The organism is Mesorhizobium sp. M0052, from assembly GCF_040323255.1.
Taxonomy (GTDB): domain Bacteria; phylum Pseudomonadota; class Alphaproteobacteria; order Rhizobiales; family Rhizobiaceae; genus Mesorhizobium.
Window position 1 is genome coordinate 57,672 of the sequence record NZ_JAMYUS010000013.1, and the last position, 111,297, is coordinate 168,968.

Sequence of the window (111,297 nt, forward strand, 5' to 3'; positions counted from 1 at the left end):
GATGTCGAGAGTTTTAACCAGGCGCTCGACATCGTTGCGCGTGAGCGGAAGTACCTGTCTTCCTGGAAGCGCCGCCGCTCGATCAAACCCGAACATTCATAGTGGACCGCATCGGGAGAGGCGACCCAGGGTTCGTGGCGGTTGTTCGTGGCGAGGTTGTCGGTTGGTGCGATATCTCACGGCATGACCGGCAGATAGGCGGCACCCTTGGAATGGGAATTGTGCCGGACTATCGAGGACGTGGTCTGGGACTGCGGCTTATCAATGCCGCCTTGACGGAAGCACGCAACATCGGCTTCGTCCGCATCGAGCTTTCCGTGCATTCCGACAATGCCCGCGCCATCTCCCTCTACTACAAGGTCGGGTTTGTCACCGAGGGTGTGCAGCGTGACGCGGTCAAGATCGACGGCCGATACGTCGATGCGATCATGATGGCGATCGTCACCGCAAAAACGCCGGCAGATGAACAATCGCCGGTCAGCCCATCTCGACCCAAATCGGGAGATGGTCCGAGCCGACCGCTTCACGGTCGACCCACAGGCGCTTCAGCGATCCGGCGAGCGAGGCCGAGGTGAAGATGTAGTCGATGCGCTTGTGGCGGCTTGTGTCTTCGGGTCGCGTGGGATCGACCCAGGTGACGACGTCTGGTGTGTTCAGGCGCTGGGCGACGTCGACGGCGAGATCGGCGGTCAGCGGCATGCCGAATTCATGGTCCGGGCGGCCGACGAGTTCGACATATTCGGGCGAGCCGGGCAGCATGTTGAAGTCGCCCATGACTATGAAGGCTTCGGGATAGGGCAGGTCCGGCAGGCCGATCTCGGGAATGCCGGAGAGACCGCCGCCCTCGAAGGCATAGTTCAACAGGCGCTGGCGCAGGAACCGGATCTGGCTGGCGCGCTCAACCGGACTGCGATGGTCAAGATGCGTGGAATAGAAGCGGATGAAGCCGAGCGGGGTCTCGACCAGCGCCTCGAGTGCGCCGCGCTGGAAGTTCATCGCCTCAAGGCTGCGGCTGCGCGGCAAAAGCAGATTGCGCGACAGATGGATCGGCGTCTTCGACAGCACCATGTTGCCGAGCTGGAAAGTGGTGGTGATGGCGCGGCCGGCCTCCAGGCGCGAGCCGACATTGACCTCGAAATTGCTGCCGTAGGCGGCAAAATATTCGGGCAGCGCCTCGCCGATCTCGGCGACCATGTCGCGGTTGCCGTTCCTCGGATTGTTGCGGGTCACTTCCTGCAGCGCGATCACGTCGGCGCCGCGAACCGCCGCGGTGATGCGGCCGAGATCGTAGCGGCCATCCAGACCGATACCGTACTGGATGTTGTAGCTTACAACCTTCATTCCCGCGCCCCTCAAGCTCCGTCCGCGAACACTGCTACCGCGTCCCCGGCAAAAGGGCATCCGGCGCTTTAGTCGCAAAACGGCCTCGCCCTTGGCCGCGCCTTGGTTTAGAGCAAGGCGCAAGATCTAAAGCAAAGCCGCAAGGCCAACAGAAACTGCGTAGTCCAATGAAATTTCTCGATCAAGCCAAGGTTTATATCCGCTCCGGCGACGGTGGCGCCGGCTCTGTGTCGTTCCGGCGCGAAAAATTCATCGAGTTCGGCGGCCCGGATGGCGGCGACGGTGGCCGCGGCGGCGATGTCTGGCTGGAAGCGGTCAACGGTCTCAACACGCTGATCGACTATCGCTACCAGCAGCACTTCAAGGCCAAGACCGGTGTCCACGGTATGGGCCGCAACATGACCGGCGCCAAGGGCGCCGATGTGACGCTCAAGGTGCCGGCCGGAACCCAGGTGTTTGCCGAGGACAATGAGACGCTGATCTGCGACCTGACCGTGGTCGGCCAGCGCTTCCTGCTGGCCAAGGGCGGCAATGGCGGTTTCGGCAACCAGCATTTCAAAACCTCGACCAACCAGGCGCCTCGCCGCGCCAATCCGGGCCAGCCCGGCGAAGAGATGAATGTCTGGCTGCGGCTGAAGCTGATTGCCGACGCCGGCCTGGTCGGGCTGCCCAATGCAGGCAAGTCGACTTTTCTGGCAACCGTCACCGCGGCCAAGCCAAAGATCGCCGACTACCCCTTCACCACGCTGCATCCCGGCCTCGGCGTTGCCCGGATCGATGCGCGCGAATTCGTCATCGCCGACATTCCGGGCCTCATCGAGGGCGCGCATGAGGGTGTCGGCATCGGCGACCGCTTCCTCGGCCATGTCGAGCGCACGCGTGTGCTTTTGCATCTGGTTTCGGCGCAGGAGGAAAATCCGGGCAAAGCCTACAAGACCGTGCGCGCCGAGCTCGACGCCTATGGCAATGGGCTGATCGAGAAGGTCGAAATCGTCGCGCTCAGCCAGGTCGATATCCTAGACGCCGATGAGCGCAAGAAGAAGGTTGCGTCGCTCAAACGCGCTGCCGGCCGCGCGCCGATGCTGCTGTCGGCGGCCACCGGCGAGGGCGTCGAAGCGGTGCTGCGCGCGCTGATGGCGGTTGTCGGCGAAGCGCGCGACAGGGCTGCCGCTCCCGTCGAGACCCGCTGGGACCGATAGCGATGACGGCGCAGTCGCTGACAAAATACCGGCGCATCACGGTCAAGATCGGTTCGGCCTTGCTGGTCGACCGCACCAGCGGCCTGAAGCGCGACTGGCTTGCCTCGCTTGCCGAGGATATTGCGGTGCTCGCCAATGGCGGCGCCGAGATCCTGGTCGTATCGTCCGGCGCCATTGCGCTCGGCCGCACCATTCTCGGTCTCGGCAAACGGGCGCTGAAGCTGGAAGAAAGCCAGGCGGCTGCGGCCGTCGGCCAGATCGCGCTGGCCGGCGCGTGGTCGGATGCGCTGGGCAAGGGTTCGCTGAAATCGGGCCAGATCCTGCTGACGCTGGGCGACACCGAGGAGCGCCGACGCTATCTCAATGCGCGGGCGACGATCTCGACGCTGCTCAAGATGAAGGCGGTGCCGGTCATCAATGAGAACGACACGGTGGCGACTTCCGAAATCCGCTATGGCGACAATGACCGGCTGGCGGCACGCGTGGCGACCATGATGGGCGCCGACCTGCTGGTGCTGCTCTCCGACATTGACGGGCTCTATACGGCGCCGCCGGCGCGCGATCCCGCTGCGAAATTCATTCCGGTGGTCGACCGCATTACACCCGATATCGAGGCTATGGCCGGGGCGGCCGCATCCGAACTGTCGCGCGGCGGCATGCGCACCAAGCTCGATGCCGGCAAGATCGCCACCGCCGCCGGCACCGCCATGATCATCACCTCGGGCACCAGGCTGTCGCCACTGATGGCGATCGAGCGTGGCGAGCGCGCCACCTTCTTCAGGCCGAGCGCCAATCCGGTGAAAGGCTACAAGACCTGGATCGCCGGCCAGCTCGAACCGGCCGGGCGGCTCACCGTCGACGCCGGCGCCATCGGTGCGCTGCTGTCCGGCAAATCTTTGCTGCCGGCCGGCGTCAGGCTGGTCAGCGGCAATTTCTCGCGCGGTGACACGGTGGCCATCCTGTCGCCGGAAGGGCGCGAGATCGCGCGCGGGCTTGTTGCCTACGATGCCGCCGATGCCGTAAGGATCGCAGGCCTGAAGACAGCGGAGATCGAAACCGTGCTCGGCTACGAGGCGCGCTCGGCGATGATCCACCGCGACGATCTGGTGGTGAGCGATCCGGGTGACCAGATACGGGCTGCCGGCCAGGTATGGGCCGGGGGCGAGGTAAGCGGAGGATGAGACATGCTGAAACTGCATGAACAATCCGGGGATGACACCGTCGCGCTGATGGCTGATATCGGCCGCCGCGCCCGCGCGGCCGCCCGACCGTTGGCGATTGCGACCGCCGCCGCCAAGAATGCCGCACTCGTCGCCATGGCCGACGCGATCATTTCGCGTGAGCAGGACATTCTCGACGCCAACGCCATCGATGTCTCGAATGGCCACGAATCGGGATTGTCCGGCTCGTTCATGGACCGGCTGAAGCTCGATCCGGCGCGCACCCGTGCCATGGCGGATGGCATCCGTGAAATCGCCGAGCTCAGGGACCCGGTCGGCGATGTGATCGCGGCCTGGGATCGCCCCAACGGCCTGCAGATCGAGCGCGTGCGCACGCCGCTCGGCGTTGTCGGCGTCATTTATGAAAGCCGGCCGAATGTGACGGCGGATGCCGGCGCACTCTGCCTCAAGGCCGGCAATCCGGTGATCCTGCGCGGCGGCTCGGACTCGCTCAATTCATCCGCCGCCATCCATGCCTGCCTGGTCGAGGGGTTGAAGGCCGCCGGCCTGCCCGAAGACGCCATCCAGTTGGTGCCGACCGCTGACCGCGCCGCCGTCGGTGAGATGCTGAAAGGGCTTTCCGGCAATCTCGACGTCATCATTCCGCGGGGCGGCAAGAGCCTGGTCGGGCGCGTCCAGAGCGAGGCGCGGGTGCCGGTCTTTGCCCATCTTGAAGGCATCTGCCATCTCTACATCGACCGCTCGGCCGATCTCGACATGGCGGTCAGGATCGCCGTCAACGCCAAGATGCGGCGCACCGGTGTCTGTGGCGCTGCAGAGACTTTGCTGGTCGACCGCGCGGTGGCCTCCACGCATCTGGTGCCGATCCTCGACGCGCTACGCGCCGCCGGCTGCGAGATCCATGCCGATCAGGAAGTGATGAAGCTGTTCTTCGACGCCAAGCCGGCGACCGATGCCGACTGGGTGACCGAATATCTCGACGCCGTCATCGCGGTAAAACTGGTCGACGGGATTGCCGGCGCCATCGACCATATCGAGACGTTCTCCTCACACCACACAGAGGCGATCATCGCCGAGGATACCAAAGCGGTCGAGCGGTTCTTCAACGAGATCGACTCGGCGATCCTTTTGCACAATGCCTCGACGCAGTTCGCAGATGGCGGCGAATTCGGCATGGGAGCCGAGATCGGCATCGCCACCGGCAAGATGCATGCGCGCGGTCCGGTCGGTGTCGAACAGCTGACCTCGTTCAAATACCGCGTGCGCGGGTCGGGACAGGTGAGGCCTTGAGCGCTGGCCTTACCCTCCCCCTTGTGGGGAGGGTGGCGAGCGCAGCGAGCCGGGTGGGGGTACGACGCTGAATTCTGCAATCCCCCCACCCCGCTCCGCTTCGCGGATCGACCCTCCCTACAAGGGGGAGGGTGGCGCGCCTCTTTCCTCGCACTACCTCCGTATGCCGCATGCCGAGAAAGGCCTCGCCGTCGGCCTGTTCGGCGGATCGTTCAACCCGCCGCATGCCGGCCATGCGCTGGTGGCGGAAATTGCCTTGCGGCGCCTCGCGCTCGACCAATTGTGGTGGATGGTGACGCCAGGCAATCCGCTGAAGAGCACCAGGGAATTGGGGCCGCTGAGCGACCGGCTGCTCCAGTCGGAGCAGGTCGCCAAGAACCCGAAGATCAAGGTCACCGCCTTCGAGGCGGCGCATCATATTCGCTTCACCGCCGACACGCTGGCTCTGGTCAAGGCGCGCAATCCCGGCGTCGACTTCGTCTGGATCATGGGCGCCGACTCGCTTCGCGATTTCCATCGCTGGCAGCGCTGGCGCCAGATCGTCATGACCTTCCCGATCGCCGTCATCGACCGCCCGGGCGCGACGCTGTCCTTCCTGTCCTCGGTCGTGGCCAAGACCTTCGACTATGCCCGCGTCGACGAGGGTGACGCGCCCCGGCTCGCCCGCATGAAGGCGCCGGCCTGGACCTTCATCCACGGCCCACGCTCGTCGCTGTCATCGAGTGCTATTCGCCAGCAAGCCAAGGTAACTCCGTAAGACCAGATCGCCGATGTCGCTTTTACGGCGGCCTTTCGCGATTGGCTGGGCGATGCTGCGCTGGATATGGCCACTTCAGTGAACCAGACCGACATCGGCCCCAATCATGGCACCCCGCCGGCGCCCGTGATCGCCATTGCCAGCGTAATCGTGTCGATGGCGCTGATTGCGGTCGGGAATGGGTTGATGTTCGCCTATATCCCGGTCCGGCTTGGCGTCGAGCGCTTCGATCCGACCTGGGCCGGGCTGATCATCACCGGCCTGTCTGCCGGCGGACTTGCCGGCTGTATCCTGACCGGGCCGCTGGTGCGCCGCGTCGGGCACGCCCGCGCCTTCATGGTGCTGTCGGCGCTGATAGCGCTGTCGAATGCTGCCATTGGCGCCGGCACCTACCCGCTGCTGTGGATCGCGGCGCGCGCGCTTTACGGTTTTGCAATATGCGGCCTGTTCATCGTCGCCCAGAGCTGGCTCAACGATGCCGTCGCAAACGCCATTCGCGGCCGGGTGATGGCGGTGTTTTACGTCGCCTATGTCGCCGGACTTGGCGTCGGCTATGCCCTGCTGGCGGCGGTCGACATCGCGACGGCGCAGGCGCCGCTGATCGGCATTGCCTTCACCGCAGTGTCGATCCTGCCGGTCGGCATGACGCGGTTGGCTCAACCGCCGCCACCTCGCGCAGCCTCCGTGGCGCTCGGTCGCGCCTGGAGGATCTCGCCGGTCGGCGTGGCCGGCATGCTGGCCGTCGGCGGCCTGTCGATGGCGATCGCCGGGTTCGCACCGATCCATGCCACGGCCAAGGGCTACAGCCAGGCCGATGTGGCGCTGCTTTTGTCGGCCATGCCCGTCGGCACGCTGATCCTGCAGATACCGCTCGGCTGGATTTCCGACCGTACCGATCGCCGTTACGTGCTGGCCGGCGCTGCGGCACTGGCCATCGTCGCCGGTATTCTGGCCATCGGCTTCGACGGCGGCGCGCTGATGGTGCTCGTGGTGATCTACATCGTCTGGGACGGCGCCTCGGAATCGATCTATTCGCTGGCCAGCGCGCATGCCGCCGACCGCGCCGGCAAGGACGACATGGTGGCGCTGTCGAGTTCGTTGCTGTTTGCGTGGTCGCTGTCGGGGTTCATCGTGCCGGGTATCGTGACGGCCCTGTCGGCTGTCTATGGCACGCAGGCCTTCATCTATGTGGCCATCGTCATCGCCACCGTGTTCTGCCTGTTCGTGCTGTGGCGGGTGGCGACGACACGGGCCGTTCCCGCGACGGAAACCGGCAGTTTCGCGCCGATGTCGGCGCAGGCGCCATTGCCGGTGGAGCTCGCCTTCGCGCCGGAAGAGCAGCGCTGACGTTGCTTCGCTATTGCCTGGTCGCGGAAGGCTCCTGCCGCACCCCTGGCGGCGGCGCCGGTACCGAGATGGCCTCGGCGTCGAACGCCTGCTTGACGCGTTTGGTGAGATCGATCTGGGTGGCGAAGAAATCCGCCGCCGTGGTCCAGTAGCGCAAGGTGATGGCGACGCTGGCATCGCCCACCGCGGCGACGAAGGCGATCGGCGCCGGCTCTCGCTTGACGCGGCGCTCGCCGCCGGCAACGCCCAGCATGGTTTTCTGCGCCAGGTCGATGTCGTTCCAGGAGCCGATGCTCAGCGTGATGTCGCCGCGGCGCACACCGTTGCGGGTAAAATTGCGCACCGGCTGGTTCCACAGCGTCGAATTGGGCGCCAGCACATAGACGCCGTCTGTCGTGCGGAGCTTGGTGGCGAACAGGCCGATTTCCTCGACGGTGCCGGAAATGGCGCCGACCTCGACATATTCGCCGATGCGGAATGGCCTGAGCGCCAGAAGCATGATGCCTGCGGCGATGTTCTGCAGCGTGCCTTGCAGCGCCAGGCCGATTGCCAGCCCGATGGCGCCGATGGCGGCGATGATCGAGGCCGTCTGAACGCCGAACTGGCCGAGCACCATGATGACCACCAGGATCAGGATGGCGTAGCGCACGATCTTCGAGAAGAAATGGCGCAGCGTCGCGTCGAAACCATGGATATGGCCGAGGCCGGCTGAGATCGATCGTTCTGCGAGCCCGGCGACGAGATAGCCGACGACCAGCAGGATGATGGCGCCGATGGCGGAGAAGGAATAGGAAACGATCAGTGTGCTGAGTTGCGCAAGGCCAGCCTGCACGGTGAGCAGCGTGTTCTGGGGGTCGATTGGCATCAGGAAAATCCGTTTGGGGGGTGTGTCGATAACCCCTGCCGCGGCCATGGGTTCCGATTTTTCTCAAGGCTCCGGAACCGGAAGTCGTGCACTGCGTTCGCGGTGGCAGGGCCTCCCGTCTTGAAACTGCAAGGGAACTCTGCCTATCTATAGGGTGTCACCTGATTTCGTGGGTGATTTGGTTGTTCTTGCTGCGAAAGGAAATACACTGAGAACAGCATTGCGGAAGAAGGCTGACATCATGCCTTCGCCGGCCAGGATCAGCGTAGATGACGCCGTGTCCCGTGCCATCAAGACAGTCCTTGCCAGTCTGGAAGACTCCAAGGCCGAAAATATTGTCTCAATCGACATTCAGCGGAAATCGAGCCTCGGCGACTATATGGTCATCGCGTCGGGCCGGTCGCACCGTCATGTCTCGGCTGTCGCCGACCACCTGCTCAAGGCGCTCAAGGATGCCGGTCTCGGCACGGCGCGCGTCGAGGGGCTGTCCGGCGCCGACTGGGTCCTGATCGATTCAGGCGACATCATCGTCCATGTCTTCCGCCCAGAAGTCCGCGAATTCTACAATCTTGAAAAGATGTGGCAGGCGCCGGACCTCGAGGAAGAGACCTTGCACTGAGCTCCGTCTCATGTCGTAACCATCCTGGGTGCGACATGGATTGAAAGCTCGCCGAGGCAGGGATGAAGATAGCAGTTCATGCCGTGGGCCGGATGAAGGCCGGCCCCGAGAGAGAACTCGCCGACCGCTATTTCGAGCGTTTCGCCAAGAGCGGCCCGGCGATCGGGTTCGAATTCTCTGGTGTCGCCGAGATCGCCGAGGGACGAGCCCAGAACGCCAATGAGCGCCGCCGCGAGGAAGGCCAGAAGCTGCAGGCACAGCTGCAGCCGGGCACGGCGCTGTTCCTGCTCGACGAACGCGGCAAAAACCTGTCCTCAGACGATTTCGCCAGCCGTATCGGCCAGCTGCGCGATGGCGGACGTAAGGCGTTGGTCATCGCCATTGGCGGCGCCGACGGGCACGACCAGTCGATTCGCGATCAGGCTGAGCTGATGGTCTCGTTCGGCGCGGCGACCTGGCCGCACCAACTGGTGCGTGTCATGCTGGGCGAGCAGCTCTATCGGGCGGCAACGATTCTTTCGGGACATCCCTACCACCGTTCGTAAATCAGTGGGTCGAGGGTCAATCGTCCGGATTTCCGCCCCAATGCGCGGCTGTTTTGTGCTAGGCTTCGGTTCGATCATGGTTGATGGTTCGTTAACGAAGCCACGCATAGAGTCGGGCTTCAATGGCTGACAACGGGAAATCACGAACGGGCTTCCGGCACGCGCGCTGCGGCATCGCTGCGGCGGTGGTTTTGCTGTCGCTCGGGCTTGCACGGGCCGAAAATACGCTGGACGTGGCGCCCGACCCCGATCTGAGCCGTGCCGAATATGAGAAGGTGTCGGCCGAGATCACGCTGTCGTCCGAACGGCTGGCCAAGCTCGCCGCCGACATTGCTTCGGTCAAGAAGGACCATGCCTCGATCACCGCGGCGCTTATCCAGTCGGCTATGACCGAGCAGAAGCTCGGCCAGGACATCGAGGATATCGGCGCCAGGCTCGAAGGACTGAAGGGCGAGGAACAGAAGATCCGTGTCTCGCTGGCGGCGCGGCGCGACGTGCTGGCCGAGGTGCTGGGCGCGCTGCAGCGCATGGGGCTCAATCCGCCGCCAGCGATCCTGGTCAAGCCGGAAGACGCGCTGTCGTCGGTGCGCAGCGCCATCCTGCTCGGCGCAGTGGTGCCCGAACTGCGCCAGCAGACCGACAAATTGCTGGCCGACCTCAGGGAACAGACCCGGGTGACGGCCTCGATCGAGGCCGAGCGGACGCGGCTGACAGCGGCGGTCGGCGAGCAGACGGCGGAAAAGAAACGCCTCTCCATGCTGCTCGAAGCCAAGCAGAAGCTCGAGGCGGACACCTGGACGGCGATGGCCGCCGAAAAGCAGCGGTCCCAGGCGCTTGCGGCCAAGGCCGGCAGCCTGAAAGAGCTGATCGCTTCGCTTGAGGCCGACAAGAGCCGCAAGGCGGCGGATGCCGTCAAGGCAGGCGAGCAGAAAGCGGCCGACAGCGATAAGCCCGACGCCGATAACGCAGATGCAGGCACAACCGCGTCGACGGAGCTGGCTTCGCTGCCCGTGCCGGAAGGCAACCGCCTCACCGCCGCCGCGCCGTTTTCGGCACTTCAGGGACAAGTCTCGCTGCCGGTCACCGGCAAGATCAAGCTGCGTTTCGGGGCCGATGACGGTAACGGCGCGGTGATGCTCGGCGACATGGTTGCGACACAATCGGGAGCCATCGTCACGGCACCGGCGGACGGAAATGTGCTTTATGCGGGGCCTTTTCGCTCCTATGGTCAACTCTTGATCCTCAATGCGGGAGACGGCTATCATGTCGTCCTGGCGGGGATGAGCAGAATCAGCGTCGCGTCTGGCCAGTCGGTGCTCGCAGGAGAGCCGGTCGGCGCGATGGGAGAGGCCCGGGTGGCAAGCACCTCGGCCTCGAAGAATGGAAATGCCACGCCGGAACTCTATGTCGAGTTCCGCAAGGATGGAAAACCCGTCGATCCGACCCCATGGTGGGCGGACCGCTTCTCTGGAAGGACGTGAAATGATGCGGAAACTGTCGCTTCTTATTGCCGGTGCGCTGATGGGCGCGTCAGCGATGAGCCTGGTCTATGGCGCGCCCGGCTCGACGGCGAACGCTGCAGGCTCCGAGACCTACAAGCAACTGGCGATCTTCGGCGACATCTTCGAGCGCGTGCGGGCGCAGTATGTGACGCCGCCGGACGACAAGTCGCTGGTCGAAAACGCCATCAACGGCATGCTCACCTCGCTCGACCCGCACTCCTCCTACATGAATGCCGAGCAGGCGCAGGACATGCGTGTGCAGACCAAGGGTGAGTTCGGCGGCCTTGGCATCGAGGTCACCATGGAGAACGATCTGGTCAAGGTGATCACGCCGATCGACGACACCCCGGCTGCCAAGGCAGGCGTGCTGGCCGGCGACTATATCGCCAAGATCGACGGCCAAGAGGTTCGCGGCCTGACGCTCAACGATGCGGTCGAAAAGATGCGCGGCCTGGTCAACACGCCGATCAAGCTGACGATCCTGCGCCAAGGCGCCGACAAGCCGATCGAGCTGACGGTGGTGCGCGACATCATCAAGGTCAAGGCGGTCAAGTTCCGGGTCGAGAACGACATCGGCTACATGAAGATCACCTCCTTCACCGAAAAGACCTATGACGACCTCGAGAACGCCATCGACACGATCAAGAAGCAGGTGCCGAACGACAAGCTCAAGGGCTATGTGCTCGATCTCAGGCTCAACCCGGGCGGCCTGCTCGACCAGGCGGTGAGCGTGTCCGACGCCTTCCTCGACCGTGGCGAGATCGTCTCGACCCGCGGCCGCGACCCGAAGGACGTCACACGCTTCGACGCCAAGGCAGGCGACGACATCGGCGCCAAGCCGCTGATCGTGCTCGTCAATGGCGGTTCGGCCAGCGCCTCCGAGATCGTCGCCGGCGCGCTGCAGGACCTGCGCCGCGCCACAGTGGTCGGCACGCAGTCATTCGGCAAGGGCTCGGTGCAGACCATCATCCCGCTTGGCGAGAACGGCGCGCTGCGCCTGACGACGGCGCTCTATTACACGCCGTCCGGCAAGTCGATCCAGGGCAAGGGCATCACGCCCGACATCAAGGTCGACCAGCCGCTGCCGCCCGAACTGCAGGGCAGGGACCTGACGCGCGGTGAATCTGACCTCAAGGGCCACATCAAGGGGGCCGACGAGAGCGATACCGGCTCGGGCTCGGCTGCCTATGTGCCGCCGGATCCAAAGGACGATCTGCAGCTGATCTATGCCGAACAGCTGCTGCGCGGCCAGAAGACCGATCCGGCATTCCCGCCGAATCCTGAGAAGGCAGTGCTTAACCAGTAAAATCGACTGGTAGCTCTGGCTGCCCAATCGAAGCGATGCAATGCTGCCGGGACCGTGAGGTTCCGGCAGTTTGATTCGGGGGCAGCTGGGCGCTGCGGCTCAAAAGGCGCAGGGGACGCGCCGTCAGTTTTGGATCTGCGCATGGCGAAAAGATTTCGCTGATCACGCGCCCGGGGATGCGGCTTGGCTGACGTCGGCAAGGACATCGAACGCCCGCTCGGACAGACCGTCCGAAAGCGTGCTGCGTCGCGCGGGATCAGCGCTGGCGCCGTCGCGGCGACGCTGGTCGTGCTGGCCGCGGTCGGCATCTCCGGCGCGATCGCGCTGCGCGAGAAGCCGTTCCGCAAAACGGAAGCAATCGCGGTCTCGACGCCAAAGGTGACGGCGGCGGCCGAGCCCGCGGCCGCAGCACCCACTGCTCAAGCGACGGCGGCAGCGCCGAAGGCGGAAACGCCCAAGGCCAGCGGTCCGCAGATCATCCATGTGCAAACCCAGGAGGGTGACGGCCCGCCCAATGCAGCCATTGTCATCCATGACCCGTCGACGATCGGCCAGAACCTGAAGATCGCGCATATCCCCGACAGGGCGCTGATCGAGGCCAGCGACACCGGCCCACTCCCGGTTCGCGCCGCTGACGGCCGGCGGCCGTTCGATGTCTATGCGCGGCCGTGGTCGGGTTCGCGCGGCGCTCGCGTGGCAATCGTCATCGGCGGGCTTGCGGTGTCGCAGACCGGCACGCAGGCGGCGATCGCCAAGCTGCCGGCCGAAGTGACGCTGGCTTTTGCGCCGCAAGGCAACAGCATTAGCCGGTGGATGCAGGCGGCACGGCAGAGCGGGCATGAAGTGGTCATGCAGGTGCCGCTCGAACCGTTCGACTATCCCAATGTCAATCCTGGCCGCAACACGCTGACAGTGGCGGCAAGCCCGGACGAGAATCTGAAGAATTTGCGCTGGGCGCTGTCGCGGACCACCAACTATACCGGCGTCATGAACTATATGGGGGCTCGCTTTTCGGCCGACGCGACGGCGATGGGGCCGTTCATGGCCGAACTCGGCAAGCGCGGCCTTGCCTATGTCGATGACGGCTCGTCCGCACGGAGCCTGGCGTCCGATCTCGCCTTGAAGGACGGTGTGCCGTTCGTCGCCGGCGATACGGCAATCGACGCCGTGCAGGACCGCGGCGCCATCCTGAAAAAGCTCGACGCGCTGGAAGCGACCGCGCGCGCCAAAGGCTCCGCCGTCGGCATCGGCTCGGCCTTCGACCTCACCGTCGATACCGTGGCGTCCTGGGCGGTCGAAGCGAAAAAGCGCGGCATCGAGATCGTGCCGATCTCGGCGGTGGCCATCGACCCGGAAAAAGGCTGATCATGACGAAGAAACCTGTCGACCCCGAGACGCTGCCATACCGCCCCTGTGTCGGGCTGATGATCCTCAATGGCGACGGGCTGGTCTGGGTCGGGCACCGCATCGCCGAGCCGGACAGCGAATTCGCCGGCACCACGCAGCTCTGGCAGATGCCGCAAGGCGGCATCGACGAGGGCGAGGAGCCGCTGCAGGCGGCCGGGCGCGAGCTCTATGAAGAGACCGGCATGCGCTCGGTCACGCTGCTGGCCGAGGCGCCGCACTGGATCAATTACGACCTGCCGCCCGATCTGGTCGGCATAGCCCTCAAGGGGCGTTATCGCGGCCAGACGCAGAAATGGTTCGCCTACCGCTTTCACGGCGAGGCCAGCGAGATCCAGATCAATCCGCCGCCCGGCGGCCACACCGCCGAATTCGATGAATGGGCATGGCGGCCAATGCAGGACCTGCCCGATCTGATAGTGCCGTTCAAACGCAACGTCTATGAGGATGTGGTGGCGACGTTCCGTCATCTTGCCTAGCTGGATGTGACGGTTCGCACGGCACCTGATTCGTGCTTTATTGATCGGGACACCCGCAGCCACGAGATCCATATGAACGACGCCGGGCAATGGCCTCTTAGCGCAGCGTATGGGCTGCCCCTCACCCGCCTGCCGGCTTTCGTCACTCGAAAAGCCAAGCAGTTGGCTTTTCGTCCGCCTTACGCGGACCGCTCTTCAACTCCCCGTACAGGGCCGGGGAGAAATATCCGGCAGGACAATGAGGGGCAGCGCCGACTTCGTCGGATCTGCGATGCATAAAGCCAAAGATACCATCAGCGAAGCGGCGGCCGGCGCCATTCTCACCATCGATCTCGGCGCGGTCAGGGAGAATTACCGGCGGCTGAAGGCAAAGCTCGGCGGCGTGCGCTGCGCCGGCGTCGTCAAGGCCGACGGTTACGGGCTCGGCGCGCGGCAAGTGGCGGCGGCACTGGTTGCCGAAGGCTGCGACAGCTTCTTTGTCGCGCATCTCACCGAGGGTGTCGCGCTGCGCGACGCACTCGGACCGAAGCTGGAAATCCATGTGCTGAACGGCCTGCCGCCGGGCTCGGAACCTGAAGCGGTGGCCGCCGACCTTGTTCCCGTCATCAACAGCACCGGGCAACTGAAGGCGTGGAGCGAGGCAGGCCAAAAGGCCGGCCGCAAGCTCAAGGCCGCCATCCAGGTCGACAGCGGCATGTCGCGGCTGGGCATGGCGCCGGCAGAGGTCGAGGCGCTTACGGCCGATGCTTTCGCCGGCGTCGATGTCGTCCTCGTCATGAGCCATCTGGCCCGCGCCGACGAGCCGGGCAATCCGGCCAATGACGCGCAGCTCAAAGAGTTCGAACGGCTGCGCAAAATGCTGCCCAAGGCGCCGGCGTCGCTCGACAATTCCTCCGGCATCTTTCTTGGGCCGCGCTATCAGTACGACCTCGCGCGTCCGGGCGCTGCGCTCTACGGCATCAATCCGACGCCTGATGAGGCGAACCCGATGCTGCCGGTGGTGCGGCTCGAGGCAAAGATCATCCAGACACGCGGCATCGATAAGGGCGCGGGCGTCGGCTACGGACATGCGTTTCTGGCCAGCGGTCCCTTGCGCGCGGCCACGATCTCGCTCGGCTATGCCGATGGCTGGCACCGGCGCGCGGCTTCGGCTGCCTGGCTCGACGGCGTGCGACTGCCCTTTGTCGGGCGGGTGTCGATGGATTCGATCATACTCGACATCTCGGCCCTGCCGGCCGGCCGGCTGCGCGAGGGCGACCTTGTCGAACTCCTGGGTCCCTCGCAGAGCGTCGATGACGCCGCCGGCCATGCCGGCACGATCGGTTATGAAATCCTGACCAGTCTCGGCCCCCGCTTCCACCGCCGCTATATCAACGAATAGAGCCGCGACACGCCGCCCCTTGGCGGACGCCGCAGAATCCGGCAGACAGGAGGCGGCGGCCCTCTGACGGAAGTCGTCGTGGAGAGTGATGCGATGAAGATCTTCGTGTTGGGCGGCGGCGTTATCGGGGTCACCACTGCCTATTATCTCGCTGAGGCCGGCCACGAGGTGACGGTGTTCGACCGCCAGAAAGGGCCGGCGCTGGAAACCAGCTTCGCCAATGCCGGCGAGATCTCGCCGGGCTATGCTTCGCCCTGGGCCGGCCCCGGCATTCCGCTGAAGGCAATCAAGTGGCTGTTGATGAAGCACGGCCCGCTGGTGGTGCGGCCGGCCTTCGATCCGTATATGTGGACATGGCTCATCAAGATGCTGCGCAATTGCACCGCGGATCGCTACGCCATCAACAAGGCGCGCATGGTGCCGCTCGCCGAATACAGCCGCGACACGCTGAAGGCGCTGCGCGAGGCGACCGGCATCGCTTATGATGAGCGGACCAAGGGCACGCTGCAGCTGTTTCGCACGCAAAAGCAGATCGACGGCACCGGCGGCGATGTCGAGGTGCTGAAGAAATATGGCGTTCCCTACGAGTTGCTCGATCCCGAAGGCTGCATTGGGGCCGAGCCGGCGCTGGCCGGCGTGCGGGAAAAGTTTGTCGGCGGGCTGAGATTGCCCGGCGACGAAACTGGCGACTGCAAGATGTTCACCGATCGGCTGGCCGAGCTCTGCGTGGCGCGCGGCGTCACGTTCGAGTACGGCACGCAGATCCGGCGCTTCTCCAAGAACCGCAATCGCATCGTCAGCGTCGGCACCGACCAGCGCTCGCGCGCGGCCGACGCTTATGTGCTGGCGCTGGGCAGCTATTCGGCGCGCTTCATGCGCCTGCTCAGGCGCCCGATCCCGGTCTATCCGGTCAAGGGCTATTCGATCACCGTTCCGATCAAGGACGCGGTCGCCGCCCCGGTGTCGACGGTGATGGACGAAACCTACAAGGTGGCGATCACCAGGCTCGGCGACCGCATCCGCGTCGGCGGCACGGCGGAGATTTCCGGCTTCGATCTCAGGCTGCATGAATCGCGCCGGCGCACCCTCGAACATTCGGTCGGCGATCTGTTCCCGGATGGCGGCGACCTCAAGGCGGCGTCCTTCTGGTGCGGGCTGCGGCCGATGACGCCGGACGGGCCGCCGCTGGTCGGCCGCACCGAGTTCTCCAACCTCTATCTCAACACCGGGCACGGCACGCTTGGCTGGACCATGGCCTGCGGCTCGGCCAAGGTGCTGTCCGACATCATCTCCAGCAAGGTGCCTGATATCGATGTGCGGGAGCTGGGGCCGGAGCGGTATTTGAGGTAGGGGTGCTTTCTAAAGCTCGCGGGCCAGCACCCCCTCTGTCCTACCGGACAGAGGGGGTGTAAAGGATCGCTACAGAACGGCATTCCTTCAGCCTCGCCAGCCTCTCAAAACGCCTCCTTCACCCAGCCCTTCGAGAACAGCCACCGGTAGGCCCAGGGGATCATTACCTTGGTCGATACCGGATTCGAATGGGCGACATAGTCGTCGTAGACCGGCTGCATCCTGGCGTAGAAGGCAGGGTCGAGCACCGTCATGCCGTTCTCCAGATCGTGGAAGAAACTGCGGTTGTTGAGATTGACCGACGAGATCGTCACCAGCCTTTCGTCGATCATCATGATCTTGGAGTGCAGCACGACATCGGGGGCCTTGAATTCGCGGATGTTGATGCGGTCGCCATATTTCTCGACGAACAGCTTGTTGAGCGCGGTCAGCAGCTTGCCGCCAATATCGCCCTTGAGGTCGATGCGGCCGACAATGTCGATCCTGACGCCGCGCGCCAGCGCCCGCTCGATGGCCAGGCTGAGCTTCGGCGTCAGATTAAGGTAGGGATTGACGATCTCGATATGGTGCCGGGCAGTGTCGATCAGCTCGACGAAATAGGTCTCGAGCGCATGGTTGTCCTCGTAGGGCACGGAAATGAAATGGCGCACCGTGCCCGGCGGGCGCCGGCTGTCGGAGCGCACCGGAATGGAGAAGGGTCTTGCGATGTTGGTGTCGGCGTCGCGCAGCCACAATGTCGAGAGATGCGCGGCCAGCGTCTCGACCGTGGCCGGGTCGGCAAACTCGATGTCGAAATCGCTCCAGTTCGAATAGTAGTTGAGCGAGAGGCCGTCGGTCTTGCCGTATTGCTCGAGGTTCGGATAGCGCGACAGGTCGATCGGCTTGTGGAACAGGAAGCCGTCATGAATGTTGCGGCCGCCGATGATGACGCGCGAGCGGGCGGGATCCTCGGCAAGTGTCGCCAGCATCTTGACGTGATGGGTCTTGTGCAGCTGTGACAGTTGCTCGTCGACCGGCGCGCCGTGGTCGGCCCGCCAACGATATTCCTGCAACTCGACATTGGGATAATCGGCCGCCAGCCGGTGCAGCAGGGCATCGTCCTTGTCGCGCTCCAGCACGTCTGTGACCATGATGCGCACTTTGGTGCCGAGGGCTGCGTGATGGCGGATCAGCCGCTCGATGACGCGGCCGGAAAAATCGGCCTTGAACTCCAGCGACGACAGATAGACCAGCTTGAGTTTCGGCGCGCGCGAGAAATCGAGCGGCAGTTCGGGGTCGGCCTTGTCGAAGGCGCTGTCGGGTAAAGGCGCGCCGAGCAGCGCTTCGACCTTGGCGTTGAAGCCGTCGCGCGACTTGCGCAACAGGCGCGGTAACCCGAGCGGCAGCGAACAGGTCTGCGACAGCCAGCGGCCGGCATAGAAGATGCGGGCGAGTTCATCCAGGCCGGATGGACCGGGCACTGGACAACGCTCGTAGCGGCTGTCGAGCGCGGCTATCGCCGGATAGGCAACCTCTTCGCGCAGGATGGTGAGCGGGGCGCCTGTCGGCGCCAGGCTGGAGCTGAGCTTGAGACTGCAGCGGTTCAGGCCATCGCTGGGGAACAGGCTGGCGGTTTGCCCGGCCGACAGGCGGAGGCGGAAGGCGGCACCGCTCGCCACGCTGCGCGAGCCACCGCCGGCGCGAATCGCCAGCGCCCCGTCGCAGGCGCCCGATATCTCAACCGGCTGCTTTCCCGCCTGGCGCATCACGATCTCGATCGAGCGCGCCTGCAGGCCGGAAAAGCTGAACGTCTTTGGCGCGGAGGGCCGCGCGGCGGCGTTGACATAGAGCGTCTGCCGCGACACGCGCCAACGGCCGTTGAAATGGCCTTCGCCGGTGCCCCTACCTGCCGGCATCTGTTCGGCGCTAACCGGCTTCGCCAGCTGTTCCAGCGTCCGGTAGGTGGCCTGGAAATCGCGGTTGGCGATGGCGTGGCGGTCATGGCCGAACGGACCGGTGCCGTTCGCCCTGTCGATGGCGCCGATCTGGTTGTGGGCGAGCAGCGCCAGGAACTGCCTTTCATAGTCGCTGGCACCGGCATCGCCGAAAAACGCTGCTGCTGCAGTCTGCGGTCCGGGCGTGCCGGCCGATACCGACGGCCGGCCGCAATCCTTCGCATCGGGGAAGAAATCGCAGCTGTGCCGGATCGGGGCGGCGCAACCGACAAGGGCCGCCAGCCCCAGCCCGGCCAGAGCCAGGCAGATGGCGCGGTTCATCCCGTGGCCCCGTTCATCGTCTTCAGCTCAGCCGGGTCGCGCGGCGGCATAAAGCCTTGCGGAAAGACCTTGCAGACGGGAAGTGCGAAAGTGGCGATCAAAAGCTCGGCCTCGCCGCGCACCTTTTTCGGCGCTGTCTTGTCATCACGGATCGCCTTTGCCGAGGCGACGAGCGCGCCGTCGCAGTCGCAATGATTATGGCGCGCGATGTAGCAGGCGTCATGGATTTGGCAGGCGCTGTCGAGGCGATTGACAGGGCGAGCCGAGAGGTCGCCGGTGCGGGTGCCGGGACCGCAGTAATTGCCGAAGACGAAAGGCGACGGGCGGGCCATTGCGATACGGACCGGCTTGGGCAGTTCGGCTTCCGGAACTTCGGTCCATGGATTGGCGCAGGCGGAAAGCGCGACAAGCGGCATGATGGCGAGCACCGCTCGCATTTTGATCCGCACCAGCTTTGCAAAAAAGTGTCCCACCCGGCGCAGCCAATCCTTAATAATAGGCGACATCGCGCTTGTTGCCACACTGGCCGATTTTGTGGCGAGGGCAAGGCGGCGCGGCCATCAGACAAACAGCCCGCGCTCTCTCTCGACTGCCTTGGTGATGAAGTTGGCGACGATCTGCACGCGGCGCAGAGGCCGGACCGATTCATGATAGACCAGCCAGTAGGCGCGGCGGATCGGCGTCACGATGTTGACGGGGATCAGCTCCGGCATCGAGCGGGCGACAAAGGTGTGCAAGATGCCGATGCCGGCGCCCGACCGCACCGCTTCGGCCTGGCCCAGCGCTGAGGAGATGGCGAAGCTGGTGCGCCAGTCCGGGCTGAACTCCGCCGCATAGTCGAGCGAAGGGCTGACGATCAGGTCTGGGACGTAGCCGATCAGCGTATGGTGGCCGAGTTCGGCAGCGGTCTCGGGTAAGCCGTGCGCCTGTGCATAGTCGCGCGAGGCAAACAGGCCGAGCGTGTAGTCGACCAGCTTTCCCGCCACCAGCCTGCCTTCGCTCGGCCGCTCGACGGTGATGGCGATGTCGGCCTCGCGCCGCGACAGCGAGAAGGAACGCGGCACCGGCACCAGCTGGATGGTGAGTTCGCGGTGCAGCGCGGTCAGCGCGCCAAGACGCGTGGCGAGGAATGCAACGCCAAACCCGTCGGGCGCGCCGATGCGCACCGTGCCTGAGATATCGTCGCCTTCGCCCGACACGGCGGAGCGCGCGGCGATCATGTCGGCTTCCATGCGCTCGGCAATGTCGAGAAAGCGCTGGCCGGCCGGCGTCAGCTCGCTGCCGGTGGTAAGCCGGCGAAACAGTTTTGTCCGTAACGCATCCTCAAGCGCTGCGATGCGGCGCGAGACGGTGGCGTGATTGAGTTCCAGCCGCTTGGCGGCGCCAAGGATCTGCCCGGCGCGGGCCACGGCGAGGAAGATGCGGACGTCATCCCAGTTCATGGGGGTGGTCCGGGCTAGCGGCGAACGCGGCGTTCCCGCCCACCCCCCTCTGGCCTGCCGGCCATCTCCCCCGCAAGGAGGGAGATTGGCAGCTCCGCCACCTGCGTCTCTTTTGGTGCGTTGAAGATTTGCGAAGGCGGCGGCCACATCTGATCTCCCCCCTTGCGGGGGAGATGTCCGGCAGGACAGAGGGGGGTGTGACGGAGCGCAACCTTCGGGCCTTTCAGCAATCTGTAATTTGCGGCAATTAATGCACACTCGTCCTTCGTTGTCTATTTCTTGCACAACAGTTGCGTTTCCCCTCGCGTTGCCTTCGCGCCTGCAAAGGGGTTGAATGCGCCATCACAAACTCAGGGAGAGAAACCATGATCGAATACGGTCATTTCATCGGCGGCAAGCATGTCGCCGGGACCAGCGGGCGCAAGCAGGACGTCATGCAGCCCATGGACGGCTCGGTGCGCGGCACGGTGGCGCTGGCTTCGCCGGCGGAACTGCGTGCGGCTGTCCTGAATGCCAAGGAAGCACAGATCAAATGGGCTGCGACCAACCCGCAGCGGCGTGTGCGCGTGCTGATGAAGTTTCTTGAACTGGTTGCCCGCGACTATGACGAACTGGCCGATCTCCTGGCGCGCGAGCACGGCAAGACCATCGCCGACGCCAAGGGCGACATCCAGCGCGGCCTCGAAGTGGTCGAAGTCTGCATCGGTGCGCCGCACATGATGAAGGGCGAGTTCACCGACGGCGCCGGCCCCGGCATCGATGTCTATTCGATGCGCCAGCCGCTTGGCGTCGTTGCCGGCATCACCCCGTTCAATTTCCCGGCCATGATCCCGCTGTGGAAGATTGCCCCGGCGCTGGCCTGCGGCAATGCCTTTATCCTGAAGCCTTCCGAGCGTGACCCTGGCGTGCCGATGCGCATCGCCGAACTGTTCCTCGAGGCTGGCCTGCCGGCTGGCGTTCTCAACGTCGTCAATGGCGACAAGGATGTCGTCGACGCCATCCTCGACGATCCTGATATCAAGGCTATCGGCTTTGTCGGCTCGACGCCGATCGCGCATTACATCTACTCGCGCGGCACGGCCGCGGGAAAACGCGTGCAGTGCTTCGGCGGCGCCAAGAACCACATGATCATCATGCCCGATGCCGACATGGACCAGACCGTCGATGCGCTGATCGGCGCGGGCTACGGCTCGGCCGGCGAGCGCTGCATGGCGATCTCGGTTGCCGTTCCCGTCGGCAACGACACCGCCAACCGGCTGATGGAAAAGCTCATCCCGCGTGTCGAAAGCCTCAAGGTCGGCCCGTCGACGGATTCGTCCGCCGATTTCGGCCCGCTGGTCACGGCGCAGGCATTGGAACGCGTCAAGGGTTATGTCGACACCGGCGTCAAGGAAGGCGCCAAGCTGGTCGTCGATGGCCGCGGCTTCTCCATGCAGGGCTACGAGGATGGCTACTATATGGGCGGCTGCCTGTTCGACAATGTGACCGCTGACATGCGCATCTACAAGGAAGAGATTTTTGGCCCGGTGCTGTCGGTGGTGCGTGCGCCGACCTATGAGAGCGCCATCAAGCTCGCCAACGATCATGAGATGGGCAATGGCGTCGCCATCTTCACCCGTGACGGGGATGCTGCTCGTGATTTTGCTTCGCGCGTCCAGGTCGGCATGGTCGGCATCAACGTGCCGATCCCGGTTCCGATCGCTTACTACACGTTCGGCGGCTGGAAGGCGTCGTCCTTCGGCGACCTCAACCAGCACGGCCCGGACGCGTTCCGCTTCTACACCAAGACCAAGACGGTGACCTCGCGCTGGCCCTCCGGCGTCAAGGACGGTGCCGAGTTCGTCATCCCAACGATGAACTGACCGACGATTTCGAAGATCGGCAAGAAGGCCCGGGTTCAACGTCCCGGGCCTTTCTTTGTACGAAACCGACATTGGCCATCACGTTCAAGCGATGGAACCAAGAGCCTGTCATTTGCCTTAAATTGCATTCCTGCCGTGTGCAGGCCATCAAAATAGCGCCGGTAGCAGCCGGGGTTCTCGTCTGGCGCAAGGAGGTGTCAGATGACACGACGTCTTGTGGCGGCTATGTTCTTTGCGGTGTTCGCGATGTCCGGCATCGCCCAGGCCAAAGCCGATCAATGCGCGGCGCGGACCGACTTGGTCAAGGCGCTCAGCGAGAAGTTCCACGAAAACCAAGCCGCACGTGGCCTGGTGAACCCAAATGTGGTGCTTGAGATCTTCGTCTCCGACCAGGGCACCTGGACCATCCTGGCCACCGACACACACGGCCAAAGCTGCATCATCACGGCTGGCGAAGGCTGGGACGGGGCGGCTATGGCCGCAGTCTTGCCGGGCACCTGATAAAAGAACCGGCCGGAAGTCTGGAGCAGAGACGGAGTTCAGCGTGTAGCGGCCACTTCGGCATGGCCGCGCAGCAGTGCCATAAGGCGTTTGGCGTCCTTGGCGGCAGCCTCTTCGTCACCAGCCAGGATCGAGCGGATTAGCGCGACGTGGTGCTCGGCCGATTCGGCCAGCCCTGTGTCGGCCTTGTAGCGAAACCAGAAGCGGCGGCTGTGGGTCTGCAGGGGCGCGGCCAGACGGGCCGCAAAAGGGTTGTCGGCGGCCATCGCCAAGGCCTCGTCGAGCGCCTTGTCGGCCTGGATGAAGGCCAGCACATTGCCCGAGATGACGGCCTTCTGCATGGCAAGGGCTGCCTCATGAAACAGGTCGGCGGCCTCACGGGTGACGAAGCGGGCGGCCGAGCGCGCCAGCACCACCTCGACGCCGCGCCTGGCATCCAGCACGCGCAGCCAGTCGCCGGGATGTAGCGGGGCAATGGCGATGCCGGCGCGTGGCCTGACATCCAGCAGTCCTTCCCAGGCGAGGCGCTGGATCGCTTCGCGCACCGGCGTGCGTCCTAGCGCCAGCTTCTCGATGAGGGCGCCTTCGGTGACAAAGCTCGCCGGCGCCAGTTCCAACGTCACGATCATATGCTCGAGTACATGGTAGGCCTTGGCAGCGGCCGGCTCGGGGTATGCTGTCTCACTGGATATCAAAGGTGGGCTCCTGATATATCTTACAAATATCATAACTAATTCAGCGTTGACAGCCGGTTTTCAAATAGATATACGGCTGATATATCAGATGGAGAGACGATTATGTGGACCGGAGTTTTCCCCGCCGTCACGACCAAGTTTACTGATGACGACCGCCTCGATCATGCCGAGATGGAGCGCTGCTTTGCTTTGCAGATGGAGGCAGGCTGCGACGGTATCATCGTCTGCGGTTCGCTCGGCGAAGGGCCGATGCTGTCGCATGACGAGAAGATCGAGGTGCTGAAGACTGCCCAGAAAGTTGCAGGCAACAAGCCGGTGCTGCTGACGGTCAACGAGGCGGGCACCCGCGAGGCGGCGAGCATCGCAAAGCGCGCGAGCCGGGAAGGCGCCAACGGGCTGATGGTGGTGCCGAGCCCGATCTATCACACCAACCCGGAAGAGACGGTCGCCGCCTTGCGCGCCGTCGCTCAGGCCGGCGACCTGCCGGTGATGATCTACTCCAACCGCCTCGCCTACCGCGTCGACGTCACCGTCGACCAGATGGAGGAACTGGCCGCCGACAAGCGCTTCGTCGCCATCAAGGAGTCCTCCGACGACATCCGCCGCTCGACAGAGATCATCAACCGCTTCGGCGACCGCTACGATCTGTTCACCGGCGTCGACAATCTCGCCTTCGAGGCGCTGTCGGTGGGCGCCATCGGCTGGGTGGCGGGTCTGGTCGTCGCCTTCCCGCGCGAGACCGTCGCCATCTACCAGCTGATGAAGCAGGGCCGCCGCGAGGAGGCGCTTTCGATCTACCGCTGGTTCCGGCCGCTGCTCGATCTCGATGTCTCGACCTATCTGGTCCAAAACATCAAGCTTGCCGAAGTGCTCGCGATCGACACAAATGACCGCGTGCGCATGCCGCGCCAGCCGCTGTCGGGCGAGCGCCGCAAAGCGGTCGAGAAGAGCGTCAAGGACGCGCTGGCGGTACGGCCGAAGCTGCCGCAGTTCTGAAGGCTTTCTTCTCCCCATTCACGGGGAGAAGATGGCGGCAGCCGGATGAGGGGCAGCGCCGACGTGCAAGAAAATTCCAGGGACACAGAGGAGGGCCGCCGCCCCTCATCCGCCCTTCGGGCCCCTTCTCCCCGTGAACGGGGAGAGAGGGTAGATATCGCCATTGTCGGTGGCGGCATTGTCGGCATCTGCGCGGCGGCCATGCTGGCCGAGGCCGGGCGCAGCGTCACGGTCTTCGACCGCACCGGCATCTGCGAGGAGACGAGTTCCGGCAATGCCGCCGCCTTCGCCTTCTCCGACGTGCTGCCGCTGGCGCATAAGGGCATGATGCGGCACTTGCCGAAATGGCTTGCCGATCCGCTCGGGCCACTCAGCATCCCGCCGGCCTACTTGCCGAAGCTGTTGCCTTGGCTGTTGCGCTTCTGGCGCGCTGGCGCACCAGAAAAATATGAGGCGAGCCTTGCTGCTCAGGCAGGCATGATGAAGCTCGCCGAGGCTGAATGGATGGGCCTGCTCGACCGTTCCGGCACGCGGCTGATGCTGCGCGAGGACGGCTCGCTGGAGCTTTATGAAAGCGAGGCCGAATTTCAGGCCGGGCTGCCGGGCTGGGCGGCGCGCGAGCGCTTCGGCATCGGCTTTCGCCATGTCGAAGGCGACGAACTGGCGCCGCTGCAGCCGGGACTGTCGCCGCGCTTCATCAAGGGCACCTTCGTGCCGGGCTGGAAGACCGTCGCCGATCCGAAACTGCTCGGCAAGGGGGTGTGGGCCTATGCCGAAAGGCTGGGCGCGCGTTTCGAAAAGGCGCGCATAGAGCGCGTCGCCGCCAATCCTGATGGCGCGACGCTGACGCTGACGGACGGCACGACCAGGCAGGCAAGACATCTTGTCGTGGCCGCCGGGGCATGGTCGCATCTGCTGACGAAGGCGCTTGGCGACACCATCCCGCTCGAAACCGAGCGCGGCTACAACACGACACTGCCGAAGACCGCTTTCGACGTGCAGCGGATGTTGATCTTTTCCGGCCATGGCTTCGTCATCACGCCACTCGAGACGGGCTTGCGCGTCGGCGGCGCCGTCGAGTTGGGCGGTCTCGACCGGCCGCCGAATTTTGCGCGTTCGAAGGCCATGCTGGAAAAAGCCAGACAATTCCTTCCGGGGCTGGACGCGTCAGGTGGCCGCGAGTGGATGGGGTGTCGCCCGTCGCTGCCGGATTCGCTGCCCGTCATCGGCACGGCGCGCACCGCGTCCAACGTCGTCTACGCCTTTGGCCATGGCCATCTCGGCCTGACCCAGGCGGCGGCCAGCGGCCGCTTGATCCGCGATCTTGTTCTCGGGCAAACTTCGCCGATCGATCTTGCTCCCTTCAGCCCGCAACGGTTTTGAGTTCGAGGAAATCATGGCCAAAAAATCCTTCTTTTGCATCGACGGCCATACCTGCGGTAATCCGGTGCGGCTGGTCGCCGGCGGCGGCCCTTTGCTTCAGGGGTCGACGATGATGGAGCGGCGGGCGCATTTCCTGGCGGAGTATGACTGGATCCGCACCGGGCTGATGTTCGAGCCGCGCGGCCACGATGTCATGTCGGGCTCGATCCTCTATCCGCCGACGCGCGAGGATTGCGATATAGCCATCCTGTTCATCGAGACGTCGGGCTGCCTGCCGATGTGCGGCCACGGCACGATCGGCACGGTGACGATGGCCATCGAACACGGGCTGATCAAGCCGAAGACACCCGGCGTGCTCCGGCTCGACACACCGGCCGGGCTGGTCATCGCCGAATACAAACAAGTCGGCGACTATGTCGAGGAGGTGCGCATCACCAATGTACCGTCCTTCCTTTATGCCGAGGGACTGACGGTCGACTGCCCGCAGCTTGGCGAGATCACCGTCGATGTCGCCTATGGCGGCAATTTCTACGCAATCGTCGAGCCGCAGGCGAATTTTCGCGACATGGCTGATTATTCCGCCGGCGATTTCATCGCCTGGAGCCCCGTGGTGCGGCAGCGGCTCAACGAGAAGTACTCGTTCGTGCATCCGGAAAACCCCGGCATCAACCGGCTGTCCCACATGCTGTGGACGGGCAAGCCGACGGTGGAGGGGGCCGACGCACGCAACGCAGTTTTCTATGGCGACAAGGCGATCGACCGCTCACCTTGCGGCACCGGCACCTCGGCGCGCATGGCGCAGCTCCACGCCAAGGGCAAGCTCAAGGCCGGCGACAGTTTTGTCCACGAATCGATCATCGGCTCGCTGTTCAAGGGCAAGGTCGAGAGGGATGTCACTGTTGCCGGCAAGCCGGCCATCATTCCTTCGATCGGCGGCTGGGCCCGGATGACCGGCCTGAACACCATCTTCATCGACGACCGCGATCCGTTCGCGCACGGTTTTGTGGTTAAGTGATACGGTAGGCTGCCGATCATCCACCGAGACCAACTTGGACCCAGAGCGGGACCTCTTGGCGAAACCAGTCAGCGAAAGGTTAGCGCGTTGGGCGAGGCATCCACCGCCATAGTCGGGAAGTAACCCATGTTGCAGCTGGTCAGTACGGAATGTGGCTAAAAAACGAAGCCCGCCAACAACGCAAAGATTCGTCTCATCACCTAATTTTGACCGGGATTTCTGCGAAATGAGGTCGCTGGTCCGGCTGAATCGTCAAAGACATTGCGTTATGCCAATGATAGGGTCCGCGATAGTCCAGGGGTCGGGAGCAAAAAAACGGGCAATCGGAAGGCGTGCCGGCAAAACACGCTCGACGTTTGAAAAATCACGTTGCAATCCGGGCTCGAAACTTTACGACTAGGGGAAATACGAAAAGGAATGCGTCTGCATGGGCGACATTCCAGGGGAGCCATGTACACATGCAGTACTTTGTCCAGCAGCTTATCAATGGGCTGACGCTGGGATCGATCTATGGGCTGATCGCAATCGGCTACACGATGGTCTACGGCATCATCGGCATGATCAACTTCGCCCACGGCGACATTTTCATGGTCGGGGCATTCGCCGCCCTCGTCGTCTTCCTCATCCTCGGCTCCTTGTTCTATTCAGTGCCGGTCGTCCTGGCGCTGCTGATCATGATGATCGTGGCGATGCTGCTCACCAGCCTCTACAACTGGACGATCGAGAAGGTGGCCTACCGGCCGCTGCGCGGTTCGTTCCGGCTGGCGCCGCTGATCACCGCCATCGGCATGTCGATCGCGCTGTCGAACTTCATCCAGGTGACGCAAGGCCCGCGCAACAAGCCGATCCCGCCGATGGTCAGCCAAGTCTACAACATCAACGGCATCAGCGTGTCGCTGAAGCAGATCATCATCGTCGTCGTCACCGCCCTGCTGCTGGCGCTGTTCTGGTACCTGGTCAACAGGACTTCCCTCGGCCGGGCGCAAAGGGCGTGCGAGCAGGACCGCAAGATGGCGGCGCTGCTCGGCGTCGATGTCGACCGTACGATCTCGATCACCTTCATCATGGGTGCAGCGCTTGCGGCCGTCGCGGGCACGTTGTTCCTGATGTATTACGGCGTCATCGCCTTTTCCGACGGCTTTGTGCCGGGGGTCAAGGCCTTCACCGCGGCCGTTCTCGGCGGCATCGGGTCTCTGCCGGGTGCGGTGCTTGGCGGGCTTTTGATCGGCTTCATCGAGAGCATGTGGTCGGCGTATTTCTCGATCGACTACAAGGACGTCGCGGCGTTCTCGATCCTGGCGATCGTGCTGATCTTCCTGCCTTCCGGCATTTTGGGCCGGCCAGAAGTCGAAAAGGTCTGAGACAATGGCGGTTTCCGTATCCTCGGAGCGCGACACCGTCGCCTCCCCCGCGCAGCGTGCATTGCGCGAAGCGTTCTATGCCGGCGCCATCTCGCTGGGGTTGTTCATTCTCTTCATCGGCCTGAAGACCGACCAGAACATAAGCAACCAGCTGATCCTGGTGCAGCGCTGGTTGCTGCTCATCACCGTGGTCGTGCTGACCATGCTTGGCCGCTTCTTCTACATTGCCTATGGCCAGCCGTTCATGGCCAATCAGAAGATCACCAATGTCGCCACCGGCCTGTTGCCGGCGAGCGTCGCGTCGCGCTTCTTCCTGCTTCCGGCCTTCATCGTCGCCGTCGTGCTGGCGGTTGGCCTGGTTGCGTCTGGCAGCGCCCTGCCGGCGTTGGTGGGACCCGATCTGGCCGGCTACCTTCAGTTCCTGCGCGCATTGGCCGTCATTTACGCGCTCGCTTGCGTGATCTTCTATTTCCGCTCCTTCATCCACGCCAATTTCACCAAGCTCGGGATTGCGGCGCTGGTGCTATACCCGATCCTCGTCGTCGTGGTGCTGTCGATCTACGCGTGGTCGATAACCGGCGGCCTGCAGGGCTCGTTGAAGTGGGTCGACAATTTCGGCATCCAGATCCTGATCTATGTGATGCTGGCCTGGGGGCTGAACATCGTCGTCGGCCTCGCCGGCCTGCTCGATCTCGGCTACGTCGCCTTTTACGCGGTCGGCGCCTATGCCTATGCGTTGCTCGGTTCGCAATACGGCCTGTCGTTCTGGATCCTGCTGCCCGCCGCCGGCGCCATGGCCGCCTTCTGGGGCGTTATGCTCGGCTTTCCGGTGCTCAGGCTTCGTGGCGATTACCTGGCGATCGTGACGCTGGCCTTCGGCGAGATCATCCGCCTGGTGCTGATCAACTGGCGTGAAGTCACCAACGGCTCGGCCGGCATCTCCGGCATCCCGAAGGTCACCTTCTTCGGCCTGATGACGTTTAATTCGACCGACCCGAACTACATCGGCAAGGTGCTGCACATCGCCCAGTCGAGCGCCTACTACAAGATCTTCCTCTACTATCTGATTCTCGGGCTGGCGCTGCTGACCGCCTTCGTCACCATCAGGCTCAGGCGCATGCCTGTCGGCCGCGCCTGGGAGGCGCTGCGCGAGGACGAGATTGCCTGCCGCTCGCTTGGCATCAACACCACTACCACCAAGCTCACCGCCTTTGCCACCGGCGCCATGTTCGGCGGTTTTGCCGGCGCCTTCTTCGCCGCACGGCAAGGCTTCGTCAGCCCTGAATCCTTCGTCTTCCTGGAATCGGCGATCATCCTGGCCATCGTGGTGCTCGGCGGCATGGGCTCGCTGGTCGGCATCGCGGTCGCCGCGCTGGTGATGATCGGCGGCACCGAGGCGCTGCGCGAACTCGATTTCCTGAAAAGTGTCTTCGGAAAAGATTTCACCCCGGAGCTTTACCGCATGCTTTTGTTCGGCATGGCGATGGTCATCGTCATGCTGTGGAAGCCGCGCGGCTTTGTCGGCAGCCGTGAACCGACGGCCTTCCTCAGTGAACGAAAAGCGGTCTCCTCCTCCTTCACCAAGGAAGGGCACGGCTGATGAGCGCGACCTCCATTCAGAAGACCAATCCGGGTATGAAAGACGCCATCCTCCAGGTCGAGCATCTTTCGATGAAGTTCGGCGGCCTGATCGCCATCGGCGACCTGTCGTTCCAGGCCAAGCGCGGCGAGATCACCGCGCTGATCGGACCAAATGGCGCCGGCAAGACCACCGTCTTCAATTGCATCACCGGCTTCTACAAGCCGTCGGAAGGCATGATTACGCTCAACCGGTCCGATGGCTCGAGCTTCCTGCTCGAACGGCTGCCCAATCATGAGATCCCGGCGCGCGCCAAGGTGGCGCGCACCTTCCAGAACATCCGCCTGTTCTCGGGCATGACGCTGCTGGAGAATCTGCTGGTTGCCCAGCACAACAAGCTGATGAAGGCATCCGGCTATACGATCCTGGGCCTGTTCGGGATCGGCGGCTACCGCAGGGCCTCGGCTGAATCGGTGGAGCTTGCCAAGCACTGGCTGGAGAAGGCTGATCTTGTCGATCGCGCCGACGATCCGGCCGGCGACCTGCCCTATGGCGCGCAGCGGCGCCTCGAGATTGCGCGCGCCATGTGCACAGGGCCCGAACTTCTGTGCCTCGACGAGCCTGCGGCCGGTCTCAATCCGAAGGAGTCGGCTGCGCTGAATTCGCTGCTGATGGACATCAAGAGTAGTACCTCGATCCTGCTGATCGAACATGACATGTCGGTGGTCATGCAGATTTCCGACCATGTCGTGGTGCTTGAATATGGCCGCAAGATTTCCGACGGCAGCCCGCAATCGGTGCGTACCGACCCGCGCGTCATCGCCGCCTATCTCGGCGTCGACGACGAGGAGGTCGAGACGGTGCTGACCGAGGTCGGCGATGAAGACGTCATCGAGCAGCTGGACATCGGGCCGGATTCGGCTCACGGACCAGGCACATCGTCTTCCTATCTCGCCGGCCCGGTAAGCGACACGATCGGCCACAGCCAGGGCGAGCGGGTCACAGTGTCGAAGGGAGCTTCAAAGGCCACCCAATACGATACAAGAGCCAACTCCGCGCCAAGAGCACCGTCCGAGCGTCTAACGGCCAAGTCCAAGCCGGCGGCCACCAAATCCCCGACAGGCAAGCCGCGCGGAGGGCGTAAGTGATGGCCGAGACAACGCTCCTCGACATCAAGGGCGTCGAGACCTACTACGGCAACATCAAGGCGCTGAACGGCGTCGATGTCCACGTCAACCAGGGCGAGATCGTCGCGCTGATCGGTGCGAACGGCGCCGGCAAGTCGACGCTGATGATGACCATCTTCGGTGCGCCGCGCGCTCGTGCCGGCTCAATCACTTTCGCCGGCACCGACATCACCCAGATGCCGACGCACGAGATCGCCCGCATGCGCATTGCGCAGTCGCCGGAAGGCAGGCGCATTTTCCCGCGCATGACGGTGATGGAAAACCTGCAGATGGGCGCCGGTCTCGACAATCTCAAGCACTATGACGAAGATGCTGAGAAGGTGTTCGCGCTGTTCCCGCGCCTCAAGGAGCGCATTGCCCAGCGCGGCGGCACGCTGTCGGGCGGTGAGCAGCAGATGCTGTCGATCGGACGTGCGCTGATGGCGCGGCCGAAGCTGCTGTTGCTCGACGAGCCGTCGCTGGGTCTGGCGCCGCTCATCGTCAAGCAGATCTTCGATGCCATCCGCGAGCTGAACCGCACGCAAGGGCTGACCGTGTTCCTGGTCGAGCAGAACGCCTTCGGTGCGCTCAAGCTCGCCACGCGCGGCTATGTCATGGTCAACGGCAACGTGACCATGAGCGGCACAGGCAAGGAATTGCTCGCCAATCCGGAAGTGCGGGCGGCCTATCTCGAAGGCGGCCATCACTGATTTTGGAGCGGAATGTATGCATACGGTATTCCGCTCCAACTTGTTTGTTTGTCGCATGACCTTTGTCCGAAAAGTCTGCAACTTTTCGGGATCATGCTAGGAGTCTTCATCATGCAAGGCATTCTTCACGAGGAACCTTCCATCTGGCAGTTCTTCTTCGTCACCTGTCTGCTCGGCGGCTGGGCGGCATGGATGACCGGCAAGGCCAGCGCCCAGACATGGCGCAGCCTGCCGGCGCTGTTCGCCTATCTGCTGGGTCTCGGCATCGGCATCAGGTTCATCCATCATGCCTTGTTCGGCGGCACGATGTTTTCGCTGCAATACTATGTCGTGGACACAATCGTGCTCATGATATTGGGGTTTGTCGGCTATCAATACACGCGTACGAACCAGATGGTGACGCAGTATAATTGGCTTTACGAACGGGCTTCGATCTTAAGCTGGAAACCGAAAGGTTGACGTTCATCATTAACGCCGTTCCGGGGATGAATCGGCGTGACAAGGGCCTGAAAATCGGCAAAGTACGCTTTCTGCGATAAGGGTGGGCATCGCATGAAAGTTTCATCCACGCCCACCTCGTAAATGGGAGCGTTTAAATGAAGAAATCACTTTTGTCCGCCGTTGCCCTGACCGCGCTTGTGGCGTTCGGTGGCAATGCATGGGCTGACGTTATCGTCGGCGTCGCAGGTCCGATCACCGGTCCGAATGCGGCCTTCGGTGCGCAGCTGCAGAAGGGTGCGGAAGCGGCCGTTGCCGACATCAACGCAGCAGGCGGCATGAACGGCGAGCAGATCAAGCTCGAAGTCGGCGACGACGTCTCCGATCCGAAGCAGGGCATTTCGGTCGGCAACAAGTTCGTCGGCGACGGCGTGAAGTTCGTGATCGGCCACTTCAACTCGGGCGTCTCGATCCCGGTTTCGCAGGAAGTCTACGTCGACAACAACATCGTCGAAGTGACGCCTGCGGCGACCAACCCGAAATTCACCGAGCGCGGCCTGTGGAACGTGTTCCGCACCTGCGGACGCGATGACCAGCAGGGCGGCATCGCCGGCGGCTATATCGCGACCAACTTCAAGGACGCCAAGGTTGCCGTCATCCACGACAAGACCCCCTATGGTCAGGGCCTTGCCGACGAGACCAAGAAGGCGATGAACGCTGCCGGCCTGACCGAAGTCATGTACGAAGGCGTCAATGTCGGCGACAAGGACTTCTCGGCGCTGATTGCCAAGATGAAGGATGCCGGTGTTACCCTGATCTATTGGGGCGGCCTGCATACCGAAGCCGGCCTGATCATCCGCCAGTCGGCGGACCAGGGCCTCAAGGCTACCCTGATGTCGGGCGACGGCATCGTCACCGACGAGCTGGCTGCGATCGCCGGCGATGCGGTTATCGGCACGCTCAACACCTTCGGTCCCGATCCGCGCCTGATCCCCGAGAACAAGGCACTGGTCGAGAAGTTCCGCGCTCAGGGCTTCGAGCCGGAAGCCTACACTCTCTACTCCTACGCCGCCATGCAGGTGATCGCCGAGGCTGCTGCCGTGGCCAAGTCGAACGACCCCGTGGAAGTGGCCAAGGCGCTGCACGAGAAGGGCCCGTTCAAGACCGTTCTGGGCGATCTCGCCTATGACGCGAAGGGCGATCCGAAGCTCCCGGGCTACATCATGTACGAATGGAAGAAGGGTCCGGACGGCAAGATCTCCTGGTTCCCGAAGTCGTAATTCGAAACGCAGCTCTATGGAATGCCCGGCGCTCGCGCCGGGCATTTTTGTTGGTGACAGGGCGGCAGCGAGGGTGGCTGGACAAGCCGTTAGCCGGGGTCGAATTTGTGCGGGCACGACAATTAGCGTCACCTCGAGGCGCCAATCGCACGCAGCTTTTCGAGCCGTGGTGCTAGAATCGCATTTAAATCGGTTTAATCTCTCCTCGATTTTGGTTGCACTGCAACATTTTCGCGTTAATCATGCCTCTGCCCCATCCCTCCCTGTCCGGAGCTCCTTCCTTGGCCATCACGAAGATCCTCGTCGCCAACAGGTCCGAAATTGCCATCCGCGTCTTTCGCGCGGCCAACGAGCTCGGCCTCAAAACCGTGGCGATCTGGGCCGAGGAGGACAAATATTCGCTTCATCGGTTCAAGGCCGATGAAAGCTACCAAGTCGGGCGCGGGCCGCATCTGGCCAGGGACATGGGGCCGATCGAAAGCTATCTGTCGATCGAGGAAGTGATCCGGGTCGCCAGACTGTCCGGCGCCGACGCCATCCACCCGGGCTATGGCCTCCTGTCGGAAAGCCCTGAATTCGCAGATGCCTGCGCCGAGGCCGGCATCACTTTCATAGGGCCGAAGCCCGACACGATGCGCCGGCTCGGCAACAAGGTCGCCGCGCGCAATCTGGCCATCGAGGTCGGCGTGCCGGTGGTGCCGGCAACCGAACCGCTGCCGGACGACATGGAAGCAGTCAAGCAGCTCGCCAAGACAGTCGGCTATCCGGTGATGCTCAAGGCATCATGGGGCGGCGGCGGGCGCGGCATGCGCGCCATCCGCGCGGAAGCCGACCTCGCCCGCGAGGTGATGGAAGGCAAGCGCGAGGCCAAGGCCGCCTTCGGCAAGGACGAGGTCTATCTCGAAAAGCTGATCGAGCGCGCTCGCCATGTCGAGGTCCAGGTGCTCGGCGACACGCATGGCAACGCTGTACATCTGTTCGAGCGCGACTGCTCGATCCAGCGCCGCAACCAGAAGGTCGTCGAACGGGCGCCGGCGCCCTATCTCAGCGAGGTATTGCGCCAGGAGCTTTGCGGCTATGCGCTCAAGATCGCGCGGGAGACCAGCTATATCGGCGCCGGCACGGTGGAATTCCTGCAGGACGCCGACACCGGCAAGTTCTACTTCATCGAGGTCAATCCGCGCATCCAGGTCGAGCACACCGTGACCGAGCAGGTGACCGGCATCGACATCGTCAAGGCGCAGATCCACATACTGGACGGCTTTGCCATCGGCACGAAAGAGTCGGGCGTGCCGGCGCAGGCCGACATCGGGCTGAACGGTCATGCGCTGCAGTGCCGCATCACGACCGAGGATCCGGAGCATAGTTTCATTCCGGACTACGGCCGCATCACCGCTTATCGCGAAGCCGCCGGTTTCGGCATCCGCCTCGACGGCGGCACCGCCTATTCGGGCGCGGTCATCACCCGCTTCTACGATCCGCTGCTGGAGAAGGTGACTGCCTGGGCGCCGACACCGGGCGAGGCGATCGCCCGCATGAACCGGGCCTTGCGCGAGTTCCGCATCCGCGGCGTGGCGACCAACCTCACCTTCCTCGAGGCAATCATCAACCACCCGCGCTTCGCCGACAATTCCTACACGACCAGGTTCATCGACACGACGCCGGAGCTGTTCGCGCAGGTGAAGCGGCAGGATCGCGCCACCAAGCTGCTCAACTATCTGGCCGACGTCAGCGTCAACGGCCATCCCGAAACCCGCGGCCGTCCGATGCCGAAGGCCGATGCGGCAGCGCCCGTCGTGCCCTATCTCAACGGCAATGTGCCTGATGGCAGCAAGCAGAAGCTCGACGCGCTGGGGCCGGAGAAATTCGCTGCCTGGATGCGTGAGCAAAAAGAGGTGCTGGTCACCGACACGACGATGCGCGACGGCCACCAGTCGCTGCTCGCCACCCGCATGCGCACGCATGACATTGCCGGCATTGCCGGCATCTATGCGCGGGCGCTGCCGCGGCTGCTGTCGCTGGAATGCTGGGGCGGCGCCACTTTCGACGTCGCCATGCGCTTCCTCACCGAGGATCCGTGGGAGCGGCTGAGTAAAGTGCGCGAAGCAGCCCCCAATCTTTTGCTGCAGATGCTTCTACGCGGCGCCAATGGCGTCGGCTACACCAACTATCCCGATAATGTCGTGCAGCATTTCGTCAGCCAGGCAGCGGCCGGTGGGGTCGACCTGTTCCGCGTCTTCGACTGCCTGAACTGGGTCGAGAATATGCGCGTCGCCATGGACGCGGTGGGCGCGGAGGGCAAGCTGGTCGAAGCGGCGATCTGCTACACCGGCGACATCCTCGATCAGGCGCGCGCCAAATACGACCTTAAATACTATGTCGGGTTGGCGAAAGAATTGCAGGCAGCCGGCGCCCATATCATCGCCGTCAAGGACATGGCCGGGCTTTTGAAGCCTGCCGCCGCCCGCGTGCTGTTCAAGGCGCTGCGCGAAGCCACCGACCTGCCGATCCATTTCCACACCCACGACACGTCAGGCCTGTCGGCGGCGACGGTGCTGGCGGGCGTGGAAAGTGGCGTCGACGCCATCGACGCGGCGATGGATTCCTTCTCCGGCAACACCTCGCAGCCTTGCCTGGGCTCGATCGTCGAGGCGCTGAAGGGAACCGAGCGCGATCCCGGTCTCGATCCGCAATGGATCCGCAACATCTCCTTCTACTGGGAAGCGGTGCGCAACCAGTATGCGGCCTTCGAAAGCGATCTCAAGGGGCCAGCCTCGGAAGTCTATCTGCACGAAATGCCGGGCGGCCAGTTCACCAACCTCAAGGAGCAGGCGCGTTCGCTCGGGCTGGAAACGCGTTGGCACGAGGTGGCACAAGCCTATCACGACGTCAATTTGATGTTCGGTGACATCGTCAAGGTGACGCCGTCGTCCAAGGTGGTCGGCGACATGGCGCTGATGATGGTGAGCCAGGATCTAACCGTTGCCGACGTCGAAAACCCGGCCAAGGACATCGCCTTCCCGGACTCGGTCGTCTCGATGCTGCGCGGCGATCTCGGCCAGTCGCCCGGCGGCTGGCCTGCGAAGCTGCAGAAGAAGGCACTGAAGGAAAGCAAGCCGATCACCGAGCGGCCGGGCTCGCTGCTCAAGCCAGCCGACCTCAAGGCCAGCCGCAAGGAGATCGAGCAGAAGCTGGAGCGCAAGCTCTCGGAGTACGAATTCGCCTCCTGGCTGATGTATCCGAAAGTGTTTACCGACTTCGCCGCCGCGCAGGAAACCTACGGGCCGGTCAGTGTGCTGCCGACGCCGACCTATTTCTACGGCATGAAGTCCGAAGACGAGATCTTCCTGGACATCGAAAAAGGCAAGACGCTTGTGGTGCGCTGCCTTGCGATCGGCGACGTCGATGAGAAGGGCATGGTCACCGTGTTCTTCGAGCTCAACGGCCAGCCGCGCCGTGTCCGGGTGCCAGACAGGGCGCATGGCGCCTCGGCGGCCAAGGCTCGGCGCAAGGCCGAGCCCGGCAACGAGGCGCATGTCGGCGCGCCGATGCCGGGCGTGGTCTCCGCCCTTGCGGTTGCCGCCGGCCAAGCGGTCATGGCCGGCGACGTGCTGTTGTCGATCGAAGCCATGAAGATGGAGACGGCCCTGCATGCCGAGCGCGACGGCACAGTGGCCGAAGTGCTGGTCAAGGCCGGCGATCAGATCGATGCGAAGGATCTGTTGATCGCGTTTGGCTGACGCGCGGATCCATCACACTGGGGACGGCTGGCAGCAGCCGTTATGGAGCATCGATAATGGCTTGACCCGCCGCGCCTGCTCGGGCATCGAACCCGCTCCCAATTTACCGCGCCAGAATCGCGGTGCTTAAAAAGTAGCGGAGAAAAAACATGGCCGACGACATCACAGATACCAGCCAGACTGTTGCCGCCGGCCAGTTGCGCGCCTTCATCGAGCGCATCGAGCGGCTCGAGGAAGAAAAGAAGACCATCGCCGACGACATCAAGGAAGTGTTCGCCGAGGCCAAGGGCACCGGCTTCGACACCAAGGCGATGCGGTCGATCATCCGGCTGCGCAAGAAGGACCAGGCCGAGCGCCAGGAAGAGGAAACCATCCTCGATCTCTACAAGGCCGCGCTCGGCATGGTGTAAGGCTGTCTGGAAATTCTACTCCGGTTGATATCGCCGGAGCGAATTTCGAAACAGTCTCGGGCCAAGGAATGATGCTGGAACGGGCATCGAACCATGAGCGCATTCGACTTCGGCGCCCGCCGCGCCTCTGAATTCCGCCAACGCAGCTTCTGGGCGCTGTTCGCCGAACGGCATCCGGAGGAACGCGCTTCCATGGCGCGGCGCGGACCCTGGTTCTGGCAGCGCGGGCTGCCTGACTTCGCTCTGGTCCTGTCCCTGTATGTCGCGCCGGCGCAAAGCCAAGTTGGCGTCTTTTTCGGCCGTAACGAGAAGTTCGGCGCGACCGGGGTCTGGTCGCGGCTGAAGCCGTTCCAACCGGCAATCGAAGACAGGCTGAAGCTCAGGCCGGAGCAGAGCTGCGAGGGCCTCGGCATCAATTCGATGTGGCGGGTGAACTGCTATGCCGAGGACAACTGGCCGGCCATGGCCGACTGGCTGGTGACGGAATGCTCGCGCTTCGAGCGCGCCGTCACCGACGTGCTGGGAGAGGGATAGCTATCAGGTGTTGGGGCAAAGCATCGGATCCTTCTTCGGCTCGCGCTGGCAAGGCGCGGTGCCGGTCGAGCGGTTGTTCTGGCGCGATCTAGTCCTTGTCGGCACGGCGATCAACATCGCCTCGTCGGTGGCCGCGCTCATTCTGCTCGGCTTGAAGCTGCCGCTCGCCGTCGTCCTGGCGGTGCATTTCGCGCCCGTGCCCTACAACATCTTTCTGACGTTTGCCGTCTGGCGAACCACGGAAAAATCCAGTGGCGCCAAGGCTTCGTTGATGACGCTCGGGGCTACGCTTTGGCTGATCCTGGTGGTGGTTGTCTGAGAAGATTGACACGAAAAAGGGCGGCCGAAGCCGCCCTTTGAAGATGGTGGTCAAGCTGCGGCTTAAGCCGCCGGCTCGAATTTCAGCGCCACGCCGTTGATGCAATAGCGCAGGCCGGTCGGCGGCGGGCCGTCCTCGAAGACATGGCCGAGATGGCTGCCGCAGCGGGCGCAGTGGCATTCGGTGCGGACCATGCCGTAGCTGCGGTCGACGGTGTTTTCGACCGAACCGGGCACCGGATCATTGAAGCTCGGCCAGCCGGTGCCGCTCTCGAACTTGAGCTTGGATTCGAACAGCGGCTGGTCGCAGCCGACGCAGGAAAAGGTGCCGGCGCGCTTTTCGTAGAGCAGCGCGCAGCTTCCGGGCCGTTCGGTGCCATGGCCGCGCATGACCGCATATTGCTCGGGCGTCAGGCGGGCGCGCCATTCGGCGTCGGTGCGGGTGACAGGGTAGGTGTGGGTGTCCATTTGATCTCCTCAGCCTTGGCGGCTTGTTGTTGGTTGCAAGCTATATTCGCTTAGAGATAGGCGTTTGTTACGTGTTTTGCTCGCATTTTCAGCCGAGCTCCTACCCAATCGCCTGAAGATAGCGGGCGATCGACGCATGAAATGCCGTTCTTGCGCCGCCGATGATGTTCTGCTGCCACCACGCGCCGTAGATGTCGTCGAATTCGAAAGGCTCAAGTGCCGCCGCGATGCGTCGCACGGCCGGCGCATTGAGCGGAATGTAGTTCGGATAGCTGTACATGAAGCTGACATGGCGACGCGTCGGCGTCACCTGCAATATGTCGCCGGACAGCAGGGCGTTACCGTCATCGCGTTTCCAATGCAGCACCTGGCCGCCGGCAAAATGGCCACCGCAACGCACGAGTGTCAGCGACGGGTTTATGGCCAGCGTCTCGCCCGCCCAGCTGACGATGGCGTTGTGCGGCCGCATGATCCACTGGCGGTCGTCGGCATGGAGATAGATCGGCACGCCGCCAAACGCCTCGCTCCACTCGACCATCACCGAATAATAGTGGCAGTGCGAAATGGCGATCGCGGCCAGGCCGCCGCGACGGTTGATTTCGGCTACCGCCTCGTCGCTCACCATCGAGATGCAATCCCACAGCACATTGCCGTGCGGCGTCTGCGCCAGCAGCGCCCGCTGGCCGATAGCAAAGCGCGGCTCGATGCCGAAAGCGAGAACGCCGGCATCGTCCTTCATCACAAGCCTATGCCCGGCAGAGAGTTCTTCCCCAGTGATCCAGGCCTGGCCTTCCCAGCGCACATATTGCCGCTCGTCCTCGCAGATCGGGCAATTTTCTGGAGGGGTCTGCGTTGCCGCGAACTGGACGCCGCATTGCGGGCAAAGAAAGCAGGTCATCGGTTTTCCTCTCATATCAATGCTTGCGTGAAAGCTGCTTGGTCGCGGCTTCCAGCCCGGCCATCGTCAGCGGGAACATGCGGCCGCCGAAGAGATCGCGGATCATCGCGATCGAATGGGTGAAGCCCCAGTTTTTCTGGTTTTCGGGGTTCAGCCAGACCGCATTCGGCCATTGCTGCAGCAGCCGGCCAAGCCAGACGCTGCCGGCTTCCGGGTTCCAATGCTCGACCGAGCCGCCGGGATGCGCGATCTCGTAAGGGCTCATCGAAGCGTCGCCGACGACGATGACCTTGTAGTCCGGGCCGTATTTGTGGAGCAGGTCGAAGGTCGGGATGGTCTCGGCATGCCTGCGGCGGTTGTCCTTCCAGACGCCCTCGTAGAGGCAGTTGTGGAAGTAGAAATATTCGAGCTGGCGGAATTCGGCGCGGGCGGCCGAAAACAGCTCCTCGACGCTTTTGATGTGGTCGTCCATCGAGCCGCCGACATCGAAGAACATCAAGAGCTTCACGGCGTTGCGCCGTTCGGGGCGCGTCTGCACATCGAGATAGCCGTGCTCGGCGGTGGCATGGATGGTGCCGGGCAGGTCGAACTCTTCCTCCGCACCCTCGCGCACCCAGCGGCGCAGGCGCTTCAGCGCCACCTTGATGTTGCGGGTGCCGAGCTCGACGGCGTCGTCGAAATTTTTGAACTCGCGCTTGTCCCAGACTTTCACCGCACGGCGATTGCGGCTTTCATGCTGGCCGATGCGCACGCCTTCGGGATTGTAGCCATAGGCGCCGAAAGGCGAAGTGCCGCCGGTGCCGATCCATTTCGAGCCGCCCTGATGGCGGCCTTTCTGCTCCTCCAGCCGCTGCTTCAGTGTCTCCATCAGCTTGTCGAAACCGCCGAGCGCCTCGATCAGTTTCTTCTCTTCCTCGGTCAGGTGCTTTTCGGCGAGCCGGCGCAGCCATTCCTCAGGGATGTTGGCGACACCGACGGCATCGGGGCCGGTGAGCGCCTCGATCCCCTTGAAGACATGCGCAAACACCTGGTCGAAGCGGTCGATATGGCGTTCGTCCTTCACAAGCGCGGCGCGGGCGAGGTAGTAAAAACCCTGGACGTCATAGTCGACCAGCCCGGCCTCCAGCCCTTCCAGCAGCGACAGATATTCCCTGAGCGAAACGGGAACCCGCGCGGCCTTTAGTTCGAGAAAGAAGGGGAGGAACATGGTTGGCCGTTATCTATGCCGAACGGTCACGGCGGAGTCGCCACGGGCACTGTCGATTTCGCCGGATTGCAGAAGATTTGCCACAGTACGTGGGTTGGGCATGGGCAAGTGCTTTGCGATGCGGGCTTCCGCCCCATTCGCGCATAGCCGACGCGGCATCGGCTATCGCTTCAGCCGGGTTTGCGCCGGCCCCGTGGCAGCCGGCGAGATAGGGCATCCGCACTCCCCAAACGCCGTCACTGCCATCCACGATTCCGACATAGCGGATCATTCGGCTCCTTCCGCGTTATTTCGATCGCGCTCGCATCATAGCAGATCATACTCGATAAAACCTGTCCGCCGCGCGACATGGTCGTAGAGCTTGCGCGCTGTGGCGTTGGTTTCGTGGGTCATCCAATAGACGTTCTTGACGCCGATCTTGCCGGCTTCCTGCTTGACCGCTTCAATGAGGGCCGCACCGATGCCCTTGCCGCGCACATCAGGGTCGGCGAACAGGTCCTGCAGGTAGCAGTTGTTTTTCTCCGACCAGCCGGAGCGGTGATAGAGATAATGGGTCAGGCCGACCGCCTTGCCGTCGAGCGTGGCGATAAACCCCTTCGGTTCGAATTCACCTTCCGTGAACAGTCGTTTCCAGGTGATGTCGTAGACCTCGTCCGGCAGCTTGGTCTCGTAGAAGGTGAGGTAGGCAGTCCACAGCCGCCGCCAGTCGGCATGGTCGGCCAGCGCCAGCGGACGGACGGTGATCTCCGTCATTTCGGTTCCTCCAAAGCCTTATCGGATTCCGGCGGAATCAGATCGGAAACACCATCGCCTAATCCACCGGCGAATTGTACTCGCGAAATGCGGTCGCCAGCATTTGCAGCGCGTCACGCGCCCGCGGCGCCAGATTGTGCGAATGCAGGACCACTTCGGAGGGGTCAAGCGACGGCAGGCCGAGCTTGCGGCCAACCTCGATCAGGCCGGGCGGAGCGACGCAGTGAGCCAGCGCCGAAACGGCAAAGCCCGCCGATATCGCAATGTTGACGGCCGCGCCGCCGCCGCCGACGAAGGCCTCCTCCCAGGCGATGCCTGCTTTGTCCAGCGCCTCGACCGCCCGCACACGATCCGGACAGTTGCACACGGTGCTTAAGAGCGCGAGGCGCAACGGCGTTCCGCGCTGCCACTCGAAGGAAGGTGCTGCGAACCAGCCATAGTGGTTGCGCGACAAGGTCCGGCCAGGACGGCTGTCGCCTTCGCGGTGCACGATGACTGCATCGAGCTCGCCGTGATCGAAAGCTTCCTTGAGCACCGTGCTGGTATCGATCCTCAAACTGAGCGTCAGCGATGGATCGTGCGCATGGAGCTGGGCAATCAGAATGGACAGCGCCGGACCGGCGGCATGATCGACAAAGCCGAGCGCAAGCCGGCACGGTGCTGACGCAAACTCCGCCATGGCGCGCTCGTGCGCGGCAAGGAAGTCACGCGCGGCGGGGAGGAAGACGGCGCCTCGTGCCGACAGGCTGACGCGGCGCGGCGTTCTTTCAATCAATCGCGCGCCGAGCTTCTCCTCAAGGCGGCGCAGCTTGACGCTGATCGTCGCCTGCGTGCTGCCCAGCGCCGATGCCGCCTGGGTGAAGCTCTGCAGATCGGCCACCATCACAAAGGTTCGTACGGCGTCCACATCAAGACTGGTCATCGCAGCACTCCATTGGGCCGATCATTCCGTTTTGTCATTTCTGATATAGCCGAGCATAGCCTTTTTTCATGGTCGAGTCTCCTCTATCTCAAACTGGTCGCGGTTTGAAGAGCGCCTCATGCTCGGATGGAAAGAGATCGATATGCCAATTCAACGAAACACCATAGCGCTCACCGGCGTGTGCCTGGCGTCGCTGCTGTTCGGGCTCGAAATCTCCAGCGTGCCGGTGATCCTGCCGAAACTGGAAAGCGTGCTCGCCGGCAATTTCAGGGATTTGCAGTGGATCATGAATGCCTACACCATCGCCTGCACGACAGTGCTGATGGCGACAGGGACATTGGCCGACCGTTTCGGCCGCAAGAGCGTGATGGTGATCACCACCGTCGCCTTCGGCCTCGCCTCGCTGCTGTGCGGCCTGGCTCCGAGTGCTGCACTGCTGATAGCCGCCCGCTTCCTGCAAGGCCTCGCCGGCGGCGCGATGCTGACCTGCAGCGTCGCCGTGCTGTCTCACCAGTTCCAGGACGGCCGCGAACGCGGCAAGGCTTTCGTCGCCTGGAGCGTCGTCTCAGGCATCGGGCTCGGTTTCGGGCCCGCCATCGGTGGCTTGATCGTGGCGCTGTCGAACTGGCAATGGGTGTTCCTCATCCACGTGCCGCTGGCGATCCTGGCGCTCGCCTTTATCGGCGCCGGTGTCACGCAATCGCGCGATCACAACGCCCAGAAGCTCGACTGGGCCGGCATGCTGACGCTGTCGGCGGCGGTGTTCGGCTTTTCCTATCTGATCACGCAAGGTGCGGATCTCGGGACCAGCGCCCGCATCGGCGTGATATCAGCCTCCGTGGCTGCGTTCATCGCTTTCCTTGTGGCCGAGAGGGTCAATCCCTATCCGATGTTCGATTTCTCCGCGTTCCGCATCCGCCAGTTTTCCGGCGCGATCATGGGCGCCATCGGCATGAATTTCAGTTACTGGCCGTTCATCATCTATCTGCCGATCTATTATTCGGGCGTTCTCGGCTATGACAGCACGACGACCGGCCTGCTGTTGCTCGTCTACACGCTGCCCTTCATGGTGATGCCGCCGATCGCCGAGCGCATTCGCGCGCGCTATCAGGCACGAATTGCCATCCCGCTCGGTCTGCTGACGCTAGGGATCGGTTTCATCGCCATGTGGATCGGCTCCAGGCTCGAGGGCGCCACCTGGCTGACCATGCTGCCCGGCACGCTGATTGCCGGCATCGGCATCGGTCTCACCAATTCGCCGACCACCAATACCACGACCGGCGCGGTATCGCCGGATCGTGCCGGCATGGCGTCCGGCATCGACATCAGCGCACGCCTGATCACGCTCGCTATCAACATCGCGGTGCTCGGCCTGCTGCTGACGCAAGGTATCGTTTCCCACCTGCGGGCCACACTCGGCGCGGCTTTGGAGCCGGATGAGTTGCGGGCACTGGCGGAAAGGGTCGCCACCGGCAATCTGGAGGGCCTTGCGCAGGGGACGCCGAAGCTCGCAGCCCTCGACCCATCCGGCGCCATCGTGCATGCCGCGCTGGTCAATGGTTTCGGCTGGGTCATGCTCTATTGCGGGATCGGCGTTCTCGCCCTGTCGGTCATCGGCTTCGTCATCTTCGGGCCGAAGCGCGTCGCGCCGCAGGAGAGAGGGTTTGCTCCCGCGGAGTAAGCGGCCAAAGCCGCCCGTAGCTGTCAGCCAACCCTCGATCCTCACCCCTGCCGTCTGGCCATGAAGGCCAGGCGTTCAAACAGATGCACGTCCTGTTCGTTCTTGAGCAGTGCGCCGTGCAGCTTCGGCAGCGCGCTCCTGGGGTCGGCGCGCAGATCCTCGGGTGCGATGTCGTCGGCGACCAGCAGGCGGATCCCGTCGAGCGCCTCGGAGGTCGACGGCTTCTTCTTCAACCCCTGCACATCGCGGATCTCGTAGAACTGGGTCAGGGCAGCACGCACCAAATTCTGCTTTATGCCGGGATAGTGCACGTCGACGATTTTGTGCAGCGTGTCGACATCGGGAAAGCGGATGTAGTGGAAGAAGCACCGGCGCAGGAAGGCGTCGGGCAGTTCCTTCTCATTGTTGGAAGTGATGATGACGATGGGGCGCACAGCGGCGCGGATCGTTTCGCCGGTTTCGTAGACGAAGAACTCCATCCGGTCGAGTTCCTGCAGCAGGTCGTTGGGGAATTCGATATCGGCCTTGTCGATCTCGTCGATCAACAGCACGACCTTCTTACCGGCCGCGAAGGCGTGCCAGAGCTTGCCGCGCTTGATGTAGTTTTTGATGTCGTTGAACCTGGCATCGCCGAGCTGGCTGTCGCGCAGCCGCGAGACAGCATCATATTCATACAGTCCCTGCTGCGCACGGGTGGTCGACTTGACGTGCCATTCGATCAGGTCGAGGCCGAGCGCCGATGCCACCTGGCGGGCAAGCTCGGTCTTGCCGGTGCCCGGCTCGCCCTTGACCAGCAACGGCCGCTCCAGCGCGATCGCGGCGTTCACCGCCACCATCAGATCCTTGTCGGCGACATAGGCCGCCGTGCCTTCGAAACGCATACTTGCTCCTCGGTTGGTCAGCGCGAGCGTAAGGACGCTGCTTGACCTGTGCAAGGGCGAGCCGGCTGCGACCAAAGCGTGTGAGATCGAAATGGAAACATCGGCTCATGTCACTAGCGCTTGACCGACCAGCCGCCTATATTGGGCTTGGCGGTCTGCGCTTCCCGGCAGGAGAACATTTTCCCCGGGGCCTTAACGATCCTTAGGGAGCTGTCCCTGGGAAGACCCTTGGGTTTTCTCATACGGCGCCCACCTACTTTGTAGGTTCCCGGGATCGCTCTCTCCACCGGTTGTGTGGATCGTCACTTACCTCTATCCGCCCAGTTTGGCGGATGATGTGGTAGAAAACGTCGCTCATGAAACGTCACCCAGATCCGACCTTTTCTATCGTCCGCGCATGACATCTCCCAAAGACCTGAAAAAGCAGTTGCGCCTCGAGGCACTCGGCCGTCGCGATGCGCTCGATCCGCTGTGGCGGGTGGAGATCGCGCTTGAAATGGCCGAGACGGCGCGCGACCACCTCGCCATCGAGCCGGGTCAGATCGTTTCAGCTTTCTGGCCGATGCGATCGGAAGTCGACGTCAGGCCGCTGATGTTCGCCTTGCGCGAGAACGGGGCCAGGCTTTGCCTGCCGGCCATCCTCGACAAGACCACCATCGTCTTTCGCGAACTGGTGCGCGGCGCGCCGATGGTCGAGATGGGTTTTGGCACGGTCGGTCCGCATGCGGAGGCCGAGGTTCTCGATCCCGCGGTGATGCTGGTGCCGCTCGCGGCCTTCGACAGCCGCGGTCATCGCATCGGGTATGGCGCCGGCTATTACGACCGCGCCATCGCCAGGCTGATCGACAAGGGCCAGCCGCCACGACTGATCGGCATCGCTTTCGATTGCCAGGAGGTGGGTCTGGTGCCGGATGAGGCGCACGACGTCATCATCCCGGAAATACTCACCGAGAGCGGTTTGCGCCGCTTCGACATCGCTTAAAAGACCGCGATCCCGCTTAACGCGTTTCCAAGACGTGCCGGATAGTATTCCGGCAACACAGTCCGAGCCGATGGCGGCCATCATGTTTGTCTTCGCACGCTTCCTGCTGATGCCGTTCGTCCTCATCGCGGTAACGCTGTTCGCGATGGCATTGCACATTTCCGGAACGGCCCTGCACCACCAGTTCGCCTGGCATCAGACGGTTGCCACAGTGACGGATGTCAGTTCCTACAGCGAAGCCCAGGGTAATGGCCTCACCGCGAAAGGCATCAACGTCGCTGTCACCTATGTCGCGAACGATGCACCGATGACGTGGTCCGGCAAGGGAAAGGACATCGGCCTCTACACGGCGTCCAAAGGCGACGCGGTGAAGTTGTATTACAACCCTGCCAATCCATCGATCCTCGATACCGCGGCGATGAAGGGCTGGCGCGGCGGGCTGTTGCTCCTGGCCGCTACTGGTGGGTTCACTGTTTTTTACGTGTGGTTCTTCTGGCTGCGCGGACGCACCGCACCGCCGGCGTCACCGATGATGCCTTCGGCAGTTCGCGTTGCGGGCGCGAGCGCCAAGCCGCCTCAACAGCAGCGTGGTACTTTCGGCCGGCGTTAGCGCCAATCGCCCGGGTAGCGCTTGCCTAGCGTCCGTGCCTCTGGATAGAAGTGGGCATGAGACTTCTCTTCCTCGGCGACATGGTGGGCAAATCGGGACGTACGGCGGTGTGGGAACAACTGCCCGGCCTGATCTCGGATTTCAAACTCGACTTCGTCATCGTCAATGGCGAGAACGCCGCCGGCGGCTTCGGCATCACCGAAGACATTTTTCGCGACACCATCGCCGCCGGTGCGGATGTCGTCACCACCGGCAACCATGTCTGGGACCAGCGCGACGCACTGGTCTTCGCGCCGCGCGAGGAGCGCTTCTTGCGCCCGTCCAACTTCCCCAAGGGCACGCCGGGGCGCGGTTCCGGCGTCTATATCGCCAAAAACGGCGCGCGCGTGCTGGTCGCCAACATCATGGGCCGGGTGTTCATGCATCCCGAGCTCGACGATCCGTTCCAGGCCGGCGAGCGCGAGCTGGCCGCCTGTCCGCTGGGCGAGCAGGCCGATGCCGTGGTCATCGACTTCCATGCCGAAGCGACCTCGGAGAAAATGTGCTTCGCGCATTTCGTCGACGGCCGCGCCAGCCTCGTCATCGGCACCCATACGCACCAGCCGACGGCCGACCACCAGATCCTCAACGGCGGCACCGGCTACATGTCCGATGCCGGCATGTGCGGCGACTATGATTCCTCGCTCGGCATGGACAAGGAAGAGCCGCTCAACCGCTTCCTGTCGAAAGTGCCGAAAGGCCGCTTCGAGGCGGCGACCGGACCGGCGACATTGTGCGGCGTCGGCGTCACTATTTCCGACCGCACCGGCCTGACCGAGAAGATCGCGCCTTTTCGTCGCGGGCCGCGGCTCGAAGAAACCGCGCCATCCTTCTGGTCTTGACATTGATATAGTCGAGTAAAGTACCTAACTGGCGACGAAACTGCGCTAGATCGTTAAAGAGGGGACGACCTCCATGCAGCTGATCGAGTTCTTTGCGCCGCATTTTCAATTTGTTTCCGATCCAACCGCGTGGGTCGCGTTGCTGACGCTGATCGTCCTCGAGGTCGTGCTCGGCATCGACAATCTGATCTTCATCTCGATCCTGACCAACAAATTGCCTGAGGCGCAGCGCGCCCGCGCCCGCCGTCTCGGCATCTCGGCGGCGCTGATCATGCGGCTGGTGCTGCTCGCAACCATCTCCATCATCGTGCAGCTGACGACGCCGGTGTTCACAGCGTTCGGCCATGGCTTTTCCTGGCGCGACCTGATCCTGATTGCCGGCGGCCTGTTCCTGGTCTGGAAGGCGACCAAGGAAATCCACCACACCGTCGATCCCGACGACCACAAGGATACGATGATGGGCGAGACGCTGCAGATCTCGCTTGCCGGCGCCATCTTCCAGATCCTGCTGCTCGATCTCGTCTTTTCGATCGATTCGATCATCACCGCCGTCGGCATGACCGACGAGATTGCCATCATGTACATCGCCGTGATCGTGGCGGTGAGCGTGATGATGCTGGCGGCCGGGCCGCTGGCCAATTTCATCGCCAAGAACCCGAGCATCGTCATGCTGGCGCTGGGCTTCCTGCTGATGATCGGCATGACGCTGATCGCCGACGGCATGGGCTATCATGTGCCGAAGGGCTACATCTACGCCGCGATGGGCTTTTCCGCCCTGGTCGAGGGCCTCAACATGCTGGCGCGGCGAAGGAAGAAATCCAGCGGTGGGCATTGAGGCTGGGCGATCGGGGCGATCCTAGCGCCCCGGCACGCCCTTCGGATAACGGTCGCCGATCAGGCCAAGCGACAGGCCCTGTTCCAGCCATGCCTTTGCGCCGGCAAGAACCAGTGCGAAGCCGTCGGTCGAGCCGACCGCCTGCTTGACCTGCTCGTCGGCGGTGCCGGCGAAGCCGAAATTGCTGACCTCAAGAAAGGTCGCACCGTCAGGCGTTTCGGCGCCGGGCATCTCCGTGAATGTCCAGACCACAGTGGTCGGCGGATCGCTCCATTGCATGACGATCTTCTTGTTCTCGACGATCTCGCTGACATTGACCATCGCCGAGGCCCCGTACATGCGCCACTCCCAGCGAACCTCTTTGCGGCTATCCAGCCGGCCGCTACTGTGGGTAAACCAGAATTTCGTGGTGATGGCCGGGTCGACGATCGCCTCGAAGACCTCGGCGACCGGCCGCCTGATCAGCATGCCGGCTTCGGCAGTCGGCGTTTTGTGAATTTCCATCGATGCTCCTTTCCTTGTCCGGTTTGCGCTCACCAGGCGTCAGGCTCGCGCACCATGTGAACGATGCTGGCCGGGTTGGCGATCCAGAAGCCGCGAAAGCCTTCGCCCAGGGGCTCGACCGCGTCGCAACGGACGACGCCGGCCTTGGCGAGATGATCCGCAATGGCTGCAGAATTGTCGGTGAAAAGCTCAAGCCAGACTTCGGCCTGGCTCAGCATCGGCGCCTCGTCGATCCACAGACGGTTTGGGCCAAGCTCGAAGCCGATGGCCGGCGTCTTGGCGGTGAATGGATTCAAGCCGACGACGTCGCGATAGAAGGCGATCGTCGCCTCGTACTGATGTGACGGGACTTTCATGGCGATGTTGATTCCACCTGTCATTTTCGCGGTCATTGCGGGCTCCGTTGCGCTGTTCATCTGTTTGTCTCGTTGGCCGGCTCGCCCCTCATCTCGCCGCGGTAGTAGCCGTCGCGCAGATTGATGCCGTATTCGACATAGGCCTTCATGCAGGCCAGCATCTGCGACCAGCCCTCGCAATTGAGGTAGGATTTCTGCAGGCCGACCACGCCTTCCGGCCAGCCGGATTCAGCAATGGTCACAAGGGTGCCGCCATCGTCCAGCGGCTCGAAGTTCATCTCGATGCGTGTCTTGTAGGCGGGCTTGCCTTCGGCATCGGTGGCATCCCAGCGCAGCACGATATGGCGGTCCTTGATCACCTCATCGACTTCGACGGGCACCTTGCCCCACCAGACCACCCCGGTGCCGGCCTTCAGCGGCGCGCTGGCGCCGCCGATGGTGGTGAAATAGCCACTCAGCTTTTTGGGATTGACGACGGCGTCGAAGACTTCGGCGACCGGTTTGCCGATGCGCCCGGAAACTCTGAATCCAAGAGACATATCCACAGCTCCTCCTTGATTGGCTCGACGATATGTTATAGAAACATAACATGTCAAGCCAAACCGCAGACGATCACGTTTTCAAGGCGTTGGCGCATCCGCGCCGTCGCGAATTGCTGGATCGGCTGAAGGATGCGCCGCAGACGACCGGCATGTTGTGCGAGGCGTTTCCCGACATCGATCGCTGCACCGTCATGCTGCATCTCAAGGTGCTGGAAGAAGCCGAACTGGTGGTGGCAAAGCGCCAAGGGCGAGAGCGCTGGAACCATCTCAACGCGCTGCCGATCAAGCACATCCACGACCGCTGGATCAGCCAGTATGCCGGCCATGCGCTCAGCATTATCGACCGGCTGAAGTCCGATCTGGAGGACTGAACCGGCGCGGCTGGACGAATTGAGCCGATTTATCTATAAGCCGGCCATTCCGACAGAGAACGCCGTGCATCCATCGCGTTGCACCTTGGACGGCTCTGAAAATTTGAATTCGAGTACCCGGGAGGACGAGGTGAGACCACCTCGCTTCGGGATGCTCTAGCCGAAGACGACAGGGGTGCCATGGCCGGCCATTCACAGTTCAAGAACATCATGCACCGCAAGGGCCGGCAGGACGCGGTGCGGTCGAAAATGTTTTCCAAGCTGGCGCGCGAAATCACCGTCGCCGCCAAGAGCGGAACACCGGATCCGTCGATGAACCCGCGTTTGCGCCTGGCCATTCAGAACGCCAAGGCGGTGTCGATGCCGAAGGACAACATCCAGCGCGCCATCAACAAGGCATCGATGGGCGATGCCGAGAATTACGAAGCGGTGCGCTATGAAGGCTATGGGCCAGGCGGCGTGGCGCTGATCGTCGAGGCGCTGACCGACAACCGCAACCGCTCGGCCTCGAGCGTGCGCGCCGCCTTCACCAAAGCCGGGGGTGCGCTTGGTGAAACCGGCTCGGTGTCGTTCATGTGGAACCGCGCCGGCGAGATTTACTATCCGGCCTCCGCCGGCAGCGCCGACAAGGTGATGGACGCGGCGATCGAGGCCGGCGCCGATGACGTCGAGTCCGACGAGGAAGGCCACACCATCTACTGTGCGTTCGAGAGTATGGGCGAAGTGTCTAAGGCGCTGGAAGCCTCGCTTGGCGAGGCCGAATCGGTGAAGCCGATCTGGCAGCCGCAGAACAATGTCCCGGTCGACGAAGAGCGGGCGCAATCGCTGATGAAACTGGTGGCAACGCTCGAGGACGATGACGACGTGCAGAGCGTCTACGCCAATTTCGAGGTCGACGACGAGACCATGGCCAAGCTCAGCGCGGCGTAGGTCCGTGCAATACAGTCGGATGCGAATATTGCTGTATGACGGCGGCCTGCCTATAGATTAGTCAGTTTTCAGGGGGGGCCGATGACCGACTATAAAGAGGCAAGTTTTGCCGATGCGGTGGCCTGGCCTCGCCGGCCCGGCATATGGCGACGGTTTCTCGCTGCACTCATCGACTACCTTGTAATCCTGATCGCCCTCTATTTGCTCGTAGGGGCTCTATTTCTGCTGACCAACGGTGGCGTAAAAGGCAGCTTTTGGCTGAACTGGAAACTATGCCAGGAGGGTACGGTTCACGGTGCCCCGACACTTGCCCGTTATGATTGGCAGGTGTGTAGAACATCAGTACTCGGTTTGCCGGTCGCCATATGGAGCGTGGGTACGGCGCCGGGCTCAAAGCCTGGAGAAACCTCCTCCATCTCGATCGATCTGGATTCGCAAGGGAATTTCAGGCCTGCAGCATTGGACCTGGGTTTCCTCGAGCAGATCGCTCTGGCGTCTTATCTCCTCATTATGGAGTTGAAGTCCGGCCAATCAATCGGCAAGCGGCTCACGGAGCTCACTGTACATGATGAGGACGACAGACATAGGGTCGGCCTGCCGGCGAGAAAGGCTGTTCGGCGGCAACTTATCAAGTTTCTCGGCGCATTACCGATCGTCCTGACGGGAAGCTGGTATGCTTTTCAGGCTTGGGGCACCGCTCCCGGTGGCGTGCAGGATTACTCCAGCCTGGAAATAGTGGTTGCATCCGCTGCCCTCGTTTTGGTGCTGATCTGGCCGGTCTGGATTGCGATATCCATAGCTCTGGGCGACGACCCGATACACGATCGATTCGCAAATACCACGGTGCGCATACAGGAGGCCCAGACATGAGTGTGCCGGAGAGGCCCCGCGTGGTCATCACCTATTGCACGCAGTGCCAGTGGCTGTTGCGGGCCGGCTGGATGGCGCAGGAACTGCTCTCCACCTTCGGCACGGATCTTGGTGAAGTGACGCTGGTGCCGGGCACAGGCGGCATCTTCACCGTTTCCTGCAACGATGTGCTGGTCTGGGACCGCAAGCGCGACGGCGGCTTTCCCGATGCCGCCAAGCTCAAGCAGCTGGTGCGCGACGTCATCGATCCGGGCCGCGATCTCGGTCATTCCGACCGCAAGGGTCACACGCAAAAGGACCCCGCTTGAGGCGAGGTCCTTGCGTTTGCGAAGTGTCATTTTTCAGAGCAATGCGAAGATGAAGCAGGCCATCGACACGATGGCGGTGATGGTGCGGATGTGGTTCCACATCACCCATTGATTTAGATGGTTCGCCCACACGGCTGCGCCATTGGCGCTGGCCGGGTCGACGGCGGCGAGCGCATCGTTGAGCGGCACATTGAAGACCATGGTCACGATCGGGTTGCCGATCAAATAGATCACGGCGCCGGCAAGCAGCCAGTATGAACCGGACTGGCTCCAGCCCATGATAACGGCGGCGATAAGCACCAGACAGAGCAGGCCGGTGCCGAACAGCGCCGTCATGAAGGTGGGCGTGATCACCGTGATGTTGATCGAATTCATCGCTGCGATGCCTTGGGGGACCGGCAGCCGGGCAAGCGCCGCCATGATAAAGTTGGAAAAGGCGAAGAACACGCCGCCGACGACGCCCGAGCCGATGGCGGCGATGATGGTGAGGGTGGGAAGAAGCTTGATCATCTCAGTTGCTCCAGATGCCGGTTGCAGCGGTTTCATTTGCGTAGGCGGAAAAGTCTTTCGGCGCGCGGCCGAGCACACGCTGGACGCCGTCGGTCAGCGTCTCGTTGCGGCCGTCAAGCACTTCGGTGAACAGCTCGTTGAGCAGCCAGGCGATTTCGGGCGGCAGTTCGTATGCCGCCGTCGCGGCGGTGAATTCGTCATGCGAGATCTTGATATAGCGGATGTCGCGGCCGGTCGCCTTGGCGATCTCGGCAACCGCGTCGGCGAAGCTTAGCAGCCGCGGCCCGGTCAACTCATAGAGCTGGCCGACATGACCCGGTTCGGTCAGCGCAACGAAGGCAGCATCGGCGATGTCGTCGACATCGACGAAGGGCTCGCCAACAGGGCCGACAGGCAAAGCCACTTCGCCTTGCCGCAAGGACTCGACGAGAAAACCTTCACTGAAATTCTGCGAAAACCAAGCGCAACGCAGGATCGTCCAGTCAGCGCCCGAGGCTTTGACCATCTCTTCGGCGCGCTGGGCTTCGGTCTCGCCGCGGCCGGAGAGCAGCACCATGCGGGTGACGCCATTTGCCACCGCAAGCCTGGCGAAGGCGCCGACGGTCTCGGCGGCGCCCGGCACGGCGATGTCGGGATAGTAACTGATGTAGACGGCGCCCACGCCCTGCATGGCAGGCTCCCAGGTCGCCGGAACCTCCCAGTCGAAGCGGGGGCTGCCGGAACGCGAGCCGATGCGCACGGGAATGCCCTGTGAGGTCAGCCGCCCGGCGAGGCGACGGCCGGTCTTGCCAGTGCCACCGAGAATCAGGACTGGTTTGGTGTCGGTCATGGTGGTTTTCCTTTGTTACAAATATGAATAATCCTCACATTTGCAAAATGTGATAAACCCTCGTATTTTGGGAGTCAAGCCGTTTGTTGGCAGATTTTGTCGAGACCGGAGGCCGTCATGGAAGACACAGCAACGCCCGCATCTGAGGAGCAGGTCGCATCGCCGCGACGGGCGCCCACCCAGCAGCGCAGCCGCGAGCGGGTCGAGCGCATGCTGGCCGCAGCCTCGGCGCTGATTGCCGAGCAAGGCAGCGACGCCATGCGCATGGGCGAGGTAGCGGAACGGGCCGCGGTGTCGATCGGTTCGCTCTACCAGTTCTTTCCCGACAAGCGGGCGATCGTCTGGGCGCTGGCCGAGCGACACACCGCCGAAAGCCAGGCCTGCATCTCCTCGGCGCTCAAGGATGTCGTCGACGCCGAGGGCCTGCGGCAGGCGTTTTCGGAGCTGGTGGATATCTACTATCAGCTGTTCCTGGCCGAGCCGGTGATGCGCGACATCTGGTCGGGCACCCAGGCCGACAAGGCGCTGCGCCAGCTCGAACTCGCCGACAGCCGGGCGAATGCCGAATTCCTGACGATGGTGCTGAAGCGGCTGCATCCCGGCGCCGATCCGGTGGCGCTGGAGACCACAGCGTTTCTGGTCTGGCAGATGGGCGAGGCTGCCGTGCGGCTGGCGATCTCGGTCGACCGGCAGGAGGGCGACAGGCTGGTCGCCGCCTACAAGCGCATGGCGCTGCGGGAATTGGTGGACGGGTAGGCTCGCACCACTCTGGGAAGGGTCGCTTCGAAGCAGCAGGGTGGAGGCGTCGGACCGCACCCGACCCTTGGGCCGACCTCCCCACAAGCGGGAGGTATCGGCGCGTTAGCTTGAAGCGACTGACTTTGGCGGCAACAAAAAACCCGCCACAAAGGGCGGGTTCTTGATTCTGCGATAAAGGTAAACCTTAAAGGCCGAACCCTTCGAAGCGCTTCTTGAACTTCGACAGGCGGCCGCCGCGGTCGAGCAGGGTCTGCTGGCCGCCGGTCCAGGCTGGGTGCGTGGTCGGGTCGATATCGAGGTTCATCGTATCGCCTTCCTTGCCCCAGGTCGAACGGGTCGAGTATTCTGTGCCATCGGTCATGACGACCTTGATGGTGTGGTAGTCGGGATGGATATCGGCCTTCATTGTCGTGCTTCCTGGCTTGTGGCGCTACAGACGGGCCCGTGGCCTGCGTCGATGCGCCCCTTTTTAAAACTCGAAGCCGCAGCTATTGAAAAGCCACGGCTTCTAAAACGGTCGGCGAGCCTATACATCAGCCGGAATTGAATCACAAGGCCACGGCAGGCGCATATTGAACGCGCCCACCTGGAAGCGGCCAGAGGAAACGGTCATGGCGGACATCAGCGGCGAGCAAGACGGGCGCAGGCGCTCGCTCGGGCCGCTCAGGCGCCTGTATCCCTATATATTCCGCTACCGCAAACTGGTCATAGGCGCCCTCATTTCGCTCGCCATCGCCGCGGCGACGACGCTGGCGCTGCCGCTGGCCGTGCGGCGCATGATCGACCACGGTTTCAGTGCTTCCGGCACCGTCTTCATCGCCGAATATTTCGCCGCTTTGGTTGCGATGGCAGCCATTCTGGCGGCGGCGTCGGCCGGACGCTACTACTTCGTCATCACGCTCGGCGAGCGGGTCGTCGCCGACATCCGCAGCGACGTGTTTTCGCATGTCACGACGCTTTCGCCGTCCTTCTTCGACACCGCGCAATCGGGCGAGATCGTCTCGCGGCTTGCCGCCGACACGACGCAGGTGAAATCCGCCGTCGGCGCCACCGCCTCGGTGGCGCTGCGCAACGTCATCCTCGGCCTTGGCGCGGTGGCGATGATGGTCGTCACCAGCCCGAAACTGTCGGGCCTGGTGATCGCGGCCATTCCGCTCATCGTGCTGCCGCTGGTCGCGTTCGGCCGTTCGGTGAGGCGCCGGTCACGGCAGGCGCAGGACACGCTGGCGCAAGCGACCGCCTATGCCAGCGAGCAGATCGGCGCGGTGCGTACGTTGCAGGCGTTCACCAACGAGACGCTGGTCACCGGGCGGTTCTCGGCCGCGGTGGAAGCCGCCTTCCAGGCGGCGCGCTCGTCGATCTTCTCCCGCTCGCTGCTCACCTTCTTTGCCATCTTCATGATCTTTTCCTCGGTCGTGGCGGTGTTGTGGTTCGGCTCGCGTGACGTGCTTGCCGGCACGATGTCGCCCGGCACGCTCGGCCAGTTCCTGCTTTACTCCGTGTTTGCCGCAGGCGCGCTGGGCGCACTGTCGGAAGTCTGGGGCGAGCTTGCCCAGGCGGCGGGTGCGGCCGAAAGGCTGACCGAGATACTCGACGAGACGCCGGCGATTCAACCGCCGGCCAATCCGCTGCCGCTGCCCGCCAAGGCGACAGGCGCGATCAGTTTCGACGACGTCTCCTTCTCCTACCCGGCAAGGCCGGACCGTGCCGCCGTCCACGGCTTGAGTTTTCAGGTCAAGCCCGGCGAGACGGTGGCGATCGTCGGCCCGTCGGGCGCCGGAAAGAGCACCGTCTTTTCGCTGATCCTGCGCTTCTACGATCCCGAAACTGGCCGCATCGCCATTGACGGCGTCGACGTGCGCGAAGCCGATCCGGCTGAAGTGCGGGAGCGCATTGCGATCGTGCCGCAGGATGTCACCATCTTTGCGGCAAGCGCGCGCGACAATATCGGCTTTGGCCGGCCGGGCGCGACGAATGCCGAGATCGAGGCCGCCGCCAGGGACGCGCTGGCCGACGAGTTCATCCTCAGGCTCGACAAGGGCTACGACAGCCAGGTCGGCGAGCGCGGTGTGACCTTGTCCGGCGGCCAGCGCCAGCGCGTGGCGATCGCCCGCGCCATCCTGCGCGACGCGCCGATCCTGCTGCTCGACGAGGCCACGTCGGCGCTCGACGCCGAAAGCGAAACGCTGGTGCAGACGGCGCTGGAACGGCTGATGCAGGGCCGCACCACCATCGTCATCGCCCACCGGCTGGCGACCGTGCTGAAGGCCGACCGCATCCTGGTCATGGATGGCGGCCGCATCGTCGAGGAAGGCACGCACCAGAGCCTGGTCGCCAAGGGCGGAATCTATGCAAGGCTGGCCAAGCTGCAGTTCGAAACCGGAGCAAGCGCCTTCAGGGGTGCCGCGGAGTAGCAACCCGCAATCAGGCGGGACCATACCGCTTGCGGAGATGCTCGGTGAAATACGCGGCGTTGAGCTTTTCCCCGGTGGCGCGCTCAAGCAGTTTGGGCGTCGACCAGCGGGATCCCTGCGACCAGATATTGTCGCGGCGCCAGTCATTGATGGCGGCGAAATTGCCCTTGGCGAGGTCGCTGTCGGCTGAAGGATGGTCGCGCGTCAGCGCAGCCCATTGCTGCGCCGCCATCATAGCGCCCAGCGTATAGGACGGGAAATAGCCGAAGGCGGCGCCTGGCCAATGCACGTCCTGCATCGGTCCGTCGGCTGGGTTGTCGATGGTCGAAAGGCCAAGATACTCCCGCATCTTGGCGTCCCAGGCTTCGGGCAGGTCGGCCGCCTGCAGCCGCCCCGAGACCACCTCCTGCTCCAACTCGTAGCGCAGGATGACATGCAGCGGGTAGGTGACCTCGTCGGCGTCGACGCGGATCAGGCCGCGCTCGACCCGGTGCACATGCGGCAGGATGTCGTCGAGCGACCAGGCTTCGCCGAGATGCTTTTCGACCACGGGCAGCGCCCAGCGCCAGAATTCGGGGTTGCGGCCGACCTGTTTCTCGACGAACAGACTCTGGCTTTCATGCACCGCCATGCCGCGCGCCTTGCCGAGCGGCCAGTGCGCCCAGGCCTTCGGCAGGTTCTGCTCGTAGAGCGCGTGGCCGGTCTCGTGCAGCACGCCCATCAAAGCCGACAGGAAATCGGACGTTTTGTAGCGGGTGGTGATGCGAACGTCGCTCGGCACCCCGCCGCAGAAGGGATGGTGCGATACCGACAGAGAACCATGGGTGAGGTCGAAGCCGACCGAAGCCATCATGGCGAGACCAAGCTCGCGCTGTTTGTCGATCGCATAGCTGCCGGAGAGCGGCTTCAGCGGGCGCTTGGCCAGTCGCGCTTCCTGTACGGCCAGCGCTTCCGGCACGAAGCCCTTCAGGAATGTCTTCAGCTCGGTGAAGACCGGCGTGATGTCGGCGGCGCGGTTGCCAGGATCGTATTGCTCCATCAGTGCGTCGTAGGGATCGAGGCCGAGCGCGTCGGCGCGCAGGGCGGCTTCCTCGCGCACCAGCGCGATGACACCTTCGAGCGCCGGCAGGAATCCGGCCCAGTCATTCTTGCCGCGCAGGTCGCGCCAGAGCTGCTCGGAGCGCATACGCGCCACCGTCTGGCGCTCGACGAATTCGACCGGCAGGCAGGTCAGGTTGGTGTATTGGCGACGCAGTTCGCGGACCGCCGCCTGCTGCTCCTCGTTCAGCGCCTCCTGTTCGGCGGCGGCGAGCCAGTCGGCGATCTCCGGCGCCGTTGCCCTGATATGCAGCATCCCGGCCAGGGACGACATGGCTTCGGCGCGCTTCTCGCCGCCGCCGACGGCCATGTGGGTCGCCTCGTCGGCGCCGAGGATAGCGAGCGCATGTTCCAGCGCTTCGAGCTTGTGGCCGAGATCATCGAGCTTCTGAAAAGACATGACAGGTTCCGCGTTTTGGACCGCGGGAAAAGATACCAACGCGCCAGGATTGGCAACCCTCAAAGGTGGCTATGCAGCTTGCGCCGGTGAGCTGGTGCGTGGAATGCTGGCTGACGGTGGAACACCGCCATGGAGGGGAGACTAAGATGATCGGCAATATCCTGGTCGGGCTGGTGGCCCTGATCCACCTCTTTATCGTCTATCTGGAGATGGTGGCGTGGGACACACCGCGCGGGCACAGGGCGTTCAACCTCAAGCCGGACTTCGCCAGCGCATCGAAGGTGCTCGCCGCCAATCAGGGGCTCTACAACGGCTTCCTTGCCGCCGGGCTGATCTGGGGCCTCTATCTCGGCGCGGCGGGATTCCAGATCAAGGTGTTCTTCCTGCTTTGCATCGCCGTCGCCGGCCTCTATGGCGCGGCGACTGCCAGCCGGAAGATCCTCTATATTCAGACCGTGCCGGCGGTGCTGGCCCTCGCTGCGCTGTGGCTGGGCTGGTGACAAAAAAGACGCCCTCGGAGCCAGATCCGGGGGCGTCAGACAGTCCCTTCCTCATTCCTGGAGATATCAGAGCGGATCTCAGCCGTTCGGATAATTCCCGCCGTCGGAGCCATCACCGATCATGAAGCCGCTGCCGGTGTCGGACATCAGCCTCTGATCGACATTGTCGAGGCGGCGCAGCAGATCGTGATATTGCGCGGCCGGGATCCGGCCATGGTCCGAAGCGGCGACCCGTTCGGCGGCCTGGCCGATATGCGCCGCACGCAGATGCAGCCACTGCGCTTCCGAGGTCGAGATGCCCTTGGTTTCGCGCGCATCCGCGATGCCCTGTTCGACGCCCCGCACCTGCTCGATCAGGCCGGTCACACGCGGACCGGTCATGTCGGTCGGGTCGCTGGCGTCGAGGGCGCCCTTGTGATGTCCGGCGGCATAGGCGCCGGCGAGTGGAACAGTGATCAGAAGTGTCGTGAGGGTTGCGGTCCTGAGAGTCTTCAAAGAGCGCATGATGTGCGTCTCCTCCTGCTATGGAAGGGGCAAGCGCTTTCGCTCCGCCTTCCGGAAGCGGGCCGTCCGGTTCCGTCGCGTCGCGATGGGAGGCATCGCCGGCGGTTCTCGGCCCTGCGCGTCAAAGTAGGAGCCCGGAAACGCGAAGTGTAATTAAAGAAAGATAATGTTTTCAGGCCTTGCCGACCTGGCGTTGCGCCCTAGAGTTGAGCCGGCAAACAATTTCGCGTGACTGAAAATCACCGTTCGGTGAGCTTCAGTTCAATGCGTCGGTTCTTGTTGCGGGCGTCTTCGGTGTCGGCGGGGTCGAGCGGCTGGAATTCGCCGAAGCCGGCCGCAACCAGCCGGTTGGCGGGCACGCCGTTCTCGATCAGGAACTTGACCACCGAGGTCGAACGCGCCGTCGACAATTCCCAATTGTCGCGATAGCGGCCGGCGCCGGACAGCGGCTTGTTGTCGGTGTGGCCGTCGACGCGCAGCACCCAGTTGATCTCGGGCGGGATTTCCTTTTGCAACTCGATGATGGCATCGGCGAGCTTCTTCATCTCGACCTTGCCGGCATCGTTGATCACTTCCGACCCGGTCGGGAACAGAACTTCCGACTGGAAGACGAAGCGGTCGCCGACGATGCGGATGTTCTCGCGGTCGGCGAGGATTTCGCGCAGGCGGCCGAAGAAGTCGGAGCGATAGCGGTTCAGCTCCTGCACGCGCTGCGCCAGCGCGACGTTGAGCCGACGGCCGAGATCGGCGATCTTGGTGTTGGAATCGCGGTCGCGCGTTTCGGACACATTGAGGGCGTCCTCGAGCGCGCCGATCTGCTTGCGCAGTGCTGCGATCTGCTGGTTCAGGATCTCGACCTGGCTCAGCGCCTGCTGGCTGATCTGGCGCTGGCTGTCGAGTTCGCCGCCGAGTTCCGCGGCGCGCTGGGTGGCGGCGTCGCCGGCGCCGGCACCTTGCGCCAGCAGCTGCTCGAGCCGGCTCTTCTCAGCTTCGGCGGCCGACAGCGACGCCTGCAGATTGGCCAGCGAATCGTCCTTGTCCTGCGCGCTCGAGCGCTCCAGCGCCAGCAACTGCGTCAGTTCGTTGATCTGCGAGTTGAGGCGCGTGAGCGCCGTATCCTTGCCGGAGAGTTCGCGTCCGAGCAGGAACTGCGCCAGCACGAAAACGGTGAGCAGGAACATGATGGCGAGCAGCAGCGTCGACAGCGCGTCGACGAAGCCCGGCCAATAGTCGATCCGGCGATCGGTGCGCCGGCCCCTGGCGAGAGCCATGCTAGTGGACCCCGGGTTTCTTCAGCGCGTCGGCGATCTTTTCCAGCGTGTTGCGCATCGCCTTCTGCTCGTCCGACTGGGCCTCGACCCAGTCGCGCATGATCTGCTGCTCGGAGCGCATGTTCTTGACCAGGCCGGAAATGCCGTCGGCGAGATTGGCCATGGCGGTGGCGACGCGCGGATTGGAGCCGCCGCCGCTTTCCTGCATGCTGCGCAGCCGTTCCGACAGGACCCGGATCTCGTCGGAGGATTCAGTCTTGGCCGGGTCGGCGACGGCGATGTCGGAGGAGAGATCGGTGACCGAGGACAGCCAGTTTTCAAGCTCGGTATAGAAGCGGGTCTGCGCGCGGCCGGCCTGCAGGTCGAGGAAGCCTAGCACCAGCGACCCGGAAAGGCCGAACAGCGAGGACGAAAAGGCCGTACCCATGCCGGCCAGCGGCGCCGACAGCCCCTGCTTCAGCGAATCGAGCACGGCGGCGGCGTCGCCGGTGCCGGGATCGAGCGATTCGATGGTTTCGCGGATCGAGCCGATGGTGTTGAGCAGGCCCCAGAAGGTGCCGAGCAGACCGAGGAACACCAGCAACCCGACGAGATAGCGCGAGGTGTCGCGGCTTTCGTCGAGGCGGGTGGCGATCGAATCCAGCATGGTGCGCATCGAAGACGTCGAGAAGGCGACCGTCGAGGAGCGGCCGATCATCGCCTTCATCGGCGCCAGCAGCACCGGCTCGGTGGTTTCGGAACCGGCGCGGAAGGAATTGACCCAGCGCACTTCGCGAAACAGTCGTCCGACCTGGGCGAAGGCAAGCAGGATGCCGACCACAAGGACGCCGACGATCAGGCCGTTGAGGCCGGGATTGCTCCCGAAAGCGGTCGAGATCTGGCGGGTGAGGATGGCGGCGATGAAGGCGACGATGACCAGGAAGATGACCATGGTCAGGAGGAAGACCTGCGGGCTCGACAGTTTGTGCGGATCGTACATCAGGACATCAGAACGCCTGCCCACGCCGAAGGATCTGAGAAAAGCCATCCGTGCCCCGTTTCCGATGCTCTATTTGCCTTGACGCAATTCCGAACGGGAAGCCGCTCATACTTCCCTGGAACCGCTCCAGTGCCGCCGATCACGTAATTCGCGACTCTAAACGGAATTGTGACCAAATTGAATGGCGCTTGGCAATATTGCCCGACTGTCGGGCCGCACCACGCCGTTCAGAGGCGGTTGACGACCAGGCAGTCGACCATGGCGGCAAGATGCAGCCCGGCGCCGGTGACGACAAAGCCGTGCCAGAGGGCATTGTGAAAGCGCAGGCGTTTCCAGGCGAAGAAGATGACGCCGCAGGAGTACACGATGCCGCCGGCGACAATCAGCGCGATCGAGGTCGTCGGCAACGTCGCCAGCAGCGGCTTGACCAGGACGACGCCGCTCCAGCCGATGGCGAGATAGAAGACAATGGCCAGACGATCGAAGCGGCCGGGCAGGAACACTTTCATGGCAATGCCGGTCAAAGCAGCGGTCCAGACAAGGACAATCATCGGCAGCGCCAGCGGCGAGCCGTCGAGCTGGGCCAGAAAGGGCGTGTAGGTCGCGGCGATCAGGAGATAGATCGCCGCATGATCGAAGCGCCGCAAGATCCACTTCGCCGGCGACGTCACCGGCCACAGATTGTAGGTCAGCGAAATCGACAGCACAGTCAGCAGCGACACCACGAAGAAGGCGGCGGCGATGTATTCGCCGGGACCGGCATGGAAGGCGGCCAGCGCCAGCAACGCCGAGCCGGCGGCTATCGCCAGCACGATGCCGACCGCATGGACGATGCCATCGGCGATCATCTCCGCACGCGAGTAGTGCCAACGCCCGACATAAGGGATTTCAACTGGCTGGTCTGGCTGCGCTTCTCGCGAGGATAGTGAAGGTATGCTCGTCATAAAAAATCCTGCGTCACCCTTATCTGGGCGGCCGCCGGGCAGTATTTCAAGCTTTGATTGCGGTTTTGCGACTGCGGCGCTTCAGCACGCCGCGCCGGCATGCCAAGTGATCAGCGCGCCGAAAGCGGCTTCTTCACCGCCTTGAGCAGCGCGCGCTGTATGACCTCGTTGCCGGCGACGAGCGAACCCGCTTCGAGCATATCCTGGCCGCCATCCATGTCGGAGACGAAGCCACCGGCCTCGCGGATCAGCAGCAGGCCGGCGGCAATGTCCCAGGCCGAAAGGCCGGTTTCCCAAAAGCCGTCCATGCGGCCGGCGGCGACATAAGCGAGATCGAGCGCGGCGGAACCCAGGCGGCGCACGCCCGAGACCTCGGCCATCACATTGCGCAACTCGACGAGGAAATTGCCGTGCTGGCCGCGGCCGAGATGCGGCACGCCGCAGCCGATGACGCAGTCGGTGAGCTTGCTGCGGCCGGCAACGCGCAGCCGGCGATCGTTCATGAAGGCGCCGCCGCCGCGCTCGGCGGTGTAGAGCTCATCCATTGCCGGATTGTAGATGACGGCGGCGACCAACTGGCCCTGTCGCTCCAGCGCGATCGAGATGGAAAAGATCGGAATGCCGTGCAGGAAATTGGTGGTGCCGTCGAGCGGGTCGACGATCCAACGGTGCTGGTCGTCGTCCCCTGCGATCATGCCGCGCTCTTCCATCAGGAAGGCATAGCCCGGCCGTGCCTTCGACAGTTCGGCAAACAGAATGTCCTCGGCCTTGCGGTCGGCTTGGCTGACATAGTCGCCCGGTCCCTTCATCGACACCTGCAGGTTCTGCACCTCGCCGAAGTCGCGCGACAGCGAGCGGCCGGCCTTCATGGCGGCCTGGACCATGACATTGAGAAGTGCGGAGCGTGCCATCGTATCTGTTCCTGCCTACGCGTCAGTCTGCGCGGCGCATGTAGGTGAGTTCGTTGGTGTCGACGACGATGCGTTCGCCAGCGCCGATGAATGGCGGCACCAGCACGCGGATGCCGTTTTCCAGCACCGCCGGCTTGTACGAGGACGCGGCCGTCTGGCCCTTCACCACCGGGTCGGCCTCGGTGATGGTCAGCGTCACCTGGTCGGGCAGCGAAATGCCGATCGGCCTGTCCTCATAGAGCTGGACCGTCACCATCATGCCGTCCTGCAGGAAGGCGGCGCGGTCGCCGACGAAATCCTTCGCCAGCTCGAGCTGCTCGTAGCTCTGCGTGTCCATGAACACCAGTGCGTCGTCCTGGGCGTAGAGGAAGGAAAAATCCTTCAGGTCGAGCCGGATCTGCTCGACGGTCTCGGCCGAGCGGAAGCGCTCGTTGAGCTTGGTGCCGTTGATCAGGTTCTTCAGTTCGACCTGGTTATAGGCACCGCCCTTGCCGGGCTTGACGGTGTTGGTCCTGACCGCCACCCAAAGGCCGCCATCGTGCTCGATGACATAGCCGGGACGGATTTCGTTGCCATTGATCTTGGCCATGATGAGATTGATCCGGGATGCTACCAACGGCTTGGCCGTTGGTATGGGGATGGTCGCTGGACAAGCGATTTCGGGCTCCCAAGACCACAAATCGGCAGGAGAGGCAAGGGGATGCCAGATCGCCCGACAAGGGCTGGTAGCCTCAAACCTGGGCCGCAATGACTCTGCCGACAGCCTCGACGATGGCGTCCGCAGCCTCAGTCAGCCGGTTGAGATGAGGCGAACGAAGTGCGGCGACCTGCAAGGAAAGGTCGACATCTTCCGTGTTGACCAGCATGAGGCCGTCGGGAAGTCCGCGCCTTGCAAGACGCAACGGCACTAGCCCAAGGCCGTGCCCCCGACGGACCCATTCCATCTGCAAGGCCGGATCCTGTATCTCCGCCGCGATCTCGAAATAACGCCTTCCGCCGACCAGAACGGACATGAGTTTCTGGCGCGCGTCGCAAGGGGCCGGACTAAGCACCCACGGCATGGGTGTCCGGCCACCGTCTTCCGGATCGGGGACGGTGGACGCAGCTATGACGCCAAGACGTTCAGTGCCAAGCGCTTCCGGGCCTGGCTTATCCGACGATCGCAGAACAATCGTCACATCGAGCTCGCCGCGTTCGAATTGACCGATTAGTTCGGCGCTCCAGCCCGTCTTGAGCCGTAGCGACACTTTCGGGAACGCCGCCGCGGCGTTGGCGATGGCCCCGGCGATGTCGCGGTCCGAGAGGCCATGGGCGAGACCCAGGCGGAACAGTCCTTCCGGCTCGGTCTTTCCGGCGAAGGATTTCAGCGCTTCTACGGAAGCGATGATATCGCGTCCGCGCGCCAGCACTTCCAGCCCCGTCGGCGTCAGTCGCGGCGGCTTTTGCCGGCGGTCGAGCAGCGTCGTGCCAAGCATGTCCTCCAGCCGCTGGATTTGCCGGGTCACAGCCGGCTGCGTCAGCGGCAGGCGCCGGGCGACCTTCTGGATCGAGCCCTCCTCGGCAAACAGGGCGAGCGTGCGCAATTCCTCAAGCATAGCTAGAACTATGTCTCGTAAGCATAATCATTGTAAACATTATGAATTTGAAATCCATCGCATGGCAAGCAATTTTCCTTTCAAACGAAAGGACGACGACAATGAAGGCAATCGAACTGCAGAAGCCGGGCGGCATCGACAATCTCAAGATGGTCGAACGACCAATGCCGGAGCCCGGCCGTCAGGAGATGATCGTCCGCGTCAAGGCGACGGCGCTCAACTATCGCGATGTCGAGATCGCGCGCGGCAGTTATCACACGACATTCCCCTTGCCGCTGGTGCCGCTTTCCGACGGCGTCGGCAAGGTCGTGGCGCTTGGCCCCGAGGTCAGCCGCTTCAAGGTCGGCGACCGGGTCTGCGGCACGTTCTGGCAGCGATGGGTCGGCGGCAGCTTCGCCATGGCCGAACCTTCCTACCAGCGCGGCGGCCCGATCGACGGTTTGCTGAGCGAATTCGCCCGGCTGGACGAACAGGCGGCGGTCATCGTCCCGGCACATCTCAGCGATGTCGAGGCGGCGACATTGCCTTGCGCCGCCGTCACTGCCTGGCATGCGTTGTTCACCGAGGGCAAGCTCAAGCCAGGCGAAACCGTGCTCAGCCTCGGCACCGGCGGCGTGTCGCTGTTTGCCGTGCAGTTGGCAAGGGCGGCCGGCGCGCGCGTCATTGTTACGTCGAGCAGCGATGAGAAGCTTGCCCGGGCGAAGGGGCTTGGCGCGCATGATGGCGTCAACTACCGCGACAATCCGGATTGGTCGTCGGCCGTGCTGGCGCTGACCGATGGCCGCGGCGCCGATCACATCATCGAAGTCGGTGGTCCCCAAAGTTTCGCGCAGTCGCTCAAGGCGTCGGCGCGCGGCGCCCAGATCAACGTCATCGGCTATCTCGGCGGCAGCGAAGGGGTGATCAATCCGCTCGACATCTTCCGACGCCAGGTGAAAGCACGCGGCATACCGGTCGGCTCGCGCGAGTCCTTCGAAGCGATGAACCGGGCGCTCGCCGTCAATGGGCTGCGGCCGGTGATCGACCGGGTCTTCCCATGGGCAGAGGCAGCGCAGGCCTTTCGCCATCTCGAACACGGCTCTCCCTTCGGCAAGGTCGTGCTGGATCATACACAGTGACGTTGCGTGTCAGGGCAGGCGGTTGGCCTTCTGCAAGGCTTGCTTTGTCTGATCGTCGGTCAGCCCTTGCAGGAAATCGTCCATCTCCGGATCGATAAGGCCGGCGCGGCGGGCGACCACATACCAGGCCCCGGCCAGGATCAGGTCGGGGTCGGTTCCGATGCCGCCCATATAAAGCTTTGCCAACCGGTTCTGGGCAGCGACATTGCCGCCTTCAGCTGCCTGCTTCATCCAGTTGAAGCCGGATTTCAGGTCGCGAACACCGCCCCGGCCCTCGATCATCCAGGCGGCAAGATCGATCTGCGCGGTGTCGTAGTTCTGCCTGGCAGCCTGTGCCAGCAAGCTGCGGGCCTTTGCATCGTCGCGGGTCTTGCCGCCGACGCCATTGGCATAGACCTGCGCCATCGCATACTGGGCATCGGCAAGCCCTGTCGCCGCGGCACGCTCATAATAAGGCACAGCCCTGGCGATGCCGGCATCGCCCGGATCCTGCTGCACGAGCAATTGCGCGAAGTTGAACTGCGCCAGCCGGTTGCCGGCTTCGGCGGCGGCCTGCATCAGCGCGTAGGCTCCCTTCTCGTCCTTCTTGACGTAGCGGCCGTCGAGCAGCATCAGCGCATACTGGAACTGCGATTCAGGAATTCCCTGCTCGGCGGCCTGCGCGTACCATTTGGCCGCCTCTGCGGGATTAAGCGGTACGCCCAGCCCGCGCGACAGAATCTCGGCCACCAGCGTTTGCGCCGCCGGGTCGCCATTCTTGGCCCGCACCAGCGCCAGATTGTAGGCGGTCTTGTAAAGACCGCGCTGGAAAGCGCCATAGGCGGGGTCCGCCGGCTTGGCGCCGAAACGCTCCGGGTTGATCGCGTCGGCCGACGGCAGCGGCGCGGTTGTCGCGGGCTGCGGCAGCGGGGTGTCGATCGGCTTTTCGATATGGACGCCGGAATCGGTGGCACCGGCTTTTGGAGCACCCGCATCGGGAGCGATCGCATCCGGCACGCTGAGGGCGGGCGCGCTGGTGTCCGGCCTCGGCTGCGGCAGCGGAACGGTCTCCGCCGCGATCGCTGCCCCGCTCATCAAGGCCGCAACGAGAACCGCGAGAGGAAGTCCATGTCGGCGCACGTCAGCCCTCGAAGCGCGGCGCGGTTTGGTCGAGCAGCGCATTGGCGGCGGCAATCGCCGCCTTCGGATCGGCGCCTTCGGCAAAGACGGCGCTGGACAGCGCCACGAACTCGGCGCCAGTGGCGGCCACTGCTTCTACCGAAGCGATGGCGGAACCGGCCATGACGATGCAAGGGATCTCAATCACGTCCGCCCACCATTGCCCGAGCGACAGGTTGCGCGGATGCGGTTCCGGCTTGTTGTCGTAGCCGAAGCGGCCGAAGAAGATGTAGTCGGGCCTGGTTTCGCCGAGTTCCAGCGCGTCGTCGCGCGTCTTGGCGCCACCGGCGCCGACCATCATCTTGCCCTGGAAGTGTTCGATGGTCTCAGCGAGCGCGTCCTTGGAAACCTCGACATGAATGCCGTCGGCCTGGACACGGCCGGCAATGCGGGTATCGCCGGCGATGATGACGGCGATGCCGGCCGCTTGCGCGGCCGGTACGATCTGTTCTGCAAAAGCCTGGAAGGCAGCCTCGTCCATGCCGTTTTCAGGCAGGATCAGCGAAGCGATATCACCGCCGTCGAAGGCAGCCGCAATGCGCTGCGCCGGAGCGTCCTTGGGTGCGATCAGCACGATGCGGCAGCGGTTGGGGGGTGTTGCGTCGTTCATGGCTTTCGATCCCGGGTTTCGCCTATGCCGGGCGAAGATGGTTGCATTGCGGCATAGAACAAAGCGCCCGCCTTGAACAGGCGGGCGGGGATCGATGAGATGGCTTTGGTTTACGATAGCCCGCAAGAAGACGCTCTGCCGCTCATTTGACGGCTTGCGGGCTTTCGACCGTTGGTTTGGCTTTCCACAAAGTCCAGCCGAGGTTCATGCCGGCGGCGGCGACCAGGATCGCGGCGGCGCCGACGAGCTGGGCCGGATGCAGCCGGTGGCCGAAAGCCATGACATCGACCAGGATCGCCACGACAGGATAGATGAAGGACAGCGACCCCTGCAGATGCGTCGGCAGTTTCTGGATGGCGGCGTACATCAATATGTACACCAGGCCCGTGTGAACGACGCCAAGCGTGGCCAGCATGGCCCAGCTCCAGGCATCTGCGGGCAAATGCGAGAGGTTGGCGAAGGGCGCCAGCATGACGACGCCGACGCAGACCTGGATCAGCGCGATCAGATGCGGCGGGGTGCCCTTGAGCTTCTTGGCGACGATTGCCGCGACAGCCCAGAAGAAGGCCGCTCCGAGCGCCATGACGATGCCGATGACATAATCTGTGCCGGTTATGCCGGAACCGACACCCGCATCGGGCCCTGTCTGCACGATCAGCAGCATGCCGGCGAAGGCGATGCCGAGCCAGGTCAGCTTGGCCAGGGTCAGCCGCTCGCCGAAGAACAGCGCGCCGAAGCCGACCAGCATGAAGGGCTGCGTGTTGTAGACCGCCGTGGCAATCGAGATCGAGGCGCGGGAGAAGGCGCTGAACAGCAACAGCCAGTTGATGACAATGGCCGCGCCGCCAAGAGCGGCGATGGCAACAATGCGCAGCGTCAGCCTGCCGCGCAGCAGCCCGAGTGCCGCGCAGGTGATCAGCAGCGCCACCGCTCCGAAAGCGCAGCGCCAGAACACCACGTCCATGACGGGCTGGCCCGACATGACGACAAACCAGCCGATCGTGCCGACGATCGTCATCGCCGCCGTCATCTCGATCGTGCCGCGTACCGTGTTGTCCATGACAATACCTCTATCTGTTGAGGCCATAATCTCATGCCGCCTTGAGGGTTTATATGCCTTATGAAAGGTGATAAGCGCACAACACCTTATTTAATAAGGCGCGCGCTGCCCTTTTGCTAGGAGATGAAAATGCTGGACGAGTTGGACAGAAAGCTTCTCGACATCCTGATCCTGGATTCGCGGACTTCGTTGAAGGATCTGGCGCAGCAGGTCGGGCTGTCGTCGCCGAGCGTCTCGGAACGGCTGCGGCGGCTCGAGGAACGCGGCGTCATCCGCGCCTTCACCATCGAGATCGACCCGGAGGCGCTGGGGTTTCCGCTGCAGGCGATCGTGCGGGTGCGGCCACTGCCGGGCAAGCTGCACATCGTGCAGAAGCTGATTGAGGAGATCCCGGAATTCGGCGAATGCGACAAGGTCACCGGCGACGACTGTTTCGTGGCCCGGCTCTACGTGCGCTCCATCGGCGAGCTCGACAAGCTTCTCGACCGCATCGCCGACAAGGCGGAGACCAGCACCGCCATCATCAAGGCGCAGCCGATCCGGCGCCGTCCGCCGCCACTGAATTAAGCTCCAGCTTGTAGCCGATGTGGCTGGCCTTGAAGCCGAGCCGGTCATAGAAGCGATGCGCGTCCTGGCGGCTCTTGTTGGTGGTCAGCTGGACAATCTTGCAGCCGCGTTCACGGCACTGTTCGACCGCCCATTCCAGCAGACGCTGTCCCAGCCGTTCGCCGCGGCGGTCCGCGGCGACGCGCACAGCCTCGATCTGGCCGCGCAAGGCGCCCTGCAGCGACAGCCCGGCGAGATAGCTGATCTGCAACGTGCCGATGACGCGGCCGCTATCCGTCATCACGGCAAGAAACTGGTTGGGGTCGGCGTCGATGGCGGCAAAGGCGTCGCGATAGGCCTTGGCGAGTGGCTCGGTCGCATCCTCGCGGCTGCGGCCAAGCGGATCGTCGGCGAGCATGGCTACGATGGCAGGCAGGTCGGCCGCTTCGGCGCGGCGGATGTGGGGTTCGCTCATTGTCAAAAACCTGGGGTCAAAAACCTGGGGTCAAAACCTGGGGCCAAAACCTGGGGTCAAAACCTGATGTGCATCGGACGGCGCCCTTATGCATCGGCGGCGATCTTGCCGTAAATCCGGAACCGTCGCTTTACGCACAGTTGATCGACACGGCCGGCATTTTCCCGGTCGCGGCGCAAGGGTTTCTGGGCTATTGCAGGGCAACCGTCTTCCCTCCAGCATTTCCAGTTCATGTCAGGTCTGCTCGCCGATCCGTGGTTTTATGCCGCCGCCATTCCGGCGGTGATACTTGTCGGGCTGTCGAAAGGCGGCTTCGGCGGCGCTGTCGGCTTCGTTGGCGTGCCTTTGATGGCGCTGGCCATGCCGCCGGTGCAGGCGGCGGCCATCCTGCTGCCGATCCTGTGCCTGATGGACATCGTTTCGGTGTGGACGTGGTGGGGCGTCTACGACAGAAAGATGCTGGTCGACATGATGCCGGGCGCGGTGATCGGCATTGGGCTCGGCTGGCTGACGGCAGCGCTCGTAACCGAAGAGATGGTGCGGCTGATCGTCGGCGCTGTCGCGCTGATCTTCGTGCTGCGCTGGCTCTATCTCCAGTTCCGCCACGGTTCCGACCATGCGGCGGCGCCCAACCGCATCGCCGCCGCCTTCTGGGGCACCGTCGCCGGCTTCACCAGCTTCGTCGCCCATGTCGGCGGGCCCCCCTTCCAGGTCTATGCGCTGCCGATACGGCTCGATCCGAAGGTGCTGTCGGGGACATCGGCGATCTTCTTTGCCGCCACCAACGCGCTGAAGCTGATCCCCTACTTCGCGCTTGGCCAGTTCGACACCGCCAACCTGACGGCGTCGGCCGTGCTGATGCCGCTGGCGCCGCTGGCCACCATCGCCGGCGCCTGGCTGGTGCGGCGCATGCGGCCGGAGATTTTTTATCCCTTCACCTACGCGACCGTGGCCGTGGTCGCGGTCAAGCTGCTTTGGGACGGGATCGCCGGCCTGCTCTAAATCCCGCTCAGGCGGCTGCCGGTTTGGTTCGCGGGGCGCTCGCAAAGGTCAGCGATGCACCACCAACGACCACGACCGCCATGGCGCCGAGAGTGGCGATGTCGTGCGCGGTCGGCTTCAGCACCATGTCGGCGACGACGACGATCATGATGACGAAATCGAACTTGACGATCCGTATCATGCGGCGCCCAAACGCTATGGCAGCCGGGGTCATGCCGTCCGCGGCAAGCATTGTGGCAAGCTTTTCGAACGAAGGCTTCAGCACGAGGATACCGGTCAGAAACGCGGCGGCGTAGCCGCAAAGGCCGATGACGACCCAAAGGTCGGAGAAGCCGGTCCATAGCGAAGTCAGCACCAGACCAGAAGCCAGGGTCGCGATAGACGCCGGCACGAACAGACGCAAGCCGAGTTTGTCCGTCGTTCTCAGCATGACCATCAGCGTCTCGTCGTCGCCGTCGCGATCGGCGAGTATCGAAACCAGCAGCATGGCGAAACCGCCGCCGAGCCAGAGGATCGCTGCCATGACATGCAGGAATTTGAAGAGAGAATACCAGTCCATTGCCGCTCCTTGTGCATCGTTCCGGGGGTAAACGCTGCTATCGCGCGTCTGCTTCCGAAGGAGGGCGGATTATCTCCGTACATGTATCCAGAAGATGCCGCGTGGGTGCCGGCTTGTTGCGGTGGCGCCGTCGCCGGATTTTACCGCCAGCCCGCACAATACCCGGCATTTGCCGGATAGACGCCGTGTCGGCATTGGCTGGTTTCGCGGCATGATCCTGAAACCTGCGGGGACTAAGCCGCTCGCGACCGACGCTCCATTTTGGCCGCGCGCGGTCGGACCAAGTCTGCAACAACCAACGAGGGTATCCCATGCAAGGCGTAGCACGAAATTTCTTCACCCTGGCCGTCATCTATTCCCTGTGCGGCATGGCGCTCGGCCTGCATATGGCGATCTCCAATGACCATGGGCAGATGCCGACCCACGCGCACACCATGGTGGCGGGCTGGCTGATGTCGGCGGTGTTTGCCTTCTTCTACCACCTGTTTCCAGCGGTCGGGCAAAAGACGATTGCCGTCGTGCATTTCTGGCTGACGGCAATCTGCGGCATCGCACTGATGATTGGGCTTTACTTTGAACTTGCCGGCCATCCGGAGATCGAGCCGGTGCTGGCTTCCTCCTCGATGGGGTTTTATGCGGCAATGCTGCTGTTCGCCTTCATTTCCTTGCCGGCTGTGTGGAAGAAGGCATGAACAAGCCGACGATCAGGCTTAGGGCACCGTTGTGCTGATACGGCACAGAAGGGCAGCGGTCGATCAAGAAATATCCGCGCCGTTAAGGGTTCATTAAGCTTTACAGGTGTTTACTATGTCCATCCAGTGATCTGGATTCTTACCGAGTGGTTGGAGCCACTTCGTTTGACGCCTCCCTGTTAAACTCCTGAGAGCCGCCTTATCCGCGGCTCTTTTTTTGTCTGCTTTTGGTCCGCTTGGCGCCCCTGCGCAGGCGTTAACCGTTTGTTAAACATGTGCTTGCCTTCGCCGGCGGCGAAGCGCATTTTCAAGCTTCAGTCATCTAGGGTGCCGGCGTGACGGCGAGAAGCCGAATCAGCCGACGGGGCAGTGCAGGGGCGTATCGATGAACGAGCCTTCGAAGGGCATCGCGAAAACCATCAAGCTGGCGGAACGCCGGGTTTTCTCCCAATCCTTCAAACCGCTCTACCAGGAAGGCATGGGCCTGGTCGAACAGGCAGCCGAGTATCTTGACGGCAAGGGCCGGGCCGAGGCCAAGAAGCTGTCCAGACTGGCGGCGACGCTCTATGCGGCCGAATCGATGCGGCTGACCACAAGGCTGATGCAGGTCGCCTCCTGGCTGCTTTTGCAGCGGGCGGCAAATTCCGGCGAGATGACCCGCGATCAGGTCGCTTCGGAAAAATCCAAGGTGCGTCTCGACACCGCCTCGGCGCATGACGAAGCGGTCGGCTGGGGCGAACTGCCGAAGGATTTCCTCGACCTCGTCACCCGCTCGCTGCGCCTGCAGGCGCTGGTGCGCCGCATGGACGAAGAGATCTATGGCGGCGCGTTTGCCGAGACGCCTGCCGCCGCCCGCCGCGCCAATCCGGTTTCCGACCAGATCACGCTGCTGAACACGGCTTTCGCTCGAGGTTAAACGCCTCCGTTTCCGGTTTGTTCACATTTCGCTGACATCGCTGTGCGCCGGAGGTAGACTTCGCGCATGAGGGAAGCGATTCGCATTATCGGTATCGATCCGGGGCTGAGGCGCACCGGCTGGGGCATCGTCGAGAGCCTCGGCAACTCGCTGCGCTTTATCAGCTCCGGCACTGTACGCTCCGACGACAAGGCGGCACTGGCGACACGGCTCTGCCAATTGCATGACGGGCTGGCCGAGATCCTGCATGCGGCCATGCCGCAGGAAGCGGCCGTCGAACAGACCTTCGTCAACAAGGATGCCGTGGCGACGCTGAAGCTCGGCCAGGCGCGCGGCATAGCCATGCTGGTGCCGGCGCGCGCCGGCCTTGTCGTCGCCGAATATGCCCCCAATGCCGTCAAGAAGGCGGTGATCGGCGTTGGCCATGGCGACAAGAAGCAGATCCACATGATGGTAAAGGTGCTGTTGCCGAAAGCCGTTTTCGACACCGAACATGCCGCCGACGCGTTGGCTATCGCCATCTGCCACGCGCATCACCGGCAAAGCGTCGCCTACAGGATGGCGCTGGCATGAGGGATCACGCATGATCGGCAAATTGAAAGGCACGCTGGACGAGATCGAGGAGGATTTCTGCCTCGTCGATGTGCACGGCGTCGGCTATGTCGCCTATTGCTCGGCGCGCACGCTGGCCGCGCTGCCTTCGCCCGGCGAGGCGGTGGTGCTGTTCATCGAGACCTATGTGCGCGAGGACATGATCCGGCTCTACGGTTTCCAGTCGGTGCTTGAGCGCGAATGGTTCCGGCTGTTGATGAGCAATGTGCAAGGCGTCGGCGCCAAGGTGGCGCTGGCCATCCTGTCGACGCTGGCGCCGGCAGACCTCGCCAATGCGATCGCGCTGCGCGACATCGCCATGGTCAGCCGCGCGCCCGGCGTCGGCAAGAAGGTGGCCGAGCGCATCGTCACCGAGTTGAAGAACAAGGCGCCGGCCTATGCCGGAACCGCCTCCGGCACCATCGGCCTTAAGCAGGAGCTCGGCGAAGGCGTGGCGCCGGCGCCGATTACCGACGCCGTCTCGGCGCTGGTCAATCTCGGCTATTCGCGCGACACAGCAGCCAATGCTGTCGCGGCGGCGCTGAAGACGGCCGGCGAGGACGCCGATGCCTCGAAGCTCATTCGTTTCGGGCTGAAGGAACTGGCGCGGTGAGTGATTGCTTGTCCGGTCCTTTGCCCTGTGCGAGGAAGGCCGCATGAGCCTTTCACCCCGCCTCATTGCCCCGGAAAAGCGCGGCGAGGATGCTGAGCAGACCTTGCGGCCGCAGACGCTCGCCGATTTCGTCGGCCAGGCCGCAGTGCGGGCCAATCTCAAAGTCTTCATCGAGGCCGCCAAGGGCCGCAGCGAGGCGCTTGACCATGTGCTGTTCGTCGGGCCGCCGGGGCTTGGCAAGACAACGCTGGCGCAGATCATGGCGCGCGAGCTCGGCGTCAATTTCCGCTCGACCTCCGGTCCGGTGATCGCCAAGGCCGGCGATCTCGCCGCACTTCTCACCAATCTCGAAGACCGCGATGTGCTGTTCATCGATGAGATCCACCGGCTCAATCCGGCAGTCGAGGAGATCCTTTACCCGGCGATGGAGGATTTCCAGCTCGACCTGATCATCGGCGAAGGTCCGGCGGCACGCTCGGTCAAGATCGATCTTGCCCGCTTCACGCTCGTTGCCGCCACCACCAGGCTCGGCCTTTTGACCAACCCGCTGCGCGATCGCTTCGGCATTCCGGTGCGGCTTAATTTCTATTCGGTCGAGGAACTGGAGCAGATCGTGCGCCGCGGCGCCCGTATCCTACAAATGCCGCTCGGCGACGACGGCGCGCTTGAGATTGCGCGCCGCGCCCGCGGCACGCCGCGCATCGCCGGCCGGCTGTTGCGCCGCGTGCGCGATTTCGCCTCCGTCGCCGGCGACGGCCACGTCGACAAGCAGATTGCCGACGAAGCTCTCACCCGGCTCGAGGTCGACGCGCTCGGCCTCGACGCACTCGACCGCCGCTATCTCTCGATGATCGCGCGCAATTTCGGTGGTGGGCCGGTCGGCATCGAAACCATCGCCGCCGGCCTCTCCGAGCCGCGCGACGCCATCGAGGACATTATCGAGCCCTATCTGATCCAGCAGGGTTTCATCCAACGCACGCCACGCGGCCGCGTGCTGACCGCCAACGCCTGGCGCCATCTCGGCCTCGACGCGCCAAAGGATCTGGCACAGCAGCAGATCAACCTGTTCCAGGAAGAGTAACGGACATTTGTTCTTCGGAACGGATTTCTGTGCAGAATCTCCTCAAACCTGCCAGCGTGAAGGCGCATTCCTCGATTGTATCGGGCGTCGCAATGTCGGCGCGAACTGCTCCGATCAAGGTCGGAGCCAGAAAAGTGATCACCAGACGCGGGTTCCTGAAATTCGCCGGAGGTTCGTTCCTCTCGCTGGCTTCGCTCAGTGCCTATGCGGTCGGCATCGAGCCGATGCTGTTGACGCATGTGAAGCGCTACCAGCTGACGCCGCCGCATTGGCCTGCAGATCTCAAGCTGCGCGTCGTAGCACTTGCCGATATTCACGCCTGCCGTCCCTGGATGACGCCTGAGCGGATCGCTTCGCTCGTCGAAGATGCGAACGTGCTGAAGCCCGATCTGATCGTACTGCTCGGCGACTATTTCTCAGGCATGTCCCTGGTGACGAACCGGGTGGAGGCCCATGAATGGGCGCCGGCCTTGTCAGGACTGAAGGCGCCGCTTGGTGTGCTGTCGATCCTCGGCAATCACGACTGGTGGCACGATCCTTTCGCGCAGCAGGCCGGAGCGGGGACTGTGGCGCGCAAGGCATTGGAGGAATCCGGCATCTCGGTTCTGGAGAACGACGCCGTGCGCCTGCAAAAGGATGGATACGGCTTCTGGATCGCCGGGCTCGCCGACCAGCTGGCACTGTTACCGAACAAGGCCGCAGGCCGCGACAGATTTGAAGGCCTGGACGATCTCGACGGCACGCTGGCCAAGATCACCGACCAGGCACCGATCATCCTGCTTGCGCATGAGCCTGACATTTTCCCGAAAGTGCCGTGGCGGGTTTCGCTGACGCTGTCGGGCCACACACATGGCGGGCAGGTCAGGCTGTTCGGCTATTCACCGGTGGTGCCGTCCCGCTTCGGCAACCGCTTTGCCTATGGCCATGTCGTCGAGAATGACCGCAATTTGATCGTGTCAGGCGGACTCGGCTTCAGCATCGCGCCGGTGCGCTTTGGCATGCGGCCGGAGATCCTGCAGATCGACCTCGGTTAGGGCATGCCGGTATTCAGGTGATGCCGGCCTGCAAATGAGGTGTTCCTGCGCTTCCGGTAGTCACGGACCAAAGTCCGCTCCGTTCCGGTTTTCGGACCCCTCATTTTCGACTCGGCCTGACCTGAATCTCGACATGCCCTAGGGCTAATGGAGCGAGCGGATCGCATCCATCACGGCGGGTTCGGCCTTTTCGCCGTTGAAAGCGTCGACGATGCCGAAGGCGCCGCCAAAACTCCACACCGACCATGAGAAGCCATGCGCCTCGGCGCGCGCGATCATGTCCTTGACATAGGCCGCGCGGTATTTGGGCGGCATCACATAGGGATTGCCATATTCCTGGCGGATCATGCCGAACTCGCCCAGCGTGATGTTTTCCGGCTTGATGGCGTTGGCCTTCGCCCAGGCCTCGACCTTTTCGAACGGCGCATCCATGACGCCGAGCAGCTTTTCGTTCGTGTCCATGCTGGCGACTTGTTCATCGAGATAGGCGAGCAGGCCGTTCCGTCTGGTCCGTGGCGCCTCGGCTTTTATCTTGGCGCGGATCGCATCCAGCGTCGCATCGAGCTCGGCGCGCGGCACCGCGGTCAGCGGATAGGGCAGGCCGGTAACATAGAGAATGAAATCGCCGGCCCAGGTCGCGCCCTGATGCGTCAGCAGGAACGGGTCGTAGGAGTGGAAGGTCCAGATGATGTTGTCGTCGGGGATCGACTTTGGATCGATCCTGACCAGCGAAACCGCACTGGAATAACAGGCGCCGGTCAGGATCAGCGTCAGCCTGGTGGCCGAGGCGCGCGCGGCCGCGAACAGCTTTTGCTGACGCTCCGGCCACAGGCTGGTGCCATCGCTGTCGCAGTCGACGATCGGCTCGTTCATCGGCTCGAAAGCGACCTGCGCCGGGTCCTCGGTGGCCAGCGCGCGCGCCATTTTGCGGATCACCTCGACATAGGCGTCGAAGGTTGCGGGATCGTCCATCACCTGGCCCATGCCGATCTCGCGGCCGCCGCCGGCGGGGATTAGATGCATGTCGACGATCACTTTCAGACCGGCCCGGTTGATCATGCGCGCCGAGTCTCGCACGCTGGCATAGAGGTCGTCGCGCAGCGCCAGCGTCTGGTCCGACATAAACGGCGAGGGGTCGACCGGCATGCGCAGAAAGTCGAAACCGGCGGCCTTCAGCGCCTTGAGGTCACCCTCGTCGAGGAACTTGCGCCATTCCGGATAGGGCAGGATGGCTTGTCGGTCGTTCCATTTGTCTTCCCCGACCCAGGTCGTCCACTGGTCGAGGTTGAGGCCGCGCTTCATCGAAAAGGTCGCGGCCTGACCGGGAAGCGCAGACGCCGCCAGCACCAGCAGCGCTGCCATCAAGGTCTTGATCATCGCCGTCAACAGTGCCATCCGGTTTGCTGCGCTGGTGATTTTGGCAAGACAGGTGCCCCGCCGGGGGCAAAAAGGAAAGCGCGATGGACGATCATGGTGAATCGGCTGCGCTTGCTGCCGGGCTTTCCGGAGCCTTGACGGAATTCGGCCATCGGCTGATGGCGCGAGTCTATTATGCCGACACCGATTTTTCCGGCGTCGTCTACCATGCGCGCTATCTCGAATTCTTCGAGCGTGGGCGCTCGGACTATCTCAGGCTGGCGGGCGTCCACCACACAGAACTTCACGAAGGCAAGCACGGCGAACGGATCGTCTGGGTGGTGCGGCGCATGGAGATCGACTTCCGCTCGCCTGCCCGCATGGACGACATCCTGACCATCGACACATCAACGCAGGATATTTCCGGCGCCCGCATCGTCATGGCGCAGCAATTGAAACGCGGGACAGAGGTTCTGGTCGAAGCAAAGGTCGAGGCGGCGATCATTGGCGAGAACGGCCGGCCGAAGCGCTTTCCGAAAGAATGGATCGCGGCCTTTCTACCAGGAGCAAGTTGATATCCAAGCCTGCCGGCCGGCAACGGGCGGCCAATCGGCAGCGCATTCGATTGTGGATGGATGGCCCGCGTCGTGCCTTGGCGCGGCAATGCGCCGCGCCATATTTCCTAACCCATCCTTAACCATAACGGTTCATGAAGAGATCGGTGAAGATTGGAAGAATCCGCGCGCCTTCCTTTCACCAATATTTGCCCTGAAAAGGCCGCCAACGGTGCATTTTGGGGTTAATCCGGAAGCCAAGCGCGAACGGACCACAAGGGATGCCCATGGGCCAGCCGCCAGCGATGCCCGGAAAATCTTAAGGACTGAAGCATGGAAACTACCGCACTCGCCGATCCGGCAGCGCAATTGTCGATTTGGGCGCTGTTCACACAGGCCAGCTGGGTGGTCAAGCTGGTCATGATCGGTCTGCTCTGCGCCTCGGTCTGGACCTGGGCGATCATCGTCGACAAGCTGGTCAGCTATGCCCGCATGCGTCTGTCGCTCAATCGCTTCGAACAGGTGTTCTGGTCGGGGCAGTCGCTGGAAGAGCTCTATCGCACGCTTGCCGACCGCAAGACCACGGGCATGGGTGCGATCTTCGTTGCGGCCATGCGCGAATGGAAGAAGAGCTTCGAGAAGGGGGCCAAATCGCCGCTCGGCCTGCAGACCCGCATCGACAAGGCGATGGACCTGGCGTTGACGCGCGAGATGGAGAAGCTGGAGGGCCGTCTCGGCTTTCTCGCCACCACTGGTTCGGCCGCACCCTTCATCGGCCTGTTCGGCACCGTCATTGGCATCATGACCTCGTTCCAGGCGATTGCCGGTTCGAAGAACACCAGTCTCGCGGTTGTTGCACCCGGCATTGCCGAAGCGCTGCTGGCGACGGCCATCGGTCTTCTCGCCGCCATACCGGCGGTTATCGCCTACAATAAGCTGTCATCCGACGCGAACAAGATCGCCGTGCGGATGGAAGGGTTCTCGGACGAGTTCTCCGCCATACTCTCGCGCCAAATCGATGAAAAAGTAGCGCCTAAGGGCTGAGGTAAGAAGATGGGTATGTCGGTTGGCATGGCAGGACGCGGCGGACGCGGACACAGGCGACGCGGCCGCCACCATGCATTGATGTCGGAAATCAACGTCACGCCGATGGTCGATGTGATGCTGGTGCTCTTGATCATCTTCATGGTCGCCGCACCTATGTTGACGGTCGGCGTGCCGGTCGACCTGCCGGAGACTAAGGCCAAGGCTATGAACGCCGACACCCAGCCGATCACCGTTTCGATCGACGCGGCCGGCAAGATTTTCCTGCAGGAGACCGAAATCCCAAGGGAAGAGCTGGTCGCCAAGCTGCAGGCGATTTCCAAGACCGGCTACGAAGAGCGCATCTTCATCCGCGGCGACAAGGCGACCAACTATGGCGCCGCGATGGAGGTCATGGCCCTCATCCAGGCCGCCGGCTACAAGAATATCGGCCTGATTTCACTGCAGCAACAGGATCAGTAGACGCACGATGAAGACCGGCCTCACCACATCGGTGATACTGCATACGGTGGCACTGGCTTTCGGCCTGTTCACCCTGTCGGCGCCGGCCGCGCTGCCGTCCACGGATGTCGAGTCAATAGCGGTCGACATCGTTCCCATGGAAGCCATTGCGCAGACGCTGCAGGGCGACAAGAAGGCGGTGATGCACGAAAAGCCGGCGCCGATGCCGACCAAGCGTCCCGACATCGTGCCAGATGGACAGAAAATCGGCGAGAACAGCGTTGATACCGACAAGCCGGTGACGGACGAGCCTAAGCCGAAGCCGGTGGAGAAAACAGCGACGGCTGCTCCGGCGCCGACGCCGACCGAAAAGCCGAAGACCGAGGACACGCCGAAGCCAAAGGAAGCGCCGAAGCCGACACCTGCGACGGAGGTGGCGCCGGAGCCGCAGCCGAAGGAAGAGGTCAAGCCCGAGCCGGTGAAGCAGGTTGAACCGAAGCCGACCCCGGTGAAGGAGCCTGCACCAACACCGCAGCCGGACACGACCGCCGCCATAGAGCCGAAGCCACGCGTGAAGCCCGATGCGGTCGCCGAAGCCATATCGGATCAGCAGCCTCTGGAAGAAGCGCAGCTTCCGACTTCCGCTCCTGCTCCCGAAGCACGGCCGAGGCCGCAGCCGGCGCAGGCCGAAAGCGCGAAGGCACCGGACCGCAAGGACGCTGACAAGCCAGTCAAGGAAGCCTCGTCGAAGCCGAAGTCGGATGACAAGCAGTTCAATGAGGCTGACATCAAGGCTTTGCTCGACAAGCAGAAGCCATCCGGCGGCGGCGCCAAGCGCTCGACCCAGCAGGCATCGCTAGGCGGCGACAAGGATCAAGGCCAGAAGCTGTCGAAGTCCGAGCAAGGGGCATTGGAAGAACAGCTCGGTGGCTGCTGGACCCTCCCGGTTGGGCTTGAGGGTTCTGAGGATTTCACCGTGGTGATCCGTTTCAGCCTGGATGCCTCCGGCAAGCTGGAGGGCCGTCCGACCGTCGAGAAGTCCAGCGGCAACCCCCAATTCGACAGCAGCGCGGTTCGCGCTGTGCAGAAATGCGATGTCGCCGGCCTGCAGGTGCCCGCCGGAAAGCATGACATTTGGTCCGACGTTCGCGTCAACTTCGATCCCAGAGCGATGCTTGGCCTGTAGCCTGAGCACCCAGAAATCAGCAAGAGAAGCGAGAAGACATGAAATCCATCCTCAAGCCGCTCCTGATGGTCGCCGCGATGGCGATGGGCATGAACGCCGTCGTCACCTTGCCTGCTCGAGCAACCCTCGAGCTCAACGTCAACAAAGGCAATGTCGAACCGATGCCGATCGCCATCCCAGATTTCCAGGGAGGGCTCGGCGCGCAGATTTCCGAGATCGTCACCGCCGACTTGAAGCGCTCCGGTCTCTTCGCACCGATAGACAAGAACGCCTTCATCGAGAAGATCGCCAATCCGGATGCGCAGCCCCGTTTCGACGACTGGAAGGTGATCAATGCGCAGGCGCTGGTCACCGGCAGCGTGAGCAAGGAGGCGGACGGCCGAATCCGCGCCCAGTACCGACTATGGGATATTTTTGGCAACCAGCAGATAGCCGGGGAGCAGTTTTTCGCCAACGACGCAAATCAACGCCGTGTCGCCCACATCATCGCCGATGCGATCTATGAGAAGCTCACCGGCGAGAAGGGCTATTTCGACACACGCGTCGTCTTCATCGACGAATCCGGCGCCAAGAATGCGCGCAAGAAGCGGCTCGCCATCATGGACCAGGACGGCGCCAATGTGCGCTATCTCTCCGATGGCCGCTCGATCGTGCTGACGCCGCGTTTCTCGCCGAACCGGCAGGAAATCACTTACATGTCGTACGAAAGCGGCCAGCCGCGGGTCTATCTGCTGCAGATCGAGACCGGACAGCGCGAACTGGTCGGCAACTTTCCCGGCATGACCTTTGCGCCGCGCTTCTCGCCCGACGGCCAGAAGGTGATCATGAGCCTGCTGCGCGATGACGGCAATTCCAACATCTTCGCCATGGATCTGCGAAGCCGCTCGACCACCCGGCTGACCAACTCGACCGCCATCGACACCTCGCCCTCTTATTCGCCCGACGGCAGCAAGGTGGTATTCACTTCCGATCGTGGCGGCCGTGCGCAGATTTATGTGATGGGCGCCGACGGCTCGGGCCAGACCCGCATTTCGTTCGGCGACGGCGTCTATTCGACGCCGGTGTGGTCGCCGCGCGGCGACCTCGTCGCCTTCACCAAGCAGACCGGCGGCGAATTCCAGATCGGCGTCATGAAGACCGACGGTTCGGGCGAGCGCATCCTCTCCTCGGGCTTCCAGCAGGAGGGACCGACCTGGGCGCCCAACGGCCGCGTGCTGATGTTCTTCCGCGACTCCGCCGGCGGCCCAAAACTGGTTTCCGTCGATCTCACCGGCCGCAACGAACAGTCGATCCCGACCGCGAATTTCGCGTCGGATCCCGCCTGGTCGCCGCTGCTGGAGTAGGTTCGGCCGAATTGCCACACCTGCTAAAAAGGGGCCCGTTTGGCCCCTTTTCCATTCATTGGTCGCGTTTCGGCCGCATTTCCGCCTAGGGTCCGCGCCAACTGTGACCGTGGATTTGAAGGTCGTGGACGGACGATCGAAACCAAACATTAACCGTATTTCTTGAATGCCGGTTAACCCAAACGTGGTTACTGGGTGATCAACGAAATCACTCGAAATACGATCACTCGAATACGAAGGAGAGGCGGCATGGGCCGTATCGCAGCACTTACCAGAAACCCGGCGATGATCGCCCTGATCGCGATGCTCGCCATCACCGGTTGCGCCTCGAAGAAAACCCCGAACAACGCTGCCGATCTCGGCCTCAATGGCGCGGGTGCCGCAACGCCGGGCTCGGCGCAGGACTTCACCGTCAACATTGGCGACCGCATCTTCTTCGACACGGACTCGACGGCAATCCGCGCGGATGCGCAGACGACGCTGTCGCGCCAGGCGCAGTGGCTCAACCAGTACAAGCAGTACGCCATCGTCGTCGAAGGCCATGCCGACGAACGTGGCACACGTGAATACAATCTGGCTCTCGGCGCCCGCCGCGCCGCCGCCACTCGCGACTTCCTGGTCGCCAGGGGCGTCTCGGCGAGCCGATTGAAGACGATTTCCTACGGCAAGGAACGTCCGGTCGCGGTCTGCGACGACATCTCCTGCTGGTCGCAGAATCGCCGCGCGGTCACCACGCTCTCCGGCGCCGGCTCCTGATAGGCAAGACGGCGGCGCCTTAGTCGCATAATTGCAACACCTCCATGCGAAAGGCGGCCTTGTGGCCGCCTTTTTCACTTTCGGCCCCGGAAACAAACCCGGAAACAAAATTTGGCCGAAGTCTCGCCTCCTGCTAAGAGCCGAGGGCGTCGTGCCGGTCCCACTTTGATCGGAAGGCGCGAACAGGCTCACGATTTTCACGGCGAGAGGCACATGCATTTCAGATCGGTCTTGAGCGGCACGCTTGCGCTGCTGCTCGTATCAGGCTTCGCGGCTTCTGCGAGCGGCACCGGACAACCCGCGGATAGCGGCTTTTCCTTCCATCTGCCGACGCTCGGCATTTTCGGCAAGAAGGAGAAGCCGGAGCAGCAACAGATCGCGCAGCAGCAGGACGGCACCGCCGCCGCGGGGCTGGAAGATCAGCTCCGGCAGATGAACGGCAAGCTCGAGGAACTCAACTTCCAGATCCTGCAGATGCAGGAGCAGATGCGCAAGCAGCAGGAAGACAACGAGTTCCGCTTCCAGCAGTTGGAAGGCGGCTCCAGCGGGCAGCCGCCGGCCCAGAAGAAATCGGAGGCCGCGCCGCAGGACGGTGGCGCGGGCACCGGCGTCGCCGAGGCCCCGGCAGACCAGGCGCCGGCCGATGCCGGCGCGCAGCCGGATGGCGGCCAGAGCGTCGGCGAGGTCATCGTCGAATCGCAGACCGGCGATCCCGGCAAGGTGATCAACGGCACGCCGCCCAAGACCTTCGGCACCATTACCGTCGACAAGAACGGCAATGTAATCGACGCCGGCGGTAACACGCAGGCAGCGGCGCCGGCGGAAGGTGCGGCCCCCGCCGCCGAGGCGCCGGCTACCGGGGCTAAGACCGGCAAGTCCGACGGCACGGTGGTGGCGGCGCTGCCTGCCACCAACAACCCGGAAGAGATCTACCGCAACTCCTACCAGTTCATCCTGTCGGGCGACTACAGCACCGCCGAGCAGGGTTTTCGCGACCACATCGCCCGGTTCCCGAAGGACGCCAAGGCGGCGGACGCGCATTACTGGCTTGGCGAATCGCTGCTTGGCCAGCAGAAGTATCATGACGCTGCCGAGGTTTTCCTCTCCGCCAGCAAGGACTATCCGAAGGCCAAGAAGGCGCCTGACATGCTCCTGAAGCTTGGCGTGTCGCTGGTCGGCCTCAAGCAGAAGGATGTCGCCTGCGCCACCTTCGGCGAGATCGGCAAGCGCTATCCCGATATTTCGGCCGCGCTCAAGGAACGCGTCAAGCAGGAGAGGGCGCTGGCGGCGTGCTAGTCTTTGCCGTGTTGTCCCAGAACCGGGACCACTTTTGCGCGACATGCATTGATGCTCGATACCGAGCCTGACCTTTCGAATTTTTCGCAGATCGACTTTACCAACGGCGCGCTTGCGGCCGTGTCCGGCGGCAGCGACTCGACCGCCCTCCTTCTTCTCCTCAAGGCTCACCTCGACCGCAGCGCCCCGACAGCCCGGCTGCTGGCGGTGACGATCGACCACGGCCTGCGTCCGGAAGCAGCAGCCGAAGCGCGCAGCGTGGCAAAGCTTTGTGCCGAGCGCGGCATCGCGCACCGGACGCTCAACTGGTCCGGCGCCAAGCCGTCGGCCGGCCTGCCCGCGGCGGCGCGCGAGGCGCGCTACCGGTTGCTGGCCGAGGCAGCGCAGGCGCAAGGCATTGGTGTGATCGTGACCGGCCACACCGCCGACGACCAGGCCGAGACCGTCCTGATGCGAGCCGCGCGGAATGACGGGCGAGAGCTTGCAGGCCGAGGTCTCGCCGGCATGGCGCCTGCCACCCTCTATGACTGGCGGATCTGGATCGCGCGGCCGCTGCTCGGCGCTCGGCGCGCGGCGTTGCGCGCCTTCCTGCAGCGCGAACATGTCGGCTGGGCGGAGGATCCGACCAACATCGACACGAATTTCGAACGCCCGCGCATCCGGGCCGTGCTCGGCGAAGACCGGAGCGGGCAGCGTTTTGCCGAAGCGATCGGCCTGGCCAGGCGGGCCGCCGGCGAGCGCGAACAACTCGGTCGCCGCGCCGCCGCCCTGATCGGTGAATTTGCCAGCCGGCCGGCGAGGGGTCTCATCCGTCTCGATCCCGGTCTTGCCGAAGCTGACGACACGCGAGCCGCGGTCTATGCGCTGCGTGTCCTGCTGGCGGCGACGGGCGGCACCGCCTTGTTGCCGGACCAGGCGCGCAGCGAAGCGCTGTTCGAGCAAATGCGGGCCGGTCGGCTTTGCGCCACATTGTCGCGGGCGGTCGTCGATATCAGGCGAAACGGCATCTTCCTGCGCCGTGAATCGCGCGACCTGCCGCGTTCCGCGCCGGTAGCTGGCGCTCTGCTTTGGGACGGTCGCCGGCGGATCACGCCACACATCGAAGCCGGGGCGATCACATTGGACGACAGTCCGGGTGCATGGTTGATCGCGCCGCTTGGCGCCGCTGCCGCCGCCAAAACGCCGATTGCCGGGGATGGCGCGCCGCCAAGCCTTGTGCGCGCCGCCCTGGCTGCGGAACCGGCGCTGTGGCGCGGCGGCGAATGCCGTGGTTTTGCAGGGGATGTAGCGGCGGCGCCGGCAATCGCCGTCAGCCCGGTCGTTGCGCCCTTTGCCCGTTTCCTGCCGCGCTTCGATCTGGTGTTGGCGCAGGCCGTGGCCGAGTTGATCGGCGCACCGCCTGTCCCGGCTTGCCCTTTGGCCGCCACAGTGCCGGTTGATCATGGCGCGAAAGCTTAACCCAGACGTGCTGTTATGCTTGGCAAGGGGGGGCGCTCTCCCTATGTTAGGCGCAAGTTTCCTCTCATGACGCGTGTCCCAGCGGGCACCAACGGGACAATTGATGAATCCGAATTATCGCAATCTCGCGCTCTGGGCGATCATAGCGGTCCTGCTCATTGCTCTCTTCAATCTGTTCCAGACGCCGCAGACTCGCGGGGCCTCGACCGACGTTCCCTATTCGCAGTTCCTGCAAGAGGTCGCGGCCGGCCGGGTCAAGACGGTGGTCATCGCCGGCGCCCGCATCACGGGCACCTACGCCGACAACGCCAATGGCTTCCAGACCTATTCGCCTGGCGATCCGCAGCTGGTCTCGCGGCTGCAGGACAAGAACGTCACCATCAATGCGCGGCCTGAGTCGGACGGTTCCAACTCGCTGTTCAGCTATCTGATCTCCTACCTGCCGATGATCCTGATCCTGGGCGTGTGGATATTCTTCATGCGCCAGATGCAGTCCGGCTCCGGCCGCGCCATGGGTTTCGGCAAGTCGAAGGCCAAGCTTCTCACTGAGGCGCATGGCCGCGTCACCTTCCAGGATGTCGCCGGCGTCGACGAGGCCAAGGAAGATCTGGAAGAGATCGTCGAGTTCCTGCGCGATCCGCAGAAGTTCCAGCGCCTCGGCGGCAAGATCCCGCGCGGCGTGCTTCTGGTCGGACCTCCCGGCACCGGCAAGACGCTGCTCGCCCGCTCCGTCGCCGGCGAAGCCAATGTGCCGTTCTTCACCATCTCCGGTTCGGACTTCGTCGAGATGTTCGTCGGCGTCGGCGCAAGCCGTGTGCGCGACATGTTCGACCAGGCCAAGAAGAATGCTCCCTGCATCATCTTCATCGACGAAATCGACGCTGTCGGCCGCCATCGCGGCGCCGGCCTCGGCGGTGGCAATGATGAGCGCGAACAGACGCTGAACCAGCTGCTGGTCGAGATGGACGGCTTCGAGTCCAACGAGAGCATCATCCTGATCGCCGCCACCAACCGGCCCGACGTGCTCGACCCGGCGCTGCTGCGTCCGGGCCGTTTCGACCGCCAGGTGGTGGTGCCGAACCCCGACATCGTCGGTCGTGAGAAGATCCTCAAGGTGCATGTGCGCAACGTGCCGCTGGCGCCGAATGTCGACCTCAAGGTGATAGCACGCGGCACGCCGGGCTTCTCGGGCGCCGACCTGATGAACCTGGTCAATGAATCCGCTCTGATGGCGGCGCGCCGCAACAAGCGCCTTGTCACCATGGCCGAGTTCGAGGACGCCAAAGACAAGATCATGATGGGCGCCGAGCGCCGCTCGTCGGCCATGACCCAGGCCGAAAAGGAACTCACGGCCTATCACGAGGCCGGCCACGCCATCCTGGCGCTCAACGTGCCGTCGGCCGATCCGCTGCACAAGGCGACCATCATCCCGCGCGGTCGCGCGCTCGGCATGGTCATGCAGCTGCCGGAAGGCGATCGCTATTCGATGAGCTACAAATACATGATCTCGCGGCTTGCCATCATGATGGGCGGCCGCGTCGCAGAGGAGTTCAAGTTCGGCAAGGAGAACATCACCTCCGGCGCCTCTTCGGACATCGAGCAGGCGACAAAGCTGGCGCGCGCCATGGTCACGCGCTGGGGCTTCTCCGACAAGCTCGGCCATGTCGCCTATGGCGACAACCAGGAAGAGGTTTTCCTCGGCCATTCGGTGGCGCGCACGCAGAACGTCTCGGAAGAGACCGCGCAGATCATCGACGCCGAAGTGCGCCGGCTGATCGACGAGGCCTATGTCACGGCCAAGTCCATTCTGACCAAGAAGAAGAAGGAATGGATCGCTCTGGCGCAGGGCCTGCTCGAATACGAGACGCTTTCGGGCGAAGAGATCAAGCAGCTGATCGCCGGGCAGAAGCCCGCGCGAGATTTGGGGGATGACACCCCCACAAGCCGCGGCTCGGCTGTGCCGAAGTCCGGCCGCCGCAAGAAGGGTCCCGAGCCCGAAGGCGGCATGGAGCCTCAGCCGTCGAGCTGAGCTGACATCACTTGATGCAAGAAAACGCCGCGGCTCAATCCGCGGCGTTTTGCTGTTCAGGGTCTCTCAAATAGCATGCGGGACGGATGCATTTGCTTTGCCGGGGCGCACACCGTCAGTCCGGCCAGCATGTTGCTTGCCCCATCTGGCCAGCGGGATCAGGGCATTGTCCAGCTCGATGCCGAATTCGGTAATCGAGTATTCGACCCTCGGCGGCACCTCGGGAAAGATTTCGCGATGGACGATGCCGTCGGCCTCCATTTCGCGCAGCTGTTGGATCAGCATCTTTTCGCTGATGTCAGGCACCAGCCGCTTCAGCTCACCGAATCGTGCCGGCGCCTTGTGAATCTGCCAGAGCAGTAGCGCCTTCCATTTGCCGCCGATGACCTCCAGCGCCGGCCCCAATCCGCAACTATCTGGCTGTTTCTTTCCCATGTTTCATCCAATTCTGAGCAATCGGTGGGTAGCTTACATTTTTGTCGGTACTTGAGAAAAACCAAGCCGGTCCATAGCTTCAAACCAGCTCGCCGGCATCGGCGAACACCACAACATCATATCGGTACCTCGCTTCGACCTGCAAAGGCCGTCGGCGGCCGGATTTTGTCAAAAACGGATGGATCATGACACGATACGCAAACAAGAAGGCCGTTGTCATCGGCGGGACGCACGGCATGGGGCTCGCCGTTGCCGAAGCCCTGATCGAAAGCGGCGCCGAGGTCCTGGTCACCGGCCGCGACCAGCGCAACATCGAGGCCGCGCGAGCCAAGCTGCTTTCGCGAGCTCATGTCGTGCGGTCCGATATCTCAGACATGGCCGATATCGTCACGCTCGGTGCCGAAGTGGGGCAGAAGCTTGGCCAGATCGACTTCCTTCACGTCAATGCCGGGGTGGCCAATCTCGAACCCGTCGAGCGGGTCACCGAGGACAGTTACGATCGCACCTTCGACATCAACACCAAAGGCGCTTTCTTCACCGCGCAGCGCCTGCTGCCCCTCATCAGGGATGGTGGCGCCATAGTCTTCACCTCGTCGATCGCCGACGAATCCGGCACTGGCGGCATGAGCGTCTATTCCGGATCGAAGGCGGCACTGCGCGCCTTCGCCAAGGTCCTGGCCGCCGAGCTTCTGCCGCGCCGGATCCGCGTGAATGTGGTCAGCCCTGGTTTCATCGATACGCCGACGATGGGTGTGGCCGACGCCTCGGCCGAGGAGCGGGCCGCCTTCATGGCGATCGGTGACGCGGTCACGCCGATGAAGCGCCACGGCACGATGGAGGAGGTGGCGCGCGCAGTGCCGTTCCTGGCGTTCGACGCGACCTTCACCACGGGCGCGCGGCTGACCGTGGACGGTGGCCTTGGCCAGGACCTGACCCCGTCACCGGCGTAACCGCGCAACCAAACCAAGGAGAAGCAGAATGAGCGACATAACAGTAATCGGTCTCGGCGCCATGGGCACTGCGCTTGCCGAAGCCTTTCTGAACCAGGGACATGCGGTGACGGTGTGGAACCGTTCTCCGGCAAAGGCTGAGGCTTTGGCAGCCAAGGGCGCCATTGTGGCCAAGAGTGTCGAGGAAGCCGTCAGATCGAGTCCACTGATCGTGGCGTGCCTGCTTGTCTATGACACCGTTCGTGAGGTGCTCGGCGCAAGCCGAGAGGCGCTGTCGGGCCGCACATTGGTCAATCTCACCAACGGCACGCCCGAGCAGGCGCGGGCGATGTCGGGCTGGGCGGTGAGCCAGGGCGCCAGCTATATCGACGGCGGCATCATGGCGGTGCCGCCGATGATCGGCGGGCCGCACGCCCTGATTCTCTACAGCGGTTCGCGCCAGGCGTTCGATGCCTGTTCGGGGCAGCTCGGAGCGCTCGGCACCAGCAAATTCCTCGGTGAGGATGCTGGGCTCGCGCCGCTCTATGATATCTCGCTTCTGACCGGCATGTACGGCATGTTCGCGGGCGTTCTGCAGGCGTTGGCATTGACGGGCGCAGCAGGGATCCCGGCCGGCGAGTTCATGCCGCTGCTGGCCTCCTGGCTTCAGTCGATGCAAGGCCTGCTGCCGAAATGGGCGGAACAGATCGACAGTGGCGATCACACCAGCAATGTCGTTTCCAACCTGGGCATGCAGGCTGATGCCTACGTCAATCTCATCGATGCCAGCAGGTCGGCTGATGTCAGCACCGAACTCGTCCTGCCGATGCAAAGCCTGATGAAGCGCGGGGTGGCTGCCGGCCAGGCCGATGCCGATCTTACAAGCCTGGTCGCACTGCTCTCGAAACAAGGCGCTTGACGGGGCAAGACCCAAGAGAAGGCCCGCCAACCTTTGCGGTTGGGGGCCTTCGATCTTCAAACGCTGCTGGTCGATCAGCTCTTCAGCTTGGCGTTGCAGAGGCTGTAATAGCCGCCGCCCTTCTGGATCCAGCGAAGGCCGTTCAACGTACCCGCGTCCTTGTTGCCGTGGTAGCCCTGCAGGCAGGTCTTCATCCGCGCCTTCGAGGGCTTCTCGGTCTTGAATTCGGCCGCGAGGGTGGTCGGGAATGTCACGCCCGTCGGCGCTACAGCGGGGGCGACCGCCGCGCTGGTTTCCTTCTGCGGCTGCGGCTCGGTTTTGACCGCATCCGCATTGGCACTCTCCGCAGCTGACGTCGCACACTTCTCGGTGCGGAAAGCGGTCCAATCCATGCCGTTCAGAGTGCCGCCTTCCTTGGCTGTGCGATAGGCCTCGCCGCATTCCTTCATTGTCAGTGCGCTTGCAGGGGTGACGCTCCACGCAATCCATGCCGTCACAGCCAATGCCGCCAATTTCAATCTGGACATAAGACCCTCCTGGTTGACAAAAGTTCGATGTCCTTTTGTATGCCATTTGTTCTGCATATGTTCAATTGAAATCTTTGCGAACCACCGATATGTCTGGGGTGGGCAGTGTGGGCGAATAGATGATGCCGACAGCTCCCGCGATATGTAGACGTCGATCAACGCCGGGTGTGTTCGAGCGCAATAAAAAGGCCCGCGCATGCTGCGATGCGCGGGCCTCTGTCTGGAGAATATGGCTACGCGATCAGCTCTTCAGCTTGGCATTGCAGAGGCTGTAGAAGCCGCCGCCCTTCTGGATCCAGCGCAGGCCATTCAGCGTGTTGGCGTCCTTATTGGCGTAGTAGAGCTCGAGGCAGGTGTGCATGCGGCCCTTGGCCGGCGTCTCGCCGGCGTATTTCTTCGAGATCGCGGCCGGGAACTTCACGCCCTTGGGAGCGGTGACCGATGGCTTCTCGGGCTCGCTGGTATAGGTCGCCTCGCTCGGAGCGGGCACGGTGTCGTCGTCATCTGCGCCTGCGCCGCATTCGGCCTTGCGGAAGTCGTTCCACTTCTTGCCGCCCAGAGTATTGGCAGACTTGGCAGCCTGGTACTTGGCGCTGCAATCGGCCATGCTCAGGCCCTTGCCGCTGCTGTCGGCAGCTGCCTTGGTGGTTCCCTTGGCGGGTGCTGCCGCGGCCGAGGCCCCGGCGGCGCATTCGGTCTTGCGGAAGTCGTTCCACTTTGCGCCATTGAGCGTACCGGCGGCCTTTGCCGCCTGGTACTTGGTGCTGCATTCCTTGGCCGTCAGGCCCTTAGCGCCATCGTCGGTTGTGGCTGCGGCCTTGGTCGTGGCCTTGGCGGGTTCTGCCGCGGCGGATGCGCCGGCGGCGCATTCGGTCTTGCGGAAGTCGTTCCACTTTGCGCCATTGAGCGTACCGGCGGCCTTGGCAGCCTGGTATTTAGCGCTGCATTCCTTGGCCGTCAGAGCCTTGGCGCCGTCATCAGCAGCGGCGGCGGCCTTGGTCGTGTCCATCTTGGCCGCAGCGGCCTTCTTGGCCGCCGGCTTTGCGGTCTCGGTGGTGGCCGCCGCGTCGGTGCCGCACTCGGCCTTCCGATACTGATTCCAGGTCTGCCCGTTCAGCGTGCCGGCGTCCTTGGCGGCATTATACTTGGTACTACACTGGGCCATGGTCAGCGCGCTGGCGGGCGCCGCCATGAACAAGGTTGCGACGGCAAGACCCGTCAAAGTTGCAAGTCGGTGGATGAGCATGGCGTTCTCCCGTTGCTGCGCCCATAGGTTGTACCTGTGTCAATCAATAGCTCTCAACGCTAGGCTGCGCCAGATGCTAAACGGCGTTCTCCCGATAAGGTGATGGACCCTTGCGATCTGCCCCTCCAACAGTCCGGCTTACCGGCCCAATCTGCGCAGTGTGGCCCAGTGTGAATGCTATATTGCGGCAACACCGTGTCATGATACGCTGCCAACGCTCCGAACAGCCTGCTACAATGATTTTCTAAGAATTGGTAATATACAATCACACAATGTGATAGTCGGGCTCGGACCAATTGTGGCATTACGAGCCGGCTGAAAACCGACGGGGATTCTGGCAAGCATGGCAGGACGTTATTTTGGCACCGACGGCATTCGCGGGCGCGCCAACAAGTTTCCGATGACGGCTGAGATCGCGATGCGGGTCGGCATGGCCGCCGGCCTGTCGTTCCAGCGCGGCAGCCATCGCCACCGCGTCGTGCTCGGCAAGGACACCAGGCTGTCCGGCTACATGATCGAAAACGCCATGGTGTCCGGCCTGTGCGCGGCCGGCATGGATGTGTTCCTGCTCGGCCCGATCCCGACACCGGCGGTCGCCATGCTGGTGCGCTCGCTGCGCGCCGATATCGGCGTCATGATCTCGGCCTCGCACAACCCTTATTACGACAACGGCATCAAGCTGTTCGGTCCGGATGGCTACAAGCTCTCCGACGAGATCGAGGAGCGCATCGAGAGCATGCTCGACAAGGATATCGAACTGGCGCTCGCCGATTCCGACGGGCTCGGCCGCGCCAAGCGCGTCGACGGCGTGCATGACCGCTACATCGAATTCGCCAAGCGCACGCTGCCGCGCTCGATGTCGCTGTCGGGTCTCAGGATCGTCGTCGATTGCGCCAATGGCGCAGCCTACAAGGTGGCGCCCGCCGCACTTTGGGAACTGGGCGCCGAGGTCATTGCCATCAATGTCGATCCGAACGGTTTCAACATCAACAAGGAATGCGGCTCGACCCATCCGGCCGGCCTGCAGAAGAAGGTGCATGAAGTGCGCGCCGATATCGGCATCGCACTCGACGGCGATGCCGACCGTGTCGTCATCGTCGACGAGAACGGCACCATCGTCGACGGTGACCAGATCATGGCGCTGATCGCCGAGTCCTGGCACCAGAGCGGGCGACTGGCCGGCGGCGGCGTCGTCTCGACGGTGATGTCCAATCTCGGCCTCGAACGCTTCCTTGGCGACATGAAGCTGCAGCTGCATCGCACCAAGGTCGGCGACCGCTATGTCGTTGAGCATATGCGCGCGCACGGGTTGAATGTCGGCGGCGAGCAGTCGGGCCACATTGTGCTGTCCGATTTCTCGACCACTGGCGACGGGCTGGTCTCGGCTCTGCAGGTGCTGGCCTGCATCAAGCGGCAGAACCGGCCGGTCAGCGAATTGTCGAAGAAATTCGAGCCGGTGCCGCAACTGTTGAAGAATGTCCGCATCGCCGGCGGCAAGCCGCTTGAAGAAGCCTTGGTCAAGGCGGCGATCGAAGATGCGCGCAACCGTCTAGGCAAGGCCGGCCGCCTGGTTATCCGGCCCTCGGGCACCGAGCCGCTGATCCGCGTCATGGCCGAGGGCGACGACCCACAGCTGGTCGAGGCCGTGGTCAACGACATCGTCGACATCATCTCGGAAACGCGCAGCGCCGCCTGATTGCGCTGCCTCCGACGGGAGGGGCGAACTGCCGGCTCAAGACTTCAAGCCCGCCTGCAGGCGGGCTTTTTGTTTCGGCCAGGGTTGGTCCCAGCGTCATGCCGGCGGAGGCCGTTTGCTAAAATGTCGAGAATTTGTGGTTAATCGACAGGGTTAAACGCCTTTTAACTTTTGCAATTCATTATCCACAACTGAGGTCAAACAAATTCGAGCGGATTCAAAGTTCCGACGGGTTCTCAGGGGTGACAAACATGTTCAATACAGCAAAAAGGGCTTTCCTTGCCGCGCTGTTCGCAGGCGTGGCCGGGCCAGTATTCGCCGCCGATCTGGCGGAGCCGCCAGTGGTCGAAGAGGCGCCGGCGCCGATCGCCTATGAACAGCCGGCCGATTTCGGCGGCTGGTACATCCGCGGCGATATCGACTATCACTGGTCGAAGTTCCGCGGTGGTGACTACACCACCTACAGCCCGGCACCGCCCCAACTCCCCGGTTCGTTCGCCTCCGGCAAGTTGAAGAGTTCCTTCTCGGCCGGCGCCGGTGTCGGTTACCAGGTCAACCGGTACTTCCGCACCGATCTGACCTTCGACTGGATGGGCAAGTCCAATTTCCGCGGCTCGACCAATGGTTTCTGCGGCGGCGGCATAGCTTGTACCTCCGTCGACACATCGTCCTATTCGGCGATGCTGCTCCTGGCCAATGCCTATGTCGATATCGGCACCTGGCACGGCGTGACGCCCTATGTCGGCGCCGGCATCGGTGGTGCCTGGGTCAAGTGGGATACGCTGCACAATACCGATCTCGATGGCTCCTTCGAGCACAGCGGCGGCAAGGGCTGGCGCTTTGCCTATGCCCTCATGGCCGGCGCCTCCTACTGCCTGACCGACCGGGTCAAGCTCGATCTCGGCTATCGCTACAGCCACATCAATGGTGGCAAGATGTTCAACTACGCCTCCGACAGCGATGTCGGCCCGGGCTTCGATCGCGGCATCAACGTGCACGAAGTGCGCGGCGGCCTGCGCTACCAGTTCGGCCGGTCGGACTGCGCCCCGCCGCCGGAGCCCTACGTTCCCGAACCGGAGCCGGTCTACACCAAGTAGTCGCTTCGAAATCCAGGAATTTGCGAACCGCCCGGCCATGCCGGGCGGTTTTTGTTTGCCGATTGCGGTGCACTTCCAGGCCGCGGCGTGCGGAGAGAAAGCCTATCGAAATCAAATCGGTAACGTCGCGTTATCCTTAACCCGCACTTAACCACTATGGTTAACAATGCCCACTGAAACGGCGCTTGCGATCAAAATGAAGAGCGCCAATTTCAGGAGCCGGGGACCCATGAATTTCAAATTGCTGACAGCGCCGGCACTTGCCGCACTCGCGCTTGCGCTGCTGACGCCGGCGCAAGCCGCGGACTACGATCCGCCGATCTATGTCGATCAGGCGCCGGACTATCAACCGGTCGAGGTCGGCTCGGGCTGGTATCTGCGCGGCGATGTCGGCTACGCGTTCAGCCATCCCTTCGAGCATGAGGAAGCGACAACCGGCCCGCTTAACAGCTTTACCGATGAGAGCAGCCTTTTCACAGGCAGTTTCGGTATGGGGTATCATGTCAACGACTATCTTCGGGTCGAGCTGAACGGCGGGATTCTTCCGACCGACAAATTCGGGGAACACGCCAAGTTGGCAGCCACTTGCGACGGCCATACGCTTGTGGACGACGGTTTTGGCACCATCAATTCCGTCGCGGCTACGCAGGCATGCGATCTTTCCGACAATGCTTCCAACAAAGGCTACAGCATCATGGCCAATGGCTATGTCGATCTCGGCACCTATGTTGGAATCACTCCATATCTTGGCGGAGGGGTCGGTGTCGCATACAATAAATATTACAGGAGCATTGGGGCGAAGGATTGCGTGGAAGTGGCCCCCAATTCGTCCGGCACGGGCGGGTTCTCTTGTGATGATCCGGCCGGTTACGAGGGTGCAACGGATAAGGAGGGCAAATTCAACCTTGCCTATTCGATCGGGGGCGGTCTTTCCTATCAGGTGGCCAAGAACGTGTCGGTTGACCTTGGCTACGAATATTTCTCGGTGCCGGGCGCCAAATACGTCGCTTATGACAGCGGCGCCTTCAACATCCACAAGGGCATCAATTATCAGACGGTCAAGCTCGGGCTGCGCTACGACCTCTGGTAGGCTGGCTGCAGATACGAAACCCGACGGCGGATCTCTTCGATCCGCCGTTTGCGTTTGGGCTCACGACATCCTGATCCCGGACTGCTTCTATCTTGTCAGCGACAAAAACTTTCCTCTTGACGCCTGAGGGCTGAACGCATATCGCCGTCCGTGGGCCACCCCTCCCCAACGAGGGGCCACTATCTGGAAGGATAGACCACGATGACGACGCATACGAAGCCCGGACTCCGTCCGGCAAATCCCAATTTCTCCTCAGGTCCCTGCGCAAAACGCCCCGGCTGGTCGGTCGAGGCGCTGAAGAATGCCGCGCTCGGCCGTTCCCACCGCGCCAAGATCGGCAAGACCAAGCTCGAACAGGCGATCGAGCTGACTCGCGAAATTCTCCAGGTTCCGGCGGATTACCGTATCGGCATCGTGCCGGCGTCGGACACGGGTGCTGTCGAGATGGCGCTGTGGTCGCTGCTCGGTGAACGCGGTGTCGACATGGTGGCATGGGAAAGCTTTGGCTCGGGCTGGGTGACCGATGTCGTCAAGCAGCTGAAGCTCGCCGATATCAGAAGGATCGAGGCAGGCTATGGCGAACTGCCGGATCTCACCAAGATCGATTTCGACCGCGATGTGGTCTTCACCTGGAACGGCACGACCTCAGGCGTGCGCGTGCCGAATGGCGATTTCATACCGGCGGATCGCAAGGGCCTGACCATCTGCGATGCCACCTCAGCGGCATTCGCGCAAAAGCTCGATTTCCAGAAGCTCGATGTCGTCACCTTCTCCTGGCAGAAAGTGCTGGGCGGCGAGGGCGCACACGGCATGCTGATCCTGTCGCCTCGCGCCGTCGAGCGACTGGAAACCTACAAGCCGGCGTGGCCGCTGCCGAAAATCTTCCGCCTGACCTCGGGCGGCAAGCTGATCGAAGGCATCTTCAACGGCGAGACCATCAACACGCCGTCGATGCTGTGCGTCGAGGACTATCTCGATGCGCTTCATTGGGCGAAGTCGATCGGCGGTCTCGATGCGTTGATTGCCAGAGCCGATGCCAATGCCGCCGTGCTCGATGGCTTTGTCGACAAGTCGTCCTGGCTCGGCCATCTCGCGGTCGATGCGGCGACACGGTCCAACACGTCCGTATGTCTGTCCTTCACCGACGCCGATGTCGCGGCGCTCGACGCCGACGGGCAGGCGGCTTTCGCCAAGGCGATCGTCTCTATGCTCGACAAGGAAGGCGTCGCGTACGACATCGGATCCTATCGCGATGCACCTTCCGGCCTGCGCATCTGGTGCGGTGCCACCGTCGAGACATCCGATCTCGAGGCGCTGCTGCCTTGGCTCGACTGGGCCTTCGCCACGCAGAAGGCTTCGCTGAAGGCCGCAGCCTGAGATTTCGTGGTGGCCTGCGGGCCGCCCTTTCCCGACAATCCAGTTCAAGGAGGCCGCCATGGCGCCCCGCGTTCTCGTCTCTGACAAACTCTCCACCACCGCCGTCCAGATATTCAAGGACCGCGGTATCGAGGTCGACTATTTGCCCGATCTCGGCAAGGACAAGGAAAAGCTGCTCGAAGTCATCGACCAGTATGATGGTCTTGCCATCCGCTCGGCGACCAAGGTCACGGAAAAACTGATCAACGCAGCGACAAGACTCAAGGTCGTCGGCCGCGCCGGCATCGGTGTCGACAATGTCGACATCCCCGCGGCGAGCCGCAAGGGCATCATCGTGATGAACACGCCCTTCGGCAATTCGATCACCACGGCCGAACATGCGGTGGCCATGATCTTTGCACTCGCCCGGCAGATCCCGGAGGCCAATGCCTCGACCCATGCCGGCAAATGGGAAAAGAACCGTTTCATGGGCGTCGAGATCACCGGCAAGACGCTGGGTGTCATCGGCTGCGGCAATATCGGCTCGATCGTCGCCACGCGCGGCGTCGGCCTGAAGATGCATGTCGTTGCCTTCGACCCGTTCCTGTCGGACAAGCGCGCCGAGGAACTCGGCGTCGACAAGGTCGAGCTGGACGAGCTTTTCGCCCGCGCCGATTTCATCACGCTGCACACGCCGCTGACCGACAAGACGCGCAACATCATCGACGCGGCGGCGATCGCCAAAATGAAGAACGGCGTGCGCATCATCAATTGCGCGCGTGGCGGGCTCATCGTCGAAGCCGACCTGGTCGCGGCGCTGAAGAGCGGCAAGGTGGCGGGCGCCGGCGTCGATGTGTTCGAGGTCGAACCGGCGGAGAACAACGCGCTGTTCGGCATGGAGAATGTGGTGGCAACGCCGCATCTCGGCGCCTCGACAGCGGAAGCACAGGAAAATGTTGCGCTGCAAGTAGCCGAGCAGATGGCCGACTATCTGATCAAGGGTGCGGTTTCGAATGCCATCAACATGCCCTCGATCACGGCCGAGGAAGCACCGCGGCTAAAGCCGTTCGTCAAGCTCGCCGAAGTGCTCGGCGCCTTTGTCGGCCAGGTCACCGAGGACCCGATCAACGAGGTCGAGATCCTGTTCGACGGCTCGACCGCGACGATGAACACGCGCGCCCTGATCAGTGCGACGCTCGCCGGGCTGATCCGGCCGCAGGTCGCCGACGTCAATATGGTGTCGGCGCCGATCATGGTGAAGGAGCGCGGCATCATCGTCGCCGAGGTCAAGCGCGACAAGTCGGGCGTGTTCGACGGCTACATCAAGCTGACGGTGAAGACCGAGCACATGACGCGCTCGATCGCCGGCACCTGCTTCTCCGACGGCAAGCCGCGCTTCATCCAGATCAAGGGCATCAATCTCGACGCCGAGGTCGGCCAGCACATGCTCTACACAACCAATGCCGATGCGCCCGGCATTATCGGCCTGCTCGGCACGGTGTGCGGCGAGAACGGCGTCAACATCGCCAACTTCCAGCTCGGCCGCAACCGGCCGGGCGGCGACGCGATTGCGCTGCTCTATCTCGACGCGCCGTTCCCGGAAAAAGTGCTGGAACAGGTCAAGGCGCACAAGTCGATAGACTCGGCCAAGCGGCTGCAGTTCGACGTCAACGCGATGTAGTTGACGTCGTGGCGGACGCGGCGGTCCTCCCCCCATCATTGGGGCGGCCGCCGCACAGGCCGGTTCAGGTCAATTCATCTGAGCCGTCGGAGACGCCCACGCGATGCCGATAGACCAATTCCCAGCCCTTCCAGCCTGTAAACAGCAGGACCAGAACCACGATCAGCGATAAGATAAAGCCGGTCGGGATCACAGCCGCCGCTCCACCGACATAACGCGAGTACCAGTTATAAAGCTCGATCAGCACGACGAGCACGTTGCCGCCGGCATGGAGCCATGCCGTCGTGAGATTGCGGATCTGAACATCGCCGAGAACGTCCGTCAGGCCGGTAAGAGCGGCCAAGGCGCCCATGATCAGGCCGGCGCCGAGAAGCCAAAGCGATCCGGTGACCCACCCGGGATCGGCTGTTTGCCAGAAAATCAGATCGCAAACGAAGGTGCCGACAAAGAAGGCGATCGGAAACGGAATCAGCATTGGATGAATGGGGTGACCGGCAATGCTTGCCGTGCTGCGAGGGTTATGGCTCATCTTGTTGCCTCCCACGCAAGCAAACTCCGCCAGAGGTAAAATGTTCCAGGTCGGCGCGCGGCAGCAGTTATCGCGACGGCGGCGCAGCGCGGCAGCAGCCAAATGTTATCCGCGGCGGTTCGGTGCCGCCATCTTGCGCCCGCTGTATTCGGCGAGCGAAATGCCGCCCAGCACCAGGACGAGCGCCAGCGCCTGGTAGAGCTGGAATGTCTCGCCGACGATCAGCACTGACAGCAGCGTGCCGAAGATCGGCACCAGATTGATGAACAGCCCGGCACGGTTGGCGCCGATCAGTTCGTTGCCCCTGATGTAAGTGATCTGCGAAATGACCGAAGCGCCGATCGCGGTATAGACGATGACCACCCAGCCGCTGATATCGGGGACGATAACCTTGCCGGCGGCGACCTCCCACAGGAAGAACGGCAGCGAGGTGATGAGGGCAGCGATCGCCAGGGACAACATCAGGCTCTGCCAGCGCATCACCGGCTTCAGCCGCAGCCCGACCGAATAACCGCTGTAGAGGACGACCGCGACCAGCATGATGGCGTCGCCGAAATTGAGTTCCAATGTGAGCAGCCGGCGCGGATCGCCGTGGCAGGCAGTCAAGATGACACCGAAGATGGTCAGCACCACGCCCGCAATCTGCGCCCAACTCACGCGCAGGCGGAAGAAGAAGAAATTGGCAATGATGATCAAGACCGGCATCGCCGCCTGTTCGATCGAGACATTGATCGCCGTCGTGTAGTTGAGCGCGGTGTAGAAAATGGTGTTGAACAGAGTGAAGCCGCTGGCGCCAAGTGCAGCCAGGACGAACCAGTGTTTGCGCACCACCGGCCAGTCCTCCCTGATCGTGCGCCAGCCGATCGGCAGCAGGATCGCGACGGCCAGCACCCAGCGCAGGAAGACCAGCGTCATCGGCGAGACGTGACCGACCGCCAGCTTGCCGGCGACGGAATTGCCGCCCCACAGCAAGGTGGTCAGCAGCAGGAACAGGTAGGCGCGTCGATGCATGCGGGATTCCGGCCGCCTGGGAAGTTGTGTTTGCCGGCCTATTGCCCCCGCCGACGCAAGTAAATGATGTCAAAGCCGAAAATTGTTGTGCCTCAGGGCATTTTCGACGGCAAAGAAAGGTCGCGCTTGCGAGGTCTTGACGCTATAGAGGCCTGTCGTTTCGAACCATATCCAGGCCGCCAGGGCGGCATCTCAAGGGAAAAGAAACATGGCCAATGTGGTGGTCGTCGGCTCGCAATGGGGCGACGAAGGCAAGGGCAAGATCGTCGACTGGTTGTCGGAGCGCGCCGACGTGGTCGTGCGCTTCCAGGGCGGCCACAATGCCGGCCATACGCTGGTCGTCGACGGCAAGGTCTACAAACTGTCGCTGCTGCCGTCGGGCGTGGTGCGGCAAGGCAAGCTGTCGATCATCGGCAATGGCGTCGTCTTCGACCCGCACGCCTTTGTCGCCGAAGTGGCAAAACTCAAGGCGCAAGGCGTCGAGGTCACGCCGGACCGCCTGAAAATAGCCGAAAACACCGCGCTTATCCTGTCGCTGCACCGGGAGCTGGACGGATTCCGCGAGGACGCCGCCTCCAATTCCGGGACGAAAATTGGCACGACGCGTCGTGGCATCGGCCCAGCCTATGAAGACAAGGTGGGCCGGCGCGCGGTTCGGGTGATGGATCTGGCGGATTTGGAAACGCTGCCCCTCAAGGTCGACAGGCTGCTGACGCATCACAATGCGCTGCGTCGCGGGCTTGGCCATGGCGAAGTCACGCATGAGGCGATCATGACCGAGCTGACCTCGGTCGCCGATGAGATCCTGCCCTATATGGACCGCGTCTGGAAAATCCTCGACGACAAGCGCCGCGCCGGCGAACGCATCCTGTTCGAGGGCGCGCAAGGCACGCTGCTCGACATCGACCACGGCACCTATCCGTTCGTCACCTCGTCCAACACCGTTGCCGGCCAGGCAGCCGCCGGCTCGGGGGTGGGCCCCGGCGCCATCGGCTATGTCCTGGGCATCACCAAGGCCTATACGACGCGTGTCGGCGAAGGCCCGTTCCCGACCGAGCAGAAGAACGAGATCGGCGAATTTCTCGGTACGCGTGGCCACGAATTCGGCGTCGTCACCGGGCGCAAACGCCGTTGCGGCTGGTTCGACGCCGTGCTGGTGCGCCAGGCCGTCGCCGTCAACGGCATCAAGGGCATCGCCCTGACCAAACTCGACGTGCTCGACGGGCTGGATGAGATCAAGGTCTGCACCGGCTACCGTCTCGATGGCGAAACGATCGACTATCTGCCGGCCAGCCAGGGCGCGCAGGCGCGTGTCGAGCCGGTCTACGAGACGCTCGAAGGCTGGAAAGGCACCACAGCCGGCGCACGCAGCTGGAACGACCTTCCGGCGCAGGCCGTCAAATATGTCCGTTACATCGAGGAGCTGATCGGGGCACCCGTCGCGCTCCTTTCCACCAGCCCGGAACGGGACGACACGATACTTGTGACCGATCCGTTTCAAGACTAGTTTTCTGAAGCCTTTCCGGGCATCGCGGCCGATTTGCGGGGGCCGGCGCGGAAACACAATACAGGTCGACTGAAGCATGGCAGATTTCGTTGCTATTCTGAAAAAGGCGCTCGACAAGCACGGCGACGAAACGCCCGAAAAGCGTACGCGGATCTATGAAAGCGTTCGTACCATGCTGGCGAAGAAGCTTGCGGAGTATTCGCCGCCGCTCGCCGCCGAAGCCATAAGCACGCAGAAGCGATCCCTGGAAGATGCCATCTCGAGCGTCGAGCGCGACTATGCCAGGGCACTGCCGGCATCCGACCCACTGGCGGAGCTGGAGCACATCTTCTCCTCCATCGACCGCAACAAGAACCAGTCCAGTCATGTAAAGCCTTCCGCCACGCCTGCGCCGGCCTGGCAGCCGGCGAAACCCGTGCAGCCGGCGCCGACCACCAGGACAGAGCCGAGCTGGCAGAGGCCCGCTCCGACACCGCCTCCGCCTGTGGCGCGTGCAGAAACCATCGACAAGCAAGCCGCGGAGCTGGACGCCGACGACGATAGCGCCGATGTCTTTGCCAATGACGAGCAGCCGGCGGCGGACACGTTCCAACGCCTGCGCCCCGCCGAGCGCAGGCGCAGCTATGGCGGGTTGATCGCGGCTGTCGTCGCGCTTCTGGTGGTCGCCGGCGGCGGCTATGGCATCTGGCTGAACAAGGATGCCTTTGGCTCGATGCTGGGCCTTGGCGGCGACACCAAGACGGTCTCGACCGAACCGCTGGTAAAGCCGGCGCCGGCCAAGCCCGCGGCCGATGCACCCGCACCGGCTCCTGCCGGCGAGGGAACGAAGTTCACCCAGCGCCTGTCGCCCGAAGGCGGTGAGACCGACCCCGGTCCCGCGGCCGGTCAAAGCGGCATCGGCGAGGGCGAGTCCGTCGCCGCGCTGACCACACCGCCACCCCCGGCTTCAGCACCGCCTGCGGCGGCGCCAGCGCCTGCGACCCCGCCGGCCGGCGACGCCGCAGCCACGGGCGCGCCCACCACGCCGGCGCCCGACGCTTCCGCCACGCCACCGGCAACGCCGCCCGCCGATGGCGCCGCTCCGCCGGCCAATGGGGCAGCACCGGCTGATGCCGCCGCCACGCCGCCCGCGGCCGGCACGCCGCCCGCTGCGCCGGCGGCCGCCGCTCCCGCGCCGACCGTTGCGGTCGGCCAGAAGGCGATCTTCTACGAGGAACGCACCTCGACCGCGCAAGGTTCGGCCGAACCCGGCAGCATCGTCTGGTCGCTGGTGCAGGAATCGCCCGGCGGCGACCTGCCGCCCGAGCCGGCGATCCGCGCCGAGGCGACCATTCCCGGCAAGGACATCCAGCTGCGCATGACCATCCGCCGCAATACCGACCAGACGCTGCCGGCCAGCCACATCATCGAGATGATCTTCCTGACGCCCGAGGGCTTTGACGGCGGTGGCGTCGACAACATCCTGCGCGTCGCCATGAAGAGTTCGGAACAGGATGCCGGCAGCCCGCTGATCGGCATTCCGGCCAAGATCGCCGACGGCTTCTTCCTGGTGGCGCTCAACGACACCAAGGCCGACGAGGACGCCAATATGACCTTGCTTCGAGGCCAGGACTGGATCGACGTGCCGGTGGTCTACAAGACCGGACGCCGGGCGCTGCTGACCATGGAAAAGGGCATTCCGGGCGAGAAGGTGTTCGACGAGGCGCTGAAGGCCTGGCAGGCCAAGACGGCAGGTTGACGGGCGGCAGTAGCGGCTGCCTTCGCTCAGAAGCCCTGGAACAGCATGTCGAGGGCGGCGACGATGTCGTCGTGATGTCTAGAAAGGTTTCCCTCTGGCATCCGCAATTCGGACGCGCTGAAGGCCGACACAAACTGTGTGACCATCACAAGATCTTTGCCGTTTATAGCGAAGGTCGGGTTCAGGCGGCGGCCAGGAAGCGGGGCAATCTCGGGCGGCATCAAAGGAACGACCACCCTCGTGCTCAGCCCTTCAAGCATATCTGACTGCACGTCGAGAAGATAACCGTCGCTCTCGGTACTCCGATAGAAATCGTAACGCGCCATCAGAACGGCCGGTGTTTAGCCAATGGCAGTCCGTTCTTTCGGACATATTCGTTGGAGCTTTCGATGGCTTCCCTGTTTTCTTCTTGCCATCGACGCGTTTTCTCCGCCGCAATCGCTTTCGCGATCCCTGCTTCGGCAGCGCGGGAGATGTTGATGCCCAACGCTTTGGCGTCCTTGATCAACTGAGAGTCAATGGACGTGTTGACAGAGGTCCGCTGAGTTTTTGGCGTCGATTGAAGCACGGAGATGCCTCCTTTCATGCGCACAATATACGCGCATAAAAGACCGCAGGCAATGCTACCCCTCCATCTCCTCACGCAGCATTTCCAGTTCCAGCCACTCTTCCTCGAGTGCGGCCAGCGTGGCGCGTTCCTTGTCGAGGGCGGCGATGGTCTTTTGGAACGAGGCCGGGTCGCGCTCGTAATAGGCGGGATCGGCGATGTTGTTTTCCAAACGCGAGATCGAGGCCATTACCGCCTCGATCTTCTTGGGCAGCGATTCCAGGGCGAATTTCTGCTTGAACGACAGTTTCTTCGACGGCCCTTTTGGCGCTGCCGGCTCGCTCTTGCCCGGCGCCGGCGCATCGCTGGCTTCGGCCTTGGCGCGCGCCTTGCGGTCGTCGAGCCGGGTGCCGCCGCGCTGCGCCAGCATGTCGGAATAGCCACCGGCATATTCGATCCAGCGGCCGCCTCCGTCCGGGGCGATGATGCTGGTGACGGTGCGGTCGAGGAAGTCGCGGTCGTGGCTGACCAGGATGACCGTGCCGGCAAAGCCGGCGACAAGTTCCTGCAACAGTTCCAGCGTCTCCATGTCGAGATCGTTGGTCGGCTCGTCGAGCACCAGAAGGTTGGCCGGCCGCGCCAGAACACGCGCCAGGAGCAGCCGCGCCCGTTCGCCGCCGGACAGCTCGCGCACCGGGGTGCGCGCCTGTTCCGGCTTGAACAGGAAATCCTTCATGTAGGACACGACATGGCGCTGCTCGCCATTGATGACGAGGTTTTCGCCGCGCCCGTCCGTGAGATACTGCGCCAGGGTCTCGGCCGGATCGACCGCCTCGCGCTTCTGGTCGAGCGTGGCGATTTCCAGATTGGTGCCGAGCCGCACCGAGCCGGCATCGGGCTTCATCTCGCCGGTAAGCATCTTCAACAGCGTCGTCTTGCCGGCGCCGTTCGGCCCGACAAGGCCGACGCGATCGCCGCGCTGAATGCGGGTCGAGAAGCCCTTGACCACGGTCAGGTCGCCAAAACTCTTCTCGATGTTCTTGGCCTCGATCACCAGCTTGCCGGATTCGGCGGCGTCGCTGGCCACCATGGTCGCCGAGCCCTCGGCGCCGCGATGGCCGCGAAAACGCTGGCGCATGGTCTGCAGTTCGCCCAGGCGGCGCATGTTGCGTTTGCGGCGAGCCGTCACGCCATAGCGCAGCCAATGCTCCTCGCGCACGATCTGGCGGCCGAGCTTGTGCTGTTCGCGCTCTTCCTCTTCCAGCACAAGGTCGCGCCATTCCTCGAAATGGCCAAAGCCCTTGTCGAGGCGGCGGGTCTGGCCACGGTCGAGCCAGACGGTGGCGCGCGAGACGCGTTCGAGGAAGCGTCGGTCGTGCGAGATGACGATCAGCGCCGAAGACGTCCGGACGAGCTCCTCTTCCAGCCATTCGATGACCGACAAATCGAGATGGTTGGTCGGCTCGTCAAGCAGCAGAATATCGGGTTCGGGCGCCATGACGCGGGCAAGTGCTGCGCGGCGCGCCTCGCCACCGGAGAGATCGTTGGGGTTCTCCGTGCCGGCGAGGCCGAGATGCTCCATCAGATATGTGGCGCGGTAGGGATCGTCGGCAGGCCCAAGCCCGGCCTCGACATAGGCACGCACATTGGCAAAGCCGTCCATGTCGGGCATTTGCGGGAGATAGCGCACCGTTGCCGAAGGCTGGCGGAAGACCTCGCCGTCTTGCGGCTCGATCAGACCGGCGGCAATCTTCAGGAGCGTCGACTTGCCGGAGCCGTTGCGGCCGACGAGCGCGATCTTGTCACCGGCGGACGCCGTCAGTTCGGCGCCATCGAGCAGCGGCGTGCCGCCAAAGGTCAGTCTTATGCCGTCGAGGTTGAGAAGGGGCGGGGCCATGTCAGCTTTCAGGCAAGGGGTAGGGGTGGGCGAGCAGCAGCGCGCGGCCATGGCCGAGCGCGATTTCGAGGCCGCCCCCGGTCGTGTTGGACTTGACCTCGTTCGAGATGGTCAGCGACGAGCCGAACACGACCTCGACATGGTCGAGCGGCCACTTCGCGCCGGACACGGTGAGGCCCGAAAGATCGGAAAAGCCGAGCACCGAAAACAGCGTTCCGTCGGCATAGTCGAAGCCGGCCTTGCCAGGCAGCAGAGGGGCGCCTTCCTGCGCTCCGCTGGTCAACAGCAATTTTGTGCCGGCCTCGGCCAGCCGCAGGCTGAGCGCCAGATGGAGGAAGGCGTGGTCGGCGCGCTTGCCGCCGAAAGCGCCGGCCAGCACCAGGCTGGTGGCGCCGCGTCCCAATGCCGCCGCGATCGCCAGTTCGCCATCGGTCTTGTCCTTTTCGGGAGGAAACACCTCCCGCGGCACGGCGGCGAGATCGGCAGGCAGGTCCGCCGGCACGGAATCGAAATCGCCGACCCACAGCTCCGGCATCACGCCGAGCAGGCGGGCATGATCGATGCCGGCGTCGGCGGCGATGACGCGCGTGCCCGCGACCTGGCGGTCGAGCCGCGGCGTGCGGACGAGATCGCCGCCAAGCAGGATGGTGAATGTGCTCATATCCGCTGGCCCTTACCAGCCCCGCCGACGAAACGGAAGGCCGAGCGGCACCGTCACTCTTTGTTGGAGCATGATCTTTTTCCGGAAACGGATTCCACTTTCCGGGATCATGCTCGGGCAAACTTCCACTTGCGTGGCACCTTGGCCGGGCCTATGTGTCGAAACGCTCTAACGGGGTGCCGGACGCGATCTTCGCGGACCGGCTGAGAGGCAGTCTCGCCAACCCGCTGAACCTGATCCGGTTTGTACCGGCGGAGGGATTAGACGCTTCGGACAGCCCGACGCCTCAATTCCTTTCAACACGAATGAAGGAGGCGCCGATGCGCATGTTTTTGTCCCGTCTTGTCCCAGCGCTGGGGCTTGCTGTTTCGCTACTGGCAAGCTCTGCGTCCGCGCAGGAAAAACTCACGATCTATACCTATGAGAGTTTCACTGCCGACTGGGGTCCGGGCCCCCAGGTGAAGAAGGAATTCGAAGCCGAGTGCGGCTGCAGCGTCGACTTCGTCTCGGCGGCCGACGGCGTCGCACTTCTCAACCGCGTCAAGCTGGAAGGAGCCTCGACCAAAGCAGATATCGTGCTTGGCCTCGACACCAACCTCACCGCGGAAGCCAAGGCTTCCGGCCTGTTTGTCCCACATGGCGCGGTGGCTGAAAACAACGTGCCGGGCGGCTGGAGCGACGACACTTTCGTGCCCTATGATTATGGTTATTTCGCCCTCGTCTACGACACCGAAAAGCTGAAGAGCCCACCGAAGAGCCTGAAGGAACTGGTCGAGGGCGATGCCGCCGACAAGATCGTCATCCAGGATCCGAGGACGTCGACGCCGGGCCTCGGCCTGCTGCTGTGGGTCAAGTCGGTCTATGGCGACAAGGCGCCGGAAGCCTGGGCGAAACTCAGGGGCAAAGTGCTGACGGTGACGCCGGGCTGGAGCGAGGCCTACGGCCTGTTCACCAAGGGCGAGGCGCCGATGGTGCTTTCCTATACGACGTCGCCGGCCTACCACATGGTGGCCGAGAACACCGGGCGCTTCCAGGCGGCCTCGTTCGAGGAAGGCGAGTATCTGCAAATCGAGGTCGCCGGCATCACCACCACGGGCGCGAAGAATCCGCTGGCGGCGAAGTTCCTGGCCTTCATGACCGGGCCGAAATTCCAGGATGTCATTCCGGAGACCAACTGGATGTTCCCGGCCGGGAAAACCGACAAGCCGCTCAATCCGGCTTTTGATAGGCTGGTCAAGCCGGCGAAGACCTTGCTGTTCAGCCCGGAAGAGGTCGCGGCAAATCGCAAGGCCTGGGTGGATGAATGGCTGGCGGTGATGAGCAAGTAGGAATTCAGGATGGCGCTTGAACACCCCCCTCTGGCCTGCCGGCCATCTCCCCCGCAAGGGGGGAGATCAAGCGCTCAGAAGCTTTCGTCAACCTCCAACGCGGCGAGGATGGGGCGGGGAGCGAAGCTGCTAGTCTCCCCCCTTGCGGGGGGGATGTCCGGCAGGACAGAGGGGGGTGGGCGGGAACTCGACCTCCATGAAATATTTCCGTCAGCAGCCAACATGCGATGTAGGGTTGGATAGCACGAAATGCGTGCGCACTATCCCTCTGACCCCCGCATCACGGCCGGCATTGTCGCGCTTACGGCAATCGCGCTGCTGATCGGTGGCGCCTTCGCCGGCCTTATCCGCGAAGGCGCGCACGACCTTTCCGGCGCCGCGTCCGCCTTTGACCTCTATCTCCTGCGCGTTGTCCGCTTCACGCTCTGGCAGGCTGCGCTCTCGACTCTGCTTTCCGCCGTACCGGCGCTCTTCGTCGCCCGGTCGCTGTCGCGGCATCCGCGCTTCTTCGGACGCGGCTTCATCCTGCAGCTGTTCACTGTGCCCCTTGCCTTGCCGGCAATTGTCGGAGCGCTGGGCATACTGGCGCTCTATGGCCGCGCCGGTTATTTCGCCGCGATCGGTGGCCAGAGCTGGCCCGACATCTATGGGCTGTCGGGCATCCTCGTCGCCCACGTGTTCTTCAACCTGCCGCTGGCCACCCGGCTGTTCCTCGAAGCGCTGGGAGCGGTGCCGGCCGATCAATGGCGGCTGGCGAGCCAGCTCGGCATGGGGGCGAGGCCAGCCTTCCGGCTGATCGAGTGGCCGGTGCTGCGCGCCGCGCTGCCGGGCGTCGCCGGGCTTGTCTTCATGCTTTGCATCACCTCCTTCACCATCGTGCTGATCCTCGGCGGCGGGCCGGCGGCGACGACGCTGGAAGTCGCCATCTATCAGGCGCTGCGTTTCGACTTCGATCCGGCGCGAGCGGTGACGCTGACGGTGCTGCAGATCGCGCTGACTTTTGCCGTCATGCTGGCGCTGACGCGGCTCGGCGCCAATGTGACCGGCGACGCCAATTTGCCTGTCGCGCCGCGCCGCTATCACTTGGCCGGCAAAGCAGAAACAGCGTTCAACGCCGTCCTGATCGTGCTCGCCTTGCTGTTCGTCGCCGGACCAATGGCGGCCACCGTCGCGTCCGGCCTCGGCGCCGATCTCGGCCGGCTGGCGGGCGAGAGTGCCGTGCGTCAGGCGACCCTGACCAGCGCCGGTCTCGCCCTCTCGGCGGCGCTACTTTCGGTGGCGCTGTCGCTGTCGCTGATCATGGCTCGGCGGGCACTGTCGCTGCGCCGCCGGTCCAGTGCCCGTTCATTGCTCGAACATGCCACCGACACCGGCGCCGGCTTCGTCCTCGTCGTGCCGCCCATTGTCATCGGCGCCGGCTGGTTTCTCCTGCTGCGCACGGTCAGCGATGTCTTTGCCATCGCGCCGGTCATGGTCGTCACCGTCAATGCGGTGATGGCGATGCCCTTTGCCATCCGCGCGATGCGCCCGGCCTATGATGCGGCGAGCGAGCGCCACGAAAAGCTGTGCGCGCAGCTCGGCATTGCGGGCTGGAACCGGCTGCTTCTGGTCGACTGGCCATCGCTCCGGCGGCCGCTGGCCACCGGCTTTGCCTTCTCCATGGCGCTGTCGCTCGGCGATCTCGGCGTCATCGCGCTGTTCGGCAGCGATTCGGTGCAGACCTTGCCCTATCTCCTGCTGGCGCGCATGGGCAGCTATCGCACGGCCGATGCTGCCGGGCTGGCTTTGCTGCTCGGGGCGGTCTGCCTTGCATTGGTGGTCGCGGCAGACTGGCTGGGACGGGGAGAGAGATCGTGACGTCCGCTGTGGAGAAAGGCACGACTGTCCGGCTGGACAAGGTCTCGTTCAGCTATGGCGAAACGTCATTCCTGTTCGATGTCGAATTCGATACATCGAAGATCACCGCCATCATGGGGGCAAGTGGTTCGGGCAAATCGACCTTGCTCGATCTGGTGGCTGGTTTCGAGACGCCGGAGTCCGGTCGTGTGCTGATCGGCGGCGCCGATGTCGGCGCCGAGCCGCCTTCGGTGCGGCCGGTGTCGATGTTATTCCAGGAAAACAATCTGTTTGCTCATCTCTCGGTGGAGAAGAATGTCGGGCTCGGCCGCTCGCCATCGCTCAACCTGACCGACGCCGATCGCGCCGCAATCGCCGAGGCGCTTGACCGCGTCGGCCTGGCCGGCAAGGAAATGCGCCTGCCGCGCGAACTCTCCGGCGGCGAAAGGCAGCGCGTGGCGCTCGCCCGCGTTCTGGTGCGCGACCGGCCAGTGCTGCTGCTCGACGAGCCGTTCGCTTCGCTCGGGCCAGCACTGCGCGACGACATGCTCGACCTGGTGGCCGGCGTTCATGCCGAGCGGGCGATGACGGTGCTGTTCGTCACGCATCAGCCGGAAGACGCTCGCCGTATCGGCGAGCAGATGGTTTTTCTGGACAATGGCAGGGTTGCCGCGACGGGACCTGCCGCCGATTTTTTCGACGGCACTGGCCCTGAAGCGTTTCGGCGCTATATCGGCGCAAGTTCGGGCTGATCACGCGATATTGCCCGGAAGCGGACATAATTTACGACCAAACCGGCTACAGGTGATGTGGCGCTTGCTTGCCATGGTCCAGTCGATGTGGCTAGGTCCGCTTAGTACTGGTCCGGCACGAGCCGTGATTTGCCCCTACAGCGCCGCACCCGGCCGGATGCGTAAACGCTGTAGGTTTTTTGATGTGTGCAGGATTGCCAACGAAGACCGATTTTTCGCTGGCGCGGACCCCGGTCCAAATCATGCGCCGAGAGCTGAAGGAACGCCGTGCTGCCGACCGGCACTGACACTTTGAAACGCAGACCGCTGGTGCGCTTCCTCGCGCTGGCCGGCCTTGCCGTGGCGCTGGCCAGCTGCCAGATGTTCACGCCTCCCGAAGTGCAGGAATCCGGCTTCCAGCCTTCCGACAAGCCGATCACGGTCGACAATGTCGCCGCCAACAGCAAGCTTGCCGAACTGGCGAAGGCACAGCATCCGCGCATCCTTGCCACCTATGGCGGCGAATATTCCGATCCCAAGCTCGAGCGCATGGTGGCCAAGGTTGTCGGCAGCCTGACCGTGGTGTCGGCCAATCCGACCCAGACCTATCGCATCACCATCCTCAATTCGCCCAACGTCAACGCTTTCGCGCTG

At 63.3% G+C, this 111,297-nt stretch carries 110 protein-coding genes, 1 other RNA gene, 3 pseudogenes and 1 riboswitch (2 of these 115 running past the window's edge); of the genes and pseudogenes, 73 read left to right on the forward strand and 41 right to left on the reverse strand.

Going from position 1 to position 111,297, the window contains the following annotated elements; genetic code table 11:
• Positions 1-443, forward strand: a pseudogene (locus NKJ77_RS18640) (GNAT family N-acetyltransferase) (its annotated part extends 57 nt beyond the left edge of the window); the annotation flags it as partial.
• A 34-nt stretch (positions 444-477) separates the two neighbouring features.
• On the opposite strand, the gene NKJ77_RS18645 reads toward NKJ77_RS18640, so the two are convergent.
• Positions 478-1,341: an endonuclease/exonuclease/phosphatase family protein gene (locus tag NKJ77_RS18645; protein ID WP_023728671.1), complete on the reverse strand. Its 864-nt coding sequence runs from the start codon at positions 1,339-1,341 to the stop codon at positions 478-480.
• Between the two features lie 167 nt (positions 1,342-1,508).
• Here NKJ77_RS18645 and obgE point away from each other — a divergent pair, with 167 nt between their 5' ends.
• From obgE to NKJ77_RS18670, 5 genes are all read left to right on the forward strand, one after another.
• Positions 1,509-2,540: a GTPase ObgE gene (obgE, locus tag NKJ77_RS18650; RefSeq protein WP_023668691.1), complete on the forward strand. Its 1,032-nt coding sequence runs from the start codon at positions 1,509-1,511 to the stop codon at positions 2,538-2,540.
• A 2-nt stretch (positions 2,541-2,542) separates the two neighbouring features.
• Positions 2,543-3,721 carry a glutamate 5-kinase gene (proB, locus tag NKJ77_RS18655; protein ID WP_023712014.1) on the forward strand — a complete coding sequence of 393 codons (1,179 nt, stop codon included), beginning with the start codon at positions 2,543-2,545 and terminating at the stop codon, positions 3,719-3,721.
• 3 nt (positions 3,722-3,724) lie between these two features.
• Positions 3,725-5,011: a glutamate-5-semialdehyde dehydrogenase gene (locus tag NKJ77_RS18660; protein ID WP_023815255.1), complete on the forward strand. Its 1,287-nt coding sequence runs from the start codon at positions 3,725-3,727 to the stop codon at positions 5,009-5,011.
• A gap of 163 nt (positions 5,012-5,174) precedes the next feature.
• A complete protein-coding gene (locus tag NKJ77_RS18665) occupies positions 5,175-5,768 on the forward strand; it encodes a nicotinate-nucleotide adenylyltransferase (protein WP_352535572.1) in 594 nt (197 codons plus the stop codon).
• 66 nt (positions 5,769-5,834) lie between these two features.
• Entirely contained in the window at positions 5,835-7,115 is a 1,281-nt protein-coding gene (locus NKJ77_RS18670) for an MFS transporter (RefSeq protein ID WP_352535573.1), read from the forward strand.
• 10 nt (positions 7,116-7,125) lie between these two features.
• Here NKJ77_RS18670 and NKJ77_RS18675 read toward each other — a convergent pair whose 3' ends face one another.
• The gene (locus NKJ77_RS18675) at positions 7,126-7,980 is read right to left on the reverse strand and encodes a mechanosensitive ion channel family protein (protein WP_352535574.1); all 855 of its coding nucleotides are present in this window, start codon (positions 7,978-7,980) and stop codon (positions 7,126-7,128) included.
• Between the two features lie 241 nt (positions 7,981-8,221).
• Here NKJ77_RS18675 and rsfS point away from each other — a divergent pair, with 241 nt between their 5' ends.
• The 8 genes from rsfS (at position 8,222) to NKJ77_RS18715 (ending at position 16,566) form a co-directional block, all read left to right on the forward strand.
• Positions 8,222-8,599 carry a ribosome silencing factor gene (rsfS, locus tag NKJ77_RS18680; protein ID WP_023668698.1) on the forward strand — a complete coding sequence of 126 codons (378 nt, stop codon included), beginning with the start codon at positions 8,222-8,224 and terminating at the stop codon, positions 8,597-8,599.
• A 62-nt stretch (positions 8,600-8,661) separates the two neighbouring features.
• Positions 8,662-9,144 carry a 23S rRNA (pseudouridine(1915)-N(3))-methyltransferase RlmH gene (gene rlmH, locus NKJ77_RS18685; RefSeq protein ID WP_023668699.1) on the forward strand — a complete coding sequence of 161 codons (483 nt, stop codon included), beginning with the start codon at positions 8,662-8,664 and terminating at the stop codon, positions 9,142-9,144.
• Positions 9,145-9,266: 122 nt separating this feature from the next.
• A complete protein-coding gene (locus NKJ77_RS18690; protein ID WP_023668700.1) occupies positions 9,267-10,625 on the forward strand; it encodes a murein hydrolase activator EnvC family protein in 1,359 nt (452 codons plus the stop codon).
• Position 10,626: 1 nt separating this feature from the next.
• Positions 10,627-11,952, forward strand: a complete 1,326-nt coding sequence (locus tag NKJ77_RS18695) for a S41 family peptidase (protein ID WP_023668701.1) — start codon at positions 10,627-10,629, stop codon at positions 11,950-11,952.
• 183 nt (positions 11,953-12,135) lie between these two features.
• The gene (locus NKJ77_RS18700; protein ID WP_023755536.1) at positions 12,136-13,317 is read left to right on the forward strand and encodes a divergent polysaccharide deacetylase family protein; all 1,182 of its coding nucleotides are present in this window, start codon (positions 12,136-12,138) and stop codon (positions 13,315-13,317) included.
• A 2-nt stretch (positions 13,318-13,319) separates the two neighbouring features.
• On the forward strand, positions 13,320-13,835 hold the full coding sequence (locus NKJ77_RS18705; protein ID WP_023700245.1) for an RNA pyrophosphohydrolase: 516 nt from the start codon (positions 13,320-13,322) through the stop codon (positions 13,833-13,835).
• Between the two features lie 271 nt (positions 13,836-14,106).
• Positions 14,107-15,216: an alanine racemase gene (gene alr / locus NKJ77_RS18710; protein ID WP_031202828.1), complete on the forward strand. Its 1,110-nt coding sequence runs from the start codon at positions 14,107-14,109 to the stop codon at positions 15,214-15,216.
• Between the two features lie 93 nt (positions 15,217-15,309).
• Complete coding sequence (locus NKJ77_RS18715) at positions 15,310-16,566, forward strand: D-amino acid dehydrogenase (protein ID WP_023693156.1); 1,257 nt, start codon at positions 15,310-15,312, stop codon at positions 16,564-16,566.
• A gap of 104 nt (positions 16,567-16,670) precedes the next feature.
• Here NKJ77_RS18715 and NKJ77_RS18720 read toward each other — a convergent pair whose 3' ends face one another.
• The 3 genes from NKJ77_RS18720 to NKJ77_RS18730 all read right to left on the reverse strand — a co-directional run bounded on the left by NKJ77_RS18720 (position 16,671) and on the right by NKJ77_RS18730 (position 20,263).
• Positions 16,671-18,821 carry a phospholipase D-like domain-containing protein gene (locus tag NKJ77_RS18720; RefSeq protein WP_352535575.1) on the reverse strand — a complete coding sequence of 717 codons (2,151 nt, stop codon included), beginning with the start codon at positions 18,819-18,821 and terminating at the stop codon, positions 16,671-16,673.
• Positions 18,818-19,258, reverse strand: a complete 441-nt coding sequence (locus NKJ77_RS18725; protein ID WP_023832616.1) for a phospholipase A2 family protein — start codon at positions 19,256-19,258, stop codon at positions 18,818-18,820. The genes NKJ77_RS18720 and NKJ77_RS18725 overlap by 4 nt, the downstream gene beginning before the upstream one ends.
• 123 nt (positions 19,259-19,381) lie before the next feature.
• The gene (locus NKJ77_RS18730) at positions 19,382-20,263 is read right to left on the reverse strand and encodes a LysR family transcriptional regulator (RefSeq protein ID WP_023822438.1); all 882 of its coding nucleotides are present in this window, start codon (positions 20,261-20,263) and stop codon (positions 19,382-19,384) included.
• Positions 20,264-20,628: 365 nt separating this feature from the next.
• Between NKJ77_RS18730 and NKJ77_RS18735 the strand changes: the two genes are divergently transcribed.
• Positions 20,629-22,125 (forward strand): CoA-acylating methylmalonate-semialdehyde dehydrogenase, encoded by a 1,497-nt coding sequence (locus NKJ77_RS18735; RefSeq protein ID WP_023684131.1) that lies wholly within the window; start codon positions 20,629-20,631, stop codon positions 22,123-22,125.
• A gap of 201 nt (positions 22,126-22,326) precedes the next feature.
• Complete coding sequence (locus NKJ77_RS18740) at positions 22,327-22,626, forward strand: hypothetical protein (RefSeq protein WP_023832615.1); 300 nt, start codon at positions 22,327-22,329, stop codon at positions 22,624-22,626.
• Between the two features lie 38 nt (positions 22,627-22,664).
• On the opposite strand, the gene NKJ77_RS18745 is transcribed toward NKJ77_RS18740, so the two are convergent.
• Positions 22,665-23,354 carry a GntR family transcriptional regulator gene (locus NKJ77_RS18745; protein ID WP_050589960.1) on the reverse strand — a complete coding sequence of 230 codons (690 nt, stop codon included), beginning with the start codon at positions 23,352-23,354 and terminating at the stop codon, positions 22,665-22,667.
• Between the two features lie 69 nt (positions 23,355-23,423).
• Between NKJ77_RS18745 and NKJ77_RS18750 the strand changes: the two genes are divergently transcribed.
• The 13 genes and pseudogenes from NKJ77_RS18750 to NKJ77_RS18810 all read left to right on the forward strand — a co-directional run bounded on the left by NKJ77_RS18750 (position 23,424) and on the right by NKJ77_RS18810 (position 38,252).
• Positions 23,424-24,317: a dihydrodipicolinate synthase family protein gene (locus NKJ77_RS18750; RefSeq protein WP_023832614.1), complete on the forward strand. Its 894-nt coding sequence runs from the start codon at positions 23,424-23,426 to the stop codon at positions 24,315-24,317.
• A gap of 45 nt (positions 24,318-24,362) precedes the next feature.
• Entirely contained in the window at positions 24,363-25,700 is a 1,338-nt protein-coding gene (locus NKJ77_RS18755; RefSeq protein ID WP_031195796.1) for an NAD(P)/FAD-dependent oxidoreductase, read from the forward strand.
• 13 nt (positions 25,701-25,713) lie between these two features.
• Positions 25,714-26,715, forward strand: coding sequence for a 4-hydroxyproline epimerase (locus NKJ77_RS18760; RefSeq protein ID WP_023832612.1), 1,002 nt, complete (start codon positions 25,714-25,716; stop codon positions 26,713-26,715).
• Between the two features lie 458 nt (positions 26,716-27,173).
• The gene (locus NKJ77_RS18765) at positions 27,174-28,076 is read left to right on the forward strand and encodes a branched-chain amino acid ABC transporter permease (protein WP_023668715.1); all 903 of its coding nucleotides are present in this window, start codon (positions 27,174-27,176) and stop codon (positions 28,074-28,076) included.
• 4 nt (positions 28,077-28,080) lie between these two features.
• Positions 28,081-29,676 carry a high-affinity branched-chain amino acid ABC transporter permease LivM gene (gene livM / locus NKJ77_RS18770; protein ID WP_352535576.1) on the forward strand — a complete coding sequence of 532 codons (1,596 nt, stop codon included), beginning with the start codon at positions 28,081-28,083 and terminating at the stop codon, positions 29,674-29,676.
• A pseudogene (locus tag NKJ77_RS18775) lies at positions 29,676-30,782 on the forward strand (ABC transporter ATP-binding protein); the annotation flags it as partial. The gene livM and the pseudogene NKJ77_RS18775, both read left to right, overlap by 1 nt.
• Positions 30,783-30,802: 20 nt before the next feature.
• Entirely contained in the window at positions 30,803-31,531 is a 729-nt protein-coding gene (locus tag NKJ77_RS18780) for an ABC transporter ATP-binding protein (protein ID WP_023668718.1), read from the forward strand.
• Between the two features lie 111 nt (positions 31,532-31,642).
• Complete coding sequence (locus tag NKJ77_RS18785) at positions 31,643-31,990, forward strand: DUF6867 family protein (protein WP_023668719.1); 348 nt, start codon at positions 31,643-31,645, stop codon at positions 31,988-31,990.
• Between the two features lie 137 nt (positions 31,991-32,127).
• Positions 32,128-33,249, forward strand: a complete 1,122-nt coding sequence (locus NKJ77_RS18790) for a branched-chain amino acid ABC transporter substrate-binding protein (RefSeq protein WP_023668720.1) — start codon at positions 32,128-32,130, stop codon at positions 33,247-33,249.
• Between the two features lie 281 nt (positions 33,250-33,530).
• The gene (pyc, locus tag NKJ77_RS18795; RefSeq protein WP_352535577.1) at positions 33,531-36,989 is read left to right on the forward strand and encodes a pyruvate carboxylase; all 3,459 of its coding nucleotides are present in this window, start codon (positions 33,531-33,533) and stop codon (positions 36,987-36,989) included.
• A 149-nt stretch (positions 36,990-37,138) separates the two neighbouring features.
• Positions 37,139-37,399, forward strand: a complete 261-nt coding sequence (locus NKJ77_RS18800; RefSeq protein WP_023668722.1) for a DUF2312 domain-containing protein — start codon at positions 37,139-37,141, stop codon at positions 37,397-37,399.
• A 93-nt stretch (positions 37,400-37,492) separates the two neighbouring features.
• Positions 37,493-37,933 carry a hypothetical protein gene (locus NKJ77_RS18805; protein ID WP_023832608.1) on the forward strand — a complete coding sequence of 147 codons (441 nt, stop codon included), beginning with the start codon at positions 37,493-37,495 and terminating at the stop codon, positions 37,931-37,933.
• 7 nt (positions 37,934-37,940) lie between these two features.
• On the forward strand, positions 37,941-38,252 hold the full coding sequence (locus NKJ77_RS18810) for a hypothetical protein (RefSeq protein ID WP_031193151.1): 312 nt from the start codon (positions 37,941-37,943) through the stop codon (positions 38,250-38,252).
• A gap of 62 nt (positions 38,253-38,314) precedes the next feature.
• On the opposite strand, the gene msrB is transcribed toward NKJ77_RS18810, so the two are convergent.
• The 5 genes from msrB to NKJ77_RS18835 all read right to left on the reverse strand — a co-directional run bounded on the left by msrB (position 38,315) and on the right by NKJ77_RS18835 (position 42,499).
• The gene (msrB, locus tag NKJ77_RS18815; protein WP_013529102.1) at positions 38,315-38,719 is read right to left on the reverse strand and encodes a peptide-methionine (R)-S-oxide reductase MsrB; all 405 of its coding nucleotides are present in this window, start codon (positions 38,717-38,719) and stop codon (positions 38,315-38,317) included.
• A gap of 100 nt (positions 38,720-38,819) precedes the next feature.
• Positions 38,820-39,617 carry an MBL fold metallo-hydrolase gene (locus NKJ77_RS18820; protein WP_023684142.1) on the reverse strand — a complete coding sequence of 266 codons (798 nt, stop codon included), beginning with the start codon at positions 39,615-39,617 and terminating at the stop codon, positions 38,820-38,822.
• Between the two features lie 16 nt (positions 39,618-39,633).
• Complete coding sequence (locus tag NKJ77_RS18825) at positions 39,634-40,824, reverse strand: vWA domain-containing protein (protein ID WP_023700253.1); 1,191 nt, start codon at positions 40,822-40,824, stop codon at positions 39,634-39,636.
• Between the two features lie 306 nt (positions 40,825-41,130).
• Positions 41,131-41,577, reverse strand: coding sequence for a GNAT family N-acetyltransferase (locus NKJ77_RS18830; RefSeq protein ID WP_023668728.1), 447 nt, complete (start codon positions 41,575-41,577; stop codon positions 41,131-41,133).
• Between the two features lie 58 nt (positions 41,578-41,635).
• The gene (locus NKJ77_RS18835) at positions 41,636-42,499 is read right to left on the reverse strand and encodes a LysR family transcriptional regulator (protein ID WP_023698426.1); all 864 of its coding nucleotides are present in this window, start codon (positions 42,497-42,499) and stop codon (positions 41,636-41,638) included.
• Positions 42,500-42,641: 142 nt separating this feature from the next.
• On the opposite strand from NKJ77_RS18835, the gene NKJ77_RS18840 reads away from it, so the two are divergent.
• The gene (locus NKJ77_RS18840) at positions 42,642-44,180 is read left to right on the forward strand and encodes an MFS transporter (RefSeq protein ID WP_023700254.1); all 1,539 of its coding nucleotides are present in this window, start codon (positions 42,642-42,644) and stop codon (positions 44,178-44,180) included.
• Between the two features lie 41 nt (positions 44,181-44,221).
• On the opposite strand, the gene NKJ77_RS18845 is transcribed toward NKJ77_RS18840, so the two are convergent.
• Positions 44,222-45,061, reverse strand: coding sequence for an AAA family ATPase (locus NKJ77_RS18845; protein WP_352535578.1), 840 nt, complete (start codon positions 45,059-45,061; stop codon positions 44,222-44,224).
• 149 nt (positions 45,062-45,210) lie between these two features.
• Between NKJ77_RS18845 and ssrS the strand changes: the two genes are divergently transcribed.
• From ssrS to NKJ77_RS18870, 5 genes are all read left to right on the forward strand, one after another.
• Positions 45,211-45,366, forward strand: a non-coding RNA gene (ssrS, locus tag NKJ77_RS18850) — 6S RNA.
• A gap of 92 nt (positions 45,367-45,458) precedes the next feature.
• Positions 45,459-46,043, forward strand: coding sequence for a 5-formyltetrahydrofolate cyclo-ligase (locus NKJ77_RS18855; protein ID WP_023698428.1), 585 nt, complete (start codon positions 45,459-45,461; stop codon positions 46,041-46,043).
• Positions 46,044-46,125: 82 nt separating this feature from the next.
• Positions 46,126-46,653, forward strand: a complete 528-nt coding sequence (locus NKJ77_RS18860; protein WP_196813862.1) for a DUF3592 domain-containing protein — start codon at positions 46,126-46,128, stop codon at positions 46,651-46,653.
• Positions 46,654-46,709: 56 nt separating this feature from the next.
• Complete coding sequence (locus NKJ77_RS18865; protein ID WP_023668734.1) at positions 46,710-47,534, forward strand: TIGR00282 family metallophosphoesterase; 825 nt, start codon at positions 46,710-46,712, stop codon at positions 47,532-47,534.
• 73 nt (positions 47,535-47,607) lie between these two features.
• Entirely contained in the window at positions 47,608-48,369 is a 762-nt protein-coding gene (locus tag NKJ77_RS18870; protein ID WP_023694576.1) for a TerC family protein, read from the forward strand.
• A 21-nt stretch (positions 48,370-48,390) separates the two neighbouring features.
• Here NKJ77_RS18870 and NKJ77_RS18875 read toward each other — a convergent pair whose 3' ends face one another.
• From NKJ77_RS18875 to NKJ77_RS18885, 3 genes are read right to left on the reverse strand one after another with little or no spacing between them, the layout of a single operon-like run.
• A complete protein-coding gene (locus tag NKJ77_RS18875) occupies positions 48,391-48,873 on the reverse strand; it encodes an SRPBCC family protein (RefSeq protein ID WP_023698429.1) in 483 nt (160 codons plus the stop codon).
• Between the two features lie 29 nt (positions 48,874-48,902).
• Positions 48,903-49,265, reverse strand: coding sequence for a VOC family protein (locus tag NKJ77_RS18880; protein WP_023700266.1), 363 nt, complete (start codon positions 49,263-49,265; stop codon positions 48,903-48,905).
• A gap of 20 nt (positions 49,266-49,285) precedes the next feature.
• The gene (locus tag NKJ77_RS18885; protein WP_023668738.1) at positions 49,286-49,768 is read right to left on the reverse strand and encodes an SRPBCC domain-containing protein; all 483 of its coding nucleotides are present in this window, start codon (positions 49,766-49,768) and stop codon (positions 49,286-49,288) included.
• Between the two features lie 50 nt (positions 49,769-49,818).
• Here NKJ77_RS18885 and NKJ77_RS18890 point away from each other — a divergent pair, with 50 nt between their 5' ends.
• The 4 genes from NKJ77_RS18890 (at position 49,819) to NKJ77_RS18905 (ending at position 52,250) form a co-directional block, all read left to right on the forward strand.
• Positions 49,819-50,142: an ArsR/SmtB family transcription factor gene (locus NKJ77_RS18890; protein ID WP_023711994.1), complete on the forward strand. Its 324-nt coding sequence runs from the start codon at positions 49,819-49,821 to the stop codon at positions 50,140-50,142.
• A 180-nt stretch (positions 50,143-50,322) separates the two neighbouring features.
• Entirely contained in the window at positions 50,323-51,072 is a 750-nt protein-coding gene (locus NKJ77_RS18895) for a YebC/PmpR family DNA-binding transcriptional regulator (protein WP_023711993.1), read from the forward strand.
• Between the two features lie 81 nt (positions 51,073-51,153).
• Positions 51,154-51,942 carry an RDD family protein gene (locus NKJ77_RS18900; protein ID WP_023711992.1) on the forward strand — a complete coding sequence of 263 codons (789 nt, stop codon included), beginning with the start codon at positions 51,154-51,156 and terminating at the stop codon, positions 51,940-51,942.
• Entirely contained in the window at positions 51,939-52,250 is a 312-nt protein-coding gene (locus NKJ77_RS18905; protein ID WP_023668742.1) for an Rdx family protein, read from the forward strand. The genes NKJ77_RS18900 and NKJ77_RS18905 overlap by 4 nt, the downstream gene beginning before the upstream one ends.
• A gap of 33 nt (positions 52,251-52,283) precedes the next feature.
• Here NKJ77_RS18905 and NKJ77_RS18910 read toward each other — a convergent pair whose 3' ends face one another.
• The gene (locus NKJ77_RS18910) at positions 52,284-52,760 is read right to left on the reverse strand and encodes an anthrone oxygenase family protein (RefSeq protein WP_023711991.1); all 477 of its coding nucleotides are present in this window, start codon (positions 52,758-52,760) and stop codon (positions 52,284-52,286) included.
• Position 52,761: 1 nt separating this feature from the next.
• Positions 52,762-53,589 (reverse strand): NAD(P)H-binding protein, encoded by an 828-nt coding sequence (locus tag NKJ77_RS18915; protein ID WP_023668744.1) that lies wholly within the window; start codon positions 53,587-53,589, stop codon positions 52,762-52,764.
• 117 nt (positions 53,590-53,706) lie between these two features.
• Between NKJ77_RS18915 and NKJ77_RS18920 the strand changes: the two genes are divergently transcribed.
• The gene (locus NKJ77_RS18920; protein WP_352535579.1) at positions 53,707-54,345 is read left to right on the forward strand and encodes a TetR/AcrR family transcriptional regulator; all 639 of its coding nucleotides are present in this window, start codon (positions 53,707-53,709) and stop codon (positions 54,343-54,345) included.
• Between the two features lie 187 nt (positions 54,346-54,532).
• Here the strand turns inward: NKJ77_RS18920 and rpmE are convergent, their stop codons facing one another.
• On the reverse strand, positions 54,533-54,754 hold the full coding sequence (rpmE, locus tag NKJ77_RS18925) for a 50S ribosomal protein L31 (protein WP_023668748.1): 222 nt from the start codon (positions 54,752-54,754) through the stop codon (positions 54,533-54,535).
• Positions 54,755-54,959: 205 nt separating this feature from the next.
• Here rpmE and NKJ77_RS18930 point away from each other — a divergent pair, with 205 nt between their 5' ends.
• Complete coding sequence (locus NKJ77_RS18930) at positions 54,960-56,762, forward strand: ABC transporter transmembrane domain-containing protein (RefSeq protein WP_023668749.1); 1,803 nt, start codon at positions 54,960-54,962, stop codon at positions 56,760-56,762.
• Between the two features lie 10 nt (positions 56,763-56,772).
• Here NKJ77_RS18930 and NKJ77_RS18935 read toward each other — a convergent pair whose 3' ends face one another.
• Positions 56,773-58,260, reverse strand: a complete 1,488-nt coding sequence (locus tag NKJ77_RS18935; protein ID WP_352535580.1) for a carboxypeptidase M32 — start codon at positions 58,258-58,260, stop codon at positions 56,773-56,775.
• 146 nt (positions 58,261-58,406) lie between these two features.
• Here NKJ77_RS18935 and NKJ77_RS18940 point away from each other — a divergent pair, with 146 nt between their 5' ends.
• Complete coding sequence (locus tag NKJ77_RS18940) at positions 58,407-58,760, forward strand: DUF1304 domain-containing protein (RefSeq protein WP_023668751.1); 354 nt, start codon at positions 58,407-58,409, stop codon at positions 58,758-58,760.
• A 78-nt stretch (positions 58,761-58,838) separates the two neighbouring features.
• On the opposite strand, the gene NKJ77_RS18945 is transcribed toward NKJ77_RS18940, so the two are convergent.
• From NKJ77_RS18945 to NKJ77_RS18975, 7 genes are all read right to left on the reverse strand, one after another.
• The gene (locus NKJ77_RS18945) at positions 58,839-59,264 is read right to left on the reverse strand and encodes a hypothetical protein (RefSeq protein ID WP_023737876.1); all 426 of its coding nucleotides are present in this window, start codon (positions 59,262-59,264) and stop codon (positions 58,839-58,841) included.
• A 239-nt stretch (positions 59,265-59,503) separates the two neighbouring features.
• Positions 59,504-60,535 (reverse strand): peptidoglycan -binding protein, encoded by a 1,032-nt coding sequence (locus tag NKJ77_RS18950; RefSeq protein WP_023684164.1) that lies wholly within the window; start codon positions 60,533-60,535, stop codon positions 59,504-59,506.
• Position 60,536: 1 nt separating this feature from the next.
• Complete coding sequence (locus tag NKJ77_RS18955; protein WP_023668754.1) at positions 60,537-61,562, reverse strand: MotA/TolQ/ExbB proton channel family protein; 1,026 nt, start codon at positions 61,560-61,562, stop codon at positions 60,537-60,539.
• 179 nt (positions 61,563-61,741) lie between these two features.
• Complete coding sequence (gene trhA / locus NKJ77_RS18960; protein ID WP_352535581.1) at positions 61,742-62,458, reverse strand: PAQR family membrane homeostasis protein TrhA; 717 nt, start codon at positions 62,456-62,458, stop codon at positions 61,742-61,744.
• Between the two features lie 110 nt (positions 62,459-62,568).
• Positions 62,569-63,369 carry an inositol monophosphatase family protein gene (locus tag NKJ77_RS18965; protein ID WP_023684166.1) on the reverse strand — a complete coding sequence of 267 codons (801 nt, stop codon included), beginning with the start codon at positions 63,367-63,369 and terminating at the stop codon, positions 62,569-62,571.
• A gap of 22 nt (positions 63,370-63,391) precedes the next feature.
• The gene (efp, locus tag NKJ77_RS18970; protein ID WP_023668757.1) at positions 63,392-63,958 is read right to left on the reverse strand and encodes an elongation factor P; all 567 of its coding nucleotides are present in this window, start codon (positions 63,956-63,958) and stop codon (positions 63,392-63,394) included.
• A gap of 142 nt (positions 63,959-64,100) precedes the next feature.
• Positions 64,101-64,964: a LysR family transcriptional regulator gene (locus NKJ77_RS18975; protein WP_023694589.1), complete on the reverse strand. Its 864-nt coding sequence runs from the start codon at positions 64,962-64,964 to the stop codon at positions 64,101-64,103.
• Between the two features lie 101 nt (positions 64,965-65,065).
• On the opposite strand from NKJ77_RS18975, the gene NKJ77_RS18980 reads away from it, so the two are divergent.
• The gene (locus NKJ77_RS18980; RefSeq protein ID WP_023744985.1) at positions 65,066-66,082 is read left to right on the forward strand and encodes a zinc-dependent alcohol dehydrogenase family protein; all 1,017 of its coding nucleotides are present in this window, start codon (positions 65,066-65,068) and stop codon (positions 66,080-66,082) included.
• Positions 66,083-66,091: 9 nt separating this feature from the next.
• On the opposite strand, the gene NKJ77_RS18985 is transcribed toward NKJ77_RS18980, so the two are convergent.
• From NKJ77_RS18985 to NKJ77_RS18995, 3 genes are all read right to left on the reverse strand, one after another.
• The gene (locus NKJ77_RS18985) at positions 66,092-67,156 is read right to left on the reverse strand and encodes a tetratricopeptide repeat protein (RefSeq protein ID WP_198022448.1); all 1,065 of its coding nucleotides are present in this window, start codon (positions 67,154-67,156) and stop codon (positions 66,092-66,094) included.
• Between the two features lie 46 nt (positions 67,157-67,202).
• The gene (locus NKJ77_RS18990) at positions 67,203-67,850 is read right to left on the reverse strand and encodes a thiamine phosphate synthase (protein WP_023668761.1); all 648 of its coding nucleotides are present in this window, start codon (positions 67,848-67,850) and stop codon (positions 67,203-67,205) included.
• Positions 67,851-67,992: 142 nt separating this feature from the next.
• Positions 67,993-68,910, reverse strand: a complete 918-nt coding sequence (locus NKJ77_RS18995) for a DMT family transporter (protein WP_023684172.1) — start codon at positions 68,908-68,910, stop codon at positions 67,993-67,995.
• A gap of 129 nt (positions 68,911-69,039) precedes the next feature.
• On the opposite strand from NKJ77_RS18995, the gene NKJ77_RS19000 reads away from it, so the two are divergent.
• Positions 69,040-69,477 (forward strand): Lrp/AsnC family transcriptional regulator, encoded by a 438-nt coding sequence (locus NKJ77_RS19000; RefSeq protein ID WP_023704892.1) that lies wholly within the window; start codon positions 69,040-69,042, stop codon positions 69,475-69,477.
• Here NKJ77_RS19000 and NKJ77_RS19005 read toward each other — a convergent pair.
• Positions 69,434-69,931 carry a GNAT family N-acetyltransferase gene (locus NKJ77_RS19005; protein ID WP_023728625.1) on the reverse strand — a complete coding sequence of 166 codons (498 nt, stop codon included), beginning with the start codon at positions 69,929-69,931 and terminating at the stop codon, positions 69,434-69,436. The genes NKJ77_RS19000 and NKJ77_RS19005 overlap by 44 nt on opposite strands.
• A gap of 231 nt (positions 69,932-70,162) precedes the next feature.
• Between NKJ77_RS19005 and NKJ77_RS19010 the strand changes: the two genes are divergently transcribed.
• Complete coding sequence (locus NKJ77_RS19010) at positions 70,163-70,933, forward strand: sulfite exporter TauE/SafE family protein (RefSeq protein WP_023668765.1); 771 nt, start codon at positions 70,163-70,165, stop codon at positions 70,931-70,933.
• A 7-nt stretch (positions 70,934-70,940) separates the two neighbouring features.
• Here the strand turns inward: NKJ77_RS19010 and NKJ77_RS19015 are convergent, their stop codons facing one another.
• On the reverse strand, positions 70,941-71,492 hold the full coding sequence (locus tag NKJ77_RS19015; RefSeq protein ID WP_023694595.1) for a DUF2269 family protein: 552 nt from the start codon (positions 71,490-71,492) through the stop codon (positions 70,941-70,943).
• Between the two features lie 311 nt (positions 71,493-71,803).
• Between NKJ77_RS19015 and NKJ77_RS19020 the strand changes: the two genes are divergently transcribed.
• The 6 genes from NKJ77_RS19020 (at position 71,804) to NKJ77_RS19045 (ending at position 76,419) form a co-directional block, all read left to right on the forward strand.
• Entirely contained in the window at positions 71,804-72,184 is a 381-nt protein-coding gene (locus tag NKJ77_RS19020; protein WP_023668767.1) for a hypothetical protein, read from the forward strand.
• Between the two features lie 385 nt (positions 72,185-72,569).
• Entirely contained in the window at positions 72,570-73,100 is a 531-nt protein-coding gene (gene rcdA, locus NKJ77_RS19025; protein ID WP_023668768.1) for a protease adaptor protein RcdA, read from the forward strand.
• Positions 73,101-73,166: 66 nt separating this feature from the next.
• Complete coding sequence (ruvC, locus tag NKJ77_RS19030) at positions 73,167-73,673, forward strand: crossover junction endodeoxyribonuclease RuvC (RefSeq protein WP_023668769.1); 507 nt, start codon at positions 73,167-73,169, stop codon at positions 73,671-73,673.
• A 10-nt stretch (positions 73,674-73,683) separates the two neighbouring features.
• Positions 73,684-74,304: a Holliday junction branch migration protein RuvA gene (gene ruvA / locus NKJ77_RS19035; protein ID WP_023668770.1), complete on the forward strand. Its 621-nt coding sequence runs from the start codon at positions 73,684-73,686 to the stop codon at positions 74,302-74,304.
• Between the two features lie 43 nt (positions 74,305-74,347).
• Entirely contained in the window at positions 74,348-75,385 is a 1,038-nt protein-coding gene (ruvB, locus tag NKJ77_RS19040; RefSeq protein WP_023700287.1) for a Holliday junction branch migration DNA helicase RuvB, read from the forward strand.
• 134 nt (positions 75,386-75,519) lie between these two features.
• Entirely contained in the window at positions 75,520-76,419 is a 900-nt protein-coding gene (locus NKJ77_RS19045) for a metallophosphoesterase (protein WP_023726179.1), read from the forward strand.
• 144 nt (positions 76,420-76,563) lie between these two features.
• Here the strand turns inward: NKJ77_RS19045 and NKJ77_RS19050 are convergent, their stop codons facing one another.
• Positions 76,564-77,814: a glycoside hydrolase family 5 protein gene (locus NKJ77_RS19050; RefSeq protein WP_352535582.1), complete on the reverse strand. Its 1,251-nt coding sequence runs from the start codon at positions 77,812-77,814 to the stop codon at positions 76,564-76,566.
• Positions 77,815-77,879: 65 nt separating this feature from the next.
• Between NKJ77_RS19050 and ybgC the strand changes: the two genes are divergently transcribed.
• From ybgC to ftsH, 9 genes are all read left to right on the forward strand, one after another.
• Positions 77,880-78,350, forward strand: coding sequence for a tol-pal system-associated acyl-CoA thioesterase (ybgC, locus tag NKJ77_RS19055; protein ID WP_023700290.1), 471 nt, complete (start codon positions 77,880-77,882; stop codon positions 78,348-78,350).
• Between the two features lie 312 nt (positions 78,351-78,662).
• Positions 78,663-79,373 carry a protein TolQ gene (gene tolQ / locus NKJ77_RS19060; RefSeq protein WP_023673844.1) on the forward strand — a complete coding sequence of 237 codons (711 nt, stop codon included), beginning with the start codon at positions 78,663-78,665 and terminating at the stop codon, positions 79,371-79,373.
• Between the two features lie 9 nt (positions 79,374-79,382).
• A complete protein-coding gene (gene tolR / locus NKJ77_RS19065) occupies positions 79,383-79,835 on the forward strand; it encodes a protein TolR (protein ID WP_023673843.1) in 453 nt (150 codons plus the stop codon).
• Positions 79,836-79,842: 7 nt separating this feature from the next.
• Positions 79,843-81,000 (forward strand): cell envelope integrity protein TolA, encoded by a 1,158-nt coding sequence (tolA, locus tag NKJ77_RS19070; RefSeq protein WP_023832591.1) that lies wholly within the window; start codon positions 79,843-79,845, stop codon positions 80,998-81,000.
• Positions 81,001-81,038: 38 nt separating this feature from the next.
• The gene (tolB, locus tag NKJ77_RS19075; RefSeq protein WP_023673841.1) at positions 81,039-82,343 is read left to right on the forward strand and encodes a Tol-Pal system beta propeller repeat protein TolB; all 1,305 of its coding nucleotides are present in this window, start codon (positions 81,039-81,041) and stop codon (positions 82,341-82,343) included.
• A gap of 249 nt (positions 82,344-82,592) precedes the next feature.
• A complete protein-coding gene (gene pal, locus NKJ77_RS19080; RefSeq protein WP_023684182.1) occupies positions 82,593-83,099 on the forward strand; it encodes a peptidoglycan-associated lipoprotein Pal in 507 nt (168 codons plus the stop codon).
• A 213-nt stretch (positions 83,100-83,312) separates the two neighbouring features.
• Positions 83,313-84,395, forward strand: coding sequence for a tol-pal system protein YbgF (gene ybgF / locus NKJ77_RS19085; RefSeq protein ID WP_023737859.1), 1,083 nt, complete (start codon positions 83,313-83,315; stop codon positions 84,393-84,395).
• A gap of 51 nt (positions 84,396-84,446) precedes the next feature.
• Entirely contained in the window at positions 84,447-85,853 is a 1,407-nt protein-coding gene (gene tilS / locus NKJ77_RS19090; protein WP_352535583.1) for a tRNA lysidine(34) synthetase TilS, read from the forward strand.
• Positions 85,854-85,956: 103 nt separating this feature from the next.
• Entirely contained in the window at positions 85,957-87,882 is a 1,926-nt protein-coding gene (gene ftsH, locus NKJ77_RS19095) for an ATP-dependent zinc metalloprotease FtsH (protein ID WP_023673598.1), read from the forward strand.
• Between the two features lie 66 nt (positions 87,883-87,948).
• Here ftsH and NKJ77_RS19100 read toward each other — a convergent pair whose 3' ends face one another.
• Complete coding sequence (locus NKJ77_RS19100) at positions 87,949-88,317, reverse strand: winged helix-turn-helix transcriptional regulator (protein ID WP_023832589.1); 369 nt, start codon at positions 88,315-88,317, stop codon at positions 87,949-87,951.
• Positions 88,318-88,502: 185 nt separating this feature from the next.
• Here NKJ77_RS19100 and NKJ77_RS19105 point away from each other — a divergent pair, with 185 nt between their 5' ends.
• Both NKJ77_RS19105 and NKJ77_RS19110 read left to right on the forward strand, forming a co-directional pair.
• Entirely contained in the window at positions 88,503-89,267 is a 765-nt protein-coding gene (locus tag NKJ77_RS19105; protein ID WP_023832588.1) for an SDR family oxidoreductase, read from the forward strand.
• 19 nt (positions 89,268-89,286) lie between these two features.
• A pseudogene (locus NKJ77_RS19110) lies at positions 89,287-90,165 on the forward strand (NAD(P)-dependent oxidoreductase); the annotation flags it as partial.
• 74 nt (positions 90,166-90,239) lie between these two features.
• On the opposite strand, the gene NKJ77_RS19115 reads toward NKJ77_RS19110, so the two are convergent.
• Positions 90,240-90,692: a hypothetical protein gene (locus NKJ77_RS19115; RefSeq protein WP_023744990.1), complete on the reverse strand. Its 453-nt coding sequence runs from the start codon at positions 90,690-90,692 to the stop codon at positions 90,240-90,242.
• 241 nt (positions 90,693-90,933) lie between these two features.
• The gene (locus NKJ77_RS19120) at positions 90,934-91,938 is read right to left on the reverse strand and encodes a hypothetical protein (protein WP_352535584.1); all 1,005 of its coding nucleotides are present in this window, start codon (positions 91,936-91,938) and stop codon (positions 90,934-90,936) included.
• 343 nt (positions 91,939-92,281) lie between these two features.
• Here NKJ77_RS19120 and glmM point away from each other — a divergent pair, with 343 nt between their 5' ends.
• From glmM to serA, 5 genes are all read left to right on the forward strand, one after another.
• Positions 92,282-93,634 (forward strand): phosphoglucosamine mutase, encoded by a 1,353-nt coding sequence (glmM, locus tag NKJ77_RS19125; RefSeq protein WP_023704880.1) that lies wholly within the window; start codon positions 92,282-92,284, stop codon positions 93,632-93,634.
• Positions 93,635-93,885: 251 nt separating this feature from the next.
• Complete coding sequence (locus NKJ77_RS19130) at positions 93,886-94,731, forward strand: outer membrane protein (protein WP_023711972.1); 846 nt, start codon at positions 93,886-93,888, stop codon at positions 94,729-94,731.
• Positions 94,732-94,960: 229 nt separating this feature from the next.
• The gene (locus NKJ77_RS19135) at positions 94,961-95,821 is read left to right on the forward strand and encodes an outer membrane protein (protein ID WP_023694608.1); all 861 of its coding nucleotides are present in this window, start codon (positions 94,961-94,963) and stop codon (positions 95,819-95,821) included.
• Positions 95,822-96,022: 201 nt separating this feature from the next.
• Entirely contained in the window at positions 96,023-97,198 is a 1,176-nt protein-coding gene (locus NKJ77_RS19140; protein WP_023726191.1) for a phosphoserine transaminase, read from the forward strand.
• Between the two features lie 58 nt (positions 97,199-97,256).
• On the forward strand, positions 97,257-98,858 hold the full coding sequence (serA, locus tag NKJ77_RS19145) for a phosphoglycerate dehydrogenase (RefSeq protein ID WP_023726192.1): 1,602 nt from the start codon (positions 97,257-97,259) through the stop codon (positions 98,856-98,858).
• Between the two features lie 64 nt (positions 98,859-98,922).
• On the opposite strand, the gene NKJ77_RS19150 is transcribed toward serA, so the two are convergent.
• Both NKJ77_RS19150 and NKJ77_RS19155 read right to left on the reverse strand, forming a co-directional pair.
• Entirely contained in the window at positions 98,923-99,387 is a 465-nt protein-coding gene (locus tag NKJ77_RS19150) for a DUF2231 domain-containing protein (protein ID WP_023684195.1), read from the reverse strand.
• A gap of 105 nt (positions 99,388-99,492) precedes the next feature.
• Positions 99,493-100,398 (reverse strand): DMT family transporter, encoded by a 906-nt coding sequence (locus tag NKJ77_RS19155; protein ID WP_023699181.1) that lies wholly within the window; start codon positions 100,396-100,398, stop codon positions 99,493-99,495.
• Positions 100,399-100,606: 208 nt separating this feature from the next.
• Between NKJ77_RS19155 and NKJ77_RS19160 the strand changes: the two genes are divergently transcribed.
• Positions 100,607-101,905 carry an adenylosuccinate synthase gene (locus NKJ77_RS19160; protein WP_023684197.1) on the forward strand — a complete coding sequence of 433 codons (1,299 nt, stop codon included), beginning with the start codon at positions 100,607-100,609 and terminating at the stop codon, positions 101,903-101,905.
• A 76-nt stretch (positions 101,906-101,981) separates the two neighbouring features.
• Positions 101,982-103,643, forward strand: coding sequence for a hypothetical protein (locus NKJ77_RS19165; protein ID WP_352535585.1), 1,662 nt, complete (start codon positions 101,982-101,984; stop codon positions 103,641-103,643).
• A gap of 26 nt (positions 103,644-103,669) precedes the next feature.
• Here NKJ77_RS19165 and NKJ77_RS19170 read toward each other — a convergent pair whose 3' ends face one another.
• The 4 genes from NKJ77_RS19170 to NKJ77_RS19185 are packed head-to-tail and all read right to left on the reverse strand — an operon-like array spanning position 103,670 to position 106,748.
• Positions 103,670-103,969 carry a CcdB family protein gene (locus NKJ77_RS19170; RefSeq protein ID WP_023673676.1) on the reverse strand — a complete coding sequence of 100 codons (300 nt, stop codon included), beginning with the start codon at positions 103,967-103,969 and terminating at the stop codon, positions 103,670-103,672.
• On the reverse strand, positions 103,969-104,211 hold the full coding sequence (locus NKJ77_RS19175) for a type II toxin-antitoxin system CcdA family antitoxin (RefSeq protein ID WP_023693600.1): 243 nt from the start codon (positions 104,209-104,211) through the stop codon (positions 103,969-103,971). The genes NKJ77_RS19170 and NKJ77_RS19175 overlap by 1 nt, the downstream gene beginning before the upstream one ends.
• 55 nt (positions 104,212-104,266) lie before the next feature.
• Positions 104,267-106,087, reverse strand: a complete 1,821-nt coding sequence (locus NKJ77_RS19180) for an ABC-F family ATP-binding cassette domain-containing protein (protein WP_023690493.1) — start codon at positions 106,085-106,087, stop codon at positions 104,267-104,269.
• 1 nt (position 106,088) lies between these two features.
• Positions 106,089-106,748: a thiamine diphosphokinase gene (locus tag NKJ77_RS19185; protein ID WP_352535586.1), complete on the reverse strand. Its 660-nt coding sequence runs from the start codon at positions 106,746-106,748 to the stop codon at positions 106,089-106,091.
• Between the two features lie 162 nt (positions 106,749-106,910).
• A riboswitch (TPP riboswitch) is annotated at positions 106,911-107,025 on the forward strand.
• 43 nt (positions 107,026-107,068) lie between these two features.
• On the opposite strand from NKJ77_RS19185, the gene thiB reads away from it, so the two are divergent.
• The 4 genes from thiB to NKJ77_RS19205 all read left to right on the forward strand — a co-directional run.
• Positions 107,069-108,076, forward strand: a complete 1,008-nt coding sequence (thiB, locus tag NKJ77_RS19190) for a thiamine ABC transporter substrate binding subunit (RefSeq protein WP_352535587.1) — start codon at positions 107,069-107,071, stop codon at positions 108,074-108,076.
• 249 nt (positions 108,077-108,325) lie between these two features.
• A complete protein-coding gene (gene thiP, locus NKJ77_RS19195) occupies positions 108,326-109,933 on the forward strand; it encodes a thiamine/thiamine pyrophosphate ABC transporter permease (RefSeq protein WP_352535588.1) in 1,608 nt (535 codons plus the stop codon).
• Positions 109,930-110,664, forward strand: coding sequence for a thiamine ABC transporter ATP-binding protein (gene thiQ, locus NKJ77_RS19200; protein ID WP_352535589.1), 735 nt, complete (start codon positions 109,930-109,932; stop codon positions 110,662-110,664). The genes thiP and thiQ overlap by 4 nt, the downstream gene beginning before the upstream one ends.
• Before the next feature lie 360 nt (positions 110,665-111,024).
• A protein-coding gene (locus NKJ77_RS19205) for a M48 family metalloprotease (RefSeq protein ID WP_352535593.1) crosses the window boundary here: on the forward strand, positions 111,025-111,297 show its start. Its footprint extends 1,134 nt past the window's final position; only the first 273 of its 1,407 coding nucleotides appear in the window; its start codon is at positions 111,025-111,027; the stop codon falls past the right edge of the window.

Coding starts and splice junctions, on each gene's coding strand:
- NKJ77_RS18720 (WP_352535575.1), bottom strand. CDS start 18,821: ATGAACCGCGCCATCTGCCTGGCTCTGGCCGGGCTGGGGCTGGCGGCC.
- NKJ77_RS18890 (WP_023711994.1), top strand. CDS start 49,819: ATGTCAAGCCAAACCGCAGACGATCACGTTTTCAAGGCGTTGGCGCAT.
- obgE (WP_023668691.1), top strand. CDS start 1,509: ATGAAATTTCTCGATCAAGCCAAGGTTTATATCCGCTCCGGCGACGGT.
- tolQ (WP_023673844.1), top strand. CDS start 78,663: ATGGAAACTACCGCACTCGCCGATCCGGCAGCGCAATTGTCGATTTGG.
- tolA (WP_023832591.1), top strand. CDS start 79,843: ATGAAGACCGGCCTCACCACATCGGTGATACTGCATACGGTGGCACTG.
- NKJ77_RS18760 (WP_023832612.1), top strand. CDS start 25,714: ATGGCCAAAAAATCCTTCTTTTGCATCGACGGCCATACCTGCGGTAAT.
- NKJ77_RS18660 (WP_023815255.1), top strand. CDS start 3,725: ATGCTGAAACTGCATGAACAATCCGGGGATGACACCGTCGCGCTGATG.
- ruvA (WP_023668770.1), top strand. CDS start 73,684: ATGATCGGCAAATTGAAAGGCACGCTGGACGAGATCGAGGAGGATTTC.
- NKJ77_RS18800 (WP_023668722.1), top strand. CDS start 37,139: ATGGCCGACGACATCACAGATACCAGCCAGACTGTTGCCGCCGGCCAG.
- NKJ77_RS18705 (WP_023700245.1), top strand. CDS start 13,320: ATGACGAAGAAACCTGTCGACCCCGAGACGCTGCCATACCGCCCCTGT.
- NKJ77_RS18920 (WP_352535579.1), top strand. CDS start 53,707: ATGGAAGACACAGCAACGCCCGCATCTGAGGAGCAGGTCGCATCGCCG.
- tolR (WP_023673843.1), top strand. CDS start 79,383: ATGGGTATGTCGGTTGGCATGGCAGGACGCGGCGGACGCGGACACAGG.
- NKJ77_RS18885 (WP_023668738.1), bottom strand. CDS start 49,768: ATGTCTCTTGGATTCAGAGTTTCCGGGCGCATCGGCAAACCGGTCGCC.
- NKJ77_RS19180 (WP_023690493.1), bottom strand. CDS start 106,087: ATGGCCCCGCCCCTTCTCAACCTCGACGGCATAAGACTGACCTTTGGC.
- NKJ77_RS19005 (WP_023728625.1), bottom strand. CDS start 69,931: ATGAGCGAACCCCACATCCGCCGCGCCGAAGCGGCCGACCTGCCTGCC.
- NKJ77_RS19155 (WP_023699181.1), bottom strand. CDS start 100,398: ATGCATCGACGCGCCTACCTGTTCCTGCTGCTGACCACCTTGCTGTGG.
- NKJ77_RS18895 (WP_023711993.1), top strand. CDS start 50,323: ATGGCCGGCCATTCACAGTTCAAGAACATCATGCACCGCAAGGGCCGG.
- NKJ77_RS18735 (WP_023684131.1), top strand. CDS start 20,629: ATGATCGAATACGGTCATTTCATCGGCGGCAAGCATGTCGCCGGGACC.
- NKJ77_RS18745 (WP_050589960.1), bottom strand. CDS start 23,354: ATGATATTTGTAAGATATATCAGGAGCCCACCTTTGATATCCAGTGAG.
- tolB (WP_023673841.1), top strand. CDS start 81,039: ATGAAATCCATCCTCAAGCCGCTCCTGATGGTCGCCGCGATGGCGATG.
- NKJ77_RS18905 (WP_023668742.1), top strand. CDS start 51,939: ATGAGTGTGCCGGAGAGGCCCCGCGTGGTCATCACCTATTGCACGCAG.
- NKJ77_RS18835 (WP_023698426.1), bottom strand. CDS start 42,499: ATGACCAGTCTTGATGTGGACGCCGTACGAACCTTTGTGATGGTGGCC.
- rcdA (WP_023668768.1), top strand. CDS start 72,570: ATGAACGAGCCTTCGAAGGGCATCGCGAAAACCATCAAGCTGGCGGAA.
- NKJ77_RS18945 (WP_023737876.1), bottom strand. CDS start 59,264: ATGCGCTCTTTGAAGACTCTCAGGACCGCAACCCTCACGACACTTCTG.
- NKJ77_RS18675 (WP_352535574.1), bottom strand. CDS start 7,980: ATGCCAATCGACCCCCAGAACACGCTGCTCACCGTGCAGGCTGGCCTT.
- NKJ77_RS18930 (WP_023668749.1), top strand. CDS start 54,960: ATGGCGGACATCAGCGGCGAGCAAGACGGGCGCAGGCGCTCGCTCGGG.
- NKJ77_RS19185 (WP_352535586.1), bottom strand. CDS start 106,748: ATGAGCACATTCACCATCCTGCTTGGCGGCGATCTCGTCCGCACGCCG.
- NKJ77_RS18840 (WP_023700254.1), top strand. CDS start 42,642: ATGCCAATTCAACGAAACACCATAGCGCTCACCGGCGTGTGCCTGGCG.
- rpmE (WP_023668748.1), bottom strand. CDS start 54,754: ATGAAGGCCGATATCCATCCCGACTACCACACCATCAAGGTCGTCATG.
- thiP (WP_352535588.1), top strand. CDS start 108,326: ATGCGTGCGCACTATCCCTCTGACCCCCGCATCACGGCCGGCATTGTC.
- NKJ77_RS18750 (WP_023832614.1), top strand. CDS start 23,424: ATGTGGACCGGAGTTTTCCCCGCCGTCACGACCAAGTTTACTGATGAC.
- NKJ77_RS19115 (WP_023744990.1), bottom strand. CDS start 90,692: ATGTCCAGATTGAAATTGGCGGCATTGGCTGTGACGGCATGGATTGCG.
- NKJ77_RS18825 (WP_023700253.1), bottom strand. CDS start 40,824: ATGTTCCTCCCCTTCTTTCTCGAACTAAAGGCCGCGCGGGTTCCCGTT.
- NKJ77_RS18955 (WP_023668754.1), bottom strand. CDS start 61,562: ATGGCTTTTCTCAGATCCTTCGGCGTGGGCAGGCGTTCTGATGTCCTG.
- NKJ77_RS19140 (WP_023726191.1), top strand. CDS start 96,023: ATGACGACGCATACGAAGCCCGGACTCCGTCCGGCAAATCCCAATTTC.
- NKJ77_RS18670 (WP_352535573.1), top strand. CDS start 5,835: ATGGCCACTTCAGTGAACCAGACCGACATCGGCCCCAATCATGGCACC.
- NKJ77_RS19015 (WP_023694595.1), bottom strand. CDS start 71,492: ATGGACTGGTATTCTCTCTTCAAATTCCTGCATGTCATGGCAGCGATC.
- NKJ77_RS18725 (WP_023832616.1), bottom strand. CDS start 19,258: ATGCGAGCGGTGCTCGCCATCATGCCGCTTGTCGCGCTTTCCGCCTGC.
- NKJ77_RS19135 (WP_023694608.1), top strand. CDS start 94,961: ATGAATTTCAAATTGCTGACAGCGCCGGCACTTGCCGCACTCGCGCTT.
- NKJ77_RS18820 (WP_023684142.1), bottom strand. CDS start 39,617: ATGACCTGCTTTCTTTGCCCGCAATGCGGCGTCCAGTTCGCGGCAACG.
- serA (WP_023726192.1), top strand. CDS start 97,257: ATGGCGCCCCGCGTTCTCGTCTCTGACAAACTCTCCACCACCGCCGTC.
- NKJ77_RS18790 (WP_023668720.1), top strand. CDS start 32,128: ATGAAGAAATCACTTTTGTCCGCCGTTGCCCTGACCGCGCTTGTGGCG.
- NKJ77_RS18715 (WP_023693156.1), top strand. CDS start 15,310: ATGAAGATCTTCGTGTTGGGCGGCGGCGTTATCGGGGTCACCACTGCC.
- livM (WP_352535576.1), top strand. CDS start 28,081: ATGGCGGTTTCCGTATCCTCGGAGCGCGACACCGTCGCCTCCCCCGCG.
- NKJ77_RS18875 (WP_023698429.1), bottom strand. CDS start 48,873: ATGGAAATTCACAAAACGCCGACTGCCGAAGCCGGCATGCTGATCAGG.
- NKJ77_RS18730 (WP_023822438.1), bottom strand. CDS start 20,263: ATGAACTGGGATGACGTCCGCATCTTCCTCGCCGTGGCCCGCGCCGGG.
- ybgC (WP_023700290.1), top strand. CDS start 77,880: ATGGACGATCATGGTGAATCGGCTGCGCTTGCTGCCGGGCTTTCCGGA.
- NKJ77_RS19150 (WP_023684195.1), bottom strand. CDS start 99,387: ATGAGCCATAACCCTCGCAGCACGGCAAGCATTGCCGGTCACCCCATT.
- NKJ77_RS18865 (WP_023668734.1), top strand. CDS start 46,710: ATGAGACTTCTCTTCCTCGGCGACATGGTGGGCAAATCGGGACGTACG.
- NKJ77_RS19050 (WP_352535582.1), bottom strand. CDS start 77,814: ATGGCACTGTTGACGGCGATGATCAAGACCTTGATGGCAGCGCTGCTG.
- NKJ77_RS19105 (WP_023832588.1), top strand. CDS start 88,503: ATGACACGATACGCAAACAAGAAGGCCGTTGTCATCGGCGGGACGCAC.
- NKJ77_RS18985 (WP_198022448.1), bottom strand. CDS start 67,156: ATGAGCGGGGCAGCGATCGCGGCGGAGACCGTTCCGCTGCCGCAGCCG.
- rsfS (WP_023668698.1), top strand. CDS start 8,222: ATGCCTTCGCCGGCCAGGATCAGCGTAGATGACGCCGTGTCCCGTGCC.
- glmM (WP_023704880.1), top strand. CDS start 92,282: ATGGCAGGACGTTATTTTGGCACCGACGGCATTCGCGGGCGCGCCAAC.
- NKJ77_RS18915 (WP_023668744.1), bottom strand. CDS start 53,589: ATGACCGACACCAAACCAGTCCTGATTCTCGGTGGCACTGGCAAGACC.
- NKJ77_RS18900 (WP_023711992.1), top strand. CDS start 51,154: ATGACCGACTATAAAGAGGCAAGTTTTGCCGATGCGGTGGCCTGGCCT.
- msrB (WP_013529102.1), bottom strand. CDS start 38,719: ATGGACACCCACACCTACCCTGTCACCCGCACCGACGCCGAATGGCGC.
- NKJ77_RS18975 (WP_023694589.1), bottom strand. CDS start 64,964: ATGCTTGAGGAATTGCGCACGCTCGCCCTGTTTGCCGAGGAGGGCTCG.
- NKJ77_RS18740 (WP_023832615.1), top strand. CDS start 22,327: ATGACACGACGTCTTGTGGCGGCTATGTTCTTTGCGGTGTTCGCGATG.
- NKJ77_RS18830 (WP_023668728.1), bottom strand. CDS start 41,577: ATGACGGAGATCACCGTCCGTCCGCTGGCGCTGGCCGACCATGCCGAC.
- NKJ77_RS18990 (WP_023668761.1), bottom strand. CDS start 67,850: ATGAACGACGCAACACCCCCCAACCGCTGCCGCATCGTGCTGATCGCA.
- ruvB (WP_023700287.1), top strand. CDS start 74,348: ATGAGCCTTTCACCCCGCCTCATTGCCCCGGAAAAGCGCGGCGAGGAT.
- NKJ77_RS18785 (WP_023668719.1), top strand. CDS start 31,643: ATGCAAGGCATTCTTCACGAGGAACCTTCCATCTGGCAGTTCTTCTTC.
- NKJ77_RS18645 (WP_023728671.1), bottom strand. CDS start 1,341: ATGAAGGTTGTAAGCTACAACATCCAGTACGGTATCGGTCTGGATGGC.
- NKJ77_RS18695 (WP_023668701.1), top strand. CDS start 10,627: ATGATGCGGAAACTGTCGCTTCTTATTGCCGGTGCGCTGATGGGCGCG.
- rlmH (WP_023668699.1), top strand. CDS start 8,662: ATGAAGATAGCAGTTCATGCCGTGGGCCGGATGAAGGCCGGCCCCGAG.
- NKJ77_RS19020 (WP_023668767.1), top strand. CDS start 71,804: ATGCAAGGCGTAGCACGAAATTTCTTCACCCTGGCCGTCATCTATTCC.
- proB (WP_023712014.1), top strand. CDS start 2,543: ATGACGGCGCAGTCGCTGACAAAATACCGGCGCATCACGGTCAAGATC.
- NKJ77_RS18780 (WP_023668718.1), top strand. CDS start 30,803: ATGGCCGAGACAACGCTCCTCGACATCAAGGGCGTCGAGACCTACTAC.
- NKJ77_RS19010 (WP_023668765.1), top strand. CDS start 70,163: ATGTCAGGTCTGCTCGCCGATCCGTGGTTTTATGCCGCCGCCATTCCG.
- NKJ77_RS18805 (WP_023832608.1), top strand. CDS start 37,493: ATGAGCGCATTCGACTTCGGCGCCCGCCGCGCCTCTGAATTCCGCCAA.
- NKJ77_RS19000 (WP_023704892.1), top strand. CDS start 69,040: ATGCTGGACGAGTTGGACAGAAAGCTTCTCGACATCCTGATCCTGGAT.
- NKJ77_RS19165 (WP_352535585.1), top strand. CDS start 101,982: ATGGCAGATTTCGTTGCTATTCTGAAAAAGGCGCTCGACAAGCACGGC.
- NKJ77_RS18690 (WP_023668700.1), top strand. CDS start 9,267: ATGGCTGACAACGGGAAATCACGAACGGGCTTCCGGCACGCGCGCTGC.
- NKJ77_RS19100 (WP_023832589.1), bottom strand. CDS start 88,317: ATGGGAAAGAAACAGCCAGATAGTTGCGGATTGGGGCCGGCGCTGGAG.
- tilS (WP_352535583.1), top strand. CDS start 84,447: ATGCTCGATACCGAGCCTGACCTTTCGAATTTTTCGCAGATCGACTTT.
- NKJ77_RS18855 (WP_023698428.1), top strand. CDS start 45,459: ATGACATCTCCCAAAGACCTGAAAAAGCAGTTGCGCCTCGAGGCACTC.
- NKJ77_RS18935 (WP_352535580.1), bottom strand. CDS start 58,260: ATGTCTTTTCAGAAGCTCGATGATCTCGGCCACAAGCTCGAAGCGCTG.
- NKJ77_RS18665 (WP_352535572.1), top strand. CDS start 5,175: ATGCCGCATGCCGAGAAAGGCCTCGCCGTCGGCCTGTTCGGCGGATCG.
- ruvC (WP_023668769.1), top strand. CDS start 73,167: ATGAGGGAAGCGATTCGCATTATCGGTATCGATCCGGGGCTGAGGCGC.
- NKJ77_RS19130 (WP_023711972.1), top strand. CDS start 93,886: ATGTTCAATACAGCAAAAAGGGCTTTCCTTGCCGCGCTGTTCGCAGGC.
- NKJ77_RS18995 (WP_023684172.1), bottom strand. CDS start 68,910: ATGGACAACACGGTACGCGGCACGATCGAGATGACGGCGGCGATGACG.
- NKJ77_RS18755 (WP_031195796.1), top strand. CDS start 24,363: ATGAGGGGCAGCGCCGACGTGCAAGAAAATTCCAGGGACACAGAGGAG.
- efp (WP_023668757.1), bottom strand. CDS start 63,958: ATGGCCAAGATCAATGGCAACGAAATCCGTCCCGGCTATGTCATCGAG.
- NKJ77_RS19170 (WP_023673676.1), bottom strand. CDS start 103,969: ATGGCGCGTTACGATTTCTATCGGAGTACCGAGAGCGACGGTTATCTT.
- NKJ77_RS19160 (WP_023684197.1), top strand. CDS start 100,607: ATGGCCAATGTGGTGGTCGTCGGCTCGCAATGGGGCGACGAAGGCAAG.
- NKJ77_RS18965 (WP_023684166.1), bottom strand. CDS start 63,369: ATGGCACGCTCCGCACTTCTCAATGTCATGGTCCAGGCCGCCATGAAG.
- NKJ77_RS18870 (WP_023694576.1), top strand. CDS start 47,608: ATGCAGCTGATCGAGTTCTTTGCGCCGCATTTTCAATTTGTTTCCGAT.
- NKJ77_RS18860 (WP_196813862.1), top strand. CDS start 46,126: ATGTTTGTCTTCGCACGCTTCCTGCTGATGCCGTTCGTCCTCATCGCG.
- ftsH (WP_023673598.1), top strand. CDS start 85,957: ATGAATCCGAATTATCGCAATCTCGCGCTCTGGGCGATCATAGCGGTC.
- NKJ77_RS18980 (WP_023744985.1), top strand. CDS start 65,066: ATGAAGGCAATCGAACTGCAGAAGCCGGGCGGCATCGACAATCTCAAG.
- pal (WP_023684182.1), top strand. CDS start 82,593: ATGGGCCGTATCGCAGCACTTACCAGAAACCCGGCGATGATCGCCCTG.
- NKJ77_RS19120 (WP_352535584.1), bottom strand. CDS start 91,938: ATGCTCATCCACCGACTTGCAACTTTGACGGGTCTTGCCGTCGCAACC.
- ybgF (WP_023737859.1), top strand. CDS start 83,313: ATGCATTTCAGATCGGTCTTGAGCGGCACGCTTGCGCTGCTGCTCGTA.
- NKJ77_RS18950 (WP_023684164.1), bottom strand. CDS start 60,535: ATGGCTCTCGCCAGGGGCCGGCGCACCGATCGCCGGATCGACTATTGG.
- thiB (WP_352535587.1), top strand. CDS start 107,069: ATGCGCATGTTTTTGTCCCGTCTTGTCCCAGCGCTGGGGCTTGCTGTT.
- trhA (WP_352535581.1), bottom strand. CDS start 62,458: ATGACGAGCATACCTTCACTATCCTCGCGAGAAGCGCAGCCAGACCAG.
- NKJ77_RS18880 (WP_023700266.1), bottom strand. CDS start 49,265: ATGACCGCGAAAATGACAGGTGGAATCAACATCGCCATGAAAGTCCCG.
- alr (WP_031202828.1), top strand. CDS start 14,107: ATGCATAAAGCCAAAGATACCATCAGCGAAGCGGCGGCCGGCGCCATT.
- NKJ77_RS18910 (WP_023711991.1), bottom strand. CDS start 52,760: ATGATCAAGCTTCTTCCCACCCTCACCATCATCGCCGCCATCGGCTCG.
- NKJ77_RS18940 (WP_023668751.1), top strand. CDS start 58,407: ATGATCGGCAATATCCTGGTCGGGCTGGTGGCCCTGATCCACCTCTTT.
- NKJ77_RS18845 (WP_352535578.1), bottom strand. CDS start 45,061: ATGCGTTTCGAAGGCACGGCGGCCTATGTCGCCGACAAGGATCTGATG.
- NKJ77_RS18765 (WP_023668715.1), top strand. CDS start 27,174: ATGCAGTACTTTGTCCAGCAGCTTATCAATGGGCTGACGCTGGGATCG.